The sequence below is a fragment of the Mesorhizobium sp. M0037 genome (assembly GCF_040323635.1).
Lineage (GTDB): Bacteria > Pseudomonadota > Alphaproteobacteria > Rhizobiales > Rhizobiaceae > Mesorhizobium.
On sequence record NZ_JAMYVB010000010.1, the window covers coordinates 1 to 111,197 of the forward strand.

118 protein-coding genes and 1 pseudogene (1 of these 119 running past the window's edge) are annotated in these 111,197 nt (G+C 62.3%); 97 read left to right on the top strand and 22 right to left on the bottom strand.

What is annotated here, in order from left to right:
* Window positions 1–249: 249 nt before the first annotated feature.
* The 10 genes from NKJ78_RS16310 to NKJ78_RS16355 all read left to right on the top strand — a co-directional run bounded on the left by NKJ78_RS16310 (window position 250) and on the right by NKJ78_RS16355 (window position 14,069).
* Window positions 250–717 (top strand): hypothetical protein, encoded by a 468-nt coding sequence (locus NKJ78_RS16310; RefSeq protein WP_156033763.1) that lies wholly within the window; start codon window positions 250–252, stop codon window positions 715–717.
* 490 nt (window positions 718–1,207) lie between these two features.
* A complete protein-coding gene (secE, locus tag NKJ78_RS16315; protein ID WP_023667439.1) occupies window positions 1,208–1,411 on the top strand; it encodes a preprotein translocase subunit SecE in 204 nt (67 codons plus the stop codon).
* Between the two features lie 27 nt (window positions 1,412–1,438).
* Window positions 1,439–1,966, top strand: coding sequence for a transcription termination/antitermination protein NusG (nusG, locus tag NKJ78_RS16320; RefSeq protein ID WP_006333333.1), 528 nt, complete (start codon window positions 1,439–1,441; stop codon window positions 1,964–1,966).
* 172 nt (window positions 1,967–2,138) lie between these two features.
* The gene (gene rplK, locus NKJ78_RS16325; RefSeq protein ID WP_006333334.1) at window positions 2,139–2,567 is read left to right on the top strand and encodes a 50S ribosomal protein L11; all 429 of its coding nucleotides are present in this window, start codon (window positions 2,139–2,141) and stop codon (window positions 2,565–2,567) included.
* Between the two features lie 4 nt (window positions 2,568–2,571).
* Window positions 2,572–3,270 carry a 50S ribosomal protein L1 gene (gene rplA / locus NKJ78_RS16330; protein WP_023667438.1) on the top strand — a complete coding sequence of 233 codons (699 nt, stop codon included), beginning with the start codon at window positions 2,572–2,574 and terminating at the stop codon, window positions 3,268–3,270.
* A gap of 374 nt (window positions 3,271–3,644) precedes the next feature.
* Window positions 3,645–4,163, top strand: a complete 519-nt coding sequence (gene rplJ, locus NKJ78_RS16335) for a 50S ribosomal protein L10 (RefSeq protein ID WP_023667437.1) — start codon at window positions 3,645–3,647, stop codon at window positions 4,161–4,163.
* A 54-nt stretch (window positions 4,164–4,217) separates the two neighbouring features.
* Window positions 4,218–4,595: a 50S ribosomal protein L7/L12 gene (gene rplL, locus NKJ78_RS16340; protein ID WP_023667436.1), complete on the top strand. Its 378-nt coding sequence runs from the start codon at window positions 4,218–4,220 to the stop codon at window positions 4,593–4,595.
* Window positions 4,596–4,843: 248 nt separating this feature from the next.
* Window positions 4,844–8,980, top strand: coding sequence for a DNA-directed RNA polymerase subunit beta (gene rpoB / locus NKJ78_RS16345; protein WP_023686024.1), 4,137 nt, complete (start codon window positions 4,844–4,846; stop codon window positions 8,978–8,980).
* Between the two features lie 147 nt (window positions 8,981–9,127).
* Complete coding sequence (gene rpoC, locus NKJ78_RS16350; RefSeq protein ID WP_023667434.1) at window positions 9,128–13,324, top strand: DNA-directed RNA polymerase subunit beta'; 4,197 nt, start codon at window positions 9,128–9,130, stop codon at window positions 13,322–13,324.
* A gap of 79 nt (window positions 13,325–13,403) precedes the next feature.
* Complete coding sequence (locus NKJ78_RS16355; protein WP_352459024.1) at window positions 13,404–14,069, top strand: O-methyltransferase; 666 nt, start codon at window positions 13,404–13,406, stop codon at window positions 14,067–14,069.
* Window positions 14,070–14,115: 46 nt separating this feature from the next.
* On the opposite strand, the gene NKJ78_RS16360 is transcribed toward NKJ78_RS16355, so the two are convergent.
* Together NKJ78_RS16360 and NKJ78_RS16365 are read right to left on the bottom strand one after the other, a co-directional pair.
* On the bottom strand, window positions 14,116–15,051 hold the full coding sequence (locus NKJ78_RS16360; RefSeq protein ID WP_352459023.1) for a Gfo/Idh/MocA family protein: 936 nt from the start codon (window positions 15,049–15,051) through the stop codon (window positions 14,116–14,118).
* Between the two features lie 106 nt (window positions 15,052–15,157).
* Window positions 15,158–15,439 (bottom strand): transcriptional regulator, encoded by a 282-nt coding sequence (locus tag NKJ78_RS16365; RefSeq protein ID WP_023713029.1) that lies wholly within the window; start codon window positions 15,437–15,439, stop codon window positions 15,158–15,160.
* Window positions 15,440–15,933: 494 nt separating this feature from the next.
* Here NKJ78_RS16365 and rpsL point away from each other — a divergent pair, with 494 nt between their 5' ends.
* From rpsL to NKJ78_RS16560, 39 genes are all read left to right on the top strand, one after another.
* A complete protein-coding gene (rpsL, locus tag NKJ78_RS16370) occupies window positions 15,934–16,305 on the top strand; it encodes a 30S ribosomal protein S12 (protein ID WP_006333356.1) in 372 nt (123 codons plus the stop codon).
* A 76-nt stretch (window positions 16,306–16,381) separates the two neighbouring features.
* Complete coding sequence (gene rpsG, locus NKJ78_RS16375) at window positions 16,382–16,852, top strand: 30S ribosomal protein S7 (protein WP_008875664.1); 471 nt, start codon at window positions 16,382–16,384, stop codon at window positions 16,850–16,852.
* A gap of 30 nt (window positions 16,853–16,882) precedes the next feature.
* Window positions 16,883–18,973, top strand: coding sequence for an elongation factor G (gene fusA / locus NKJ78_RS16380; RefSeq protein ID WP_023667430.1), 2,091 nt, complete (start codon window positions 16,883–16,885; stop codon window positions 18,971–18,973).
* 65 nt (window positions 18,974–19,038) lie between these two features.
* Window positions 19,039–20,214 (top strand): elongation factor Tu, encoded by a 1,176-nt coding sequence (gene tuf / locus NKJ78_RS16385; protein WP_023723394.1) that lies wholly within the window; start codon window positions 19,039–19,041, stop codon window positions 20,212–20,214.
* 69 nt (window positions 20,215–20,283) lie between these two features.
* Entirely contained in the window at window positions 20,284–20,592 is a 309-nt protein-coding gene (rpsJ, locus tag NKJ78_RS16390) for a 30S ribosomal protein S10 (protein ID WP_010909272.1), read from the top strand.
* Between the two features lie 61 nt (window positions 20,593–20,653).
* Entirely contained in the window at window positions 20,654–21,382 is a 729-nt protein-coding gene (gene rplC / locus NKJ78_RS16395; protein WP_352459022.1) for a 50S ribosomal protein L3, read from the top strand.
* On the top strand, window positions 21,382–22,002 hold the full coding sequence (gene rplD, locus NKJ78_RS16400; RefSeq protein ID WP_023672750.1) for a 50S ribosomal protein L4: 621 nt from the start codon (window positions 21,382–21,384) through the stop codon (window positions 22,000–22,002). The genes rplC and rplD overlap by 1 nt, the downstream gene beginning before the upstream one ends.
* Entirely contained in the window at window positions 21,999–22,292 is a 294-nt protein-coding gene (locus tag NKJ78_RS16405; RefSeq protein ID WP_023672751.1) for a 50S ribosomal protein L23, read from the top strand. Before rplD ends, NKJ78_RS16405 begins: the two co-directional genes overlap by 4 nt.
* Before the next feature lie 22 nt (window positions 22,293–22,314).
* Complete coding sequence (gene rplB, locus NKJ78_RS16410; protein ID WP_023706515.1) at window positions 22,315–23,148, top strand: 50S ribosomal protein L2; 834 nt, start codon at window positions 22,315–22,317, stop codon at window positions 23,146–23,148.
* 16 nt (window positions 23,149–23,164) lie between these two features.
* Window positions 23,165–23,443, top strand: coding sequence for a 30S ribosomal protein S19 (rpsS, locus tag NKJ78_RS16415; protein ID WP_006205463.1), 279 nt, complete (start codon window positions 23,165–23,167; stop codon window positions 23,441–23,443).
* A 2-nt stretch (window positions 23,444–23,445) separates the two neighbouring features.
* The gene (gene rplV / locus NKJ78_RS16420; RefSeq protein WP_006205462.1) at window positions 23,446–23,835 is read left to right on the top strand and encodes a 50S ribosomal protein L22; all 390 of its coding nucleotides are present in this window, start codon (window positions 23,446–23,448) and stop codon (window positions 23,833–23,835) included.
* On the top strand, window positions 23,835–24,560 hold the full coding sequence (gene rpsC / locus NKJ78_RS16425) for a 30S ribosomal protein S3 (RefSeq protein ID WP_023672753.1): 726 nt from the start codon (window positions 23,835–23,837) through the stop codon (window positions 24,558–24,560). The genes rplV and rpsC overlap by 1 nt, the downstream gene beginning before the upstream one ends.
* A 26-nt stretch (window positions 24,561–24,586) precedes the next feature.
* A complete protein-coding gene (gene rplP / locus NKJ78_RS16430) occupies window positions 24,587–25,000 on the top strand; it encodes a 50S ribosomal protein L16 (protein ID WP_006205460.1) in 414 nt (137 codons plus the stop codon).
* Between the two features lie 13 nt (window positions 25,001–25,013).
* Window positions 25,014–25,214, top strand: a complete 201-nt coding sequence (gene rpmC / locus NKJ78_RS16435; RefSeq protein WP_006205459.1) for a 50S ribosomal protein L29 — start codon at window positions 25,014–25,016, stop codon at window positions 25,212–25,214.
* Window positions 25,215–25,225: 11 nt separating this feature from the next.
* The gene (gene rpsQ / locus NKJ78_RS16440; RefSeq protein WP_010909280.1) at window positions 25,226–25,465 is read left to right on the top strand and encodes a 30S ribosomal protein S17; all 240 of its coding nucleotides are present in this window, start codon (window positions 25,226–25,228) and stop codon (window positions 25,463–25,465) included.
* A 72-nt stretch (window positions 25,466–25,537) separates the two neighbouring features.
* Entirely contained in the window at window positions 25,538–25,906 is a 369-nt protein-coding gene (rplN, locus tag NKJ78_RS16445; protein ID WP_006205457.1) for a 50S ribosomal protein L14, read from the top strand.
* A 12-nt stretch (window positions 25,907–25,918) separates the two neighbouring features.
* Window positions 25,919–26,233, top strand: a complete 315-nt coding sequence (gene rplX, locus NKJ78_RS16450) for a 50S ribosomal protein L24 (RefSeq protein ID WP_013531428.1) — start codon at window positions 25,919–25,921, stop codon at window positions 26,231–26,233.
* The gene (rplE, locus tag NKJ78_RS16455) at window positions 26,226–26,825 is read left to right on the top strand and encodes a 50S ribosomal protein L5 (RefSeq protein WP_023672755.1); all 600 of its coding nucleotides are present in this window, start codon (window positions 26,226–26,228) and stop codon (window positions 26,823–26,825) included. The genes rplX and rplE overlap by 8 nt, the downstream gene beginning before the upstream one ends.
* 27 nt (window positions 26,826–26,852) lie before the next feature.
* The gene (gene rpsN, locus NKJ78_RS16460; RefSeq protein ID WP_010909282.1) at window positions 26,853–27,158 is read left to right on the top strand and encodes a 30S ribosomal protein S14; all 306 of its coding nucleotides are present in this window, start codon (window positions 26,853–26,855) and stop codon (window positions 27,156–27,158) included.
* Window positions 27,159–27,170: 12 nt separating this feature from the next.
* Window positions 27,171–27,569, top strand: coding sequence for a 30S ribosomal protein S8 (gene rpsH, locus NKJ78_RS16465; RefSeq protein WP_006205453.1), 399 nt, complete (start codon window positions 27,171–27,173; stop codon window positions 27,567–27,569).
* A gap of 41 nt (window positions 27,570–27,610) precedes the next feature.
* A complete protein-coding gene (gene rplF, locus NKJ78_RS16470; RefSeq protein WP_023682603.1) occupies window positions 27,611–28,144 on the top strand; it encodes a 50S ribosomal protein L6 in 534 nt (177 codons plus the stop codon).
* Between the two features lie 140 nt (window positions 28,145–28,284).
* Window positions 28,285–28,644, top strand: a complete 360-nt coding sequence (gene rplR / locus NKJ78_RS16475) for a 50S ribosomal protein L18 (RefSeq protein ID WP_023682602.1) — start codon at window positions 28,285–28,287, stop codon at window positions 28,642–28,644.
* A 154-nt stretch (window positions 28,645–28,798) separates the two neighbouring features.
* Complete coding sequence (gene rpsE, locus NKJ78_RS16480; RefSeq protein WP_006333394.1) at window positions 28,799–29,362, top strand: 30S ribosomal protein S5; 564 nt, start codon at window positions 28,799–28,801, stop codon at window positions 29,360–29,362.
* 24 nt (window positions 29,363–29,386) lie between these two features.
* Entirely contained in the window at window positions 29,387–29,584 is a 198-nt protein-coding gene (gene rpmD / locus NKJ78_RS16485; protein ID WP_006205449.1) for a 50S ribosomal protein L30, read from the top strand.
* A gap of 22 nt (window positions 29,585–29,606) precedes the next feature.
* On the top strand, window positions 29,607–30,077 hold the full coding sequence (gene rplO, locus NKJ78_RS16490; protein WP_023672760.1) for a 50S ribosomal protein L15: 471 nt from the start codon (window positions 29,607–29,609) through the stop codon (window positions 30,075–30,077).
* Between the two features lie 257 nt (window positions 30,078–30,334).
* Window positions 30,335–31,675, top strand: a complete 1,341-nt coding sequence (gene secY, locus NKJ78_RS16495) for a preprotein translocase subunit SecY (protein ID WP_352459021.1) — start codon at window positions 30,335–30,337, stop codon at window positions 31,673–31,675.
* Entirely contained in the window at window positions 31,672–32,280 is a 609-nt protein-coding gene (locus tag NKJ78_RS16500) for an adenylate kinase (protein ID WP_023701778.1), read from the top strand. Before secY ends, NKJ78_RS16500 begins: the two co-directional genes overlap by 4 nt.
* Window positions 32,281–32,493: 213 nt before the next feature.
* Window positions 32,494–32,862, top strand: coding sequence for a 30S ribosomal protein S13 (gene rpsM, locus NKJ78_RS16505; protein WP_006205445.1), 369 nt, complete (start codon window positions 32,494–32,496; stop codon window positions 32,860–32,862).
* Window positions 32,863–32,989: 127 nt separating this feature from the next.
* Window positions 32,990–33,379 (top strand): 30S ribosomal protein S11, encoded by a 390-nt coding sequence (gene rpsK, locus NKJ78_RS16510; RefSeq protein ID WP_006205444.1) that lies wholly within the window; start codon window positions 32,990–32,992, stop codon window positions 33,377–33,379.
* Window positions 33,380–33,481: 102 nt separating this feature from the next.
* Window positions 33,482–34,492: a DNA-directed RNA polymerase subunit alpha gene (locus NKJ78_RS16515; RefSeq protein ID WP_023682599.1), complete on the top strand. Its 1,011-nt coding sequence runs from the start codon at window positions 33,482–33,484 to the stop codon at window positions 34,490–34,492.
* Window positions 34,493–34,593: 101 nt separating this feature from the next.
* Entirely contained in the window at window positions 34,594–35,025 is a 432-nt protein-coding gene (rplQ, locus tag NKJ78_RS16520; RefSeq protein ID WP_023691248.1) for a 50S ribosomal protein L17, read from the top strand.
* A gap of 197 nt (window positions 35,026–35,222) precedes the next feature.
* Window positions 35,223–36,716: a DegQ family serine endoprotease gene (locus NKJ78_RS16525; RefSeq protein WP_023734056.1), complete on the top strand. Its 1,494-nt coding sequence runs from the start codon at window positions 35,223–35,225 to the stop codon at window positions 36,714–36,716.
* 47 nt (window positions 36,717–36,763) lie between these two features.
* Complete coding sequence (locus tag NKJ78_RS16530; protein ID WP_023730668.1) at window positions 36,764–38,074, top strand: replication-associated recombination protein A; 1,311 nt, start codon at window positions 36,764–36,766, stop codon at window positions 38,072–38,074.
* A 183-nt stretch (window positions 38,075–38,257) separates the two neighbouring features.
* Entirely contained in the window at window positions 38,258–39,088 is an 831-nt protein-coding gene (locus tag NKJ78_RS16535; RefSeq protein WP_352459020.1) for an aspartyl/asparaginyl beta-hydroxylase domain-containing protein, read from the top strand.
* Window positions 39,089–39,112: 24 nt separating this feature from the next.
* On the top strand, window positions 39,113–39,487 hold the full coding sequence (crcB, locus tag NKJ78_RS16540) for a fluoride efflux transporter CrcB (protein ID WP_023682593.1): 375 nt from the start codon (window positions 39,113–39,115) through the stop codon (window positions 39,485–39,487).
* A gap of 132 nt (window positions 39,488–39,619) precedes the next feature.
* Window positions 39,620–40,600 carry an RluA family pseudouridine synthase gene (locus NKJ78_RS16545; RefSeq protein WP_023672769.1) on the top strand — a complete coding sequence of 327 codons (981 nt, stop codon included), beginning with the start codon at window positions 39,620–39,622 and terminating at the stop codon, window positions 40,598–40,600.
* A gap of 62 nt (window positions 40,601–40,662) precedes the next feature.
* Entirely contained in the window at window positions 40,663–41,520 is an 858-nt protein-coding gene (locus NKJ78_RS16550; protein ID WP_081726945.1) for a DMT family transporter, read from the top strand.
* An 11-nt stretch (window positions 41,521–41,531) separates the two neighbouring features.
* Entirely contained in the window at window positions 41,532–42,323 is a 792-nt protein-coding gene (locus tag NKJ78_RS16555; RefSeq protein ID WP_352459019.1) for an ATP12 family chaperone protein, read from the top strand.
* Window positions 42,324–42,501: 178 nt separating this feature from the next.
* Entirely contained in the window at window positions 42,502–44,388 is a 1,887-nt protein-coding gene (locus tag NKJ78_RS16560) for an MFS transporter (RefSeq protein ID WP_352459018.1), read from the top strand.
* Between the two features lie 94 nt (window positions 44,389–44,482).
* Here NKJ78_RS16560 and NKJ78_RS16565 read toward each other — a convergent pair whose 3' ends face one another.
* Complete coding sequence (locus NKJ78_RS16565; protein ID WP_352459017.1) at window positions 44,483–44,680, bottom strand: DUF2735 domain-containing protein; 198 nt, start codon at window positions 44,678–44,680, stop codon at window positions 44,483–44,485.
* A 316-nt stretch (window positions 44,681–44,996) separates the two neighbouring features.
* Here NKJ78_RS16565 and NKJ78_RS16570 point away from each other — a divergent pair, with 316 nt between their 5' ends.
* Window positions 44,997–46,037 (top strand): glutamine synthetase beta-grasp domain-containing protein, encoded by a 1,041-nt coding sequence (locus NKJ78_RS16570; protein WP_023672774.1) that lies wholly within the window; start codon window positions 44,997–44,999, stop codon window positions 46,035–46,037.
* A gap of 137 nt (window positions 46,038–46,174) precedes the next feature.
* Here the strand turns inward: NKJ78_RS16570 and glnA are convergent, their stop codons facing one another.
* Together glnA and NKJ78_RS16580 are read right to left on the bottom strand one after the other, a co-directional pair.
* Entirely contained in the window at window positions 46,175–47,584 is a 1,410-nt protein-coding gene (gene glnA, locus NKJ78_RS16575) for a type I glutamate--ammonia ligase (RefSeq protein ID WP_023672775.1), read from the bottom strand.
* A gap of 58 nt (window positions 47,585–47,642) precedes the next feature.
* Window positions 47,643–47,981 (bottom strand): P-II family nitrogen regulator, encoded by a 339-nt coding sequence (locus NKJ78_RS16580; protein ID WP_006205430.1) that lies wholly within the window; start codon window positions 47,979–47,981, stop codon window positions 47,643–47,645.
* A 384-nt stretch (window positions 47,982–48,365) separates the two neighbouring features.
* On the opposite strand from NKJ78_RS16580, the gene NKJ78_RS16585 reads away from it, so the two are divergent.
* Window positions 48,366–49,919: a bifunctional ADP-dependent NAD(P)H-hydrate dehydratase/NAD(P)H-hydrate epimerase gene (locus NKJ78_RS16585; protein ID WP_023743040.1), complete on the top strand. Its 1,554-nt coding sequence runs from the start codon at window positions 48,366–48,368 to the stop codon at window positions 49,917–49,919.
* A complete protein-coding gene (locus NKJ78_RS16590; protein WP_023714168.1) occupies window positions 49,916–51,916 on the top strand; it encodes a hypothetical protein in 2,001 nt (666 codons plus the stop codon). Before NKJ78_RS16585 ends, NKJ78_RS16590 begins: the two co-directional genes overlap by 4 nt.
* 25 nt (window positions 51,917–51,941) lie before the next feature.
* On the opposite strand, the gene NKJ78_RS16595 is transcribed toward NKJ78_RS16590, so the two are convergent.
* Both NKJ78_RS16595 and NKJ78_RS16600 read right to left on the bottom strand, forming a co-directional pair.
* Window positions 51,942–53,012, bottom strand: coding sequence for a M48 family metallopeptidase (locus tag NKJ78_RS16595; protein ID WP_023682586.1), 1,071 nt, complete (start codon window positions 53,010–53,012; stop codon window positions 51,942–51,944).
* Between the two features lie 6 nt (window positions 53,013–53,018).
* Window positions 53,019–54,551, bottom strand: a complete 1,533-nt coding sequence (locus NKJ78_RS16600) for an acyl-CoA carboxylase subunit beta (RefSeq protein WP_023682585.1) — start codon at window positions 54,549–54,551, stop codon at window positions 53,019–53,021.
* Between the two features lie 407 nt (window positions 54,552–54,958).
* Between NKJ78_RS16600 and NKJ78_RS16605 the strand changes: the two genes are divergently transcribed.
* Window positions 54,959–56,395, top strand: coding sequence for a DEAD/DEAH box helicase (locus NKJ78_RS16605; protein ID WP_023698795.1), 1,437 nt, complete (start codon window positions 54,959–54,961; stop codon window positions 56,393–56,395).
* Between the two features lie 93 nt (window positions 56,396–56,488).
* On the opposite strand, the gene NKJ78_RS16610 is transcribed toward NKJ78_RS16605, so the two are convergent.
* Complete coding sequence (locus tag NKJ78_RS16610; RefSeq protein WP_352459015.1) at window positions 56,489–57,469, bottom strand: alpha/beta hydrolase; 981 nt, start codon at window positions 57,467–57,469, stop codon at window positions 56,489–56,491.
* 70 nt (window positions 57,470–57,539) lie between these two features.
* A complete protein-coding gene (locus tag NKJ78_RS16615; protein ID WP_023805244.1) occupies window positions 57,540–58,361 on the bottom strand; it encodes an SDR family oxidoreductase in 822 nt (273 codons plus the stop codon).
* Window positions 58,362–58,575: 214 nt separating this feature from the next.
* Between NKJ78_RS16615 and NKJ78_RS16620 the strand changes: the two genes are divergently transcribed.
* From NKJ78_RS16620 to NKJ78_RS16645, 6 genes and pseudogenes are all read left to right on the top strand, one after another.
* Entirely contained in the window at window positions 58,576–59,610 is a 1,035-nt protein-coding gene (locus NKJ78_RS16620; RefSeq protein ID WP_023682581.1) for a cysteine synthase A, read from the top strand.
* A complete protein-coding gene (locus NKJ78_RS16625; RefSeq protein ID WP_352459014.1) occupies window positions 59,610–60,353 on the top strand; it encodes an alanyl-tRNA editing protein in 744 nt (247 codons plus the stop codon). Before NKJ78_RS16620 ends, NKJ78_RS16625 begins: the two co-directional genes overlap by 1 nt.
* A gap of 95 nt (window positions 60,354–60,448) precedes the next feature.
* On the top strand, window positions 60,449–61,300 hold the full coding sequence (gene sseA, locus NKJ78_RS16630) for a 3-mercaptopyruvate sulfurtransferase (RefSeq protein WP_023738890.1): 852 nt from the start codon (window positions 60,449–60,451) through the stop codon (window positions 61,298–61,300).
* 5 nt (window positions 61,301–61,305) lie between these two features.
* Complete coding sequence (locus NKJ78_RS16635; RefSeq protein WP_023738889.1) at window positions 61,306–61,869, top strand: GNAT family N-acetyltransferase; 564 nt, start codon at window positions 61,306–61,308, stop codon at window positions 61,867–61,869.
* Between the two features lie 19 nt (window positions 61,870–61,888).
* Window positions 61,889–61,993 (top strand): annotated as a pseudogene (locus NKJ78_RS16640) (OmpA family protein); the annotation flags it as partial.
* A 134-nt stretch (window positions 61,994–62,127) separates the two neighbouring features.
* Complete coding sequence (locus tag NKJ78_RS16645; RefSeq protein ID WP_023738888.1) at window positions 62,128–62,595, top strand: DUF1203 domain-containing protein; 468 nt, start codon at window positions 62,128–62,130, stop codon at window positions 62,593–62,595.
* Between the two features lie 385 nt (window positions 62,596–62,980).
* Here NKJ78_RS16645 and NKJ78_RS16650 read toward each other — a convergent pair whose 3' ends face one another.
* Both NKJ78_RS16650 and ald read right to left on the bottom strand, forming a co-directional pair.
* The gene (locus NKJ78_RS16650) at window positions 62,981–64,213 is read right to left on the bottom strand and encodes an outer membrane protein (protein ID WP_084014320.1); all 1,233 of its coding nucleotides are present in this window, start codon (window positions 64,211–64,213) and stop codon (window positions 62,981–62,983) included.
* Window positions 64,214–64,488: 275 nt separating this feature from the next.
* Entirely contained in the window at window positions 64,489–65,604 is a 1,116-nt protein-coding gene (ald, locus tag NKJ78_RS16655; protein ID WP_023738886.1) for an alanine dehydrogenase, read from the bottom strand.
* 155 nt (window positions 65,605–65,759) lie between these two features.
* Here ald and NKJ78_RS16660 point away from each other — a divergent pair, with 155 nt between their 5' ends.
* On the top strand, window positions 65,760–66,233 hold the full coding sequence (locus NKJ78_RS16660; protein ID WP_023668897.1) for an Lrp/AsnC family transcriptional regulator: 474 nt from the start codon (window positions 65,760–65,762) through the stop codon (window positions 66,231–66,233).
* Here the strand turns inward: NKJ78_RS16660 and NKJ78_RS16665 are convergent.
* Window positions 66,230–66,895 (bottom strand): 5-formyltetrahydrofolate cyclo-ligase, encoded by a 666-nt coding sequence (locus NKJ78_RS16665; RefSeq protein ID WP_023738885.1) that lies wholly within the window; start codon window positions 66,893–66,895, stop codon window positions 66,230–66,232. The genes NKJ78_RS16660 and NKJ78_RS16665 overlap by 4 nt on opposite strands.
* Window positions 66,896–67,076: 181 nt before the next feature.
* Here NKJ78_RS16665 and NKJ78_RS16670 point away from each other — a divergent pair, with 181 nt between their 5' ends.
* Together NKJ78_RS16670 and NKJ78_RS16675 are read left to right on the top strand one after the other, a co-directional pair.
* On the top strand, window positions 67,077–68,342 hold the full coding sequence (locus tag NKJ78_RS16670; protein ID WP_023696082.1) for an NAD(P)/FAD-dependent oxidoreductase: 1,266 nt from the start codon (window positions 67,077–67,079) through the stop codon (window positions 68,340–68,342).
* Window positions 68,343–68,483: 141 nt separating this feature from the next.
* The gene (locus NKJ78_RS16675; RefSeq protein WP_023738884.1) at window positions 68,484–70,463 is read left to right on the top strand and encodes a bifunctional 2',3'-cyclic-nucleotide 2'-phosphodiesterase/3'-nucleotidase; all 1,980 of its coding nucleotides are present in this window, start codon (window positions 68,484–68,486) and stop codon (window positions 70,461–70,463) included.
* A gap of 60 nt (window positions 70,464–70,523) precedes the next feature.
* Here NKJ78_RS16675 and NKJ78_RS16680 read toward each other — a convergent pair whose 3' ends face one another.
* A complete protein-coding gene (locus tag NKJ78_RS16680; protein ID WP_023696084.1) occupies window positions 70,524–71,774 on the bottom strand; it encodes an SAM-dependent methyltransferase in 1,251 nt (416 codons plus the stop codon).
* Between the two features lie 259 nt (window positions 71,775–72,033).
* Here NKJ78_RS16680 and NKJ78_RS16685 point away from each other — a divergent pair, with 259 nt between their 5' ends.
* The 6 genes from NKJ78_RS16685 (at window position 72,034) to NKJ78_RS16710 (ending at window position 75,126) form a co-directional block, all read left to right on the top strand.
* Window positions 72,034–72,168 carry a hypothetical protein gene (locus NKJ78_RS16685; RefSeq protein ID WP_023696085.1) on the top strand — a complete coding sequence of 45 codons (135 nt, stop codon included), beginning with the start codon at window positions 72,034–72,036 and terminating at the stop codon, window positions 72,166–72,168.
* 113 nt (window positions 72,169–72,281) lie between these two features.
* Complete coding sequence (locus NKJ78_RS16690) at window positions 72,282–72,572, top strand: Dabb family protein (protein ID WP_023696086.1); 291 nt, start codon at window positions 72,282–72,284, stop codon at window positions 72,570–72,572.
* A 55-nt stretch (window positions 72,573–72,627) separates the two neighbouring features.
* Window positions 72,628–73,500: a VOC family protein gene (locus tag NKJ78_RS16695; RefSeq protein ID WP_023738883.1), complete on the top strand. Its 873-nt coding sequence runs from the start codon at window positions 72,628–72,630 to the stop codon at window positions 73,498–73,500.
* Entirely contained in the window at window positions 73,497–74,375 is an 879-nt protein-coding gene (gene kdsA / locus NKJ78_RS16700; RefSeq protein ID WP_027050832.1) for a 3-deoxy-8-phosphooctulonate synthase, read from the top strand. Before NKJ78_RS16695 ends, kdsA begins: the two co-directional genes overlap by 4 nt.
* Before the next feature lie 97 nt (window positions 74,376–74,472).
* Complete coding sequence (locus tag NKJ78_RS16705; RefSeq protein WP_023668908.1) at window positions 74,473–74,676, top strand: dodecin family protein; 204 nt, start codon at window positions 74,473–74,475, stop codon at window positions 74,674–74,676.
* An 84-nt stretch (window positions 74,677–74,760) separates the two neighbouring features.
* Window positions 74,761–75,126, top strand: coding sequence for a PRC-barrel domain-containing protein (locus NKJ78_RS16710; protein ID WP_023668909.1), 366 nt, complete (start codon window positions 74,761–74,763; stop codon window positions 75,124–75,126).
* Between the two features lie 82 nt (window positions 75,127–75,208).
* On the opposite strand, the gene NKJ78_RS16715 is transcribed toward NKJ78_RS16710, so the two are convergent.
* Entirely contained in the window at window positions 75,209–75,331 is a 123-nt protein-coding gene (locus NKJ78_RS16715) for a hypothetical protein (protein WP_023668910.1), read from the bottom strand.
* A 109-nt stretch (window positions 75,332–75,440) separates the two neighbouring features.
* A complete protein-coding gene (locus NKJ78_RS16720; protein WP_352459013.1) occupies window positions 75,441–77,021 on the bottom strand; it encodes a glycoside hydrolase family 19 protein in 1,581 nt (526 codons plus the stop codon).
* A 103-nt stretch (window positions 77,022–77,124) separates the two neighbouring features.
* On the opposite strand from NKJ78_RS16720, the gene eno reads away from it, so the two are divergent.
* The 11 genes from eno to NKJ78_RS16775 all read left to right on the top strand — a co-directional run bounded on the left by eno (window position 77,125) and on the right by NKJ78_RS16775 (window position 87,526).
* Window positions 77,125–78,399, top strand: a complete 1,275-nt coding sequence (gene eno / locus NKJ78_RS16725) for a phosphopyruvate hydratase (RefSeq protein ID WP_023682561.1) — start codon at window positions 77,125–77,127, stop codon at window positions 78,397–78,399.
* A gap of 138 nt (window positions 78,400–78,537) precedes the next feature.
* A complete protein-coding gene (locus tag NKJ78_RS16730; RefSeq protein ID WP_023805233.1) occupies window positions 78,538–78,861 on the top strand; it encodes an FtsB family cell division protein in 324 nt (107 codons plus the stop codon).
* Between the two features lie 195 nt (window positions 78,862–79,056).
* Entirely contained in the window at window positions 79,057–80,103 is a 1,047-nt protein-coding gene (gene pdhA, locus NKJ78_RS16735; RefSeq protein ID WP_023682559.1) for a pyruvate dehydrogenase (acetyl-transferring) E1 component subunit alpha, read from the top strand.
* Between the two features lie 15 nt (window positions 80,104–80,118).
* Complete coding sequence (locus tag NKJ78_RS16740; protein ID WP_023696091.1) at window positions 80,119–81,540, top strand: pyruvate dehydrogenase complex E1 component subunit beta; 1,422 nt, start codon at window positions 80,119–80,121, stop codon at window positions 81,538–81,540.
* An 18-nt stretch (window positions 81,541–81,558) separates the two neighbouring features.
* On the top strand, window positions 81,559–82,977 hold the full coding sequence (locus NKJ78_RS16745) for a pyruvate dehydrogenase complex dihydrolipoamide acetyltransferase (RefSeq protein ID WP_023738881.1): 1,419 nt from the start codon (window positions 81,559–81,561) through the stop codon (window positions 82,975–82,977).
* A 14-nt stretch (window positions 82,978–82,991) separates the two neighbouring features.
* Window positions 82,992–83,411 carry a hypothetical protein gene (locus NKJ78_RS16750; RefSeq protein ID WP_023738880.1) on the top strand — a complete coding sequence of 140 codons (420 nt, stop codon included), beginning with the start codon at window positions 82,992–82,994 and terminating at the stop codon, window positions 83,409–83,411.
* Entirely contained in the window at window positions 83,408–84,049 is a 642-nt protein-coding gene (locus NKJ78_RS16755) for an SGNH/GDSL hydrolase family protein (protein ID WP_023738879.1), read from the top strand. Before NKJ78_RS16750 ends, NKJ78_RS16755 begins: the two co-directional genes overlap by 4 nt.
* Window positions 84,050–84,070: 21 nt before the next feature.
* Window positions 84,071–85,519 (top strand): dihydrolipoyl dehydrogenase, encoded by a 1,449-nt coding sequence (lpdA, locus tag NKJ78_RS16760; RefSeq protein WP_023696093.1) that lies wholly within the window; start codon window positions 84,071–84,073, stop codon window positions 85,517–85,519.
* 102 nt (window positions 85,520–85,621) lie between these two features.
* Complete coding sequence (locus tag NKJ78_RS16765; RefSeq protein ID WP_023668920.1) at window positions 85,622–85,879, top strand: GlsB/YeaQ/YmgE family stress response membrane protein; 258 nt, start codon at window positions 85,622–85,624, stop codon at window positions 85,877–85,879.
* 208 nt (window positions 85,880–86,087) lie between these two features.
* Window positions 86,088–87,053, top strand: a complete 966-nt coding sequence (lipA, locus tag NKJ78_RS16770; RefSeq protein WP_023668921.1) for a lipoyl synthase — start codon at window positions 86,088–86,090, stop codon at window positions 87,051–87,053.
* Window positions 87,054–87,064: 11 nt separating this feature from the next.
* Window positions 87,065–87,526, top strand: a complete 462-nt coding sequence (locus tag NKJ78_RS16775) for a type II toxin-antitoxin system RatA family toxin (protein WP_023688454.1) — start codon at window positions 87,065–87,067, stop codon at window positions 87,524–87,526.
* On the opposite strand, the gene NKJ78_RS16780 is transcribed toward NKJ78_RS16775, so the two are convergent.
* Window positions 87,502–88,011 carry a CinA family protein gene (locus NKJ78_RS16780; RefSeq protein ID WP_023738878.1) on the bottom strand — a complete coding sequence of 170 codons (510 nt, stop codon included), beginning with the start codon at window positions 88,009–88,011 and terminating at the stop codon, window positions 87,502–87,504. The genes NKJ78_RS16775 and NKJ78_RS16780 overlap by 25 nt on opposite strands.
* Entirely contained in the window at window positions 88,008–89,231 is a 1,224-nt protein-coding gene (locus NKJ78_RS16785) for a bifunctional 2-C-methyl-D-erythritol 4-phosphate cytidylyltransferase/2-C-methyl-D-erythritol 2,4-cyclodiphosphate synthase (RefSeq protein ID WP_023738877.1), read from the bottom strand. The genes NKJ78_RS16780 and NKJ78_RS16785 overlap by 4 nt, the downstream gene beginning before the upstream one ends.
* 139 nt (window positions 89,232–89,370) lie before the next feature.
* Here NKJ78_RS16785 and dusB point away from each other — a divergent pair, with 139 nt between their 5' ends.
* From dusB to hflX, 8 genes are all read left to right on the top strand, one after another.
* Complete coding sequence (gene dusB / locus NKJ78_RS16790; RefSeq protein ID WP_352459012.1) at window positions 89,371–90,393, top strand: tRNA dihydrouridine synthase DusB; 1,023 nt, start codon at window positions 89,371–89,373, stop codon at window positions 90,391–90,393.
* A complete protein-coding gene (locus tag NKJ78_RS16795; RefSeq protein WP_023706549.1) occupies window positions 90,390–91,535 on the top strand; it encodes a two-component system sensor histidine kinase NtrB in 1,146 nt (381 codons plus the stop codon). The genes dusB and NKJ78_RS16795 overlap by 4 nt, the downstream gene beginning before the upstream one ends.
* Window positions 91,532–92,989 (top strand): nitrogen regulation protein NR(I), encoded by a 1,458-nt coding sequence (gene ntrC / locus NKJ78_RS16800; protein WP_023710528.1) that lies wholly within the window; start codon window positions 91,532–91,534, stop codon window positions 92,987–92,989. Before NKJ78_RS16795 ends, ntrC begins: the two co-directional genes overlap by 4 nt.
* A gap of 144 nt (window positions 92,990–93,133) precedes the next feature.
* Window positions 93,134–95,422, top strand: coding sequence for a sensor histidine kinase NtrY-like (locus NKJ78_RS16805; protein WP_023738875.1), 2,289 nt, complete (start codon window positions 93,134–93,136; stop codon window positions 95,420–95,422).
* Complete coding sequence (gene ntrX, locus NKJ78_RS16810; RefSeq protein WP_023668929.1) at window positions 95,412–96,773, top strand: nitrogen assimilation response regulator NtrX; 1,362 nt, start codon at window positions 95,412–95,414, stop codon at window positions 96,771–96,773. Before NKJ78_RS16805 ends, ntrX begins: the two co-directional genes overlap by 11 nt.
* Before the next feature lie 102 nt (window positions 96,774–96,875).
* Window positions 96,876–97,736, top strand: coding sequence for a D-amino-acid transaminase (locus tag NKJ78_RS16815; RefSeq protein ID WP_352459011.1), 861 nt, complete (start codon window positions 96,876–96,878; stop codon window positions 97,734–97,736).
* Window positions 97,737–97,881: 145 nt separating this feature from the next.
* Window positions 97,882–98,127: an RNA chaperone Hfq gene (gene hfq, locus NKJ78_RS16820; RefSeq protein ID WP_006202172.1), complete on the top strand. Its 246-nt coding sequence runs from the start codon at window positions 97,882–97,884 to the stop codon at window positions 98,125–98,127.
* Window positions 98,128–99,519 (top strand): GTPase HflX, encoded by a 1,392-nt coding sequence (hflX, locus tag NKJ78_RS16825; protein ID WP_023738873.1) that lies wholly within the window; start codon window positions 98,128–98,130, stop codon window positions 99,517–99,519. It abuts the gene before it with no gap.
* A 6-nt stretch (window positions 99,520–99,525) separates the two neighbouring features.
* Here the strand turns inward: hflX and mazG are convergent, their stop codons facing one another.
* The 3 genes from mazG to NKJ78_RS16840 form a co-directional block, all read right to left on the bottom strand.
* Window positions 99,526–100,350: a nucleoside triphosphate pyrophosphohydrolase gene (gene mazG / locus NKJ78_RS16830; protein ID WP_023738872.1), complete on the bottom strand. Its 825-nt coding sequence runs from the start codon at window positions 100,348–100,350 to the stop codon at window positions 99,526–99,528.
* Window positions 100,351–100,426: 76 nt separating this feature from the next.
* The gene (locus tag NKJ78_RS16835; RefSeq protein ID WP_023691284.1) at window positions 100,427–101,611 is read right to left on the bottom strand and encodes an amino acid aminotransferase; all 1,185 of its coding nucleotides are present in this window, start codon (window positions 101,609–101,611) and stop codon (window positions 100,427–100,429) included.
* 129 nt (window positions 101,612–101,740) lie between these two features.
* The gene (locus NKJ78_RS16840; protein WP_023706554.1) at window positions 101,741–102,178 is read right to left on the bottom strand and encodes a DUF3592 domain-containing protein; all 438 of its coding nucleotides are present in this window, start codon (window positions 102,176–102,178) and stop codon (window positions 101,741–101,743) included.
* A gap of 175 nt (window positions 102,179–102,353) precedes the next feature.
* Between NKJ78_RS16840 and NKJ78_RS16845 the strand changes: the two genes are divergently transcribed.
* From NKJ78_RS16845 to NKJ78_RS16885, 9 genes are all read left to right on the top strand, one after another.
* Entirely contained in the window at window positions 102,354–102,887 is a 534-nt protein-coding gene (locus NKJ78_RS16845) for a sigma-70 family RNA polymerase sigma factor (RefSeq protein ID WP_023688465.1), read from the top strand.
* Window positions 102,884–103,660, top strand: a complete 777-nt coding sequence (locus tag NKJ78_RS16850; RefSeq protein WP_023710522.1) for an anti-sigma factor family protein — start codon at window positions 102,884–102,886, stop codon at window positions 103,658–103,660. The genes NKJ78_RS16845 and NKJ78_RS16850 overlap by 4 nt, the downstream gene beginning before the upstream one ends.
* A 38-nt stretch (window positions 103,661–103,698) precedes the next feature.
* Entirely contained in the window at window positions 103,699–104,415 is a 717-nt protein-coding gene (locus NKJ78_RS16855; RefSeq protein WP_023738871.1) for a Bax inhibitor-1/YccA family protein, read from the top strand.
* A gap of 175 nt (window positions 104,416–104,590) precedes the next feature.
* Entirely contained in the window at window positions 104,591–105,469 is an 879-nt protein-coding gene (locus NKJ78_RS16860) for an aldose 1-epimerase family protein (protein WP_023738870.1), read from the top strand.
* Window positions 105,470–105,492: 23 nt separating this feature from the next.
* Complete coding sequence (locus NKJ78_RS16865; protein ID WP_023710519.1) at window positions 105,493–106,269, top strand: pyrroline-5-carboxylate reductase; 777 nt, start codon at window positions 105,493–105,495, stop codon at window positions 106,267–106,269.
* Between the two features lie 107 nt (window positions 106,270–106,376).
* A complete protein-coding gene (locus NKJ78_RS16870) occupies window positions 106,377–107,153 on the top strand; it encodes a DUF8605 domain-containing protein (protein WP_031253419.1) in 777 nt (258 codons plus the stop codon).
* Window positions 107,154–107,205: 52 nt separating this feature from the next.
* The gene (locus NKJ78_RS16875) at window positions 107,206–108,114 is read left to right on the top strand and encodes an alpha/beta fold hydrolase (protein ID WP_352459153.1); all 909 of its coding nucleotides are present in this window, start codon (window positions 107,206–107,208) and stop codon (window positions 108,112–108,114) included.
* Between the two features lie 44 nt (window positions 108,115–108,158).
* A complete protein-coding gene (locus tag NKJ78_RS16880) occupies window positions 108,159–108,308 on the top strand; it encodes a hypothetical protein (RefSeq protein WP_023738866.1) in 150 nt (49 codons plus the stop codon).
* Window positions 108,305–108,634 carry a hypothetical protein gene (locus NKJ78_RS16885; protein WP_023696110.1) on the top strand — a complete coding sequence of 110 codons (330 nt, stop codon included), beginning with the start codon at window positions 108,305–108,307 and terminating at the stop codon, window positions 108,632–108,634. Before NKJ78_RS16880 ends, NKJ78_RS16885 begins: the two co-directional genes overlap by 4 nt.
* Window positions 108,635–108,709: 75 nt before the next feature.
* On the opposite strand, the gene NKJ78_RS16890 is transcribed toward NKJ78_RS16885, so the two are convergent.
* Window positions 108,710–109,291, bottom strand: coding sequence for a hypothetical protein (locus NKJ78_RS16890; protein WP_023738865.1), 582 nt, complete (start codon window positions 109,289–109,291; stop codon window positions 108,710–108,712).
* A gap of 333 nt (window positions 109,292–109,624) precedes the next feature.
* Between NKJ78_RS16890 and NKJ78_RS16895 the strand changes: the two genes are divergently transcribed.
* Window positions 109,625–110,350: a GNAT family N-acetyltransferase gene (locus NKJ78_RS16895; RefSeq protein ID WP_245260427.1), complete on the top strand. Its 726-nt coding sequence runs from the start codon at window positions 109,625–109,627 to the stop codon at window positions 110,348–110,350.
* A 55-nt stretch (window positions 110,351–110,405) separates the two neighbouring features.
* Here NKJ78_RS16895 and NKJ78_RS16900 read toward each other — a convergent pair whose 3' ends face one another.
* Window positions 110,406–111,197: the 3' portion of an MBL fold metallo-hydrolase gene (locus NKJ78_RS16900; protein ID WP_023738864.1), read on the bottom strand. 18 nt of this gene lie beyond the right edge of the window; 792 of the gene's 810 nt are visible here — the last part of the coding sequence; its start codon lies beyond the right edge, outside the window; it ends in the stop codon at window positions 110,406–110,408.

The following is a 111,197-nucleotide window of genomic DNA, read 5'->3' on the forward strand; positions in this document are numbered from 1 at the left end:
CCGACCACATGAAGATCAAGGCAGCCAAACTGGAGAATGGCCTCCTCTCGATCGACATCGTCCGTGAGATTCCCGAAGAGCTGAAGCCGCGCCGCATCAGCATCGGGGCCGGCGACGCCCAGGTGGGCGGCAAGCAGATCGCCCAGGATACGGAACGCACCCGCAAAGCGGCCTGATCGTATCGATTCAGTTATCCCTGCGGTCCGCCTCCCGGCTTCGGCCGGGAGGCCCAGATTGCGGAGAATGGAGATGGACAACTTCTACGAGACACCGACACTTTCTGCGGCACGCTCGGGCAAAATTGAAACTTCTTTGTGCCTGCTCGACAATCCAGACGACGTCATCAACCATCCACGCCTCAGCCGTGGAGAAAAGCGGGCACTGCTTTCCTCGTGGGCGTCCGATGCCTGCGCGGTGGAAAACCAGCCTGCCTTGCGCCGCCTGGACAACGGCACGGTAATCCCTGTCGACCAGATTCTGAGGGCGTTGAAGGCTCTCGATGAGAAACCCACGCTGGGGAAAGAGACTTCAGGCCGAGTGCTGCCTTGGCGACCCTCCTCGCGCCGCAGCGCTCTCAAGGCTTGGCGGCGTCGTGGCCGTTCTTTCGGCCCCGACGATGACGACGACCCGCCCCCGTGCCCGGCAGTGATCGCGCCGCGCCCACGCCCACCATGCGGAATCGGCGCAGTGGCCGGGGTCGAACTCGCCTGTGCCTGAACTAACCCTGGGTTGATCCAGCTGCCTCCGCATGGGCAGCTGGATTCCAATCTTGCGTGCGCTTCATTTGGTTTCCAAAACAGCAGGTCGCAGGTTCGTCCGCAACGCCATTTCCTCGAACTTGTAATCGCGTGCCTGATTTCCGGATCCACCTCCTGGAATTGGGGTCCGGCATTGAAAAAGGGCAGGTGGCTTGCCATATTGGGCGAACTGAGGCATAAGGCCTCGATAGCCGGGACGGGACGACTGGATGGTTCCGAGGCGGCGTTTGGTCATAAAGCGGACACTTGCCACTTGCGTGGATCAAGAATCGGTTTTATGTAGACACAACAGACACGCGACGCGTGGAGCTGGGAAGCCGGCTTTACGCGTCCGATTTGCATGGGCGAAATGGCGCTGATTCGGCGTCGACTTGAACCCAGGCGGCACGTCCCGGCCAGCGGGATCATCCAGGAGACCCGGCCAACGGGTCTTGAAGACAGAGCGGCATATGGCTTCGAAAACCACAAATCCTTTCGTCTTTCTCCAGCAGGTCCGCGCGGAAACTGCCAAGGTGACTTGGCCGTCGCGCCGGGAGACGATGATCTCGACGGTGATGGTGCTCGTATTCGCGGTCATCGCGATGATCTTTTTCTTCACCGCCGACGTGGCCATGGGCTACGCGATCGAGCGGTTACTGAGCCTCGGCCATTAAGTCCGGCGATTACGGAGAAGTCTTGAAATGACCGCGCGCTGGTACATCGTCCACGCCTATTCGAACTTCGAAAAGAAGGTCGCCGAGGACATTGAGAACAAGGCCAAGCAGAAGGGCCTGTCCGCCGATATCGAGCAGATCGTGGTGCCGACCGAGAAGGTCGTCGAAATCCGCCGCGGCCGCAAGGTCGATGCCGAGCGCAAGTTCTTTCCGGGCTATGTGCTGCTCAAGGCCAATCTGACCGATGCGGTGTTCTCGCTGGTCAAGAACACGCCGAAGGTCACCGGCTTCCTCGGTGACTCCAAGCCGGTGCCGATCACCGAAGCCGAGGCGCAGCGCATCCTGAACCAGGTTCAGGAAGGCGTCGAGCGGCCGAAGCCCTCGGTCACTTTCGAGATCGGCGAGGCGATCCGCGTTTCGGATGGTCCGTTCGCCTCGTTCAACGGTTTCGTCCAGGAAGTGGACGAGGAGCGGGCGCGGCTCAAGGTGGAAGTTTCGATCTTCGGGCGCGCCGTGCCGGTCGATCTGGAATTCGGACAGGTCGAAAAGGGCTGATCCGAAAACCCTGCGCCGGTTCGCCGGCAAGGGGAGGCGGCGCGGAAAGCGCGCGGCCATGAACGGGTGGGAGGCGAATGCGGCTTTAGCCGGCCGCGCGGACCGCACCACCAGACTGCAACCGCCGGTGTTCCCGATACTGGGGCCGGCATGAGATAAAGGCAGGAAAGAGATGGCTAAGAAAATTGCAGGCCAGCTCAAGCTCCAGGTCAAAGCGGGATCGGCTACGCCGTCTCCGCCGATCGGCCCGGCACTTGGTCAGCGCGGCATCAACATCATGGAATTCTGCAAGGCGTTCAACGCGCAGACCCAGGAAATGGAAAAGGGATCGCCGATCCCGGTCGTCATCACCTATTACCAGGACAAGTCCTTCACCTTCGTCATGAAGACGCCGCCGGTGAGCTACTTCCTGAAAAAGGCGGCGAACTTGACTTCGGGTTCGAAAGAGCCGGGCAAGATCAAGGCCGGCACGATCGGTCGCGACAAGGTGCGCGCCATCGCCGAACAGAAGATGAAGGATCTGAACGCAAACGACGTCGAGGCGGCCATGCGCATGGTCGAGGGCTCCGCCCGCTCGATGGGTCTGGAAGTGGTGGGCTGAGATCATGGCAAAGATTGCAAAGCGTGTATCGAAGTCCCGCGACGGCATCGACCCCAACAAGGCCTATGCCCTTGGTGAGGCGCTGAAGCTGCTCAAGGACCGTTCGACGGTGAAGTTCGACGAGACCATCGAAGTTGCGATGAACCTCGGCGTCGACCCGCGCCATGCCGACCAGATGGTCCGCGGCGTGGTCAACCTGCCGAACGGCACCGGCCGCTCTGTCCGCGTCGCCGTGTTCGCACGTGGCGGCAAGGCCGATGAGGCTCGCGCCGCCGGCGCCGACATCGTCGGTGCCGAGGATCTGGTCGACATCGTCCAGAAGGGCACGATCGACTTCGATCGCTGCATCGCCACGCCGGACATGATGCCGCTGGTCGGCCGTCTGGGCAAGGTGCTGGGCCCGCGCGGCATGATGCCGAACCCGAAGGTCGGCACCGTCACCACCGACGTCGCCGCCGCCGTCAAGGCATCGAAGGGCGGCGCTGTCGAGTTCCGCGTCGAGAAGGCCGGCATCGTTCATGCCGGCGTCGGCAAGGTCTCGTTCGACGTCAAGGCGCTGGAAGAAAACGTCCGCGCCTTCGCCGATGCCGTGACCAAGGCAAAGCCGGCTGGCGCCAAGGGCAACTACGTCAAGAAGGTGTCGGTCACCTCGACGATGGGCCCGGGCCTCAAGCTCGACGTCTCGACGCTCGCAGCGTCTTGATACGAACATCTGGATCGGCTGCCAAGGCGCTGATCCGCAAGTGAATTCCGGGCCTCCGACTTGTCGGCGGCCCGGTACCGGAAGTCGAGAGGCTTCCGGAAATCCTGTCCGAGATTGCAGGCGGCCCAGAAGCCTTAATTGAACTAGGCCTGCATGAGACGGGTGAAAACCGGACAACGGAGCGACAAGCTCCAATGAAAGGTTCGAACCGTGTTTGCCTTTTGTCTGCGCATCTCCGGCTTGCCGTCGATGTGGCGAAAGGGGGCAGGATCCTCGAGCGTCGTTCGGGAGATCTGTAATGGATGGCCCGGCCGGCAAAAAGGCAACCCGACGCCTGTCCCACTAGCGGGGCAGGGGTCAACTGGAGATAGGCAGTGGACAGAGCGGAAAAACGCGAACTCGTCACGGGCCTGAATGGTGCTTTTGCAGGCGCTGGTTCAGTCGTCGTGGCCCACTACGCCGGGATCACCGTCGCGCAAATGAACGACCTTCGGTCGAAAATGCGCGCTGCCGGTGGCACCGTCAAAGTCGCGAAGAACCGTCTCGCCAAAATCGCTCTTCAGGGCACGGACTCCGCATCGATCATCGACCTGTTCAAGGGACAGACGCTGATCGCTTATTCGGAGGATCCGATTGCGGCGCCGAAGGTCGCGTCCGATTTCGCCAAGGGAAATGACAAGTTGGTCATTCTCGGCGGCGCAATGGGCACCACCTCGCTCAACGCCGACGGTGTGAAGGCACTCGCCACACTTCCGTCGCTCGATGAGCTGCGCGCCAGGCTGGTTGGCATGATCGCCACGCCGGCAACCCGGATCGCCCAGATCGTCAATGCGCCAGCGGCTTCGGTCGCGCGCGTCATCGGCGCTTACGCCCGGAAGGACGAGGCGGCATGAGGCCGTTCCTCGCTATCACAAACACACGTTCGAACCTGATGAAGGAATACAACAATGGCTGATCTGGCAAAGATCGTAGACGACCTTTCGAAGCTGACCGTCCTCGAGGCGGCCGAGCTGTCGAAGCTTCTGGAAGAAAAGTGGGGCGTTTCGGCTGCTGCTCCGGTGGCGGTTGCCGCTGCCGGCGGCGCTGCCGCTGCTGCTGCTCCGGCTGAGGAAAAGACGGAATTCGACGTCGTCCTCACCGAGGCAGGCGCTCAGAAGATCAACGTCATCAAGGAAGTCCGCGCCATCACCGGCCTGGGCCTCAAGGAAGCCAAGGATCTGGTCGAAGCAGCTCCGAAGCCGGTCAAGGAAGCCGTTTCCAAGGCTGACGCTGAGAAGTTCAAGGCCCAGCTGGAAGCAGCCGGCGCCAAGGTCGACCTGAAGTAAGCGTAAAAGCGGCGGGCGGCCTCGCGCCGTCCGCCACTCCCTTCATCAGAGGGGAGGATGCGTAGCGCGAGATGTACGAGAACCTCTTTCCTGAGGGCCGAAACCGGCCTTCAGGAAACGGGTTTTCTCCCGTTTTCGCCGTCGCCGCCAGGCGGCGGGAAACAGATCAGGGGCCGCCGCCGAGGTGGCCGCGCATGCAAGGTGAGCCGCGGCGAGGCTCGCCCCGAGTTTATAGCTAAGGAGCGACGATGGCCCAGACCCAGACTTTCAATGGCCGCAGACGCGTACGCAAGTTCTTCGGAAAGATTCCGGAAGTTGCGGAGATGCCGAACCTGATCGAGGTTCAAAAAGCATCCTATGACCAGTTCCTGATGGTGGCGGAGCCCAAGGGTGGGCGTCCGGACGAGGGACTGCAGGCCGTTTTCAAGTCGGTTTTCCCGATCTCCGATTTCTCCGGCTCCTCGATGCTGGAGTTCGTGAAGTACGAGTTCGAAGGACCGAAATTCGACGTTGACGAATGCCGTCAGCGCGACCTGACCTATGCCGCGCCACTCAAGGTGACGCTGCGCCTCATCGTGTTCGATATCGACGAGGATACCGGCGCAAAGTCGATCAAGGACATCAAGGAGCAGGACGTCTATATGGGCGACATGCCGCTCATGACGCTCAACGGCACCTTCATCGTCAATGGGACGGAGCGCGTCATCGTCTCGCAGATGCACCGTTCGCCGGGCGTCTTCTTCGACCATGACAAGGGCAAGTCGCACTCCTCGGGCAAGCTTTTGTTTGCGGCGCGCGTCATTCCCTATCGCGGTTCGTGGCTCGACATCGAGTTCGATTCCAAGGACGTCGTGCACGCCCGCATCGACCGCCGCCGCAAGATTCCGGTGACGTCGCTCTTGATGGCGCTCGGCATGGACGGCGAAGAAATCCTGTCGACCTTCTACAACAAGATCACCTACAAGCGCGCCGGTGACCACTGGCGCATCCCGTTCAACGTCGAGCGTTTCCGCGGCCTGAAGGCCGTTGGCGACCTCGTCGATGCCGATACCGGCGAAGTTGTCGTCGAGGCCGGCAAGAAGATCACCGCCCGCCAGGCAAGAGCGCTTGGCGAAAAGGGTCTGAAGGCGATCAAGGCGACCGACGAGGATCTGCTCGGCAATTACCTGGCCGAGGACATCGTCAACTACGGCACCGGCGAGATTTTCCTCGAAGCCGGCGACGAGATCGACGAAAAGACGCTGAAGGTGCTGCTCGGCACGGGCGAAAGCGAGATCAAGGTTCTCGACATCGACCACGTCAATGTCGGCGCCTACATCCGCAATACGCTCAACGTCGACAAGAACGAGAGCCGCCAGGACGCACTGTTCGACATCTACCGTGTCATGCGCCCGGGCGAGCCGCCGACGCTTGAAACCGCCGAAGCCATGTTCAACTCGCTGTTCTTCGACTCGGAGCGCTACGACCTGTCGGCCGTCGGCCGCGTCAAGATGAACATGCGCCTCGAGCTCAAGGCTGAGGACACCGTGCGCGTGCTGCGCAAGGACGACATCCTGGCGGTGGTCAAGACGCTGGTCGAACTGCGCGACGGCAAGGGCGAGATCGACGACATCGACAATCTCGGCAACCGCCGCGTGCGTTCCGTCGGCGAGCTGATGGAGAACCAGTACCGCGTCGGCCTGCTGCGCATGGAGCGCGCGATCAAGGAACGTATGTCCTCGATCGAGATCGATACGGTGATGCCGCAGGACCTGATCAACGCCAAGCCGGCGGCTGCCGCCGTGCGCGAGTTCTTCGGTTCCTCGCAGCTGTCGCAGTTCATGGATCAGACCAACCCGCTGTCGGAGATCACCCACAAGCGCCGCCTGTCGGCACTTGGCCCGGGCGGTCTGACCCGCGAGCGCGCCGGCTTCGAAGTGCGCGACGTGCACCCGACGCATTACGGCCGCATCTGCCCGATCGAGACGCCGGAAGGCCCGAACATCGGTCTGATCAACTCGCTGGCGACCTTCGCGCGCGTCAACAAGTACGGCTTCATCGAAAGCCCGTACCGCAAGATCGTCAATGGCAAGCTGACCAATGAGGTCGTCTATCTCTCCGCTATGGAAGAGTCCAAGCACCACGTCGCGCAGGCCAATGCCGAGCTCGACAAGAATGGTGGTTTCGTCGACGAATTCGTCATTTGCCGCAGCGCCGGCGAAGTGATGATGGCGCCGCGCGAAAACGTCGATCTGATGGACGTGTCGCCCAAGCAGATGGTGTCCGTGGCCGCGGCGCTGATCCCGTTCCTCGAGAACGACGACGCCAACCGCGCGCTGATGGGCTCCAACATGCAGCGTCAGGCCGTGCCGCTGGTGCGCGCCGAAGCGCCGTTCGTCGGCACCGGCATGGAGCCGATCGTTGCCCGTGACTCGGGCGCCGCCATCGGCGCCCGCCGCGGCGGCATCGTCGACCAGGTGGACGCGACGCGTATCGTCATCCGCGCCACGGAAGATCTCGATCCCGGCAAGTCGGGCGTCGACATCTACCGGCTGATGAAGTTCCAGCGTTCGAACCAGAACACCTGCATCAACCAGCGTCCGCTGGTGCGCATGGGCGACCGCGTCAACAAGGGCGACATCATCGCCGACGGTCCGTCGACCGAGCTCGGCGATCTGGCGCTCGGCCGCAACGTGCTGGTCGCGTTCATGCCGTGGAACGGCTACAACTACGAGGACTCGATCCTGCTCTCCGAGCGCATCGTGGCCGACGACGTCTTCACCTCGATCCACATCGAGGAATTCGAGGTCATGGCCCGCGACACCAAGCTTGGACCGGAGGAAATCACGCGCGACATTCCGAACGTTTCGGAAGAAGCGCTGAAGAACCTCGACGAAGCCGGCATCGTCTATATCGGCGCGGAAGTGCAGCCGGGCGACATCCTGGTCGGCAAGATCACGCCGAAGGGCGAAAGCCCGATGACGCCGGAAGAAAAGCTCCTGCGCGCCATCTTCGGTGAAAAGGCGTCCGACGTTCGCGACACCTCGATGCGCATGCCTCCGGGCACCTTCGGCACAGTCGTCGAAGTGCGCGTCTTCAACCGCCACGGCGTCGAGAAGGACGAGCGCGCCATGGCGATCGAACGCGAGGAGATCGAACGCCTCGCCAAGGACCGCGACGACGAGCAGGCGATCCTCGACCGCAACGTCTATTCGCGCCTTTCCGACGTTCTCGTCGGCAAGGAAGCGATTGCCGGGCCGAAGGGCTTCAAGAAGGGCTCGAAGCTGTCGAAGGACACGCTTGACGAGTATCCACGTTCGCAGTGGTGGCAGTTTGCGGTGGAGAACGAAAAGCTCCAGAGCGAACTGGAAGCCCTGCGTGGCCAGTACGACGATTCCAAGAAGGCGCTCGAGCAGCGCTTCATGGACAAGGTCGAGAAGGTCCAGCGCGGCGACGAAATGCCTCCGGGCGTCATGAAGATGGTCAAGGTCTTCGTGGCCGTGAAGCGCAAGATGCAGCCGGGCGACAAGATGGCGGGACGTCACGGCAACAAGGGTGTCGTGTCGCGAATCGTTCCGGTCGAGGACATGCCTTTCCTCGAGGACGGCACGCATGCCGATATCGTGCTCAACCCGCTGGGTGTGCCGAGCCGCATGAATGTCGGCCAGATCCTGGAAACGCATCTGGGCTGGGCATGCGCGGGCATGGGCAAGAAGATCGGCGAGCTTATCGACGCCTACAAGACGGCTGGAGACATCAAGCCGTTGCGCAAGACGCTTGAGAGCTTCATCCCAGCCAACGACCGCAACGAGCCGGTCCGCGAATATGACGACGAGAGCATCGTTCGCCTCAGCGAGCAGATGCGCCGCGGCGTCTCCATCGCGACACCGGTGTTCGACGGCGCGCATGAAGTCGACATCAACATCATGCTGGAGCAGGCGGGCCTGCACACCAGCGGTCAGTCGCAGCTCTATGACGGACGCACCGGCGAGCCGTTCGATCGCAAGGTGACGATGGGGTATATCTATATGCTCAAGCTTCACCACCTGGTGGACGACAAGATCCACGCGCGTTCGATCGGTCCGTACTCGCTCGTTACCCAGCAGCCGCTGGGCGGCAAGGCGCAGTTCGGTGGCCAGCGCTTCGGCGAAATGGAGGTCTGGGCGCTGGAAGCCTATGGCGCCGCCTACACGCTGCAGGAAATGCTGACGGTGAAGTCGGACGATGTCGCCGGCCGCACCAAGGTCTACGAGGCGATCGTGCGCGGCGACGACACGTTCGAGGCCGGCATTCCCGAGAGCTTCAACGTGCTCGTCAAGGAAATGCGGTCTCTCGGCCTCAATGTCGAGCTGGAGAACACCAAGCTCGACGACAACCCTGTCCGGCTGCCAGATGCTGCCGAATAGGGGCGCGGCCGAGTAAGCAAGACATCCGGTCGCGGAACGCCGCGACCGGATGCAACAAATTCTACGGCCAGTGGGCCGACCACTCAGCGGGCATTTGGCCCGCGTTAGATGCAAGGGGTTTTCGAGGACCCCGAAAAGGAGAACGGCATGAACCAAGAGGTCATGAATCTCTTCAATCCGCAGGCGCCGGCGCAGGTGTTCGATTCCATCCGGATATCGCTCGCCAGCCCTGAGAAGATTCTGTCCTGGTCGTTCGGCGAGATCAAGAAGCCGGAGACCATCAACTACCGCACCTTCAAGCCGGAGCGTGACGGTCTGTTCTGCGCGCGCATTTTTGGCCCGATCAAGGACTATGAATGCCTGTGCGGCAAGTACAAGCGCATGAAGTACAAGGGCGTCATCTGCGAAAAGTGCGGCGTCGAAGTCACGCTGTCGCGCGTTCGCCGCGAGCGCATGGGCCACATCGAGCTGGCGGCACCTGTCGCTCACATCTGGTTCCTGAAGTCGCTGCCGTCGCGCATCGGCACGCTGCTCGACATGACCCTGAAGGACATCGAGCGCGTCCTCTACTTCGAGAACTACATCGTCACCGAGCCTGGCCTAACCGCGCTGAAGGAGCACCAGCTGCTCAGCGAGGAAGAGTACATGATCGCCGTCGACGAGTATGGCGAGGATTCGTTCACCGCCATGATCGGCGCCGAGGCCATTCATGACCTTCTGGCCGGCATGGACCTGGAGAAGATCGCCGGCGATCTGCGTTCGGAACTGGCTTCGACCACGTCCGAGCTGAAGCAGAAGAAGTATCTGAAGCGGCTCAAGGTCGTCGAGAACTTCATGGAGTCCGGCAACCGTCCGGAATGGATGATCATGAAGGTGGTTCCGGTGATCCCGCCGGACCTGCGCCCGCTGGTTCCTCTGGATGGTGGACGTTTCGCGACGTCCGACCTGAACGATCTCTATCGCCGCGTCATCAACCGCAACAACCGCCTGAAGCGGCTGATCGAGCTGCGCGCGCCCGGCATCATCGTGCGCAATGAAAAGCGCATGCTGCAGGAAGCCGTCGATGCGCTGTTCGACAACGGCCGTCGCGGCCGCGTCATCACCGGCGCCAACAAGCGTCCGCTGAAGTCGCTGTCCGACATGTTGAAGGGCAAGCAGGGCCGGTTCCGCCAGAACCTGCTCGGCAAGCGCGTCGACTATTCGGGCCGTTCGGTCATCGTCACCGGTCCGGAGCTCAAGCTGCACCAATGCGGCCTGCCGAAGAAGATGGCGCTCGAACTGTTCAAGCCGTTCATCTACGCCCGCCTCGACGCCAAGGGGTTCTCCTCGACCGTCAAGCAGGCCAAGAAGCTGGTCGAGAAGGAGCGTCCGGAAGTCTGGGATATCCTCGACGAGGTCATTCGCGAGCATCCGGTGCTGCTGAACCGTGCGCCGACGCTGCACCGCCTCGGCATCCAGGCGTTCGAGCCGATCCTGATCGAAGGCAAGGCGATCCAGCTGCATCCGTTGGTCTGCACGGCCTTCAACGCCGACTTCGACGGCGACCAGATGGCCGTTCACGTGCCGCTCTCGTTGGAAGCGCAGCTTGAAGCCCGCGTGCTGATGATGTCGACCAACAACATCCTGCACCCGGCTTCCGGCGCGCCGATCATCGTGCCGTCGCAGGACATGGTCCTGGGTCTCTACTATCTCTCGATCGTCAATCAGAACGAGCCGGGCGAAGGCATGGTGTTTGCCGACATGGGCGAACTCCAGCACGCGCTCGAGACCAAGGCGGTGACGCTGCACTCCAAGATCAAGGGTCGTTTCCGCACGGTCGACGCCGAAGGCAAGGTCGTGTCGAAAATCTACGACACCACGCCTGGCCGCATGATCATCGGCGAGCTGCTGCCGAAGAACGTCAATGTGCCTTACGAGACGGCCAACCAGGAGATGACCAAGAAGAACATCTCCAAGATGATCGACACCGTCTACCGCCACTGCGGTCAGAAGGAGACGGTCATTTTCTGCGACCGCATCATGGCCCTCGGCTTCAGCCACGCCTGCCGCGCCGGCATTTCGTTCGGCAAGGACGACATGCTGATCCCGGACGCCAAGATCAAGCTGGTTTCCGACACCGAGGCTTTGGCCAAGGAGTACGAACAGCAGTACAATGACGGCCTGATCACGCAGGGCGAGAAGTACAACAAGGTCGTCGACGCCTGGGCGAAGTGCTCGGAAAAGGTCGCCGACGAGATGATGGCCCGCATCAAGGCCGTCGAGTTCGAGGACAGTGGCCGTCAAAAGCCGATGAACTCGATCTACATGATGTCGCATTCGGGTGCGCGTGGTTCGCCCACCCAGATGCGTCAGCTCGCCGGCATGCGCGGCCTGATGGCAAAGCCCTCGGGTGAAATCATCGAGACGCCGATCATCTCGAACTTCAAGGAAGGCCTGACCGTGCTCGAGTACTTCAACTCGACCCACGGCGCCCGCAAGGGTCTGGCCGACACCGCCTTGAAGACGGCGAACTCGGGTTACCTCACCCGTCGTCTGGTCGACGTGGCGCAGGACTGCATCGTCAACTCCGTGGATTGCGGCACCGACAAGGGCCTCACCATGCAGCCGATCGTCGATGCCGGTCAGGTCGTCGCTTCGGTCGGTCAGCGCGTGCTGGGCCGCACCTCGCTCGACGACATCACGCATCCGGTTTCGGGCGAGGTTCTGGTCAAGGCCGGAACGCTGATGGACGAACGTGACGTGGAAAAGATCGAAAAGGCCGGCGTGCAGTCGGTCCGCATTCGCTCGGCACTGACCTGCGAGGTCAGGATCGGCGTCTGTGCGGTCTGCTACGGACGCGATCTTGCCCGCGGCACCCCGGTCAACCAGGGCGAAGCCGTCGGCGTTATCGCGGCGCAGTCGATCGGCGAGCCGGGGACCCAGCTCACCATGCGTACCTTCCACATGGGCGGTACGGCGCAGGTAGTGGACAGCTCGTTCCTTGAAGCCTCGTATGAGGGCAAGGTCGAGATCCGCAACCGCAACGTGGTGCGCAACTCGGACGGCCAGCAGATGGTCATGGGCCGCAACATGGCGGTGCTGATCCTCGACGAAGCCGGCAAGGAGCGTGCCTCGCATCGCCTTACCTATGGTTCGCGCATCTTCGTGGACGATGGCGACAAGGTGAAGCGCGGCCAGCGTATCGCCGAATGGGATCCCTATACCCGCCCCGTCCTCACCGAAATCGAGGGCAAGGTGTCGTACGAGGATCTGGTCGACGGCATTTCCGTTCAGGAAACGGCCGACGAATCGACCGGCATCACCAAGCGCGAGGTCATCGACTGGCGCTCGACGCCACGCGGCAACGACCTCAAGCCGGCGATCGCCATCCTTGACCCCAAGGGCAAGGTCGGCAAGCTGTCGAAGGGCGGCGACGCCCGCTTCCTGCTCTCGGTAGAGGCCATTCTTTCGGTCGAGCCGGGTTCGCAGGTTCGTCCCGGCGACGTTTTGGCGCGTATCCCGATGGAAAGCGCCAAGACCAAGGACATCACCGGCGGTCTGCCGCGTGTTGCCGAACTGTTCGAGGCACGTCGTCCGAAGGATCACGCCATCATCGCCGAGATCGATGGCACAATCCGCTTCGGCCGCGACTACAAGAACAAGCGCCGCATCATCATCGAGCCGCATGACTCGACGCTTGAGCCGGTCGAATACCTGATCCCGAAGGGCAAGCCGTTCCATCTCCAGGACGGCGACGTCATCGAGAAGGGCGACTACATCCTCGACGGCAATCCGGCGCCGCACGACATCCTGGCGATCAAGGGCGTGGAAGCACTTGCTTCCTACCTCGTGAACGAAATCCAGGAAGTCTACCGTCTGCAGGGCGTGTCGATCAACGACAAGCATATCGAGGTGATCGTTCGCCAGATGCTGCAGAAGGTCGAGATCACGGTGCAGGGCGACTCGACCTACATTCCGGGCGACCACGTCGACGTGATCGAACTGGAAGAGGTCAACGAGCGCCTGGTCGAGGACGGCAAGAAGCCGGCCGAAGGCCAGCCAGTGCTGCTGGGCATAACCAAGGCCTCGCTGCAGACGCCTTCCTTCATCTCGGCCGCCTCCTTCCAGGAGACGACCAGGGTGCTGACCGAAGCTGCGGTTGCCGGCAAGACCGACATGCTGCAGGGCCTGAAGGAAAACGTCATCGTCGGCCGGCTGATCCCGGCCGGTACCGGCGGCACGATGAGCCAGATCCGGCGCATCGCCACCTCGCGCGACGAACTGATCATCGACGAGCGCCGCAAGGCCTCCGGTGTCGAGGTCGCCGAGCCGATGCTGACCGACATGGTCAACGCCGCGCAGTAAGCGCGGCAGGACGAGAAGAAGGAAGGGGGCCCCAGTGGCCCCTTTTCGCGTTTTGACCCCCAATCGAATCGAGGAAAACATGAGCAAGAAGGTTTGGACTGACGTCGACGACTACATCGTTTCCTCTCTCTTCGAGGCAGATCCCATCCTCGAAGCGGTGCTTGCGGCCAACCGCGACCAGGGCCTGCCGGCCATCGACGTATCGCCGGCGCAGGGCAAGCTGCTGTCGCTGCTGGTCCGCATCAGCGGCGCCAGGAAGGTGCTGGAGATCGGCACGCTTGGCGGCTACTCGACCATCTGGATGGCAAGGGGATTGCCCGCCGGTGGCAAGATCGTGACGCTCGAACTCGAGCCGCATCATGCAAAAGTCGCGCACTCGAATCTCGAGCGGGCAGGGGTGTCGGACAAGGTCGAGCTCAGGATCGGCCCCGCGCTTCAGTCGCTTGAGACGCTGGCTGCCGAAAATGCCGGTCCGTTCGATCTGATCTTCATCGACGCGGACAAGCCGAACAACCCGAATTATCTGTCATGGGCCATGCGCCTGTCGCGGCCGGGGACGGTCATCATCTGCGATAACGTCATCCGCGACGGCACCGTGCTCAACGACGATGGCCGTGACGCGTATGTCGAAGGCGCACGCGGTGCGTTTTCCTTCATCGGCGGCGACAAGCGCCTGGACGGCACCGCCATCCAGACCGTCGGCGCCAAAGGCTATGACGGGTTTGCGATTGCGATCGTCGAGTAAGGCTGCATGGTGAGTGTCCGGACTGCGGTCCGGCAGAACTCATCGCTCAATCGAAGAACGCTTCCACCACATTGCGCTTGCCGAGCATGAAGGCGTCGGCCACGTGCTGCAGGGGTGCCAAATCGACATCGGAGACGCCGTCGCGTACGATTTCAGCGAAGTGCCGGTAAAGCTGGGGATATTCGGCCTCCGGCTCGTCGTGAACCACCTTGCCGTCGATGGCGAGCTTGGTGCCGCCGCCGGACAGCACCATCTTGCCCTTGTCGGTGTCGGCCAGGATGTCCCAGCTCTGTGGTCCCGTCTGCAGCCAGTCGAGCTCCATGGTCACCGGCAACCCATCCGAGGTGCGGAAGGTCACGTGGGCCGCCACAGGCGAGGCGCGGTTTTCCGGGAAGTCGAGGACGGCCGAGGTGATGAACATCGCCGGCAGGATGTGGGTTGCGATCGACAGTGCGTTTATGCCGGGATCGAAGACGCCGAAACCGCCCGGCGCCCAGATCCAATCCTGGTTCGGATGCCAGCGGCGGACATCTTCCTTCCAGACGATAGCAGCCGAGTTGACCTTGGCCGCCGCTAGGAAGGCGCGCGCGGCCTCCACTGCCGGCGCGTAGCGCGAATGCCAGCTGGCGAACAATGAAACGCCATTGGCTGCCGCCAGCTGCTTCAGGTCCTCGACCTCACTGACCGTGGCGCCCGGCGGCTTCTCCAGGAAAACATGCTTCTTCGCCATCAGCGCGGTGCGTGCCGCGTCGTAGCGGAACTGCGGCGGCATGCACAGCGACACGGCCTCGAGTTCCGGCACCGCGTCGAGCATCGCCTCGATGGTCGGAAAATTCGGGATGCCGTCCACCTTGCCGTGCCGGCTGGCGGCGGCGATGAGGCGGTAGTCCGCATCCTTGGCCACTGCCGGCAGATGCTGGTCGCGCACGATCTTGCCGACGCCGACGATGCCGAGCTTGATGGGACCATTGTTCGAGGGCATGGGAACTCCGCGGATTCGAATTTGGCTGGTTAAGTCGCCCGGTTCTTAGCAGAGAACCGGTGCCGGGCAAGCCGGCGCGGTGACAGGCGCAAGCAGCCGGCGACGCTCAGAGCGGAACCTCGAACGTAACGATCGACACTTCGCCTTCGAGCGCGCCCTGGAAGGCCGACAGATGCGGCTCCTCGTCGGGTACGCCCTCCATATCGCCGATCTGGTCGAGCTCAGCTTCGGCATAGCCTTCGGCGGCGAGCGATTCGAGCGCCCGGCGCACGGCCGAATCGTCGTCGGGCGCGACCAGCATCACATGCACGCCTTCCGGCTTGCCGCCCTTCTTTTTCCAGACGCGGCCGGTGATGATAGTCACCGGGCGCTCCTCATTGTCGTTCACGGGCTGATTCCTCTTGAGACTCGGGCGGGCGAGGGGTTTCGGGCTGTCCATGCCGCCTTTTGCCATGAAGCGCCGGTGCAGGACAGCCAAAAGCCGGTCACTTTCGTGCCTGACCGGTTACTTTCTTCCTTGCCATTGCAAAATGGCGAAAGAAAATTACATGCGGTTTTCGCATGGCTGCCACGCCCGGTTTGGCGCGCAATATTTGGCGTGCCGGGGTTGACGGTTCACGGTCTTGCGAGTAGAAGCCGCCCAGTCAGAACCGATGTGAGGCTCTCCCTTCCGAAGCGACACGCTTTGGAGTTTGCCTCAAACAGGGTTCGTTTTACGAGCGAAAAGACATTTCCGGCGCGCATGAAGCGGTTCCCGCTTCCTCTGCATTTTGTTCGGGCAGGACCGCGAGGCGCGGTTTATGGCCCGAATTTGCGTATGGAATTGGCGCTTTGAGCGGCCCTGACCGGGCGAGACACGGAATTGAGAGACAAGAGGGTTTAATGCCTACCGTCAACCAGCTGATCCGCAAGCCGCGCATTGCGCCGGTGAAGCGCAACAAGGTCCCGGCCATGCAGCAGAACCCGCAGAAGCGGGGCGTCTGCACGCGCGTCTATACAACGACGCCGAAGAAGCCGAACTCGGCACTGCGCAAGGTGGCCAAGATCCGCCTGACCAACGGCTTTGAAGTGATCGGCTACATCCCCGGCGAAGGCCACAACCTTCAGGAACACTCCGTGGTCATGATCCGCGGCGGCCGCGTCAAGGATCTTCCGGGCGTGCGCTACCACATCATCCGCGGCGTGCTCGACACGCAGGGCGTGAAGAACCGCAAGCAGCGCCGTTCGAAGTACGGCGCCAAGCGTCCGAAGTAAGGGGCGTCCGAAGTAAGATTTTCCGGCCCAGGCGCTGCTTGAATGCGTCGGGCTACGAGATTGAGAGACAAAAGCCATGTCGCGTCGTCACAGTGCAGAAAAGCGTGAGATCAATCCGGACCCGAAGTTCGGCGATCTGATCGTCACCAAGTTCATGAACGCCGTCATGTATGACGGCAAGAAGTCGGTTGCCGAGACCATCGTCTACGGTGCGCTCGACCAGGTTCAGTCGAAGACCAAGCAGGAGCCGGTCACCGTCTTCCATCAGGCGCTCGACAATGTCGCGCCGCATGTGGAAGTCCGGTCGCGCCGCGTCGGCGGCGCTACCTACCAGGTTCCGGTCGATGTGCGCCCCGAGCGCCGCCAGGCCCTGGCGATCCGCTGGCTGATTGCAGCTGCGCGCAACCGCAACGAGACCACCATGGTCGACCGCCTCTCCGGCGAGCTGATGGACGCGGCCAATAACCGCGGCACCGCCGTGAAGAAGCGTGAAGACACCCACAAGATGGCAGAAGCCAACCGCGCTTTCGCGCACTACCGCTGGTAAAGCGCGAACGAGACTGAGAAGGCATCCACGATGGCCCGCGAATACAAAATCGAAGACTACCGCAATTTCGGTATCATGGCGCATATTGACGCCGGCAAGACGACGACCACCGAGCGCGTCCTCTATTACACGGGCAAGTCGCACAAGATCGGCGAAGTCCACGACGGCGCTGCCACCATGGATTGGATGGAGCAGGAGCAGGAACGCGGCATCACCATCACGTCCGCCGCCACCACGACCTTCTGGAAGGGTCGCAGCGGCAAGATGTACCGCTTCAACATCATCGACACTCCCGGACACGTCGACTTCACCATCGAAGTCGAGCGTTCGCTGCGCGTGCTCGACGGCGCCATTGCGCTGCTCGATGCCAATGCCGGTGTTGAGCCGCAGACGGAAACCGTCTGGCGCCAGGCCGACAAGTACAAAGTTCCGCGCATGATCTTCTGCAACAAGATGGACAAGATCGGCGCCGACTTCTACCGCTCGGTCGAGATGATCGGCTCTCGTCTTGGTGCGCATGCCGTCGTCATGCAGCTGCCGATCGGCGCTGAGACCGAGTTCAAGGGTGTCGTCGATCTCGTCGAGATGAACGCGCTGGTCTGGCGCGACGAGACGCTGGGCGCTGCCTGGGACGTCGTCGAGATCCCGGCCGACCTGCAGGCTCGCGCCGAAGAATACCGCGAGAAGATGATCGAAGCCGCTGTCGAAATGGACGAGACGGCACTCGAGAATTACCTCGAAGGCAAGATGCCGTCGAATGACGAGATCCGCGCGCTGATCCGCAAGGGCACCATCGCCGTCAAGTTCTACCCGATGTTCTGTGGCTCGGCCTTCAAGAACAAGGGCGTGCAGCCGCTGCTCGACGCCGTCGTCGAATACCTGCCGTCGCCGGCCGATGTTCCCGCCATCAAGGGCGTCGACGCCAAGACCGACGCCGAGATCGAGCGTCATGCCGACGACAACGAGCCGCTGTCGATGCTGGCCTTCAAGATCATGAACGACCCGTTCGTCGGTTCGCTGACCTTTGCCCGCATCTATTCGGGCAAGCTGACCAAGGGCATCTCGGTCGATAACACCGTCAAGGGCAAGAAAGAGCGCATCGGCCGCATGCTGCAGATGCATGCGAATTCGCGCGCCGACGTCGAAGAAGCCTTTGCCGGCGACATCGTTGCTCTGGCCGGCCTCAAGGACACGACCACCGGCGATACGCTCAGCGATCCGCTGCACCCGGTCATCCTCGAGCGCATGGAATTCCCGGATCCGGTCATCCAGATCGCCATCGAGCCGAAGACCAAGAACGACCAGGAAAAGATGGGCCTCGCCCTTCACCGCCTGGCCGCCGAGGATCCGTCATTCCGCGTCAAGACCGACGAGGAAAGCGGCCAGACCATCATTTCGGGCATGGGCGAACTTCACCTCGACATCATCGTCGACCGCATGCGTCGCGAGTTCAAGGTCGAGGCCAATGTCGGCGCGCCGCAGGTGGCTTACCGCGAGACCATCACCCGCAGGCACGAGCAGGACTACACCCACAAGAAGCAGACCGGCGGTACCGGTCAGTTCGCTCGCGTCAAGATCGTGTTCGAACCGAACCCGGAAAGCTCGGAGTTCGAGTTCGAGACCAAGATCGTCGGCGGTGCGGTTCCCAAGGAATACATCCCGGGTGTCGAAAAGGGCATCAACAGCGTCATGTCGTCGGGTCCGTTCGCGGGCTTCCCGATGATCGGCGTCAAGGCGACGCTTATCGACGGCGCTTACCACGATGTGGACTCCAGCGTTCTGGCCTTCGAAATCGCCGGCCGCGCCTGCTTCCGTGAAGCCGCACCCAAGCTTGGCGTGCAGCTGCTCGAGCCGATCATGAAGGTCGAAGTCGTGACGCCGGAAGACTATGTCGGCAGCGTCATCGGCGACCTGAACGGCCGTCGCGGCCAGATCCAGGGCCAGGAAGCGCGTGGCGTGGCTGTCGTCATCAACGCGATGGTGCCGCTGGCCAACATGTTCAAGTACGTCGACAACCTGCGCTCGATGAGCCAGGGCCGCGCGGCCTACACGATGCAGTTCGATCACTATGAGCCTGTGCCGACCGCGGTCGCCCAGGAAGTCCAGAAGAAATACGCGTAACCCCAGCGGGTTGCATCGGTAACTTAATTCAAGGCCCGTACGGGCGAGCAGATTGGAGACATCACATGGCAAAAGGTAAATTCGAGCGTAACAAGCCTCATGTGAACATTGGCACGATTGGCCACGTCGATCATGGCAAGACGTCGCTGACGGCGGCGATCACGAAGTATTTTGGCGAGTACAAGCGCTACGACCAGATCGATGCGGCGCCCGAAGAGAAGGCCCGCGGCATCACGATTTCGACGGCGCACGTCGAATACGAGACGGCAGCGCGCCACTACGCCCACGTCGACTGCCCCGGCCACGCCGACTATGTGAAGAACATGATCACGGGCGCCGCGCAGATGGACGGCGCGATCCTGGTTGTGTCGGCCGCCGACGGCCCGATGCCGCAGACCCGCGAGCACATCCTGCTTGCCCGTCAGGTCGGCGTGCCGTCGATCGTGGTGTTCCTGAACAAGGTCGACCAAGTCGACGACGCCGAGCTGCTCGAACTGGTCGAGCTCGAGGTTCGCGAGCTTCTGTCGAAGAACGAGTTCCCCGGCGACGACATTCCGATCGTCAAGGGTTCGGCGCTGGCAGCACTCGAAGATTCCAACAAGACCATCGGCGAAGACGCGATCCGCGAGCTGATGGCTGCGGTCGATGCTTACATCCCGACGCCGGTTCGTCCGCTGGACAAGCCGTTCCTGATGCCGATCGAAGACGTGTTCTCGATCTCGGGCCGTGGCACGGTCGTGACCGGCCGCGTCGAGCGCGGCATCGTCAAGGTCGGCGAGGAACTGGAAATCATCGGCATCCGTCCGACGACCAAGACGACCTGCACGGGCGTCGAGATGTTCCGCAAGCTGCTCGATCAGGGCCAGGCCGGCGACAACATCGGCGCGCTGCTGCGCGGCGTTGATCGTGAAGGCGTCGAGCGCGGCCAGGTTCTGGCCAAGCCCGGTACGGTGAAGCCGCATAAGAAGTTCGTGGCCGAAGCCTACATCCTGACCAAGGACGAAGGTGGCCGTCACACGCCGTTCTTCACCAACTACCGTCCGCAGTTCTACTTCCGCACGACCGACGTGACCGGCATCGTGTCGCTGCCGGAAGGCACGGAAATGGTTATGCCCGGCGACAACATCACGGTCGATGTCGAGCTGATCGTGCCGATCGCCATGGAAGAGAAGCTGCGCTTCGCCATCCGTGAAGGCGGCCGCACCGTCGGTGCCGGCATCGTCGTCACCATCAAAGAGTAATTTGGACTTAAACCGATCTGTCGCGGGCGCAGGATTTGCCCGCGCCGCGCCAGAACAAGGAAGTGACGCATGAACGGACAGAATATCCGCATCCGCCTGAAGGCGTTTGATCACCGCGTGCTTGACGCCTCGACGAAAGAAATCGTGTCGACGGCCAAGCGCACCGGAGCAAACGTCCGCGGCCCCATTCCGCTGCCGACGCGGATCGAAAAGTTCACGGTCAACCGGTCGCCTCACGTCGACAAGAAGAGCCGCGAGCAGTTCGAGATGCGCACGCACAAGCGTCTGCTCGACATCGTCGATCCGACCCCGCAGACGGTCGATGCTTTGATGAAGCTCGATCTGGCCGCCGGTGTCGACGTCGAGATCAAGCTCTAAGGGAATGAGAGCGCGGTAAGGGGCGGTGCCCCTGGCCCGGAACTCTAAAGGAATTGAACCGATGCGTTCAGGTGTGATTGCAAAGAAGGTGGGAATGACCCGCATCTATAATGATGCCGGGGAACATGTTCCCGTCACCGTTCTCCAGATGGAGAACTGCCAGGTCGTGGCTCAGCGCACGCAGGAGAAGAACGGCTATACCGCCGTCCAGCTCGGCGTTGGCCTTGCCAAGGTGAAGAACACGTCGAAGGCGATGCGCGGCCATTTTGCGACCGCTTCCGTCGAGCCGAAGGCGAAGGTCGCCGAGTTTCGCGTCTCCGCCGACAACATGATCGATGTCGGCGCCGAGATCACCGTCGAGCACTTCGTCGCCGGCCAGAAGGTCGATGTGACGGGCACGACGATCGGCAAGGGTTTCCAGGGCGTCATCAAGCGCCACCACATGGGTGGTGGCCGCGCGACGCACGGTAACTCGGTTTCGCACCGTACGCACGGTTCGACCGGCCAGCGTCAGGATCCGGGCAAAGTGTTCAAGGGCAAGCATATGGCTGGCCACATGGGCGACACCCGCGTCACCACACAGAATGTCGAGATCGTTTCGACCGACGCCGATCGCGGCCTGATCCTGATCCGCGGTGCGGTTCCCGGATCGAAGGGCGCCTGGATCCTGGTCCGCGATGCGGCCAAGGTGGCACTGCCGGCCAATGCGCCGAAGCCTGCCGCGATCCGCGCCGTTGCCGCCGAGAGTGGCGCCACGAACGAGGCTCCGGCCGCAGAGGGAGCAGAATAATGGATCTCAAGATCACAACGCTTGGCGGCAAGGACGCCGGCAAGGTGAAACTCTCCGAGGAGATTTTCGGCCTTGATCCGCGCGAGGACATCCTGCAGCGCGTCGTGCGCTGGCAGCTGGCCAAGCGCCAGCAGGGCACGCACAAGGCCAAGGGCCGCGCCGAAATCGCGCGCACCGGCGCCAAGATGTACAAGCAGAAGGGTACGGGCCGCGCCCGTCACCATTCGGCACGCGCTCCGCAGTTCCGCGGCGGCGGCAAGGCCCACGGCCCGGTCGTTCGCAGCCACGAGCACGATCTGCCGAAGAAGGTGCGCGCTCTGGGCTTGCGGCATGCTCTCTCGGCCAAGGCCAAGAGTGCGTCGATCATCATCATCGACGAGCTGAAGCTGACCGAGGCCAAGACGAAGGCGCTGATCGCGAATTTCGCGACACTGGGCCTGACCAACGCCTTGGTGATTGGCGGTGCCGAGCTTGACCAGAACTTCAAGCTGGCGGCGACCAACATCCCGAACATCGACGTGCTGCCCATCCAGGGCATCAACGTCTACGACATTCTTCGCCGCGGCACGCTGGTCCTTTCGAAGGCCGCCGTCGAGGCTCTCGAGGAGCGCTTTAAATGACCGACCTCCGTCATTACGACGTGATCGTCTCGCCGGCGATCACCGAAAAGTCGACCATGGCTTCCGAGAACAACCAGGTTGTTTTCAACGTCGCCAAGAAAGCGTCGAAGCCGGAAATCAAGGCCGCTGTCGAAGCGCTGTTTGGCGTCAAGGTTACGGCCGTGAACACGCTTGTCCGCAAGGGCAAGATCAAGCGCTTCCGCGGCACGATCGGCCGCCAGAGCGACGTCAAGAAGGCGATCGTGACGCTGGCCGACGGCCAGTCGATCGACGTCGCGACGGGTCTCTGAGCTAGGCCGCGAGGACAGGACAATGGCACTTAAAAAATTCAACCCGGTAACGCCGAGCACCCGCCAGCTGGTCATCGTCGACCGCTCGGGCCTCTACAAGGGCAAGCCCGTCAAGGGCCTAACCGAAGGCCTGACCAAGTCGGGCGGCCGCAACAATCACGGCCGCATCACGGCCCGCTTCATCGGCGGCGGTCACAAGCGTTCGTACCGCATCATCGACTTCAAGCGCCGCAAGTTCGACGTCGTCGGCACGGTCGAGCGCATTGAATACGATCCGAACCGCACCGCCTTCATCGCGCTGATCAAGTATGACGATGGCGAGCTGTCCTACATCATCGCTCCGCAGCGCCTTGCCGCCGGCGACAAGATCGTGGCCGGTGAATCGGTCGACGTGAAGCCGGGCAATGCGATGCCGCTGGCCTCGATGCCGGTCGGCACGATCGTCCATAACATCGAGCTGAAGCCGGGCAAGGGCGCCCAGGTTGCCCGCTCGGCAGGTGGCTACGGACAGCTGGTCGGTCGCGACCAGGGCATGGCGATCCTGCGCCTCAACTCGGGCGAGCAGCGGGTCGTTCACGGCTCCTGCATGGCCACCGTCGGCGCCGTGTCGAACCCCGACCACGGCAACATCAACGACGGCAAGGCCGGCCGCACGGTCTGGCGCGGCAAGCGCCCGCACAATCGCGGCGTGACCATGAACCCGGTCGACCATCCGCATGGCGGTGGTGAAGGCCGCACCTCCGGTGGCCGTCATCCGGTCAGCCCGTGGGGAAAGCCGACCAAGGGCAAGAAGACGCGGTCCAACAAGGCGACCGACAAGTTCATCCTGCGCTCGCGCCATCAGCGCAAGAGCTAAGAAGAGGTAACGCCAAGTGACTCGTTCTATTTGGAAAGGCCCCTTCATCGACGGCTACCTTCTCAAGAAGGTGGACAAGGTTCGTGAAGGTGGTCGCAATGAGGTGATCAAGATGTGGAGCCGTCGCTCCACCATCCTGCCGCAGTTCGTCGGCTTCACCTTCGGTGTCTACAACGGCCAGAAGCATGTTCCCGTCTCGGTGAACGAGGACATGGTCGGTCACAAGTTCGGTGAATTCGCTCCGACCCGGACCTATTACGGTCACGGCGCGGATAAGAAGGCGAAGAGGAAATAATCATGGGCAAGGCCAAAGCTCCGCGCAGGCTTGCTGACAACGAAGCGCGCGCCGTTCTGCGCACGATCCGTATCAGCCCGCAGAAGCTGAACCTGGTTGCCGCGCTGATCCGCGGCAAGAAGGTCGCGACAGCGCTTTCCGATCTCGAATTCTCGGCCAAGCGGATTTCCGGCACGGTCAAGAAGACGCTGGAATCGGCGATCGCCAACGCGGAAAACAACCACGACCTCGACGTCGATGCACTGATCGTGGCGGAAGCCTATGTCGGCAAGTCGATCGTCATGAAGCGGTTCCATGCTCGTGGCCGCGGTCGCGCCAGCCGTATAGAAAAGCCGTTCTCGCACCTCACGATCGTCGTTCGTGAAGTCGAAGAAAAAGGGGAGGCCGCATAATGGGTCAGAAAGTCAATCCGATCGGTCTGCGCCTCGGCATCAACCGCACCTGGGATTCGCGCTGGTTCGCGAACACCGGCGAGTACGGCAAGCTGCTGCATGAGGACATCAAGATCCGCAAATATCTTGAAAAGGAACTCAAGCAGGCTGCGATTTCCAAGGTCGTGATCGAGCGCCCGCACAAGAAGTGCCGCGTCACCATCCATGCGGCGCGCCCGGGCCTGATCATCGGCAAGAAGGGCGCCGACATCGAAAAGCTTCGCAAGAAGCTGATGGAGATGACGAAGTCCGAGACGCACTTGAACATCGTTGAAGTGCGCAAGCCGGAAATCGACGCAACCCTGGTCGCCCAGTCGATCGCCCAGCAGCTCGAGCGTCGTATCGCGTTCCGCCGCGCCATGAAGCGCGCCGTTCAGTCGGCGATGCGCCTGGGCGCCGAAGGCATCCGCATCAACTGCGCCGGCCGTCTCGGCGGCGCAGAGATTGCACGCATGGAATGGTACCGCGAAGGCCGCGTGCCGCTGCATACGCTGCGCGCCGATGTCGACTATGGCACGGCCGAAGCGCATACGGCTTACGGCATCTGCGGCGTCAAGGTCTGGGTGTTCAAGGGCGAAATCCTCGAGCACGATCCGATGGCTTCGGAGCGTCGCGCGACCGAGGGTGATGCTGCGCATGGCGGTGGTGGTGATCGCGAACGCGGTCGTCGTCGCGAAAACGCCTGATTATTTAGGAATTTGGAGTTAGAACGATGCTGCAGCCAAAGCGCACAAAGTTCCGCAAGCAGTTCAAGGGCCGTATCCATGGTACCGCAAAGGGCGGCACCAACCTGGATTTCGGTGGTTTCGGGCTGAAGGCGCTTGAGCCGAACCGCGTCACCGCGCGTGAGATCGAGGCGGCCCGCCGCGCGATCACTCGTGAGATGAAGCGTGCCGGCCGCGTGTGGATCCGTATTTTCCCTGATGTGCCGGTGACGTCGAAGCCGACTGAAGTGCGCATGGGCAAGGGCAAGGGCGCTGTCGATTACTGGGCGGCGCGCGTAAAGCCGGGCCGCATCATGTTCGAGATCGACGGCGTCAACGAAGAAACCGCCCGTGAGGCGCTGCGTCTCGGCGCGGCCAAGCTCTCGGTCAGGACGCGCTTCGTACAGCGCATCGCAGAATAAGGACGGGCTGATCATGAAAGCCGAAGACATCCGGACCAAGACCCAGGACCAGCTGACCGACGATCTGGCCAGCCTGAAGAAGGAGCAGTTCAACCTGCGCTTCCAGAAGGCCACCGGCCAGCTCGAGAAGACCGCGCGCGTGCGGCAGGTTCGCAAGGACATTGCGCGTATCAAGACCATCGCTGCGGAAAAGTCCGCGGCCAAGAAGGCTTAAGGACGAAAATCATGCCAAAGCGCATTCTGCAGGGCACTGTCGTCAGCGACAAGAACGAGAAGACGGTAGTCGTCAAGGTCGAACGGCGCTTCACGCATCCCGTGATGAAGAAGACCGTGCGCATGACCAAGAAGTACAAGGCGCACGACGAGAACAACGCCCACAAGGTCGGCGATCAGGTGTTCATCCAGGAATCGAAGCCGATTTCCAAGGATAAGCGCTGGATCGTCGTGTCTTCGGACCAGGCGTAACAAACCGAATTTTGGACAGACCGGGGAGGGGCTTTGAGCCCGTCCCGTTAGAAGAGAAGAAGGCGGCCAGTCATGATTCAGATGCAAACAAACCTCGACGTCGCGGATAATTCAGGCGCCCGTCGTGTCATGTGCATCAAGGTGCTGGGCGGCTCGAAGCGGAAATACGCTTCCGTAGGCGACATCATCGTGGTGTCGATCAAGGAAGCCATTCCGCGCGGCCGCGTTAAGAAGGGCGATGTGATGAAGGCGGTCGTGGTTCGCACGGCCAAGGACATCCGCCGCCCGGACGGCAGCGTGATCCGTTTCGACAAGAACGCGGCCGTTCTCGTCGACAACAAGAAAGAGCCGATCGGCACGCGTATCTTCGGACCGGTTCCGCGCGAACTCCGCGCCAAGAACCACATGAAGATCATCTCGCTCGCGCCTGAAGTGCTGTAAGGAGCCGGACCAATGCAAAAGATTAGAAAAGGCGACAAGGTCGTCGTGCTGGCCGGCAAGGACAAGGGCCGTTCGGGCGAAGTCCTTTCGGTTCAGCCGAAGGAAGACACCGCGCTGGTGCGCGGCGTCAACATGATCCGTCGTCACCAGAAGCAGTCCCAGTCCCAAGAGGGCGGGATCATCACCAAGGAAGCGCCGATCCAGCTGTCGAACATCGCGCTGGCCGACCCCAAGGATGGCAAGCCGACCCGCGTCGGCTTCATCTTCCAGAAGGACGGCAAGAAGGTGCGCGTCGCCAAGCGCTCGGGAGAAGTCATCAATGGCTAAGGCTCAAACCACGAAGCCCAAGGCTGAAAGCAAACAGTCCAAGGCCCAGAACACGCCGCGCCTCAAGCAGGTCTACAACGAGACCATCCGCAAGGCGCTGCAGGAGCAGTTCGGCTACGAGAACGAGATGCAGGTTCCGCGCATCGACAAGATCGTGCTGAACATGGGCGTCGGCGAAGCGACCGCGGATTCGAAGAAGCCTTCGATCGCGGCCGAAGACCTGGCGATGATCGCCGGCCAGAAGGCCGTCGTCACCCGCGCCCGTAATTCGATCGCCGGCTTCAAGGTCCGCGAGAAGATGCCGATCGGCGCCAAGGTCACGCTGCGCAAGGAACGCATGTACGAGTTCCTCGACCGTCTCGTGAACATCGCACTGCCGCGCGTCCGCGACTTTCGCGGACTGAATCCGAAGAGCTTCGATGGCCGTGGCAACTACGCCATGGGCATCAAGGAACACATCGTGTTCCCGGAGATCAACTACGACAAGGTTGATCAGATCTGGGGCATGGACGTCATCGTTTGTACGACTGCGAAGACGGACGACGAAGCCAGGGCATTGCTCAAGGCCTTCAACTTCCCCTTCCGCCAGTAACGGCAGCGAGAAAAGGAAAAATCTGAAATGGCAAAGACCAGCTCAGTCGAGAAGAACAACAGGCGCCGCAAGCTTGCCGACCAGTACGGTCCCAAGCGCGCAGCGCTCAAGGCGATCATCATGGACCAGTCCAAGCCGATGGAAGAGCGTTTCCGCGCTCAGCTGAAGCTTGCTGCCCTGCCGCGCAACTCGGCCAAGATCCGCATCCGCAACCGCTGCGAAGTTACCGGCCGTCCGCGCGCCTATTATCGCAAGCTCAAAGTATCGCGCATCGCGCTTCGTGATCTCGGCAATAACGGCCAGATCCCGGGCCTGGTCAAGTCGAGCTGGTAAGGAGGACATAACATGTCATTGAGCGATCCTCTCGGCGATATGCTGACCCGCATCCGCAACGCGTATGGCCGTAAGAAGTCGAGCGTTTCGACGCCGGCCTCGCGCCTGCGTACCCGCGTCCTCGACGTGCTGAAGGCTGAAGGCTATATCCGCGACTACAGCCAGACCGACTTCGACAACGGCAAGTCCGAAATCGAAATCGAGCTGAAGTATTTCGACGGTGCTCCGGTCGTGCGCGAAATCGCCCGCGTCTCGAAGCCTGGCCGCCGCGTTTACGTCTCGGCCAAGTCGATCCCGCACGTCGCCAACGGCCTCGGCATCGCCATCCTTTCGACGCCGAAGGGCGTGATGGCCGATCACGAAGCACGCGAACAGAATGTCGGCGGCGAAATCCTCTGCCAGATTTTCTAATTCGGCAGACCTGAAACAAGAGAAGTGACGAGGACAACCAAATGTCTCGTATTGGAAAGAAACCCGTTTCGCTGCCGCAGGGCGTGACCGCGACCGTCAACGGCCAGACCGTGACGGCGAAGGGCCCCAAGGGCGAGCTGAAGTTCGTGGTGAACGACGAAGTGCTGGTCAAGATGGAAGGCAGCGAAATCGCTGTCCAGCCGCGCGACCAGACCAAGACCGCCCGCTCCAAGTGGGGCATGTCGCGCACGCAGATCGTCAACATCCTGCAGGGCGTCAAGGACGGTTTCGAGAAGAAGCTCGAGATCACCGGCGTCGGCTATCGCGCGGCACTCCAGGGCAAGAACCTGCAGCTGGCGCTTGGCTTCAGCCACGACGTCGTTTACGAGACGCCGGCCGGCATCACGATCACCGTGCCGAAGCCGACGGAAATCACCGTGACCGGCATCGACAAGCAGCAGGTCGGCCAGGTTGCAGCCGAGATCCGCGAGTATCGCGGTCCCGAGCCCTACAAGGGCAAGGGTGTCCGCTATGCCGGCGAGAAGATCGTCCGCAAGGAAGGCAAGAAGAAGTAGTAAGCCTGGCCCCGAAAAGTTGCAGACTTTTCGGAAAAGGCCAAGCCAAAGAAGTGCAACGCCGCGGGGAGCGGTCGCGGGAGGCGCTTTCGCCTACCGCACATGGCGGCCCCCGTTTTTTGAAGGCAAGGAAGACTATCATGGCTACCAAGGAATCCATCCAGCGCCGCGCGCAGCGCGTCCGCCGCCAGATCAAGAAGGTCGCGGGCGAACGTCCGCGTCTCTCGGTTCACCGCACGTCGAAGAACATCTACGTGCAGGTCATCGACGACGCCAAGGGCCATACCATCGCGGCTGCATCGACACTCGAGAAGGACCTCAAGGGTTCGCTCAAGACCGGCGCCGACACCGAGGCAGCAGCCGCTGTTGGCAAGCTGATCGCCGAGCGTGCTTCGAAGGCCGGCGTCAAGGAAGTCGTCTTCGACCGCGGCGCCTACATCTATCACGGCCGCGTCAAGGCGCTGGCCGAGGCTGCCCGTGAAGGCGGTCTGAGCTTCTAATTGCCTGTTCCCGAACCGAAGGTCAGCGCAGCAAAAAGTTGCAGACTTTTCGGACAAGATCATGCAAGGAAAAATAACTCGCCCCCGGTGACCCAAAGAGGCGCACCGGATTTTATCAGCAACCGTGCTTCCGGAAAAAAACAAGGAACAGGATATGGCACAGGAACGTAGGGATGGCGGCCGCGGCCGCGATCGTGAAGAACGCGATGACGGCATGGTGGACAAGCTCGTCCACATCAACCGTGTCGCCAAGGTCGTCAAGGGCGGCCGTCGCTTCGGTTTTGCAGCACTCGTCGTCGTCGGCGACCAGAAGGGCCGCGTCGGCTTCGGTCACGGCAAGGCGCGCGAAGTGCCGGAAGCGATCCGCAAGGCAACCGAGTCGGCCAAGCGCGACATGATTTTCGTGCCGCTGCGCTCGGGCCGCACGCTGCACCACGACGTCGAAGGACGCTGGGGCGCCGGACGCGTGCTGCTGCGCGCTGCCAAGCAGGGTACCGGCATCATCGCCGGCGGCCCGATGCGCGCTGTCTTCGAGACGCTTGGCATGCATGACGTGGTCGCCAAGTCGATGGGTTCGTCGAACCCCTACAACATGGTTCGCGCCACATTCGACGCGCTAAAGAGCCAGATGCATCCCAAGGATGTGGCTGCTGCGCGCGGCATCAAGTATTCGACCCTTCAGGCCCGCCGCGGCACCGCCGTTGCGGCTGAAGAATAGTCGATCTGACCAGGGATTTTGACCATGGCCAAGAAAGCAACCAAGACCATCACCGTTGAGCAGATCGGTTCGCCGATCCGCCGCCCGAAGGAACAGCGCGCAACGCTGGTCGGCCTCGGCCTCAACAAGATGCACAAGCAGCGCACGCTGGAGGACACTCCCTCGGTGCGCGGCATGATCGCTGCCGTCCAGCATCTCGTCCGCGTCGTGGACGAGGGCTGAGCAAAAGCGCAGGAGAACCCAGATGAAACTCAACGATCTGCGTGACAAGGACGGCGCGACGCACTCCAAGAAGCGTCTCGGCCGTGGCATCGGCTCCGGCTCCGGCAAGACCGGCGGTCGCGGCGTCAAGGGCCAGAAGGCGCGCTCCGGCGTTGCCATCAACGGCTTCGAGGGCGGCCAGATGCCGCTCTATCGGCGCCTGCCGAAGCGTGGCTTCAATAACATCTTCGCCAAGAGCTTTGTCGTCGTGTCGCTGGCTCGTATCCAGACGGCGCTCGATGCCAAGAAGCTCGACGCCAAGGCGACCGTGACGGCCGAGGCACTCGTTGCCGCCGGCGTCATCCGCCGCGTCAAGGACGGCGTGCGCATCCTCTCGGACGGCGAGCTCAAGGCAAAGCTTGCCTTCGACGTCGCCGGCGCCTCCAAGGCCGCGATCGAGAAGATCGAAAAGGCCGGCGGTTCGGTCAAGCTGCCGGAAGCGGCAGCGGAGTAACGGCAATTTGAAGCGCGGCCGGCAGGAACGGTATCCGTTTTTGTTCACGATTGCGCTTTGATCCGATCAATTAGGCGGCCGCGTCAACGCGGCCGCTTGCATGTTTAGAGCCCGGAGCTTATCTCGTGAGCTTCGGTGCCACGCGCCGCCTGAGCTGCGGGCATCGAGCGTGACATACAAATCAAAGAAGTAGCGCATGACGTTGTCCGAAAACCGCTTCACACTTTTCGGCATCATGCTCTAGCGGAGAATCAGGCATGGCTTCGGCTGCTGAACAACTAGCCTCGAATCTGAATTTTGCGGCTTTCGCCAAGGCGGAGGACCTGAAGAAGCGAATCTGGTTCACCGTCGGCGCGCTGCTCGTCTATCGCCTCGGCACCTATATCCCGCTGCCCGGCATCAATCCGGATGCATTCGCGCAGGCCTTCTCTTCGCAGGCCAAGGGCGTGCTCGGCATGTTCAACATGTTCGCCGGCGGCGCCGTGCAGCGCATGGCGATCTTCGCGCTCGGCATCATGCCTTACATCTCAGCCTCCATCATCATGCAGCTGATGACCTCGGTCATTCCGTCGCTGGAGGCGCTGAAAAAGGAAGGCGAGCAGGGCCGCAAGGTCATCAACCAGTACACGCGCTACGGCACGGTGCTCTTGGCGCTGGTGCAGGCCTACGGCATTTCAGTGGGCCTGGAAGGCGGCAACGGCATCGTCAACGATCCCGGCATGTTCTTCCGCATCTCGACCGTCGTCACGCTGGTTGGCGGCACCATGTTCCTGATGTGGCTGGGCGAGCAGATCACCGCCCGCGGCATCGGCAACGGCATTTCGCTGATCATCTTTTCCGGCATCGTCGCCGGCCTGCCGCGCGCCATCTCCGGCACGCTGGAGCTCGGCCGCACCGGCGCCCTATCGACCGGGCTGATACTCGCGATCATCGTGCTGGCCATCATCGTCATCGCGCTGATCGTGTTCTTCGAGCGCGCGCAGCGCCGCCTGCTGATCCAGTATCCGAAGCGCCAGGTCGGCAACCGCATGTTCCAGGGCGACACCTCGCATCTGCCGCTGAAGCTCAACACGTCGGGCGTCATTCCGCCGATCTTCGCGTCGTCGCTGCTTTTGCTGCCGGCAACGGTCGCCGGCTTCTCGCAGACGACAAACCTGCCGGCCTGGGCAAGCACCGTGCTCGCTTCGCTCGGCCACGGCCAGCCGCTCTACATGCTGTTCTATGCGGCAATGATCGTGTTCTTCGCCTTCTTCTACACGGCCATCGTGTTCAATCCGAAGGACACCGCCGACCAGCTCAAGAAGCATTCCGGCTTCATTCCGGGCTACCGTCCGGGTGAGCGCACTGCCGATTACATCGACTATGTCCTGACGCGCATCACCGTCGTCGGCGCCATCTATCTGGTGCTGGTGTGCATGCTGCCCGAGTTCCTGATTTCGGCAACTGGCGTACCATTCTACCTCGGTGGCACATCGCTTCTGATCGTGGTCAGTGTAACCCTCGATACGGTGGCGCAGATCCAGGGTCACCTGATCGCGCACCAGTATGAGGGCCTGATCAAGAAGTCGAAGCTGCGCGGGGGGAAGAAGGCCAGATGAGATTGATATTGCTTGGGCCGCCAGGAGCGGGCAAGGGGACGCAAGCACAAAGACTGGTAGAAAAATACGGCATACCGCAGCTGTCGACGGGCGACATGCTGCGGGCGGCCGTGCAGGCCGGCACCGAAGTCGGCAAGCGCGCCAAGGCGGTGATGGATGCCGGCGAGCTGGTTTCCGACGCAATCGTCAACGCCATCGTGGCCGAGCGCATCGATCAGCCCGATTGCACCAACGGTTTCATCCTCGACGGATATCCGCGCACGCTGGTGCAGGCTGATGCGGTTGAATCGATGCTCGCCGAGCGCGGCATTGGCCTCGATGCCGTGATCGAGTTCGTCGTCGACGACAAAGCGCTGGTCGGCCGCATCGTCAAGCGCGCCGACGACGCCAAGGCCGCCGGACAGCCGGTGCGCAAGGACGACAATCCGGTGGTGTTCGAAGAGCGCCTGCGGGAATATTACAAGAAGACCGCGCCTCTGATCGGCTATTATTATGCCAAACGCTCGCTTAGGAGTGTCGACGGCATGGCCCCTGTCGACACCGTGACGGCGGAGATTGAAGCGCTGCTCGCGGCGGTGACGCGGGAGACCGTTACGGTAAAGTAAAGATTGCGCTTGACTGGAACGGTTCGCTGGGTTATGGCGGCCCGTCTTCCTATCAGGCATGAGGCTTGCTTGTCCGCAAGGGCAAGGCAGCCGCATTGAAACTAGGGAACTCCCGCAAGGGCCGGCCTCCACCGGACGCGGGGTAATTTGAACAGCGCCGCGCATGCCCCTTTTTTTGAAGGCCGGCCGGTCCCACATGGAGAAGAGAAGAATATGGCTCGTATAGCCGGCGTCAACATTCCGACCAACAAGCGCGTCGTCATTGCGCTTCAGTACATTCACGGCATTGGCAAGAAGTTCGCCCAGGAGATCGTCGACAAGGTCGGCATCCCGGCCGAGCGCCGCGTCAACCAGCTGACCGACGCGGAAGTGCTGCAGATCCGCGAGACCATCGACCGCGACTACCAGGTCGAAGGCGACCTGCGCCGCGAAGTGTCGATGAACATCAAGCGTCTCATGGACCTCGGCTGCTACCGCGGTCTGCGTCACCGCCGTTCGCTGCCGGTTCGCGGCCAGCGCACGCACACCAATGCACGCACCCGCAAGGGCCCGGCCAAGTCGATTGCAGGCAAGAAGAAGTAAGTGAGCGAATAGCGAGTAGCCATTAGCGAGTAGGGGTTCCCTATTCGCTGGTCCCTGCTCACTACTCGCTTTCAAAGGTGGAGCCGCTGGCATTACGGCGGTGTAGAGATCAACTGAAAGGACTATCATGGCCAAGGAAGCCGCTCGTGTTCGCCGTCGCGAACGCAAGAACATCTCGTCGGGCGTTGCCCACGTCAATTCGACCTTCAACAACACGATGATCACCATCACCGACGCGCAGGGCAATTCCATTGCCTGGTCGTCGGCCGGTGCCCAGGGCTTCAAGGGTTCGCGCAAGTCGACCCCGTTCGCCGCCCAGATGGCTGCCGAAGACGTCGCCAAGAAGGCCCAGGAACACGGCATGCGCATGCTCGAAGTCGAGGTCTGCGGACCCGGCTCCGGTCGTGAATCGGCGCTTCGCGCCCTGCAGGCGGCCGGCTTCACCATCACCTCGATCCGTGATGTGACGCCGATCCCGCACAATGGCTGCCGCCCGCGCAAGAAGCGCCGCGTCTAAGACATTACCGAACGCCGCGTGAGCGCCTCAAGGCGCTCCTCCACGGCACTCCAGGTCGCCCGCCACGATTGGATGGTGGCGGGTCAACGGAAGGAAAGCATCATGATCCAGAAAAATTGGCAGGAACTGATCAAGCCGAACAAGATCGAGTTCTCGTCGAAGAAGAAGACGCTGACCACGCTGGTCGCCGAGCCGCTCGAGCGTGGCTTCGGCCTGACGCTCGGCAACGCGCTGCGCCGCGTGCTTTTGTCTTCGCTGCGCGGTGCGGCTGTCACCGCCGTGCAGATCGACGGCGTTCTGCATGAATTCTCGTCGATTGCCGGCGTGCGTGAGGACGTGACCGACATCGTCCTCAACATCAAGGAAATCGCCATCCGCATGGAAGGCGATGGTCCCAAGCGCATGGTCGTTCGCAAGCAGGGCCCGGGTGCGGTTCTGGCTGGCGACATCCAGACGGTTGGCGACGTCGAAATCCTCAACCCCGACCACGTCATCTGCACGCTGGACGAGGGCGCTGAAATCCGCATGGAATTCACCGTCGACACCGGCAAGGGTTACGTGCCGGCCGACCGCAACCGCGCCGAAGACGCGCCGATCGGCCTGATCCCGGTCGACAGCCTGTATTCGCCGGTCAAGAAGGTCTCCTACAAGGTCGAAAATACCCGCGAGGGCCAGGTTCTCGACTATGACAAGCTGACCATGACCATCGAGACCGACGGTTCGATCTCGGGCGAGGACGCGGTGGCATTCGCTGCCCGCATCCTGCAGGACCAGCTTGGCCTGTTCGTCAATTTCGACGAGCCGCAGAAGGAAGTCGCCACCGAGGCCGTCACCGAGCTTGCCTTCAACCCGGCGCTGCTCAAGAAGGTCGACGAACTCGAGCTTTCGGTGCGTTCGGCCAACTGCCTGAAGAACGACAACATCGTCTACATCGGCGATCTCATCCAGAAGACCGAAGCCGAGATGCTGCGCACCCCGAACTTCGGCCGCAAGTCGCTGAACGAGATCAAAGAAGTGCTCGCGGCGATGGGCCTGCACCTCGGCATGGAAGTGCCGGACTGGCCGCCGGAAAACATCGAAGACCTCGCCAAGCGTTACGAAGACCAATATTGAGCATGAAGTCCAAGGATCGGCGGCGTGGGCCGCTCGATCCGACGGTCATGCGGAAAACCATCAGAGGCCGTGGCCTCTTGAACAACTGAAGGAAAAGAGCCATGCGCCACGGTTTTAAAGGCCGCCGCTTCGCCCGAAGCATTAGCCATCGCAAGTCGATGTTCGCCAACCTCGCCGTGTCGCTGCTCGAACATGAGCAGATCGTCACCACCCTGCCGAAGGCGAAGGATTTGCGTCCAATCGTCGAGAAGCTGGTGACGCTCGGCAAGCGCGGCGACTTGCATGCGCGCCGCCAGGTCATTGCCCAGATCGGCAATGAAGGCGTCGTCAAGCGTTTGTTCGACACGATTGCGCCGCGCTACGCCGACCGCAACGGCGGCTATCTGCGCATCATGAAGGCGGGCTTCCGCCACGGCGACAATGCCGCCATGGCGGTCATCGAGTTCGTCGACCGCGACACCGACGCCAAGGGCGCCGGCGACCGCGCCCGCCTCGAAGCCGAAGGCGCCAACGAGGAAGCCACTGCCGCATAAGGCTCGGTTTTCGCAAATGACTTTCAAGGGGCCTTCGGGCCCCTTTTTGCATTGTCGCAAGGGCATGCTTCGCCGGGCTTTTTTTGCCTGCCGGCCAAGTGCTTTTGCACGACAATCGCCGCATTTCAGTGCATTAGCCTTTCATTCTGCACAATCGTCGGGACAATGCCCCCGAACTTGCCTTGGAGGATTCGCGAATGCGCGCCAACCGACTGTCTCTTGTTCTGCTCTTCGCCATGATGGCGTTCGCAGCCGCGCCGACAGTCAGGCAGGCGCTGGCCGAGGACGCCGCCAAGCCAGCCGATCCGGGGCTCTCCGATGTGCTGACCGACCTCCTGCATGGCGTCGAAGGCGAGAACGGCACCTCCGGTCCCGACAAGCGCGTGCCGTTCGGCCGCGAAGAGGTACAGCTGTCGTTTGCGCCCCTGGTCAAGCAGACGGCGCCGGCGGTGGTCAATGTCTATGCTTCGCAGACGGCCAAGGTCACGTCGCCCTTTGACGGCGATCCTTTCTTCGAGGAATTCTTCGGCCGCGCGCAGCCGCGCGCGCAATCCTCGCTCGGCTCGGGCGTGCTGGTCGACCCGAGCGGCGTGGTCGTCACCAATTTCCACGTGATCAAGGATGCTGACGAGGTCAAGGTGGCGACCGCGGACGGGCGCGAATTCACCTCGAAGGTCATGCTCAAGGACGAGACGCTCGACCTCGCCGTGCTCAAGATCACCTCCGACAAGCCGTTTCCGGTGATCGCCATCGGCGATTCCGACGCCCTCGAGGTCGGCGACCTGGTGCTGGCCATCGGCAATCCGTTCGGCGTCGGCCAGACCACCACCAGCGGCATCGTGTCGGCGCTTGCCCGCAGCCATATCGGCGTTTCGGATTCGGGCTATTTCATCCAGACCGACGCCGCCATCAATCCCGGCAATTCCGGCGGCGCGCTGATCAACATGGGCGGCCAGCTGGTCGGCATCAACACCGCCATCTACAGCCGCAGCGGCGGCTCGATCGGCATCGGTTTTGCCATCCCGGCCAACATGGTGCGCGCCTTCGCCGACGCGGCCAAGGCCGGGCTCGATTTCTTCGAGCGGCCTTATATAGGCGCCGAGTTCGAAGCGGTCACACCGCAGATCGCCGAATCGCTTGGCATGGATAAGCCGACCGGTGCGCTGGTGTCGTCGGTTGAGGAAGCCGGACCGGCGGCCAAGGCAGGGCTGAAGCCCGGCGATGTCGTGCTGCAGCTCAATGGCACGACGGTCGAAGGCATCGAGGCGCTGGATTACCGCATGGCGACCCTGTCGATCGGCACCAAGGCGACCTTCGCCATCCTGAGCAAGGGCCAGCAGGCGACGATGGAGATTGCACTGGAGCGCGCGCCGGAAGGCGCCAAGGCGTCGGAAGTGACCCTGCATGGCCGCAGCCCGTTCTCCGGCGCCAAGGTCGCGGAACTGTCGCCCAGGCTCGCCCAGCGGCTTGGCCTGCGCACCGACCTCAAGGGGGTCACCGTGGTCGACATCAACCGCGATTCGCCGGCCGCCGATTTCGGCTTCCAGCCGGGCGACATCGTGCGCGAGGTGAACGGCACGACGGTCGATACGGCGGCGACACTGGCGCAGCTTGCCCAGCAGGATACACGCTGGTGGCGCTTTACCGTCGAGCGCGGCGGGCAGATACTGCGCCAGGTGTTGCGTTACTGAGGCGATCTTCCCATTTCTGAGGATCGTGCTCCAACCAGAAGACCTAGATGGCCGATCTGTTCAGCGTCGATGAACCGGAAAGAGCGCCGCCCGGCCGGCCTTTGGCCGATCGGCTGCGCCCGAAAAACCTTGGCGAGGTCGTCGGCCAGGAGCATCTGACCGGCCCCGACGGCGCACTGACGCGGCTCATCAACTCCGGTTCGCTCGGCTCGATGATTTTCTGGGGGCCACCCGGCACCGGCAAGACCACCGTGGCGCGGCTGCTGGCCGGCGAGACCAGCCTTGCCTTCGAGCAGATCTCAGCGGTGTTTTCCGGCGTTGCCGATTTGAAGAAAGTGTTCGAGGCGGCAAAGCTGCGTCGCACCAATGGCCGCCAGACGCTGCTGTTCGTCGACGAGATCCATCGCTTCAACCGCGCCCAGCAGGATTCGTTTCTCCCGGTCATGGAGGACGGCACCGTCGTGCTGGTTGGCGCCACGACCGAAAATCCGTCCTTCGAGCTGAACGCCGCGCTTTTGTCGCGCGCGCGGGTACTGGTGTTTCACTCGCTGGGCGAGGAGAGCATCGCCAAGCTGATGACGCGCGCGGAGGAGACAGAGGGCAGGGCGCTGCCGCTCGACGAAGAGGCGCGGGCGATGCTCATCCGCATGAGCGATGGTGACGGCCGGGCCTCGCTGACGCTGGCCGAGGAAGTCTGGCGCGCCGCCAAACCCGGCGAGGTTTTTGATCCCGAAGGGTTGCAGCGCATCGTCCAGCGCCGCGCGCCGATTTACGACAAGGGCCAGGACGGCCACTACAATCTGATCTCGGCGCTGCACAAATCGGTGCGCGGGTCCGATCCCGACGCGGCGCTCTACTATCTCGCCCGCATGTTCGACGCCGGCGAGGATCCGCTCTATCTCGGCCGCCGGCTGGTGCGCATGGCGATGGAGGATATCGGGCTCGCCGACCCGCAGGCGCTGGTCGTGGCCAACGCCGCCAAGGACGCATACGACTATCTCGGCTCGCCCGAAGGCGAACTGGCCTTCGCCGAGGCCACCGTCTATCTCGCCACCGCGCCCAAATCCAACGCCGTCTATACCGCCTTCAAGGCAGCCACGCGGGCGGCGAAGGAGTTCGGTTCGCTGCTGCCGCCCAAGCACATCCTCAACGCGCCGACCAAGCTGATGAAAGAGGAGGATTACGGCGCCGGCTACCGCTACGATCACGACCAGCCCGATGCCTTTTCCGGCCAGGACTATTTCCCCGAAAAGATGGGCCGGCAGACCTTTTACGATCCGCCCGAACGCGGCTTCGAGCGCGATATCAAGAAACGGCTGGACTATTGGGCAAAGCTGCGCAGCGAGCGGGAAAAATAGGCGCGCGGGACAAACGGGACGAACTCGGCCTGCCCGCGATGAACTGAAATTCTGTCCCCGCCAGTCACAGCAGTGTGATTGTACCGCATGACAAAAAGCCCTATCACGTCGCATGACTCGGCCGGGAGGCTGCCAGGACGGGCGATAATTCGGAACGGGGACAGCGCGCCGCGCGAACAGAAAATGACAAAATCCCTTCGCAAAATGCTTCGCCAGGCTGTGATTGCTGTCCCGCTGCTCGCGCTCGGATTCTATTTCATTCCGATCCTGACCACGATCTGGATCGTCTGCGGCCTGATCGATGTGCTGCGCAACGCCAACAAGGATCTGTCGCTGTTGCGCGGCTATTTCCTCGGCAATGGCATCTTCACCTGGCTGCTGTCGCCCTTCAATCTGCTGGTGGACCTCGTTTGCTACAGGAACCCGGGCGTGTGGAAGCTGGAGCAGTTTCCCGCCGATTATCAGCGCGAGGTCAACGAGGTTCTTGACGTCTTCAAGGCGCGCAAGGACGAGATCATCGCCGATATCGACGCCAATTTCGGCACCGGTCGTCGCGGCATGTATGTCTATCAGTGGTACGGCAAGCACCGGATCGACAATGTCGCGGAATTCAACAAGGCTTTCAAATACATCAAGACCATTGCCGTGTCTGTCTTCAGAGGCAAGGAATCGACTTCCTGGCATTTCGGACCGCTTCGGCTCAGCCTGCGCATCCTCTACAATCTCTTGCCGGTGAAGGCAGAGGTTTTCGTCGAATGCAACGGCGCCAGGAATTACTGGCACGACAACCCGCTCTATATTTTCGACGACACGCTGCTGCACCGCTCGGTCAACGAGTATGACGGACGCCGCTACTGCGTGTTCATGGACATAATCCGCCCGTCGCCGTTCCCCGGCTTCATCGCCGGACTTCTCGCCATCGTTTCGGTCACCGTCGAGCGCATCAATTCCATGTTCTACAAGAACTGGAAGATGATCGGCTCGAGCAAGGCAAAGAAGGTCGAGACGACCTGAGGCGTTGGCCTGAAGGGATTGGGCATGTTCAATCTGCTTCTCGTTGTGGTCGGCGGCGGCATCGGCGCCGGCATCCGCCACCTGACCAACATCGGCGCCTTGCGCCTCGTCGGCCCCAACTACCCCTGGGGGACAATGGCGATCAACATCCTCGGCTCCTTTGTTATGGGGCTGTTCGTCGCCGCGCTGATGCGGCGCGGCGGTTCCAATGAGCTCCGGCTGTTCGTCGCCACGGGCATCCTTGGCGGCTTCACCACCTTCTCCGCCTTTTCGCTCGATTTCGCGACCCTGTGGGAGCGCGGAGCGACGCTGACGGCGTTGGGATATGCGCTTGCCAGTGTCGTTGGCGCCATTATCGCCCTGTTTCTGGGACTTTGGCTCGCAAGAACCGTTTCATAGTGTTATTGCCCGGCCTAGAGCACGGCGCATCCTCCTGGACGCGCTGCAGAAACTTTGATCTTGCGCATGATCCTTTCCGAAAGCCGGAGTAGATTTTCGGGGTCACGCGTTGAAACGGATAAAGCGAAAATCATGGCAGGCGTAGAACAGATCACGGTGGAGGCCGGCGAGGCGGGCATGCGGCTCGATCGCTGGTTCAAAACCCATTTCCCCGGCCTCGGCTTTGGCCATCTGCAGAAGTTGCTGCGCTCGGGCCAGATCCGCGTCGATGGCGGCCGGGTCAAGGCCGACAGCCGTGTCGAGCCCGGCCAGGTGGTGCGTGTGCCGCCGCTCGAGGTCGACAAGAAGGGCGAGAGTGCGCTTACGGGTTACTCGATCCGCAACCAGGGCGACGCCGATGTGCTGGCCAAGATGCTGATCCACGAAGATCCAAAAGTCTTCGTCTTCAACAAGCCGGCGGGCCTGGCGGTGCAAGGCGGCTCGGGCGTCACCCGCAATGTCGACGACATGCTGGAGGCCTGGCGCAGCCAGAAGGGCGAGAAGCCGCGCCTGGTGCACCGGCTCGACCGCGACACATCGGGCGTGCTGGTGGTTGCCCGCACCAGGCTTGCAGCGATGAAGCTTTCCGAGTCATTCAGGGCGCGTGAGACCAAGAAGACCTATTGGGCGCTGGTCAAAGGTGTCCCGCCCAAGCGCGAGGACAAGATCTCGACCTGGCTGATCAAGGAACCGACCGAGGACGGCGACCGCGTGCGCGTGGCAGCCCATGGCGAAAAGGGCGCCGACCACGCCGTGTCCTACTATCGCATCATCGAGCAGGCGGCTCAGACGATGACCTGGCTGGAAATGGAGCCGTACACTGGCCGCACCCACCAGCTGCGCGTTCATGCCGCCTATATCGGCTGCCCGATCCTCGGCGACCCCAAATATTTCGAGGCCGACACCAACTGGGACTTTCCGGGCGGCATTCAAAACCGCCTGCATCTGCATGCGCGCCGCATCGTCATTCCGCACCCGGACAAGGGCGTCATCGACGTCACCGCGCCGATGCCGCCGCATATGCGCCAGAGCTGGAACCTGATCGGCTTCGACGACGCCAGCGCGGAGGACTGACATTGGCCGTTGCCTCGGCATTGGATCGCCGCGATGCGGTCGATCTGGCGGCTGCTTCCATCATGGTCGGGCTGACCTTTTCCTGGGGGCTGAACTACGTCGCCGCCAAGATCTCCTATGCAGGCTTCGATCCGGTTTTCGTCTCGATCGCACGTTCGATCATTGGCGGGCTCTGTGTGCTCGGCTGGTGCTGGCTGCGCGGCATCAGGTTGTTTAAGGCCGACGGGTCGCTTGTCGCCGGCATCATTGTCGGCGTGCTGTTCGGCGTCGAGTTCCTGTGCCTCTATATCGGGCTGGAATACACGACCGTTGCTCGCAACACACTGCTGGTCAACACCATGCCGTTCTGGGTCCTGATCGGCGGCCATTTCCTGCTCGGTGAGCGTATCAACGCGCGCAAGCTTGGCGGGCTCGTTCTCGCCTTCTGCGGCCTGGTGGCGGTGTTTTCCGACGGGATTGCCGGCGGCACCGAGATGACCTTGATGGGCGATCTGCTCAGCCTCGGCTCCGGTATCCTGTGGGCGGCGACCAGCATCGTCATCAAGCGTTCGAAACTGGTCGAGACCAGTGCCGAGAAATTGCTGCTTTATCAGTTGGCCGGTGCGGCCATTGTCGGTGTCCTGGTGATGCCTTTCGCTGGCCCGCCGATCCGCGCGGTCAGTGCCTTGCCGGCATTGGCGCTGCTGTTCCAGTCGCTCTATATAGTTGCCTTCACCTATGTGCTGTGGTTCTGGCTGCTCAGGCGCTATCCGGCATCGGCCCTGTCGAGCTTCGCTTTCCTGTCGCCGGTGTTCGGCGTCCTCTGCGGCGCTATCATTCTGGGCGAGGCGCCGACGACCAGGATCTTTGTGGCGCTTGGGCTGATCGCTGTCGGCCTGATCATCGTCAACCGGCCGGCGCGCAAGCAGGTACCTGGATAGAAAGTTCGACCATGCGTGACATCCTCAACGACCTCGAAGCGGGAAAGCATCTGTCCGATCCGGATCCGGTCCGCCGCGCGCAGATCCAGATGAAGACGCACCTGCCGAAGCGCTTCTACAAGGACGTGTCGGTCGTAGCTGTGGAGGACGGTTTTGCCGTCCACCTCGATGGCAAGCCGGTGCGCACGCCGGGCAAGGCGCTGCTGGCGCTGCCGACCGAAAACGCCGCCGCCCTGGTCGCCAATGAGTTCGCTGCACAGGGCGAGACCATCGACCCGGTCACGATGCCGGTGCTGCGTCTGGTCAACACCGCCATCGACGGCGTCGCCAGCGACCCGCAGGCGGTGCTGGAGGACGTCTTGCGCTTCGCCTCGTCCGATCTGACCTGCTACCGCGCCGACGCGCCGCAGGGGCTGGTCGAGCGGCAGAACCAGCATTGGGATCCGGTGATCGACTGGGCGAGGGCGACATTAGGGGCTCGGTTCAACCTCGCCGAGGGCATCATCCATGTCGAGCAGCCGCGCGAAAGCCTCGCCGTCCTCGGCGCCCATCTTGCCCAGCGTGCCGAGCCGCTGCGGCTGGCTGCAATCCATGTCATGAGTTCGCTGACCGGGTCGGCGCTGCTGGCGCTGGCGGTCGATTACGGCGCGCTCGATGGCGACGCGGCTTGGGCCGCCGGCCATGTCGACGAGGACTGGCAAATCGAGCATTGGGGCCAGGATGCCGAGGCTGTGGCACGCCGCTCGGCCCGCAAGCGCGACATGATGGCGGCCATCGGCCTGCTCGATGCGCTGAAGACCTGATCCTCGGCCTTTTGCCGCACTGCACCTAATACCAAAGTCATAAATCCAAGGTCTGTCTGCCTCCGGCGGTCGCTTTCTGTCATTTTTTACGCCGATGTCGGGTTCGAGTCGCGTTCGGAGGGAACGCCGACGATGACGCCCAGCGTCGAAGGCAGACGATTCACGGGAGGACAGTTCAATGGCATTGGCATCGACCGCCGGCGGAAGCAGCCGCGGCATGACGCGGGAGGAGAAGAAAGTCATCTTCGCTTCCTCGCTCGGCACGGTTTTCGAATGGTATGATTTCTATCTCTACGGCGCATTGGCGGCCGCAATCGGCACCACATTCTTCGCCTCTTATCCGGAGGGGACGCGCAACATCTTCACGCTGCTGGTTTTCGCTGCCGGCTTCCTCGTGCGGCCGTTCGGCGCGCTGGTGTTCGGCCGTATCGGCGATCTCGTCGGCCGCAAATACACATTCCTCGTCACCATCACGATCATGGGCCTGTCGACCTTCCTGGTCGGCCTGCTTCCCGGTTCGGCGAGCTGGGGCATCGCGGCGCCCATCATCCTGGTTGGGCTGCGCATGCTGCAGGGCCTGGCGCTCGGCGGTGAGTATGGCGGTGCCGCGACCTATGTCGCCGAACATGCACCCGACGATCGCCGTGGCTTCTATACGTCGTGGATTCAGACGACAGCGACGCTTGGCCTGTTCCTGTCGCTGATCATCATCCTGGCCGTGCAGAATTCGTTGAGCAAGGAGGATTTCGCGGCCTGGGGCTGGCGCATTCCATTCCTACTCTCGGCCATCCTGCTCGCAATATCGGTCTGGATTCGCCTGACGCTTTCGGAATCGCCGGCCTTCGTCCGTATGAAGGAAGAGGGCAAGGGCTCCAAGGCGCCTTTGTCGGAAGCCTTCGGCCAATGGAAGAATGCAAAAATTGCGCTGCTGGCGCTTTTCGGCCTCACCGCCGGCCAGGCCGTGGTCTGGTACAACGGCCAGTTCTACGCACTGTTCTTCCTCACCAATGTGCTCAAGGTGGACGCGCAGTCGGTCAACATCATGGTCGCCATCGCACTGGCGGTAGGCGCGATCTTCTTCGTCGTGTTCGGTTGGCTTTCCGACAAGATCGGCCGCAAGCCGATTATCATGGCCGGTCTTGCGCTGGCGATCGTCACCACTTTCCCGTTGTTTAAGGCGCTGACCTGGGCGGCTAATCCAGCTCTGGCAACGGCACAACAGACAACGCGTGCGACTGTGACCGCCGCGCCTCGCGACTGCAAATTCCAGTTCAACCCCACGGGCACTTTCAAATACACGACGTCATGCGATATCGCGACCGCCTTTCTCAGCAAGAACTCGGTGCCTTATGACGTCGTGACGACGGCAGCGGCTGGAACGCCTGCTACAGTCAAGATCGGCAACGAGACAGCTGAATCCTATGACGCGGTTGCGGCTGGCGATCAATTGAAGGCCAAAGAGGCAGCCTTCGGCAAGGCAATCAATATTGCCTTGCAGGATGGTGGTTATCCGCTGAAGCGCGCTGCCGCCAAGGTTGCCGACCAGAAGCTCGACGCCTTTGTCGCGGCCAACCCCGAACTGAAGCTCGACGCGGCAGCCATCCGCGCAGGCGAAAAGACCGCAGTCCCGACCGAGCAGGCGATCAAGGACAAGGTGCTGACCAAGGATGAGGCAGCCGGCGCCACCGAGGTGACCGTCTACAGCATTCCGGCAGCGGGTGCGTTTGCGATGTTTGCCGACCCGGCACAGGTCAACTGGGCCAAGGTCATCGGCATCCTGTTCATCCTGGTCCTCTACGTGACCATGGTCTACGGGCCGATCGCGGCGATCCTGGTTGAGATGTTCCCGACCCGCATCCGCTACACCGGCATGTCGCTGCCCTACCACATCGGCAATGGCTGGTTCGGCGGCTTCCTCCCGGCGATCGTGTTCGCGCTCAGTGCCTACAAGGGCGATATCTACTACGGGCTCTGGTATCCGGTGGTGATCGCGGCAATGTCGCTGATCATCGGCATGATCTTCGTCAGGGATACGCTCGGCACCGACCTGCATACCAAGCAGTAGCCGACAGCTCTGCCTCATACAAAAAACCCGGCGCGAGCGATCGCGCCGGGTTTTTCATTTGTGGGCCTGTTCGATCTATCAGCGCGGAAGATGCCTAGCTCTTGCGAGGCTGTTCGGCGTCCGCAATGGCGGCCTCATGATACCAAGCCTCGCCATGGTCAAGCGGCTGATCGCGCAGCGAAGCAAGCTCTGCCGCAAACTTGGCCTTTACGCCTAAATTTGAGGCAGTTACACGCGATGCCGCCGGGAACATCAGGATTTTGGCCGACGGACGGGCTGAGGTGATTTCCATGGTCGGTCTCCTTTCTTCTGGAGAGGCTCTTCGATTCATCTTTCCATCAAGGTAAGTCCTGCAATCCATTTAGGCAAGATGCCTAAAGAAAGATCGGCATTTGCCTGTTATTTAAGCAAATTCTGCCTTTGATCGATCCGGGCGCATTGCTTAGGCGGCTTGCCTTCGTCACCGGCATGAAAGGGCATTTTTGCCGCACCCTGACCAACTGAAGTGGCACACGATTTGCATTTATTGGCTTGGCAGCTGGGCTGCTGGATGGCTCGGCGCGCCGGCGTCATCCAGGTTCGGTGATCAAGCAACGAGAGGCTCTAGAATGACGAAATACAAGCTCGAGTATATCTGGCTCGATGGTTACACGCCGGTCCCCAATCTTCGCGGCAAGACCCAGGTCAAGGAGTTCGCCGAGTTCCCGACGCTCGAGCAGCTGCCGCTGTGGGGCTTTGACGGTTCCTCGACGCAGCAGGCCGAAGGCCATAGCTCCGATTGCGTGCTGAAGCCGGTTGCCGTGTTCCCCGATCCGGCCCGCACCAATGGCGTGCTGGTGATGTGCGAAGTGATGATGCCAGATGGCGTGACGCCGCATGTGTCCAACAAGCGCGCCACCATCCTCGACGACGAGGGCGCCTGGTTCGGCTTCGAGCAGGAGTATTTCTTCTACAAGGACGGCCGTCCGCTCGGCTTCCCCGAGAGCGGCTATCCGGCGCCGCAGGGCCCGTACTACACCGGCGTCGGCTATTCGAATGTCGGCCCGATCGCGCGCCAGATCGTCGAGGAGCATCTCGACCTCTGCCTCGCAGCAGGCATCAACCATGAAGGCATCAACGCCGAAGTGGCCAAGGGCCAGTGGGAATTCCAGATTTTCGGCAAAGGCTCCAAGAAGGCCGCCGACCAGATGTGGATGGCCCGCTATCTCTTGCAGCGCCTGACCGAAAAATACGAGATCGACATCGAGTATCACTGCAAGCCGCTCGGCGACACCGACTGGAACGGCTCGGGCATGCACGCCAACTTCTCGACCGCCTATATGCGCGAAGTCGGCGGCAAGGCCTATTTCGAAGCGCTGATGGCTCAATTCGACAAGAACCTGATGGACCACATCGCCGTCTACGGCCCGGACAACGACAAGCGCCTGACAGGCAAGCATGAGACCGCTCCGTGGAACCGCTTCAGCTACGGCATCGCCGACCGCGGCGCTTCGATCCGCGTGCCGCATTCCTTCGTCAACAATGACTACAAGGGTTACCTGGAAGACCGCCGCCCGAACTCGCAGGGCGACCCCTACCAGATCGCTTCGCAGATCCTGAAGACCATCGCGGAGGTTTCGACCAGCGCCCAGGTTTCGGCGGCCGCCTAAGCATCTATAGCGGCGCAGGCTTCGTAAGCCTGCGCCGTAGCCTGCTGCTACCACGTCTACGGTCTGCTATTGGTCAAACAAAAACCCCGGCGTCTGAACTGACGCCGGGGTTTTTCCTTGTCGCTGAGGCTTATCGTTCAGACCGAATAGTACATGTCGTATTCGACCGGATGCGGGGTCATTTCGAAGCGCATCACTTCGGCCATCTTGAGCTCGATGTAAGAGTCGATCTGGTCGTCGTCGAAGACGCCGCCGGCCTTCAGGAAGCCGCGGTCCTTGTCCAAGCTTTGCAGCGCTTCGCGCAGCGAACCGCAGACGGTCGGAATCTTCTTCAGTTCCTTCGGCGGCAGATCGTAAAGATCCTTGTCCATCGGCTGTCCCGGGTGGATCTTGTTCTTGATGCCGTCGAGGCCGGCCATCAGCATGGCGGCGAAAGCGAGGTAGGGGTTCGCGCCTGGATCGGGGAAGCGGACCTCGACGCGCTTGGCTTTCGGCGACGAGCCGAACGGAATGCGGCAGGAGGCGGAACGGTTGCGCGCGGAGTAGGCGAGCAGCACCGGGGCTTCATAGCCAGGCACAAGGCGCTTGTAGGAGTTGGTCAGCGGGTTGGTGAAGGCGTTGATGGCCTTGGCGTGCTTGATAATGCCGCCGATGTAGAACAGGCACGACTCCGACAGGCCGGCATATTCATTGCCGGCGAAGGTCGGCTTGCCGTTCTTCCAGATCGACTGGTGGACGTGCATGCCCGAGCCGTTGTCGCCGAAAATCGGCTTCGGCATGAAGGTGGCCGTCTTGCCATAGGCGTTGGCGACCTGGTGCACGACATATTTGTAGATCAGCATCTTGTCGGCGTTGCGGACCAGCGTGTCGAACTTGATGCCGAGCTCGTGCTGGGCAGCGGCAACCTCGTGATGGTGTTTTTCGACGCGCACGCCCATTTCGGCGAGCACGGTCAGCATTTCGGAGCGCATGTCCTGCGCGCTGTCGATCGGCGGCACAGGGAAGTAGCCGCCCTTGACGCGCGGGCGGTGGCCGAGATTGCCGGTCTCGTAGTCGGTGTCGTCATTGGACGGAAGTTCGGTCGAGTCCAGCTTGAACCCGGTGTTGTAGGGATCGGCCTTGTACTTGACGTCGTCGAAGACGAAGAACTCGGCTTCGGGGCCGACATAGATGGTGTCGCCGATGCCTTCGGCCTTCATGTAGGCCTCGGCCTTCTTGGCAGTGCCGCGCGGATCGCGGTTGTAGGATTCGCCGGAGACCGGATCGAGAATGTCGCACAGGATGACCATGGTCGACTGGGCGAAGAACGGATCCATGTGGACGGTGTCCGCATCGGGCATCAGCACCATGTCGGACTCGTTGATCGCCTTCCAGCCGGCGATCGAGGAGCCGTCGAACATGACGCCGTCGGCGAACATGTCTTCCTCGACCTCGATGACATCCATCGTCACGTGCTGCAGCTTGCCCTTCGGATCGGTGAAGCGCAGGTCGACGAATTTCACGTCGTTGTCCTTGATCTGCTTCATGATGTCTTTGGCTGTCGTCATGTCGTTTCTTCCCTGTGTGATGACGTTTCGAGGAGACGTTAATCTGAAATCAGAAAGCTCAGACGGCGTCCATCCCCGTTTCGCCGGTGCGGATGCGAACGACCTCCTCGATGTTGGAGACGAAGATCTTGCCGTCGCCGATGCGGCCGGTCTGCGCCGCCTTGCGGATGGCTTCGATGGCGCCTTCGACGGCGTCGTCGCCCAGCACGACTTCGATCTTCACCTTGGGCAGGAAGTCGACGACATATTCGGCGCCGCGATAGAGTTCGGTATGGCCTTTCTGGCGGCCAAAGCCCTTGGCCTCGGTCACGGTAATGCCTTGCAGACCGGCCTCCTGAAGCGCTTCCTTCACTTCGTCTAGCTTGAACGGCTTGATGATCGCTTCGATCTTTTTCATGTAAAAAGTGGCCTCCACTGCCAAAAAAACGGGTTGTGCGCCCCGCTTGCGCCTCCATCAAGCACGAACTGTGCCAATTTCAGCCCACGCGAAGCGGTTTCGCGCAATTCCAATGCCGCGCCGCGCCGGGATGCACATTCGCGTCATCCTCTGCTTCGGCTGCGGCAAAGCTGCCCGAAGCCTACACATTGCCGCTTCGGGCGTCTGCACGATAATTAGGCAGATTGCGCATTTTGCAGGCCCGCGCGGATCCGTGGCACCAGTCTGCGAAAGGATTGGCCGCACGCCAACGCAGCACCTGGCCGTTTGCTTCGAATCCGAAACTGGACAATGCTCGATAGGGACAAAGGGTCGGCCTTGAACGAAATGCGGGATCGGCAATCCATGAGCAATGAAGTCCTGTCGCCGGCCGAGATGGGCGAGGTCGACCGGCTGGCGATCGCGGCCGGTCCGCTCGACGGCTATGGCCTGATGCAGCGCGCCGGCGAAGCGGTCGCTGCTGTGGTCCTGGCACGCTATCCCGCAGCAAGCCGCGTGCACGTGCTGTGCGGCCCCGGCAATAATGGTGGCGACGGCTATGTTGTAGCGCGGTTGCTGGCCGAGGCTGGTGTGAATGTGACGCTCTGGGCCGAAGGCAAGCAGAAGCCCGGGAGTGATGCGGCGCGAGCTTCCGAGGCCTGCAATCTGCCGGTCGAGCACATCGGACACTGCTACCCGGAACCGGGTGAAGTCGTCGTGGACGCGCTCTATGGTGCGGGATTGTCGAAGAAGATATCCCTGCATGCCTCTGCCGTCTCAGGATTGGCCGCGGCGGAGCGCGTGCCTGTGGTGTCAATCGATCTGCCTTCTGGTGTGTCGGGCGAGACCGGCTTGAGCAACGCTTATTTCAAGGCCGACGTGACGGTGACGTTCGTGCGGAAAAAGCCCGGCCATCTGCTGATGCCGGGGCGCAGCCTCTGCGGCGAGATCATCGTCGCCGATATCGGCATTCCGGATGCGATCGTCGATGAGTTCAAGATCAAGACGTTCGAGAACACGCCTGACTTCTGGCTATACTGTTTTCCGAAAACGGCGGTCGATACACATAAGTATAAGCGCGGCCACGTCAGCGTCTTTTCCGGCGGGCCGAGCGCGACAGGTGCGGCGCGGCTGTCGGCGATGGCTGCAGCCAGAGCCGGGGCAGGGGCGGTGACCGTGCTCTCGCCTGAAAATGCCATGCAGGTAAACGCCGCGCATCTGACATCGATCATGCTGCGCGAGGCCGGTTCGATGGAGGAAGTGCAGGAATTTTTGTCGGCGAGGCACCCCGAAGTACTTGTGTTCGGACCAGGGCTCGGGCCGAAACCCAAAGTGGGGGATTTCGCGTTGCAATTGATCGCGACGGTCGCTGACCTAAACCGCACGTCGACGAGTTCATTCGGAATTCAGCGCCCTGCCATTGTCTTGGATGCTGACGCCATCACGTCATTGGCGCATCAGCCTCAGGCCCTGTTCGACGCCGCGCTGCTCCCGTTGGCGCCGGTATTGGTGCTGACGCCGCATGAAGGCGAATTCGCCAGACTTTTTCCCGACATCGCGAAGGACAAGAAGCAGTCGAAACTCGCCAAGGCGCGCGCAGCCGCTGAACGAGCCAACGCCATCATGGTCTACAAGGGCGCCGACACCGTCATCGCGGCGCCGGACGGCCGCGCGGTGATCAACGCCAATGGTGCACCATGGCTCGCCACCGCCGGTTCCGGCGACGTGCTGGCGGGCATTGTCGCCGCGCTGCTGGCGCAGGGCATGCAGGCATTCGAGGCCGCCTGCGCAGCGGTCTGGATCCATGCCGAGGCCGGCAGCCGCTTCGGACCGGGTCTGATCGCCGAGGATCTGCCGCTGGCGCTGGTGCCGGTGCTGCGTGAACTTGTCGAGGCACGGCAGAAGGTGCCGATCGGATGAAGCGTTTCGCGCTCGCCATTGCAGCCATCATCGCGCTGTTCGCCTCGCATGGCGTGCGCGCTGAGCAGCCGGTGACCATCGTCGACGATCCGGCGGTGCTCGCCGCCCTCGATGCCAAGGGGTTTGGCTTCGCCGGCATTTTCGCCGTCGACGGCGCGGACGATCTGAAGACGCTCTACAGTGAGGTGCCGGCCTATCGTGCTGTTGTCGACATGGTGGCGACCGATATTGCCACGCTGCGGGCCGAGATAAAGGCCGGCGGGCGCACGCTCTACGAGGTGACCGACGGCAATGTCGGCCGCATCATGGATATGCGCTGGCTGAAGACCGAGGCCGCGCGCTTCCGCCTGGTCGGCGTCGTCAACCGGCTGGACCGGCGTGACTTCACCGCGCTGCAAGGTGACAAGAGCTGTGGCGAGGTGCGCTTTGTCTATCGCCTGGCCTACAGTTTCCGCAAGAACGGCAAGGTTCTGGCATCGCGGCTGCCATTCAATTTCAACGCCGTCTACAGCGTGGCGCCGGATGCCGATGGCGGCTGCGTCGGCGTTGCCGGGCGCTGGACACCGCAGATCGACGAAAACGTCGATGCCGGCTGGCTGGTCGGCGGGCCGCTGGCACCGGAGGAACTGACTTTCAAACAGCTCGAACTCAACGCGCAAGTGGTGCGCTTTCCCTCGGGCCAGGAGACCGAGTTCGGCGGGCAGGCGGCCTATCTGATGCGGATCTTCGGCATCGATGGCGCTGCCATCAGCGAGAAGCCGCTGGAGAATACGCCTGACGTTGCGCGGCTCTCGGACAATGCTGCACTCAAGAAAAGGCTCGCCGACTACGTCAGCGCCAATGTCGCGGCCGTCGATCTCGGCGTCTACGAAATCCCCGACGAATTCCTGGCGAAGAAAATCATCTCGTGGTCGACCTTCGGCAGCGCGAGACGGGCCAACCATCCGTTCACGCCGCTGTTCCAGCCAGCGGATTTCGCCGGCCTGGACTATGCGGCGCTGAAACTGGTGCGGACACCGGAGGCGCTGGTCGAGCGGCTGGACAATGGCGCCTGCCAGGGCTGCCACCAGGCAGGCTCGACGGCCGGCTTTCACTTCATCGGCCTCGACGACAAAACGACGTCGCCTCTCAACCGGATCGAGGTCGGCATCTCGCCGCATCTCCATGCCGAGATTCCGCGACGTGAGGCCTGGCTGCGCGCGACGGAAGAAGGCAAGGAGCCGAACCGCTACCGGCCGCTGTCCTTCGCGCCGCCGGCGACATGGACCGATGCCGGCGATGTCGGCTACGCCCCGGCCGAGATCGCGATGCCGTGCCTGATGCCGGATGATGCAAAACGCTTCGGCGCGACTTGGCAATGCGGTGGCGGCACCGTCTGCACGCCGCTGGCGACGGCCTCAGGCGTGCGCACCACGCTGGCGCAATGTCTGTTGCCCAAGGACAGTCCAAAGATGTTTTCGGGCCATCCCTGCCTGACCGGGTCGATCTCCAGCAACCCGTCTCAGCCGTTCAACGACCGCTACAAGATCACCGGCCAGTTCGCCGCTTTTGCGCCGACCCTTTCGCGGACCGCCTACACCTGCCGGCCACCGAAAATCGGCGTACCGGCAGGCATCGCTTATCGCGCCTGCGACGACAAGGACCGCAGCTTCGCCGCCTTCAAGACGGGCAAGCCGATGCCATCGGAAATTTGCGGCATGGTCGGCGGCAAGAAATTCGACACCTGCGTCGCCACCAACAATTTCGACCAGTGCCTCGGCGGCGCGGTCAACCGCGGCAACCGTCCCGCATGTTCGGCCGATCATTTCTGCCGCGAGGATTATATGTGCCAGTCGCTGCCGCCGGACACGCCGGGCGCCGACAAGGTAAAAGGCATCGGCTACTGCTCGCCGACCTATTTCATCTTCCAGATGCGCATCGACAACCACGCAACGCCTTGGGCGACCGCGACCAGCGCCCCCAGGGATGCGGGGTTCGGCGCGGCGGAAGAGGAGTGAGCCTGCGAGTTGGGCGACCACCAGTTCAGCGCTGGAGATAGTCTTCCATCCGCGCAGTCCATTTGGTGTCGAATTCCGCAATATGCCGCTGTGCTACGCTCGAGTTCAGCAGCGTCGAGAGCGCGGTCACGGCGATCGGGTCCAGGTCGGGCGGCTCCGTGTAGCCAAGCGCCGCCAGCCGTTGAGCCCATGATGGATGGGTAGACTTTGCGTCATCCGGGCTTGCCCACGCCTTGCGGGCGCAAACATTGAGGCAAATGGGTTCTCGCAGCTGGCCGGCAGCTTCCAGCACGCGCTCGAGCGGCGCTCGCGGCGGACGCAAAGCACCTCGCAATTCATGCTGCAAAGGGTCATAGACCGTCTCCGTGAAATGCACGTCTGCCGTGGCAAGAAGCAACAGCGCGCGTGCGGCGTGCTCGGCGTCGCCGGAGGATGCCGCGTGTCGATCTGCCTTGATCTCCGCTTCGCGCGAAAGCCGGATTTCTTCCCGCTCGAACGATTGCGCCAGCCAGCCGATAGCGGCGTGGAGCAGGCTGCCTGTGATCGTGGTTCCGGGCGGGGCATACTCGAAGACAAATCCGAAACCGTTTTCGAACTCAGCGAGATTGAGGCTGCCATTGGTATCCTTGTTGCGCACATGCGCGTCCTCATGGGCAAGGATCGCGGCAAGCGCTCTTTCATCGGTCACTGCGAGGAGAGGGATGCCAATGGTTAGAAACAGCCGATTGCCGAGAAGGCCGAGAAGCGTGCGCTCTTCGCGCACGCTGGCGTTCAGGTTGCCCTCTAGTATGACAACCGTGCGCGCAGCACGGCGCGGTCCGGCGACGCTCCGCCACAGCGCCCACAGGCCGGGCGCTTCTGCTTCACTGACGCCTTTGATCTTGCTGCGTCGGAAGCCCGCAAACAATGTGCCGAACAGAAATGCCAAGGCCGTGGTGGCGATCGGCATGACGACGAAGCCGCTGGCGATAAACCAGATTGGTTGGTTGTCGAGCAGGGACATCCAGACGCAGAAGACGATGAGAGCGGGAACAACGAAAAACAGGACCGTGAACCTGCCAAACCGCCGACCGGCGCTGATGATCAGTCGCGACATTGGATGTTACAACGGGATGTTGTCGTGCTTCTTCCAAGGGTTCTGCATGTCCTTGTTGCGCAGCATGCGCAGTGCCCGGGCAATGCGGCGGCGGGTCGAATGCGGCATGATCACCTCGTCGACATAGCCGCGTTCGGCGGCGACGAAGGGCGACAGGAAACGGTCCTCGTAAGCCTTTGTGTGAGCTGCGATCTTTTCGGCGTCGCCAATATCCTTGCGGTAGATGATCTCGACCGCGCCTCTCGCCCCCATCACCGCGATCTGCGCCGTCGGCCAGGCATAGTTCATATCGCCGCGCAGGTGCTTTGAGGCCATCACGTCATAGGCGCCGCCATAGGCTTTGCGGGTGATGACCGTGATTTTCGGCACGGTCGCCTCGGCGTAGGCAAACAGGAGTTTCGCGCCATGCTTGATCAGGCCGCCATATTCCTGCGCGGTGCCGGGCAGGAAGCCGGGGACGTCGACGAAGGTGACGATGGGAATGGAAAAACAGTCGCAGAAGCGCACGAAGCGCGCCGCCTTGCGGCTTGCGTCGGAATCGAGCACGCCGGCCAGCACCATCGGCTGGTTGGCGACGAAGCCGACGGTGCGGCCTTCGACGCGGCCGAAACCGGTGACGATGTTCTTGGCAAAGTTCTGCTGGATCTCGAAGAAATCGCCTTCATCGGCAACTTTGAGGATCAGCTCCTTGATGTCGTAAGGCTTGTTGGCGTTGTCTGGGATCAGCCGGTCGAGCGACAGATCATGGTCGGTGACCGACTGGTAGCACTCGATCTCAGGAAGCTCCGACGTATTTGACGCGGGCAAAAGGTCTACCAGCCGGCGCATCTGCAACAGCGCCTCGACGTCATTGTCGTAGGCGCCGTCGGCAATCGACGATTTGGTCGTGTGGACGGACGCGCCGCCAAGGCTCTCGGCCGTCACCGTCTCGTTGGTGACCGTTTTGACCACATCCGGCCCGGTGACGAACATGTAAGAGGTGTCGCGCACCATGAAGATGAAGTCGGTCATCGCAGGCGAATAGACGTCGCCGCCGGCGCACGGGCCCATGATCACGGAAATCTGAGGAATGACGCCGGATGCGAGCACGTTGCGCTGAAAGATCTCGGCATAGCCGCCTAGCGCCGCCACGCCTTCCTGGATGCGGGCGCCGCCGGCGTCGTAGATGCCGATGATCGGCGCGCGGTTGCGCAGCGCCATCTCCTGCACCTTGATGACCTTTTCGGCGTGAGCCTCCGACAGCGAGCCGCCGAAGACGGTAAAATCCTTGGCGAAGAGATAGACCGGACGGCCGTTGACGGTGCCCCAGCCGGTGACGACACCATCGCCGGCGATCTTGGTTTTCTCCATGCCGAAGTCGGTCGAGCGATGCTCGACATACATGTCGAACTCCTCGAACGAGCCTTCGTCGAGAAAGACATCGATGCGCTCGCGCGCCGTCAGCTTGCCCTTCTTGTGCTGGGCGTCGATGCGGGCCTGGCCGCCGCCCATGCGGGCGATCTCGCGGCGGCGCTCAAGTTCCTTCAGCACGTCCTTCATCGCTCGGTCCCCAGAAATGGCAGCTGCCTTTGTGGTAATGATGCCTGCAGGCGTGTGCAAGCGCCGCTTTCGGCCTCGATTATTGCGCTGCAACATGTGGCCCCTTGCATTCCGGAGCGAACTCAGCCATATGCAGCCCATAGGCGCTTGGGCCGGAGATTCCGGCCTTCTCGACAAATGAGACTGGTTGCGTCTGTTTTCCCTCTTTCCGGTATATCGGCCTCTCTTTCCGATACATCACGAAGTGGCGAAAGAGCCCCGTGGCATGACGCCTGCGGGCACGACAGCGCAGCCGAGTGGACGTTACCGTCCGCCCGCCTTGTCGTTTCATATCAAATTTTTCGACGGCAGGTTGCGCCCTGCCGCCATCGATGTTTGCGGCCAAGACCGCGTGAAAGAAGACTATTTTGACCAACGAAAACACCTCAGCCGGTAACGCAATCTCGGCCGGCAACACTACGGAACTCACCGGTTTCGCAGCTCTTGGAATTACCGGCGCGCTGCTCAAGGCGACGCATGGCGCCGGCTTCACCGAGCCGAAGCCGATCCAGACGCAGGCGATCCCGCCGCAGATGGAAGGCCGTGATATCTTCGGCATCGCCCAGACCGGCTCGGGCAAGACCGCTGCCTTCGCGCTGCCGATCCTGTCGAAGATCATCGCGCTCGGCACCAAGCGCCGAGCCAAGACCACTCGTGCGCTGATCCTGGCGCCGACGCGCGAACTCGCCGTCCAGATCGAGGACACCATCAAGATCCTCGCCAAGGGCGCGCATGTCTCGACCGCTCTCGTGCTTGGCGGCGTCTCGCGCTTCAGCCAGGTGAAGAAGGTTGCGCCCGGCGTCGACATCCTGATCGCCACGCCCGGCCGCCTGACCGACCTGGTGCGCGAGGGCGACCTCATTCTCTCCGACACCAAATGGCTGGTGCTGGACGAGGGTGACCGCATGCTCGACATGGGCTTCATCAACGACGTCAAGCGGATCGCCAAGGCGACCGCGCCCGACCGTCAGACGGTGCTGTTCTCGGCCACCATGCCCAACGAAATCGCCGAGCTGGCGAAGGGCCTGCTGAAGAACCCGATCCGCGTCGAAGTCGCGCCGCAGAGCACCGCGGCCGCCGAGATCGTGCAGGGCGTCGTCTTTGCCCGCACCAAGCAGAAGCGCCAGGTGCTGTCGACGATGCTCGCCGACGAGGCAATGAAGTCCGTCATCATCTTCTCGCGCACCAAGCATGGCGCCGACCGGGTGACCAAGGACCTCGAGCGCGACGGCTTCAAGGCCGCCGTCATCCACGGCAACAAGTCGCAGAACGCCCGCCAGAAGGCGCTCAACGATTTCCGCGAGGGTTCGGTGCGCATTCTCGTCGCGACCGACATCGCGGCGCGCGGCATCGACGTTCCCGGCATCAGCCATGTGGTGAATTTCGACCTGCCGGATGAGGCCGAAAGCTATGTCCACCGCATCGGACGTACCGGCCGTAACGGCATGGACGGCATCGCCATCACGCTTTGCGATCCTTCCGAAAACAGCAAGCTGCGTCAGGTCGAGCGCATCATCCGCAGCAAGCTGCCGATCGTTGCCGACCATCTCGGCAGCCCGGATCCGGTGCGCAATCCGGCCGAAAAGAACGAGCGCTTCGAGCCCGCCAATGATCGCAACGACCGCAATGGCCGTCGCGACGGCAGGCGGCCCGGTGGCCAGAACAACGGCTTCGCCAAGAAGCGTTTTGGTGACAAGCCGGCCTTTGCGGGTGCAAGCGAGCGCAAGCCGGAAGGCGCCAAGGCCTTCAAGGGCAACAACAAGCGCCGCTTCGGCGGCAAGCGGCCCGCTGCGCGGGCTGCCTGATCAGACGAACCGGTCAGGCTCGTCGAGCCTGGCTTGATTGCTGACGATTGAATATGAGGACGGCCGGGGCAATGCTTCGGCCGTCCTTTTCGTTTAGGGCTGCCCGGTAATTGCCTTCACCCACACGACGATCCGCTGCGCCAGGAAAGCCGTGGTCGAGGGCGACAGCGCGTCGCCGGCAATGACGTGGTCGTCGGGATCGCCATTGTCGTCGACGGGCACCAGTTCATGCGGTGCGCCCCAGCGGCCGGCGATTTCGCGGGTGCGATCCTGGCGCACCACCTTGTCGGAATCCGAGAAGATGAACAGCGCCGGTATGGTTGCCTTCTCCACAGGCGCTGCGTAGGCAAGGTTGGTCAGCGCCGCCATCGGTAGCACGGCCGCCATTGGATAGGTGTGCGTCCAGAGTTTCTCGTGCAGCGCGTTGCGGGTCGTAAAGCTGCGCTCTTTGCCGCCGACGAACTCGGCGATCTGCCTGCCCCAGGGCATGGTCAGCAGCTCGGCGCCTGAAGCCCTGATGCCGAAATTCGGCGAGATGAATGCGATTGCAGCGACGCCGTCCGATGCGCCAGGCTCAGTCGCCGCCCATGCCGCCAGCGATCCACCGGTCGAGGTGCCGATGACGATCACCTTGTCGCCGATGGCCCGGCCGATGGCGAGCGCCTCCTCGTAGTCGTTGATCCAGGCATTGACGCTGCATTGCGCCATCGAGGCGCCGTCCTGCCCATGACCGGTGAGGCGGGTGTAGAAAAGGTTGGCGTCGAGTTGGTCGGCGACCTCGTCGGCCAGCGGGCGAACCTCGCCCTTCGATGCCGAAAAGCCATGGATATAGACGATCGCCAATGGCGTCCTGGCGTGAACCATCGGATCGGCCCAGATGATTTCTTTCTCGAGCCCGTCGCGGACGTTGGGCACGGCAGCCTCTTCACGCGCGATATATGCTTGCGGATCGTCGCCGATCACCTTGGGGTCGAAGCTGATTGTTGTGTCGACGGGAACGCGCGGACCAAGCAGGAAGGCCAGGACAAGGATGATGACGACGCCCAGCACCGCAAGCACGATCCGCCGCCCCATCTCAGACTCCATGACAATTCTAAAGCTATGGCGGCCGGTGCAGTCAGGCAACAGCCGGGGCTGTGGACAGCTATTCGTTCGGCGGCTTGCGGTCGAAATTCAGCGGCCGCCCTGTCCAGCGGGTCGCCGTGCTGATGAACCACCGGCAGACTGGCCTTGGCAGCAGTGCCAGCAACTTCAGCCCCCAGCTCAGCCGGTGAGGGAAGGTAACCTCGAAGCCGCCATGCTCGATGCCGCGCAGCAGGCGGCGCGAGGCGCGGTTGACCGGCATCAGCCCCGGCATCGGCAGCATGTTCTTTTCCGTCAGCGGGGTGTCGATGAAGCCCGGATTCATCACCTGGATCCGGACATTCATCTTGTCGAAATCGTATTTCAGCGACTCGGCCAGGATGTTGATCGCCGCCTTCGAGCCGCCATAGGCCGCCGTGGTCGGCCAGCCGAAATAGGCGGTAACCGATCCGACAAGCACGATATGGCCGCGCGCACGGATGCGCATGCGCTCCATGAGCGGGACGAGGCCATTGATGATACCGAAATAGTTGACCTCGAAGGTCTGGCGAAAGTCGCGGACCCTGAGGTCTTCGCCGGGCGTGGCGATGTAGTTGCCGGCGTTGAAGACGGCGAGCACGATCGGCCCGAGCTCCTTTTCAATCGCCGCCACCGTGCTTGCCATGCGCGGCTCATCGGTGACGTCGCAAGGGTAGGCGACGACACGTCCCGGCATCTGCGCCGTCTCGACGATGAGCGCGTCGAGTGGGTCGCCGTCGAGTGCGGTGACCGCGACGACAAAGCCCTTTGCCGCGAGGTCCTTTGCCAGCGCACGGCCGATGCCGCTGCTGCCGCCGGTTATCCAGGCGACGCCGTGCTTCGGGTTGGCCCGGTAAAGTGTCATTCTGCGCCCTGCCGATCTGTCATTAGTGCTCTAGCGGTGAAAAAATCGAATGAAAAGAGCGCTTTTCCGTACTGGTTGAAATGATCGTCATCGCGCGATGTCCGGCCGCGGGAGATTGCAGTGCCCGAAATGCGACTGGACCAGGCGAATTCTTGCCTTGAAACGCACGCTTCGGGTTTCTAGGGTCTCGCCGCAGCTACATAAGGAATCCCGGATGCCCCGTTCTGTGATCGAAGCGATCGGCAACACGCCCCTGATCCGCCTCAACAAGGCCTCGGAGCAGACCGGCTGCGAGATCCTGGGCAAGGCCGAGTTCATGAACCCCGGCCAGTCGGTCAAGGATCGCGCCGGCCTGTTCATCATCCGCGACGCCGAACAGCGCGGGCTGTTGAAGCCGGGCGGCGTCATCGTCGAGGGCACGGCAGGCAATACCGGCATCGGCCTGACGCTGGTCGCCAAGGCGCTGGGCTATCGCACAGTGATCGTCATTCCCGACACCCAGAGCCAGGAAAAGAAGGACACGATCAAGCTGCTTGGCGCCGAGCTGATCGAAGTGCCGGCGGTGCCTTACAAGAACCCCAACAATTACGTGAAACTGTCGGGGCGGTTGGCCGAGCAGATGGCGAGGTCGGAGCCGAACGGCGCGATCTGGGCCAACCAGTTCGACAACGTTGCCAATCGCGACGGCCATATCCGCACCACGGCGGAAGAAATCTGGACGCAGACCGGCGGCAAGGTCGACGGTTTCGTCTCGGCGGTGGGTTCGGGCGGAACGCTGGCCGGCGTCGCCTTCGGGCTGAAGGCCAGGAGCAGCAACGTCAAGATCGCACTCGCCGATCCGCTGGGTGCGGCGCTCTATTCCTTCTACACCAGTGGCGAATTGAAGTCCGACGGCAGCTCGATCACCGAAGGGATAGGGCAGGGGCGCATCACGGCAAATCTCGATGGGTTCACGCCGGACTTCTCGTTCCAGGTGCCGGACGAGGAAGCGCTGCCGATCGTCTTCGACCTGATCCAGGAAGAAGGCCTGTGCGTCGGCGGTTCGACCGGCATCAACATTGCCGGCGCGATACGGCTGGCGCGCGAGCTTGGCCCCGGCCACACCATCGTGACCATCCTTGCCGACTATGGCACGCGCTACCAGTCGAAGCTGTTCAACCCGGAATTCCTGCGGGATAAGAACCTGCCGGTGCCGGGCTGGATGGATGAGCGCAGCACAATTTCGGTGCCGTATGAGAAGGTCGCCTGATGGCGCACAGAACAGAAGCGCTGTTTCGCGACGACGCCTATCTCAGAGCGGCTGACGCCACTGTTGTCGCCATCAACGAGCGCGGCGGCATCATTCTCGACCGGACCATCTTCTATGCCACATCGGGCGGCCAGCCTGGCGATACCGGAACATTAGAGCGCGCCGACGGCAGCCGCATCGCCATTGCCGCCACCATCACCGGCGAGACCAAGGACGAGATTATCCATGTGCCGGCGCCGGAGCAGCCGGCACCCGAGGTCGGCGAGCAGGTGAAACTCGCCATCGACTGGGAGCGGCGGCATCTCCTGATGCGCATGCACGCAGCTTGCCATTTGCTCACCGTAGTCTGTCCGTTTCCGATTACCGGTGCTGCGGTTTCCGAAGATGACAGCCGCGTCGACTTCGACGCTCCCGATGCCGGCTTCACCAGGGAAGACGTCACCGCCGGGCTGATGGAGCTGGTGCGAGCCGATCATCCGATCTTCGTCAGGCTGATCACCGACGAGGAACTGGCAGCCAATCCTGGCCTGGTGAAATCCAAGAATGTCCGGCCGCCCGCCGGCACCGGCAAGATCCGCCTGGTCTGCATCGGCGACAACGCTTCGATCGACAGCCAGCCCTGCGGCGGCACCCATGTCAAAAGCACCGGCGAAGTCGGTGAAATCCATATCGGCAAGATCGAGAAGAAGGGCCGCGAAAACCGGCGTTTTCGCATTCGCTTCGGACCGCTGCCGGTGGCTTGAACGAACCATGATCCCGAAAAGTGGAAGCCGGTTTTCGGGGAAGATCATGGTCAACAGGAAGCAATGCTTCGCCAAGGCGGAGCAGGAGAAGAACAATGGCCGATGACAGCCCTTTCACCGTCGATGCGGACTGGTTGCAGAGCCGTCTTGGCGAGCCCGGCCTGACGATCGTCGATGCATCCTGGTATCTGCCGGCGCAGAAGCGCGATGCGCGCGCCGAGTATGAGGCTGCGCATATTCCGGGCGCGCGATTCTTCGATCATGATGCGGCCTCCGATCCTGATGCCAAGCTGCCGCACACGCTGCCCTCGCCACAGCATTTCGCGCAATATGTAGGCGCCATGGGAATTTCGGCCGACGACACCATTGTCGTCTATGACGGTCCGGGTTTCTTCTCGGCGCCGCGCGCCTGGTGGATGTTCCGCGTCATGGGCGTGTTCCAGGTCTATGTGCTCGACGGCGGCTTCGACCGCTGGAAGGCGGCGGGCCGGCCGGTGACGGCGGAGCCGACCAAGATCGCGCCGAATGTGTTTCATGCCGATTTCGATGCCGCTCGCGTCGCCAGCCTTGCCGACATGCGCCGCATCGTCGAGACTGGCGAGAGCCAGATTGCGGACGCCCGAGGCGCGGGCCGCTTCACCGGCGCCGAGCCAGAGCCCCGCGCGGGTGTTCGCTCCGGCCACATGCCCGGCGCGCACAATTTGCCTTATTCGGCGCTGTCAGAGGATGGCGCGCTGTTGTCGAAGGACCAGTTGCGCAAGGCCGTTGAGGATGCCGGTATCGATCTGTCGAAACCGGTCGTCACCTCTTGCGGTTCCGGCATCACGGCGGCTGTCGTCACTCTGGCGCTGGAGACGCTCGGCCACACCGACAACCGGCTCTACGACGGCTCATGGACGGAATGGGGCGGGCTGGCAGACACGCCCGTGGTGACGGGCAAGGAATGATGGCGATGGAAAATGGCGCGCTGGACGACATCGAGGTTACGGTCACGTTTCTGGAAATGCATGTGCCGCCGGCCTATTCGCCGCCGTTGCCCTACAACAGGCAAATCGCGCTGCTCAGGACCAAGGACATTCCGCTGCATTTCTACCGCTATCTGATGGATCGGGTCGGACGCAAATGGCACTGGGTCAATGTGCTGAGGCTGGACGATGACGAGCTTGCCGCCGGCGTCCACCGCGAGGACCGCGACATCAGGGTGCTTTATCTCGACGGCGCGCCGGCCGGGTTCTTCGACCTCAAGCCGCATTTTCCAGAGGAAGTCGAACTCGCTTATTTCGGCATGATGGAACATGCGACCGGGCAAGGCATCGGCCGTTGGTTCCTCGGTGCGGCGATTGCCGCAGCATGGTCGTATGGGCCGAAACGGGTAACGGTGCAGACCTGCACGCTCGACCATCCGGCTGCCTTGCCGCTCTACCAGAAGCTCGGTTTTGCGCCGGTGGCGCAAAAGAAGGAGACCGTGCACCCGCTGTCGTTCGCCGAGCGCTCGGCCAGCGTCATGCGGCCGTGACTTTCTCCGACTGAAGGCCGAACCGACCGTTCATGGCGAGGAATTCCTGCTCGTGCGGACCCAGGACGAGAACTGGCGCAGGCGCCGGGTGACGCTGCGCCGCTTCGACGATTTCATCCGCTGAGCCGGCGCGGGACCTGCCCAATGCCGAAGCAGTCCGGCCTGAGACTGGCCGGGCTGCTGACAGTTGACAGGAATCGGGTGGGAAGTACCTCGGCGGGGGCATAATTTCCGGTCAACCACACCGGAGATTTAGCCATGACCGTCCAGTTCAAAGCCTTGCCGACAGAAGATGTGAGAGCGCTGCAGCGCGGCGGGCCGGACGCCTACGGGCAAACGCCGGAGCGGAAGGTTTCAGATGGCGACGGGGTGCCGTGCCGGCATTGCCTAAGAAACGTCGCCGAAGGCGATGGCTATCTGATCATGGCCTATCGGCCGTTTCCGGCGTTGCAGCCTTACGCCGAGACAGGACCGATCTTCCTGCATGCGCAGGAATGCGAACGCGCAGCCGAAACGGAAGCGCTTCCAGAGATGCTTGAGAGCAGCGACTATATCGTGCGTGGCTATGGTGCCGATGACCGTATCGTCTATGGCAGCGGCGGCGTCATCCCGACGGGCGCCATTGCGGCGCGGGCAGAGACGCTGTTTGAGCGCGATGACATCGCCTATGTCCACGTCCGCTCGGTGCGCAACAATTGTTATCAGTGCCGCATGGAGCGTGTCTGACAAAAAGATGCCCGCCGGTGGTCTGGCGGGCAGTTGGGAACCGTGTGACGGCACGAGCCGTCAAGTTGGCATCCCTGTCTGCGCATGTTTTTCGATTGCCTGATGTGAAGCACTTCACATAGCGTCCGCGATCGTCGCCGGCGTGGCGGCGCGCCGATTGCCGGTGCGCTGTCGCACTCCCTTCGCATTCGTCCGTTAAAGCATGAGTGTCGATGGATTTGCCGACCGCGGATGAACCGGCGGGGATCTCGACAACCGAGGAAGCGGGGCTTTGGCTCCGCTTTTTTGTTGTCCGTCAGCCTGTTCAATGCCGATGTTAAGATTTTGCGCAAAGAAAAAGCCCGCCGGAATTGACCGACGGGCTTTGACGTTGCCGGAGCGGCTTTTAGTTGAATTTATACTTCGCGCCAAGGCGAACGGTCTGGAAAGAAGGCTCGTCGGTGAGGAAGCCGCCCGAACCGAAATCCTCTTTCTCATACTGCGAATAGCGGTATTCGAGGCCCAGCGTCATGTTGCTGGAGACGGCCGTTTCCAGGCCGCCACCGATCGAGAAGCCGCTCGAACCCCAGTCGGTAATGTCGCCGCCAGGCGAAGCATGCAGGTCGAAATGCTGCCAGCTATAGCCGCCGATGACATAGGCCAGAGTCGACTCGTTGACCTTGGCGCCGATGCGGGCCAGGGCATCGAAGCCATAGTCGGCATCGCCCTTAATGGAGCCGCCGAAGAGATCCAGCTTCGAGCGAATGCCGGAATAGCGGGCATCAAGCAGCACGCCGGCGACCCATCCGCCGAAATCATGGTCGTAACCGATGCTCGCCTCGCCGAACACGCCTTCGCCACCGATGCCATCCAACTCGAGGGCACCGCCCAGCGTCAGGTCATGTACCACCGTGCCGGCGCCAAGCGCGCCGCCGACATAGAAGCCGGTCCAGTTGTAGGTCGGAGCAGCAAACGAGGCCCCGCCGCCATTCTGGGCGCCGAAGCGGTAGTTGGCCGCGATGTGGAAGGTGTGGCTGGATGGCTCGACATCCAGAGAGGTTCCCGGGCCGCCAATAATGCCGAGGTCAGCCACCGAGTCGTCGCCATAGTTGGCGTAGCGGTACTCGGTCTTAATCGTCCAGTTGCCGCGCAGCACGGTTTCCATGCCAACGCCGACGACATAGCCGCCACGGTTCTCCGTGAAATCGAGACCGTCGGCAAAGCCCGAACCCTCGAGCTTGAAATGGTTCCAGGTGTAGCCGCCGAGCACATAGCCGAGTGTATCGGGGTTCAAGAGATAGCCGGCGCGCAAGCCGACGTCGAAGCCATAAGCGTTCGTCAGGTCGATATCAGCGCCCGGAAGGCTGATCGACGGACCGATATTCCCGATGTTGGCGTCGATGAAGCCGCCAAGCAGGAAGCGCTCGGAGACCATATAGTCGTAGCCGGCGGTGATTTCGCCAAACACGCCGTTGCCGCCGATCCCGTTGAAGTCGATCACCGGGTCGACGCTGATGCGATGCACGGTGGCGCCGAAGCCGCCGCCGATGCCGACATAGGCGCCGCTCCAGTTGAAACCGGCAGGTTCTTCCACCGGCTGCACAACATCGGCGGCATGCGCTACCGATATCAAAGCCATTGCCGAAACGGCCCCGAGAAGAACGGATTTAGCAGAGATGAACATTTTAGCCCCTTAGCATAAGAACAAACCCGTCCGTGTTCTAACAGGACGCTCGCCAATATTGGAATGACAAAAATGCCACATCGGCAGGCAAAAGCACCGCCAAGCCGGGCCGTTTCGCCGTGATGTTGCCTTAGAGCCCGCAATTTGTGAGCACGCGGCCAATAAAAAACCCGCCGGCGCAACCGGCGGGTGAGGGAGGCAGAACTGCTTGAGTCGATTAAGGCGTCTGGTCAGGCAGCCAGAACCACTTTCGGTTCGACCAGCTCATAGCCGAGTGCTTCGGCGACGGCGCGATTGGTGATCTTGCCCCTGTGGACATTGAGGCCGTTGCGCAAATGGTGGTCGTCGACCAGTGCCTTCAGGCCCTTGTCGGCCAGCTGCAGGCCATAATGCAGCGTCGCGTTGTTGAGCGCGTGCGCCGAGGTCACCGGCACGGCGCCCGGCATGTTGGCGACGCAGTAATGGATCACGCCGTCGACCTCATAGGTCGGCTCGGCATGGGTGGTGGCGTGCGAAGTCTCGAAGCAGCCGCCCTGGTCGATAGCGACGTCGACCAGCACCGAGCCCTTCTTCATGCCCGACAGCATTTCGCGAGTGACCAGCTTGGGTGCAGCAGCACCCGGGATGAGCACGGCGCCGACGACGATGTCGGCCGAGAAGCATTCTTCCTCAAGCGCCTCGACTGTGGAGTAGCGGGTGTGGACGCGGCCGGTAAAGAGGTCGTCCAGCTGGCGCAGGCGCGGGATCGAGCGGTCGATGATGGTGACGTCGGCGCCGAGGCCGACCGCCATGCGGGCGGCATGCAGGCCGACGACGCCGCCGCCGAGCACCGTGACCTTGCCGGGCAGTACGCCGGGCACGCCGCCGAGCAGCACGCCGCGGCCACCATTGGCCTTCTGCAGCCCGGTCGCGCCGGCCTGGATCGACAGGCGGCCGGCAACTTCCGACATCGGCGCCAAGAGCGGCAGGCCGCCGCGGTCGTCGGTTACGGTCTCATAGGCGATTGCGGTGACGCCGGACGCGAGCAGGCCCCTGGTCTGCTCCGGATCCGGGGCCAGGTGCAGATAGGTGTAGAGGATCTGGCCCTCGCGCAGCTGCGCCCATTCGTTGGGCTGCGGCTCCTTGACCTTGACGATCATGTCGGACTTGGCGAACACGTCGGCGGCGGTCCTGGCGATGGTGGCGCCGGCGGCGCGGTAGGCATTGTCATCGGCGCCGATGCCGGCGCCGGCGCCGCTTTCGACCAGCACTTCATGGCCATGCGCGACATATTCGCGGACGGAGCCCGGCGTCAGGCCGACTCGGTATTCGTGGTTCTTGATTTCCTTGGGGCAGCCGACGCGCATAGTCTTCTCCTGATCCGGCCCTTCGGGCTCGTTCCCTGTATCAACCGAGTGAACCACGAATCGTTGCGCAGGTGTTTGCGAATGCGCTTGCGCGAGGTGACGTGTTTCGATAATCGTTGCGCGAAATTGCATAATTTTCGCAGGAATCACTCTAAATGCCGCTCGACAGGATCGATATCGCCATTCTCGAGGCACTGCAGAAGGATGGGCGCATACCCAATGCGGCGCTCGCTGAAAGGGTCGGCCTGTCGCAATCGGCCTGTTCGCGCCGGCTCGACAATCTGGAGAAATCCGGCACCATCCGCGGCTATCACGCCCGGCTTTCGAATGCAGCGCTCGGCCACCAGATGACGGCGATCGTGCACATATCGCTGTCGGGGCAGTTCGAAAAGACGCTGTCGGATTTCGAGGCGGCGATCAAGCGCTGCCCGAATGTGCTGTCGTGCCACCTGATGTCGGGCGAATACGACTATATCCTGCGCATCGCCGCCAAGGATCTGGTCGACTATGAGCGCATCCACAAGGAGTGGTTGTCGGCGATGCCGCACGTGACCAAGATCAATTCGTCGTTTGCCCTGCGCGAGATCGTCGATCGCACGGCGATGGGCATGAAGCCGGAACTGGCCTAGCCCTGAGCAGTCTCGGTCACCAGCCTATCCATTGGGATGTCGTGCGGCTGCGGGTAGATGGTGGCTATGCGCTGCAGTTCGTAGCCGACGCCGATGACCAATGGCTTGAACGGCATGGCAGCCAGCGTGCGGTCGAAGAAGCCACCGCCATAGCCCAGGCGGTAGTTTCGCGGGTCGATGCCGACGATCGGCGAGATGACGACGTCGGGCAGCACCGGGTCGCCTTCGGCGGGGATAGGGATGTTCCAGACGCCTTTTTCCAGCCGGTCGCCAGGCACATAAGCGCGGAAGATCAGCGGCTGGCCCTTCTCGATGACGACTGGCAGTGCCGTGCGGCCGCCGCGCTGGTTGATCGACGCCATCCACGACCGCAGGTCCGGCTCGCCGCGAAACGGCCAGTACAGGCTGACCATGCGGCCGGCAATGTCGCCGATTGCCGCGTCGAGGCCTTCGGTGATAGCCCGCGACATCGCCACCCGCGCATCGGCCGAAACCGCCAACCGTGCCGCGATCAGACGCTCGCGCTCGGCCTTGCGCCAACGGCGCACATCGGTCCAGTCGGTCAATGGCGCGCGAAATTCCGGATCGAGTTCGTGCATGAAGCAAGGCGGCGAAGAATATTGCGCCCGCCCTTTGCGATCTTTGTCATCGTCGTTGGCCATGCTTCACTCCCGTGGTTCCAGCCCCTGCAAGGCTATACCCGTCCAGGCTTGCCGACATAGGCATTCGCGACATCCGGCGACGAGTCCTGGGCAGCCTTACGCGCGGCAGTCTAGCGCGCCGCGACATTGTTGCGGTGCACAAAAATCACTAGATAAAGAGAGACAAACAGGGGTGAATGCGATGAGTGAAACCAGCCATCATGTCGTTGTCGTCGGCGCAGGGTTCGGCGGTCTCGAACTCACCCGGGCGCTGGCCGGCGCACCCGTGCGCATCACCATGGTCGACAAGCGCAACCATCACCTTTTCCAGCCGCTGCTTTACCAGGTGGCGACCACCTCGCTGGCGACCTCGGAAGTTGCCTGGCCGATCCGTCATCTGCTGCGCAAGCGCGAGGACGTGACGACCCTGCTCGGCAACGTCACCGGCGTCGACCGTCCAGGCAAACGCGTGCTGCTTGAGGACGGCAGTTCTGTTCCCTACGACACGCTGGTGCTCGCCACCGGCGCGCGTCATGCTTATTTCGGCCACGACGAATGGGAGCCTTTCGCGCCCGGGCTGAAGACGCTCGAAGACGCAACCACCATTCGGCGGCGCATCCTGCTCGCCTTCGAGCAGGCCGAGCGCGAGACCGATCCGGCCAAGCGCCAGGCACTGCTGACACTGGTCATCGTCGGCGGCGGCCCGACCGGCGTGGAGCTTGCCGGCACCATTGTCGAACTCGCGCATGAAACGCTGCGCGGCGAATTCCGCAACATCGACACGCGTGAGGCGCGTGTGGTGCTGGTCGAGGCCGGAGACAGGATCCTCGCCAATTTCGCGCCAAAGCTGTCCGACTATGCGCGCAAGGCGCTGGAGCGGCGGGGCGTCACGGTCGAGCTTGGCCGCGCCGTCACGCGCCTCGATGCCGAAGGCGTCGTCTTTGGCGATACGCATCTGCCGGCGCGAACCATCCTGTGGGCCGCCGGCGTGGCGGCTTCCCCCGCGGGAGAGTGGCTGGGCGCGCCGGTGGACCGGGCGGGCAGGGTAATGGTCGAGCCCGATCTGACCGTGCCGAACAGTCCTGAAATCTTCGTCATCGGCGACACCGCGCATGTCTTGCGGCCGGACGGCAAACCGGTGCCCGGCGTGGCGCCCTCGGCCAAGCAGGAGGGCAAGCATGTCGCCGCGACGATCAGGGCGCGGCTGGCCGGCGATGGCGCGCCGCGGCCTTTCCGCTACAAACATGCCGGCGACCTGGCGACGATCGGCAAGTGGGCAGCCGCGATCGATTTCGGCTCGATCAAGCTCACGGGATGGCTTGCCTGGTGGCTGTGGGGCGTGGCGCATATCTACTTCCTGATCGGTTTCCGCAACCGGCTCTCGGTGTCGCTTAGCTGGCTATGGATCTATTTCACCGGCCAGCGCAGCGCGCGGCTGATCACCCAGGGCGACGATGACAAGGGCTGAGGTTCTCAACCGCGGCCAAGGATATTCATCCAGCCGTCACCTTTTGCTGATCGACTGACTTCCCGATGGACATGGCCGGTTTTCGGCGCGAAGCTTCCGCCCGGGGCTGGGATCTTGTCACGTCGCTGGGAAGGAAAACCAATGCCGCATCTCAATTACCCCGTCTCCCGCCGTAGTTTTCTTGCCGGTACGGCCGCCAGCGGGGCGCTGATCATGCTCCATCCGTTTTCCGCCCGCGCGCAGGCCAATCAGGCGCATCTGAGGATTATGGAGACCACCGACATCCATGTGAATGTGCTGCCTTACGACTACTACGCAGACAAAGCCAACGACACGATGGGCCTGTCGCGGACGGCCTCACTGATCGCGGCGGTGCGCAAGGAAGCCACCAATGCGATGCTGATCGACAATGGCGATCTTTTGCAGGGCAATCCGATGGGCGATTACATCGCCTATGAGAAGGGCCTCAAGGAAGGCGATCTGCATCCGATCATGAAGGGCATGAACCTGCTGGGCTATGAATGCTCGACGCTCGGCAATCACGAGTTCAACTACGGCCTGTCGTTCCTCGACAAGGTGCTGGCCGGGGCCAATTTCCCGTTCGTCTGCGCCAATCTGATCCGCGGCACCGAGCTTGCCGCCAACCCGCGCGACGACAAGCTCTACCTCAAGCCCTATGTCATCCTCGACAAGAAGATCAAGGACGGGTCGGGCGCCGAGCAGCCGATCAAGATCGGCATCATCGGCTTCGTGCCGCCGCAGATCATGGTCTGGGACCTGAAGAACCTGGAAGGCAATGTCAGGACGCGCGATATCGTCGAGGCGGCCAGGGCCTGGGTTCCGCAGATCAAGGAGGAGGGCGCCGACATCGTCATCGCGCTCTCGCATTCCGGCATCGATATCAAGCAGGGCGACGGCATGGAGAACGCCTCCTTCTTCGTCGCCGGCGTCGAAGGCATCGATGCGGTGTTCACCGGCCATCAGCATTTGGTCTTCCCCGGCAAGAAGGATTTTCAGGCGCTCGAAGGCGTCGACACCGAGAAAGGCACGCTGCAGGGCAAGCCCGCCGTGATGGGCGGTTTCTGGGGCTCGCATATGGGACTGATCGATCTGCTTCTGGAACGGGACGGATCGAAATGGCGCGTAGCCTCGGCCACATCGGAGGCAAGGCCGATCTACCAGCGCGTCGACAAGGCAAACAAGCCGACGGTGGCGGACGACCAGCGCGTCGTCGATGCGCTGAAGGCGGACCATGAGGCGACACTTGCCTATGTCCGCCGACCGGTCGGCAAGACCTCGGCGCCGCTCTATTCCTATTTCGCGCTGGTCGCCGACGATCCGTCGGTGCAGATCGTCAACCAGGCGCAGAGCTGGTACCTCAAGGACATATTGAAGAGCACGCAGTGGAAGGATGTGCCGCTGCTGTCGGCGGCAGCACCCTTCAAGGCCGGCGGGCGCAACGGCGCCGACTACTATACCGACGTGCCGGTGGGCGACCTCGCCATCAAGAACGTCGCCGACCTCTATCTCTATCCGAACACGGTGCGCGCCGTCGAAATCACCGGCGCGCAAGTGAAGGAATGGCTGGAAATGTCGGCCGGCATTTTCAGGAAGATCGAGCCGGGCAAGGCCGACCAGGCGCTCATCGACACCGAATTCCCGTCCTACAATTTCGATGTGATCGATGGCGTCAGCTACGGAATAGACCTGTCGCAGCTGCCGAAATACGATGCCAAGGGTGGCGTCGCCAATGCCGGCTCGAACCGCATCGTCGGCCTCAGCTTCGACGGCAAGCCTATTGATCCGGCAGCGAAATTCGTCGTCGCCACCAACAATTACCGCGCCGGCGGTGGCGGCAATTTCCCCGACATCAATGCCTCGAAGATCATCTACGAGGCGCCGGACACCAACCGCGACGTGATCGTGCGCTACGTCGTCAGCGAAGGCACGATCAATCCCTCGGCCGACGACAATTGGTCGTTCACGCCGCTGCCCGGCACCAGCGTCGTGTTCGAGACCGGCCCCAAAGCGAAGGATTTTATATCGGGAGTGAAATCGCTCAAGATCGAGCCGGCCGGCGAGGGCGAATCCGGGTTTGCGAAGTATCGCATCCTGCTTTGAGGCAACGTGCAGCTAACAGGGAAAACGAGCGGGCATACGCCCGCTCAATCACGCTTCGGATCAGGCCTTGTAGACCACCTGGCGCACGTCGATGTAGCTGGCCCTGAAGCCGGCTTCGCAATAGTGGAGATAGAATTCCCAAAGCTTCTTGAAGCGGTCGTCGAAGCCGAGCGGGACGATCTTTTCCCACGACGCCCAGAAGCGGTTGCGCCATTCGGCAAGCGTGCGGGCATAGTCGTCCGGAAAGACGCGCTCGCGCAGATGGGCAAGGCCATGGTCGCTGCCCAGCGTCTTCAGGATCGACGGCGTCGGCAGCATGCCGCCTGGGAAGACATAGCGCTGGATGAAATCCGGCCGCGCCCGATAGGTGTCGTAAGCGGCCTCGTTGATGGTGATGATCTGCAGGCCGGCGGTGCCGCCGGGCCTCAGGCATGCCTTCATCTTGCCGAAAAATACCGGCCAATATTTTTCGCCGACCGCCTCGAACATCTCGATCGAGGCGATGCGGTCGTAAGTGCCCGTTTCGTCTCGGTAATCCTGCAGCTTGATGTCGACCTTGTCAGACAGTCCCGCCTTCTGGATGCGCGCCTTGGCGAAATCGTGCTGTTCGCGGCTGATGGTCAGGCCGGTGACGCGGCAGCCGATCTCGCGCGCGGCAAATTCGGCAAAACCACCCCAGCCGCAGCCGATCTCGAGCACATGGTCCTTCTTGCCGATACCCGTATCCTTGGCCAGCGCGCGGTATTTGGCGGCCTGAGCGCTTTCCAGGTCGTTGGCGCCGGTCGCATAGAGCGCCGACGAATAGGTCATGCTGGGATCGAGCCATTGCTTGTAGAAGGCGTTGCCGAGATCGTAATGCGCCGAGATGTTGCGCTTCGAGCCTGTGCGGGTGTTTTCGTTGAACCAGTGGCGGATGCGCTGGACCGTGTTGATGAGCCAGCTGGCGCCGCCGGCAATGCGTTCGCCAACGGCCGAGTTGACGACGAACAGTTCCAGGAAGCTGGTTACATCAGGGCTTTCCCAGTCGCCGTCCATGTAGGATTCGGCAACGCCGATGGTGCCGCCGGAAAAGGCACGGCCGGGCAGGCGCCAGTTCTTCAACACCAGCTCGGCATCCGGCCCGGGTCCGTTGCCGCCGACAAGCACCGCCCGGCCATCCGGCATCCTCACCTTCAGCGAACCGCGCGGCAATTTCATCGCCGCCGACAGCACCATGCGCGCCTTGGCCGGCAGGCCCTTGACGATCTCGGCGAAATTGAGTTCGTCCAGCCTGATGGCGTCGCCGATGCCTTTGTATTCCCTGACAGCCATCTCACACCCCCCTGGACTTCCGCGGGGGCGGCGCAAGATCTGCCGGCCTCCACATCCTCCACTTTCATTCGCCAGGCGCGAACGCCGTAGCCTGCTTAAATTTTCGCCACAATCTTCCATGGCATTGGCCGAAACTTCAAGAGGCAAGCTTCGTGCGGCGCTGGCCCAGCTTGCCGGCCTGAGGCCAGAATCCGCGGGAGAGCGCGGCCCTCGGCGAAATCGCTATGGTTACGAACAGCCACATACGTTAGTTTCAGCCATGCGTTATGTCATCGTCATCGTCGCCATCGCCTTTTTCCTGATCTGGGACGGCCTCTACAATCAGGGCCGCTATCTCGACACGACGGTCAGGGAGATGTCGCGCGTCGTGCGCTACGTCACCGGCGGGGCCTAGCTTTTGCGCCTCTGCAAAGTCGCCTGCCGGCGTTGCCGGGCGCGACATCGTGGCGGTTGACGCGACGGTCCCGCTCACACAAAACATGCCGCAAATCGAACGTGGAGGCAGGCGTGATCCGGCATATCGTTTTCTTCAGCGCGCGGCGCAAGGACGATGTCGAGGCCGTGCGTACGGGCTTGCTCACACTGGGCAAGATCCCGCATTCAAGCCTCTTCGAGGTGACGCTCAACACCAAGGTCGATCCGCTGTCGGATGCGATCGACGTGGTCGTCTATGCCGAGTTTGAGGATGATGCCGCGCTTGCCGCATACAAGGCGCACCCGCTCTATGCCGAGACGACCAGCCGGGTCAAACCCTTGCGCGAATTGCGCTATTCGGCCGATATCGTGGCGACGGCCTGATCGGGCCGGCAAGAGGCCTTGAACCAATTTCGGGAATGATGCACACCGCGCCGGCATGACCAGCACGACCCATCCGCTTGACCATCTGGTGCTGCCGACGGCGAGCCTCGCCGTGGCGTGGGCGCGGCTGACATCGCTTGGCTTCATCGTCGCGCCAACCGGCGTTCATCCCTTTGGCACCGAAAATTGCTGCGTCTTCCTTGCCGACGGCACCTATCTCGAACCGCTAGCGGTTGGGAATGAACAGGTGGCAGCGAGTGCGATCGCCGGCGGCAATGTCTTTGTCGCGCGCGACCGCCTCTATCGCGCCAGGCTGGGCGATGAGGGCTTTTCCGCCGTGGTGCTGGCCACCGATGATGCCGATGCGGATCATGCGCGCTATGTCTCGGTCGGTCTGTCGGCGGGGGACGTGCTGAGCTTTTCCCGCGCCTTCACCGACACGGCCGGAAAGAGCGACATGGCCTCGTTCAAACTGGCTTTCGCCGCCGGCGCCGAGACGACGGACGCCTTTCTGTTCGCTTGCGAGCGGATCAACGCCCCTCAAATCGACCGTACGGCACTGCAGGCCCATGCCAACGGCGTGACCGGCATTGCCGAAGTCGTTGCGGTCAGCGATGTGCCTTCCACACAGATCAGCCTGATCTCGACAGTGGTTGGCTCGGAGCAGCAGAGCAGCGCGGTCTTCGACCTGCCGAATGCGCGTCTGACCGTTCTGGATCCTGCGGCTTTCACCGCGCGCTTCGACATTCCGGCCGGTGCGCCGACAAGAGTTCGCTTCGCCGCGATTGTCTTTTCAGTCCGCAGTGTCGGCGCTGTCGCGAGGCTGCTTGCAGACAACGCCGTCGGGCACGATATAGCGGGCAACGAAATCGTCGTGCAGCCGGCATCCGGACAGGGCGCGGCTTTCATCTTCCGGGAGACCCCATGAGCAAGCCGCAAGGGCTCAATTCGCTGGCGCCGAATTCGTCGGTAACCGTCGGCAACGTCGTCTTCGACAACAGCGGGCCCTTGGCGTTGATCGCCGGCCCGTGCCAGTTCGAATCGCGCCAGCACGCTTTCGACATGGCCGGCGCGCTGAAGGAACTGACCGGCAAGCTCGGCATCGGCCTCGTCTACAAGACCAGCTACGACAAGGCCAACCGCACCTCGCTGTCGGCAACGCGCGGCGCCGGCATGGACGCGGCGCTTCCGGTGTTCGACGAGTTGCGCAAGGAATTTTCGGTTCCCATTCTGACCGATGTCCACACCGAGGAGCAGTGCGCGATCGTCGCACACCATGTCGATGTGCTGCAGATTCCGGCGTTCCTGTCGCGCCAGACCGACATGCTGGTCGCCGCCGCCAAGACCGGCAAGGTGATCAACGTCAAGAAGGGGCAGTTCCTGGCGCCCTGGGACATGAAGAACGTGGTGGCCAAGATCACCGGCTCCGGCAACCCCAATGTGCTGACCACCGAGCGCGGCGCTTCCTTCGGCTACAACACGCTGGTGTCGGACATGCGGGCTTTGCCCGTGATGGCCGAGATCGGCGCGCCGGTGATTTTCGACGCCACCCATTCGGTGCAGCAGCCGGGCGGGCAGGGCGGTTCCTCCGGTGGCGAGCGCCGCTTTGTCGAGACGCTGGCGCGGGCTGCCGTTGCCGTCGGCGTCGCCGGCGTGTTCATAGAGACCCACCAGGATCCCGACAATTCGACCTCCTCCGACGGGCCCAACATGCTGCCGCTGAAGGACATGCCGGCGCTGCTCGAAAGACTGATGGCATTCGACCGCATCGCCAAGAATGCTGCTGACCTGAACCGAGGCTGATGGTTTCGGCTATGGCGCGCGCGCTGCCCTGCTTGTGGAAGGCATAAGCCGGCTGTAGGCTCGCTGCTGCAAATGAGCGTCTTGGCAGGAGGAAGCCATGTCCGTCGCCCGCGTCACCGAAATCACGTCGTCGTCGAAAAAGAGCTTTCAGGACGCCATCGAGAAGGGGATTGAGCGCGCCTCAAAGACCCTGAAGAACGTCGAAGGCGCCTGGATCCAGGACCAGAAGATCGTCGTCGAGGACGGCAGGATCGCGGCCTATCGCGTCAACATGAAGGTGACGTTCATCCTCGCGGAGTAACCGCCCGCCGCTCGAAAGAACGGGAACTTTCGCCCGCGCCCCTCATTGTCAAAGTATCGATCAACGACATGAGGAGCAGCAGCCATGACCACCCAGACAGGCCACACCGAAGCCATCGCCGCTTCGCGCGTCATCGGCACGTCGGTCTACAACACCGAAGGCACGAGCATCGGCAGCATCGAGGACATCATGCTCGACAAGACGTCGAACGGCATCATGTTCGCGGTGATCGGGTTCGGTGGATTTCTCGGCATTGGCGAGAAGTATCACGCCATTCCGTGGGCGAGCCTCGACTATGACGAGGACAAGGGCGGCTATGTCGTGCCGTTCTCGAAGGAGCAGCTGAAGGCAGCACCCGCCTATTCGATCAATGAACTGGCCGGCGCCGATGGCGAGGCCGCGCGTGATGCTTCCTATGATTACTACAAGGTCACGCCGTATTGGCATTGATCAGCTGCGCTGACGCCTGACGTGAAAAGGCCCCCGAATTCCGAAACGGGGGCCTTTTCAGTGCAACCCGACAGTTTCTAAATTATTCTGCCGCATGAAACGTGGACAGCTGCGTCGCCGCCCTTGGCGGCTGCTGCGTATCGCAGGACGTCAGGAACGCCGCCGCGATCAGGAACAAACTCACGATACCGCTCAACTCGGACATGGCGAAACTCCTCCTGTTTCGCCCCGCGCATCACCATCCTAGTCGACACAGAGATTGTTATCTCTGAATTATGATGACGTGGTGTTGTCGAACGTGATCCGAGGCATGCTCAGCCGAGGAGTCCGGCATTCTTCACCGCCTTGAAAACCTTTTCGTGCCAGGCGATCCGATCCGCTTCGCCATTGGCCTGCGTGGTTGAATTGGCGTTGCCGACGTTGATCGCGCGCGAGATCTTTTTGATCAGGCCGGAATCAGCAAAGGCATTGCAGCCTGAGCCTTTCCATTCGGCGCAAGCTGCGAGCAGCGAAATCTGCGGATCCTCGATCAGTTCAGGATGATTGGCGAGGTCGACCTTGGCGAGCTTGCCCTTGGCCGTGTACGCGTCGCGTCCGGTGGTCTGGAACGTACCGCCGCCGCGGAAATTAAAGCCGTCCAACGTTCCTTTCACATTGCCCATGCGGTCGCCATAGGCCCAGTCGCCCAGGGCTTGCGGCTTGCGCAGCAGGTTGTCCTCGATCCACTGATCGGTCTTGCCCGCGGCTCGCGACCTCCATGCTTTCCGGATTGCCGCCACGGTCGTGTAGGACAGGGATTCGCGAATGAGGGTGAAGCCACCGGTTTCCATCGCCGCTTGAGCGAAGAAATGCATCAGCCGATCATAATTGTTGCACACGCCATGATCGCCAAGTGTCTTGAGGCCCTTGTCGGAGGTAAAGGCGCCGATGTAACCGTCATAGATTGTTCGCTTGGAACCGCTTGTCGGTCTCGGCGCGAATTTCTGGAAGACCGCTGCCGGCAAACCCTTGTTCGGATCGCCCGCAACCGCTTCGAGCACGCTCTCGACACTCTCGGTCGACAGCACCGGTTCGCCTTCGACGACCACCGAAGCATTGGGAATTCGCTTGCCGTTGCTTTTCGGGAAGCCACCGCCGGCAAAGGTTTTCAGATCGTCAATGAGGGCGATTACGCGTGTCCGGCTCTCCGTGAAATCCATGTCGGAAAGCGGACCACTCACCTTCTTCGTCGGGTTGATGCATCCGACGCTGGACAGGAAATTGACGCCCGGATGGATCAGGATTTCGGTGCGCTTGTTGGTCTTCAGCAGTTCGAGTCCAGGTTTGGGTGGCGTCTTGGCGCCAGTGTAGCCTATGGTCACATATTTGCCTCCGGCCTGTGTCGCCAGCGGATAGGTGCCGGGCTCGATGCGCCTGCCATTGTCTTCTTTGGAATTGTCGCCTGGGCCGCGAGATTCACACACGAACCCCGATAGACCCGTTACTGCCGTGCCGTTGTGGAAGACTTTATAGGTACCAACCGTCCTGCGTCTGGTGCCCCTCATATGCTCGACTTTGCGGCTAATAAGAAGTTCCCAGCCAGTGCCTGAAATCGCTGCCATTGCCGCCTCCCCAAAGAGTTCAAGTGTGTTGATTTCACTGTGGTCGCCAAATAGTTCGCGTTGTAGATGTGACGCTAACATCTTCGAATTCTCTGCATTGTGAAGTTTGTCACGTTGGCGGTAGCCTCTTTTGAAGCATCTGCTGGAGTTTGCGTGCCGCCTGGTATTTTGTGATAAGGGATTGCCGCGATCAAAGGGGAGGGGCACCCGCCCCATGCGGCGCCAGACATATGACGTCAGGGCGGGCTGTTTGCGTTCAGATGGCGTCGCCCATGCCCCACGGCCTGAGCGCATGGGGCGATCGTCACTATTATTTCATGCCATTCCTGATTGCCTTTTGCGGCACTTTGGCTAAGAGGGGCGCGACGCTTTCAATCGATCAATCGGGGACATCGCAATGACCGCCATCATCGACATTGTCGGGCGTGAAATCCTGGACAGCCGTGGAAATCCGACCGTCGAGGTCGACGTCGTTCTCGAAGACGGCTCGATGGGCCGCGCCGCGGTGCCGTCCGGCGCGTCGACCGGCGCGCATGAGGCCGTCGAACTGCGCGACGGTGGCGCCCGCTATCTCGGCAAGGGCGTGCTCAAGGCGGTCGAGGCCGTCAATGGCGAGCTGTTCGAGGCGATCGGCGGCATGGAAGCCGAGAACCAGATCCACATTGACCAGACCATGATCGAGCTCGACGGCACGCCCAACAAGAGCCGGCTCGGCGCCAACGCCATTCTCGGCGTTTCGCTGGCGGTCGCCAAGGCAGCAGCGGAAGCCGCCGGCCTGCCACTCTACCGCTATGTCGGCGGCACCAAGGCGCATTTGCTGCCGGTGCCCATGATGAACATCATCAACGGCGGCGCGCATGCCGACAATCCGATCGATTTCCAGGAATTCATGATCCTGCCGGTCGGCGCGCCGACGCTGCGCGAAGGCGTGCGCTGGGGCTCGGAAATCTTCCACACGCTGCGCAAGAAGCTCAAGGATGCCGGCCACAACACCAATGTCGGCGACGAAGGCGGCTTCGCGCCCAATCTGAAGAGTGCGCCGGTGGCGCTCGATTTCATCATGGAATCAATCGAGAAGGCCGGCTTCAAGCCGGGCGAAGAGATCGCGCTCGGTCTCGACTGTGCGGCGACCGAATTCTTCAAGGACGGCAATTACGTCTATGAGGGCGAGAAGAAGACCCGCGATCCCAAGGCGCAGGCCAAGTACCTGGCCAAGCTCGCCGCCGACTATCCGATCATCTCGATCGAGGACGGCCTGGCCGAGGACGACTGGGAGGGCTGGAAGTACCTGACCGATTTGATCGGCAACAAGACGCAGCTGGTTGGCGACGACCTCTTCGTCACCAACACGGCGCGGCTGCGCGACGGCATCCGCATGGGTGTCGCCAATTCGATCCTGGTCAAGGTCAACCAGATCGGCTCGCTTACCGAAACGCTCGACGCTGTCGAGACCGCGCATAAGGCAGGCTACACCGCAGTCATGTCGCACCGTTCGGGCGAAACCGAGGATTCGACCATCGCCGACCTCGCCGTCGCCACCAATTGCGGGCAGATCAAGACCGGTTCGCTGTCGCGCTCGGATCGCATGGCCAAGTACAACCAGCTGATCCGCATCGAGGAAGAGCTCGGCAAGCAGGCGCGCTACGCTGGCAAGTCGGTGGTCAAAGCCTAAATTCTGCCGAACTGGCGAAAACGATGGAAGGGCGGGATTTTCCCGCCCTTTTTCGTTGCGGCCGCTGGCTAATGCACCTGTCCGTAACCGTCCATTAAGCACAATCGAGCGACAAATGGCGGTCAAAGGATTGCGACCATGTGGACACGCCAGCACAAGCAGAGAAACACCGGCCGGCTGATCATCCCGTCGCTTTGCGTGGCGTTCCTGGCCTATTTCGGCTTCCATGCCTATCATGGCGAGTTCGGCATCAATTCCAAATATCAGCTCGAAGCGCAGACCATCGAATTGCAGGCCAAGTACGATGCCATCAAGGCGCGCCGGATCGATCTGGAGCGGCGCGTCCAGCTATTGCATGAGGGCACGCTCGAAAAGGATATGCTCGACGAGCAGGCACGCCGGGCGCTCAATCTGTCCCAGCCCGATGAAATCACCATCATGCTGCCGGCCAATTCGAAATAACCGAATTTCGGTTAATCGCTGTTATCTCTAATGATTCTGGGCGTTTAGGCGCATGCCAGCCATGCGTTTTTCTGCATGGCGAAACACGGTCTCGCATGTTAGCTTCCTTCCAATCGGTGGGGAGGAGCTGATCCTCCCCGGAGCAGACATGGTCTGCTTTAGTGTCCGCGAAGAGACGCCAACAGGGAGTGATGCATGGCCACCGCCGCCAAAAAAGCGCCTGCCAAATCCGTTAAATCGACATCCGCCAAATCAACGGGGCTTTCCGCCCCCAAGCCGGCCGACTTCACCAAGGACGAGGAGCTTGCCGCCTACCGGCACATGCTGCTTATCCGTCGCTTCGAGGAAAAGGCCGGCCAGCTCTACGGCATGGGCTTTATCGGCGGCTTCTGCCACCTCTATATCGGCCAGGAAGCGGTCGTCACCGGCATGAAGATGTCGCTGATCAACGGCGACCAGATGATCACCGCCTATCGCGACCATGGCCACATGCTGGCGATGGAACTGTCACCGCGGGGCGTCATGGCAGAGCTGACCGGACGCCGTGGTGGCCTGTCGAGGGGCAAGGGCGGCTCCATGCACATGTTCTCCAAGGAGAAGCATTTTTACGGCGGCCACGGCATTGTCGGCGCGCAGGTCTCGCTCGGCACCGGTCTCGCCTTCGCCAACCGCTACCGCGACAACAACAATGTGTCGCTGACCTATTTCGGCGATGGCGCTGCCAATCAGGGTCAGGTCTATGAAAGCTTCAACATGGCCTCGCTGTGGAAGCTGCCGGTGATCTACATCATCGAGAACAACCGCTACGCCATGGGCACTTCGGTGTCGCGCTCGTCGGCCGAAACCAATTTTTCGCATCGCGGCGCCTCGTTCAAGATTCCCGGCATTCAGGTCGACGGCATGGATGTGCGTGCGGTCAAATCCGCCGGCGATCAGGCGACCGAATGGTGCCGTGCCGGCAACGGTCCGATCATCCTCGAGATGCAGACCTATCGCTATCGCGGTCACTCGATGTCGGATCCCGCGAAATACCGCTCCAAGGAAGAAGTGCAGAAGATGCGCTCGGATCATGATCCGATCGAGCAGGTCAAGGCGCGGCTGACGGCCAAGAAGTGGGCGACCGAGGACGAGCTCAAGAACATCGACAAGGAAGTCCGCGACATCGTCGCCGACGCTGCCGAATTTGCCCAGCACGACGCAGAGCCGGATCCGTCCGAGCTCTGGACCGACATCGTATTGTAACGGGAGGGCAAGGACATGCCGATCGAAATTCTCATGCCCGCTCTCTCGCCGACCATGGAAGAGGGCAATCTTTCCAAGTGGTTGAAGAACGAGGGCGACAAGGTCGTCGCCGGTGATGTCATCGCCGAGATCGAAACCGACAAGGCGACGATGGAAGTCGAGGCCGTCGATGAAGGCACGATCGGCAAGATCGTGGTTCCCGCAGGCACCGAAGGCGTCAAGGTCAATGCGGTGATCGCCGTGTTGCTGCAGGACGGTGAAAGTGCAGGCGATGTCGAAAAGAGCGGCAAGCCTGCCTCCACCCAGGATGCCGTTTCCGCTGGCGGTCAGCGGACCGATGCAGCCGAGGAAGGTTCAAAAGCGGCTCCCCAGGATGCCGGCGAGGCTCCGAAGGCAGTTCCCGCCGCTCCGGCGGCCAAACCTGCGGCCGATCCCGATATTCCCGCCGGCACCGAGATGGTCTCGACCACGGTGCGCGAGGCCTTGCGCGATGCCATGGCCGAGGAAATGCGCCGCGACGGCGATGTCTTCGTCATGGGCGAGGAGGTCGCGGAATACCAGGGCGCCTACAAGATCACGCAAGGCCTGCTGCAGGAATTCGGGCCGCGCCGCGTGGTCGACACGCCGATCACCGAGCATGGCTTTGCCGGCGTCGGCGTGGGTGCGGCAATGGCCGGCCTGAAGCCGATCGTCGAATTCATGACCTTTAATTTCGCCATGCAAGCGATCGACCAGATCATCAACTCCGCCGCCAAGACGCTCTATATGTCGGGCGGCCAGATGGGCGCGCCGATCGTGTTCCGCGGCCCGAACGGGGCTGCCGCCCGCGTCGGCGCCCAGCATTCGCAGTGCTATGCCGCCTGGTACAGCCATATTCCCGGCCTGAAGGTGGTGATGCCGTACACGGCTGCCGACGCCAAGGGCCTGCTCAAGGCGGCGATCCGCGATCCGAACCCGGTCATCTTCCTTGAAAACGAAATCCTCTACGGCCAGTCCTTCGACGTGCCGAAGCTCGATGATTTCGTGCTGCCGATCGGCAAGGCGCGCATTCACAAGCAGGGCAAGGACGTCACCATCGTCTCGTTCGGCATCGGCATGACCTACGCCATCAAGGCGGAAGCCGAACTGCGCGGCATGGGCATCGATGCCGAGATCATCGATCTCCGGACCATCCGCCCGCTCGACCTCGACACCGTCATTGCCTCCGTAAAAAAGACCAACCGCCTGATCGTGGTGGAAGAAGGTTTCCCGCAAAGCTCGGTCGGCGACCACATCGCCAATCAGGTGTCGCAGCGCGCCTTCGATTTCCTCGACGCGCCGGTCATCACCATCGCCGGCAAGGACGTGCCGATGCCCTATGCGGCGAACCTCGAAAAGCTGGCCTTGCCCAATGTCGGCGAGGTCATCGAGGCGGTCAAAGCCGTCACGTATCGCTGAGCCGGTCGGGAGGACATCATGCCAATCAACATCACCATGCCGGCGCTGTCGCCCACGATGGAAGAGGGCAATCTTTCCAAGTGGTTGGTCAAGGAAGGCGACAAGGTTACGCCGGGCGACGTGATCGCCGAGATCGAGACCGACAAGGCGACGATGGAAGTCGAGGCCGTCGATGAGGGCACGGTCGCCAAGCTGGTCGTTCCGGCCGGCACCGAAGGCGTCAAGGTCAACGCGCTGATCGCCATTCTGGCCGGCGAAGGCGAGGATGCTGGTGCAGCGGCAAAGGGCGGCGGCGATGCCGCGCCCGCGAAAGCCGATGCCAAGCAGGATAAGGCGTCAATCTCCCCACCCGTGGGGGAGATGTCGACGAAGTCGACAGAGGGGGGCGCTGCCCCGCCGACCTCTCAGTCTGTCGCGCCCCCCTCTGGCCTGCCGGCCATCTCCCCCACAAAGGGGGAGATCAGCCAACCGTCAGGCGAGCGCACCTTTGCCTCGCCGCTGGCTCGTCGCATTGCCAAGGATGCTGGTGTGGACGTGTCCGCCGTGACCGGCACCGGTCCGCATGGCCGCGTCGTCAAGGCCGATGTCGAGGCGGCGATCGCCGGTGGCGGCGCCAAGGCCGCGCCCGCCGCGAAAGCAGCATCTGCCGGCGCTCCGGCGTCTGCGCCGGCTCCGGCACCCAAGGCGATGTCGGACGAACAGGTGCTGAAGCTGTTTGCCGAAGGGTCCTATGAGCTCGTCCCGCACGACAATATGCGCAAGACCATTGCGCGCCGGCTGGTCGAGGCCAAGACCACCATTCCGCATTTTTACCTGACACTCGACTGCGAGCTCGATGCGCTGCTGGCGCTGCGCACACAGATCAATGCGGCTGCTCCGACGAAGAAGACCGACAAGGGCGAGGCTCCCGTCTACAAACTCTCGGTCAACGACATGGTGATCAAGGCGATGGCGATGGCGCTGATGGCGGTGCCGGATGCCAATGCATCGTGGACCGAAAGCGCCATGGTCAAGCACAAGCACGCCGATGTCGGCGTTGCCGTGTCGATCCCCGGCGGCCTGATCACGCCGATCATCCGCCACGCCGACGAAAAGACGCTGTCCACCATCTCCAACGAGATGAAGGATCTGGCGAGCCGTGCCCGCAGCCGCAAGCTGAAGCCTGAGGAATATCAAGGCGGCACGACGGCGGTTTCCAATCTCGGCATGTTCGGCATCAAGGACTTTGCCGCCGTCATCAACCCGCCGCATGCGACGATCCTGGCGGTGGGTGCCGGCGAGCAGCGGCCGGTGGTCAAGAACGGCGAGATCAAAATCGCCAATATCATGTCGGTGACGCTGTCGACCGATCACCGCGCCGTCGACGGTGCGCTCGGCGCCGAACTTCTGGTCGCCTTCAAGCGCATGATCGAAAATCCGATGGGCATGCTGGTCTAGGAAGGAAAAAGGCTGTGCGGAAATTCGTCACCAGCCTTTTCGCCCTGATCCTTTCCGGCCTGGCCGGCGGGCTGGTGGCGCTGTGGCTGGCAATCGTCACCAATGCGAATTCCGAATACATCCTGGTCTTCATGGTTTCGGCGCTGGTCACCATCGTTGCGACGGTGGCGTTTTTCATCGCGCAGTTGGTGCCAAACCCGCAAAGGGCGATAAACCTGACGGGGCTTGTTGGGATTGCGTTGTTCGTGCTGGCCGGAATCGGCCTGATCGCCTGGACCTTCTCGCAGCCGCCGGGCAAGGCCCAGTGGTCGGGCGATCTTCATTTTGGCGCCGGCCTGGTGTTGCCGAGCATCGCCACGGTCATTGTGCAGTGGCTGTTCGTTGGATGGCGCGTGCGGCGCGGGCTTAGGGCGGAGGCGGGTGCGGGTGCATGAAGACGATCCTCTGCTACGGCGATTCCCTGACCTGGGGCTATGACGCGGCGAGCCTCGGGCGTCATGCGCTGGAAGATCGCTGGCCGAGCGCGCTCAAGGCGGCGTTGGGCGACGACGATATCGAAGTCATTGCCGAAGGTCTGAACGGCCGCACCACGGCTTTCGACGATCACCTGGCTGGTGCCGACCGCAATGGCGCCAAGGTGCTGCCGACGATCCTGACCAGCCATGCGCCGCTCGACCTGATCATCATCATGCTCGGCGCCAACGACATGAAGCCCTGGATCCACGGCAATCCGGTCGCGGCCAAGCAGGGCGTGCAGCGGCTGATCGACATCGTGCGCGGCCACGATTATCCGTTCGACTGGGCCGCGCCGCAAATCCTGATCGTCGCGCCACCAGCGGTCAGCCGCACCGACAATGCCGAATTCAAGGAAATGTTTGCCGGCGGCGACGAGGCCTCGAAGCGGCTGGCGCCGCAATATTCCGCGCTCGCCGACGAGGCTGGCTGCGGCTTTTTCGATGCCGGCACGGTGGCCGAGACCACACCGATCGACGGGGTCCATCTCGATGCCGAAAACACGCGCAATATAGGTGACGCATTGGCGCCATTGGTGCGTGTGATGCTGGAACTCTAGAGAAAATCAGGGAGAAACCCCGTGGCAGAATCCTACGACGTTATAATCATCGGCTCGGGCCCCGGCGGCTATGTCACGGCGGTGCGCTCCGCCCAGCTCGGCTTCAAGACTGCCATCGTCGAGCGCGAGCATCTCGGCGGCATCTGCCTCAACTGGGGCTGCATCCCGACCAAGGCGCTGCTGCGCTCGGCCGAGATCATGCACTATTCCGATCATCTGAAAGACTACGGCCTGAAGCTCGAAGGCGGCAAGGTCAGCGCCGACACCGCCGCTGTCGTCGACCGCTCGCGCAAAGTGTCGTTGAGGCTCAATGGCGGCGTCGCCTTCCTGATGAAGAAGAACAAGGTCGACGTTATCTGGGGCGAGGCCAAGCTCTCCAAGCCCGGTGAGATCGTCGTCTCCAAGACGGCGAAGAAGCCGATGGAGCCGCAGCCGCCGGTGCCGAAGGGCGTCAAGGGCGAGGGGACCTATACCGCCAAGCACATCATTCTCGCCACCGGCGCCCGGCCGCGCGCGCTGCCCGGCATCGAGCCGGACGGCAAACTGATCTGGACCTATTTCGAGGCGATGGTGCCGAAGGAGATGCCGAAATCGCTGCTGGTCATGGGTTCGGGCGCCATCGGCATCGAGTTCGCCTCCTTCTACCGCACCATGGGCGCCGAGGTGACGGTGGTCGAGCTTTTGCCGGCGGTGATGCCGGTCGAGGATGCCGAGGTCTCGAAATTCGCGCAGAAGCAGTTCGAGAAGCAGGGCATGAAAATCATCCTCGAGGCCAAGGTGACCAAGGTCGAGAAGGGCACCAACTCGGTTACCGCACATGTCGAGATGAAGGACGGCAAGGTCGAGAAGATCACCGCCGACCGCATGATCTCGGCCGTCGGCGTGCAGGGCAACATCGAGAATCTCGGCCTCGAGACGCTCGGCGTGAAGACCGATCGCGGCTGTGTCGTCATTGACGGTTACGGCAAGACCAATGTGCCCGGCATCTACGCCATCGGCGATGTCGCCGGGCCGCCTATGCTGGCTCACAAGGCTGAGCATGAGGGCGTGGTCTGCATCGAAAAGATCGCCAATTTCCCGGGCGTGCATGCGACAGACAAGCTGAAGATCCCGGGCTGCACCTATTGCAACCCCCAGGTCGCATCGGTTGGGCTCACCGAAGCCAAGGCCAAGGCCGAAGGCAAGGACATTCGTGTCGGCCGCTTCCAGTTCGGCGCCAACGGCAAGGCGATCGCGCTTGGCGAGGACCAGGGCTTCATCAAGACCATCTTCGAAAAGAAGACCGGCCAGCTGCTCGGCGCGCATATGGTCGGCGCCGAGGTGACGGAGCTGATCCAGGGCTTTGTCGTGGCGATGAACCTGGAGACCACCGAGGAAGAACTGATGCACACCATCTTCCCGCATCCGACGCTGTCGGAGATGATGAAGGAAAGCGTGCTTGATGCCTATGGCCGTGCGCTCAACGCGTGATAAATTGGTGCTGCGAGACTCAGACGCATGCGCCGGAGGAACCTTACGGCAAGACAGTTCGTTTCCGGATGCATTTTCACCTGACACTGGAGGAGTTGGCATATGGACGTGAATGGCGTGGGCTGGATTGCGGCCATCATCATCGGCGGTTTGGCCGGGTGGCTGGCCGAGATGGTCATGAAGAGCAATACCGGCGTCTTGATGAACATCATTATGGGCATTGTCGGCGCGGTGGTGCTGAACGCAATTCTCAGGGCGCTCAACATCGAACCCTTCGGTGTCGGCTGGCTCGCCTACCTGATCACCGGCTTCATCGGCGCCTGCCTGCTGATCTTTGCCGGGCGGCTGATACGCCGCTAAAACGGCTCGCCGTTTTATCTCGTTCTTCTGACGCAATTCCGGACGGAAAACCGTGTCACATTTTTCCTGGAATTGCTCTGGATCCCCGCTATGCGAAAAAGGCTGTGGCGGCATGCGCCACCGCAGCCTTTTTCTTTGCTCCGAAAAGTCTTAAGTGACGTTCTGAAGGCTGACGCCGACGGGCGGACGCCAACAAGTCAGGTTTGAGATGGTCACCGTCCTCGACACGATCGCCAACGCGCCGCGCCTGCGGCACCCCGAGAAGGCACACAAGCCTGATCAGGACGTGCTGCGCAAACCCGACTGGATCCGCGTCAAGGCGCCGATGTCGAAGGGCTATGCCGAAACCCGCGAGATCGTGAAGTCGCACAAGCTGGTCACGGTGTGCGAAGAGGCCGGCTGCCCCAATATCGGCGAGTGCTGGGAAAAGAAGCACGCCACCTTCATGATCATGGGCGAGATCTGCACGCGCGCTTGTGCCTTCTGCAATGTCGCCACCGGCATTCCCACCGCGCTCGATGCCGATGAGCCGGCGCGTGTCGCGCATGCCGTCAAGCAGATGGGGCTGACCCATGTCGTCATCACCTCGGTCGACCGCGATGATCTCGCCGATGGCGGCGCGCAGCATTTCGCCGAGGTTATCCGGGCGATCCGAGCAGCGACGCCCTTGACCACGATCGAAATCCTGACGCCCGATTTCCTGCGCAAGGAGGGCGCGCTGGAGATCGTCGTGGCGGCCAAGCCCGATGTCTTCAACCACAATCTCGAAACCGTGCCGTCGAACTACCTGACGGTGCGGCCGGGTGCCCGCTATTTCCACTCGATCCGGCTGTTGCAGCGGGTCAAGGAGCTCGATCCGTCGATCTTCACCAAGTCCGGCATCATGGTCGGCCTCGGCGAAGAGCGCAACGAGATCCTGCAGCTGATGGATGACCTGCGCTCGGCCAATGTCGACTTCATGACCATTGGCCAGTATCTGCAGCCGTCGAAGAAGCACCACCCGGTGATCCGCTTCGTCACGCCGGAGGAATTCAGCTCCTTCGCGACGATCGGCAAGACCAAGGGTTTCCTGCTGGTGGCGTCGAGCCCGCTGACGCGCTCCTCGCATCATGCCGGTGACGATTTCGCCAGGCTGCGGGCGGCGCGTGAGGCGCAGCTCAAAAAAGCCAGTTAAATCCTGCTTCAATGCCGAAATTCGAAGCCACACGCCGCGTTGCCCACACGCCGGAGCAGATGTTTGCGCTGGTCGCCGATATCGAGACCTATCCTGAATTTCTGCCGCTGTGCGAGGCGCTGACGGTGCGCTCTCGCAAGGAGCGTGATGGCCGCACCATTCTCGTTGCCGATATGAGCATCGGCTACAAGGCGATCCGCGAGACCTTTACGACGCAAGTGCTGCTGAAGCCGGACGAAAACACAATCGATGTCAAATACATCGATGGACCGTTCAAATATCTCAGCAATATCTGGCGCTTCGAGCCGGCCGACGGCGGCGGCTGCAACGTCCGCTTCTTCATCGACTACGAGTTCAAGAGCCGCATCCTCGGCGTGGTGATGGGCACCATGTTCGATCGTGCCTTCCGCATGTTTTCCGAAGCCTTCGAAAAACGTGCGGACGTCATCTACGGAACGACGCCCATCTCATGAGTGTCGCCGAGCGCGCGCAGCCCGATCTCCAGCGCATGCTTGACCGTCTCGCGGCGGATGAAGTCGCGGCCATTGTCGGCAAACATATTGAGCTCGGCAGCCACCGGCCCAGCTCTTAGGGCAACTCCGAACCAGACGAGGCCGACCGGTTTTTCCGGCGAACCGCCGCCTGGGCCGGCAATGCCGGTGACGGCAAGCGCAAGCCCGGCGCGCGAGCGCGCCAGAGCGCCCGCCGCCATCTCCAGAACCGTTTCGCGCGAGACGGCGCCATGCGCCTCGAGTGTGGCGGGCGAGACGCCGAGCATCTCCATCTTTGCTTCATCAGAATAGGTGATGAGGCCGCGATCGACGACAGCGGACGAGCCGGCAATGTCGGTCAGTGCCGAGATGATCATGCCGCCGGTGCAGCTCTCGGCCGTCGCCAACATGATGCCGCGCTGCTGGCAGACCTGGAGCAGGGCGTTGGCAAGATCGCTGTTGTTCATGCGGGAACCTCCCCGGGGAAGACGACACTGGCGGTGGCGATGGCGGCGATGCCTTCCTCGCGGCCGACAAAGCCGAGTTTTTCGTTGGTCGTCGCCTTGATGGAGATGCGATCGCTGGAAATGCCCAGCATCGCCGACAGCGCGTTGGTCATGGCCTCGCGATGCGGGCCGACGCGCGGCGCCTCGCAGATCAGCGTGATGTCGGCATTGGCGATGCGGCCGCCGCGTTCGCGCACCAACCTGGCCGCATGCTCGACGAAGATCTTTGACGCCGCGCCCTTCCATTGCGGATCGGAAGGCGGGAAATGCGTGCCGATGTCGCCGGCGCCGCAAGTGGCGAGCAGCGCATCGGTCAGCGCGTGCAGGCCGACATCGGCATCCGAATGGCCGGAAAGCTTCTTGCCGTGCGGAATGGCAACGCCGCACAAAGTGACATGGTCGCCGGCCTCGAAGGCGTGCACGTCATAGCCATTGCCGGTGCGAATGTCTGGAAAACGCTCGCCAGTAAGCCGCTGATCCGCCATCGCAATATCCCTTGCCCAGGTCAGTTTGACATTGTCCGGCGACCCCTGAATGATTTTCACCGGAATATGCGCCCATTCGGCGATCGCGGCATCGTCGGTGAAATCCGCCTTGCCGAGATGATGGGCCTTTTCATGCGCGGCGAGCAACGGCCAGAACGGAAAGCCTTGCGGCGTCTGGGCGGCATGAAGGCCGGCCCTTGGCACCGTCTCTTCGATCATGCCGGTCGTCGACTCGCGCTTTAGCGTATCGGCGACGGGCAAAGCGGGCAGCGCGCCCTGCCGCTCGCCAATGGCGGCGATGGTACGGTCGATCAGGGCCGCGTCGACAAAGGGCCGCACCGCGTCATGGACAAGGACACGGCCGGGCGTACGGTCCCTCAGCGCCAGCAGGCCGAGCCGGACCGAGGCCTGGCGTGACTCGCCACCGACCACGGCGGTAACCCGCTCGGCATACACGCCGGCTGCCTTGTCGAAAAGCGCGCGGTCATCGGCATGGATGGCGACGACGACGGGGCCAATTTCGGGATGCCCCAGGAAAGTCTCCAGCGTGCGCGCGATGACGGCACGGCCACCGATGCGTTGATATTGCTTCGGCCCGTCGGCCTTTCCGGCACGCGCGCCGCGACCGGCGGCAACGATGACCAAGCCGACCTTGTCGGTCGTCGCCTCGGCCGGTTTTTCGCTTGCGTCTGTCATGCCGAGAGGCTTAGTCGCGGCTTATGGCGAAGGCCAGCATTTTCCCAAATGCGCCGCAATGTGACGTCATTGCGCGTTGCACAATGCCTTTCTTATGGCTAGAGAATGTGCAGCAATCCGATATGCTTGGTTTTTGTGCATGCCTGAAGTGACAAAATTGGCTTCGCCGCTCGACGTCGGCGGCGTGACGATCCGCAACCGCGTCTTCCTCGCGCCCATGTCGGGAATAACGGACGAGCCGTTCCGGCAGCGCGCCTACGCGCATGGCGCGGGCCTGGTCGTGTCGGAAATGGTGGCGAGCGGCGAGCTTGCCAAGGGCAGGGCCGGCTGCGACCTGCGCATCCGTCATTCCGGGCTGCCCGTCCATATGGTCCAGCTTGCCGGCCGCGAGGCCGAGCACATGGCCGAGGGCGCGCGCATCGCTGCCGGCGAGGGCGCCGACATCATCGACATCAATATGGGCTGCCCGGCCAAGAGGGTGACCGGCGGCTATGCCGGCTCGGCGCTGATGCGCGATCTCGACCACGCGCTGTCGCTGATCGAAGCGGTGATCGGCGCGGTCCAGGTGCCGGTCACGGTCAAGATGCGGCTCGGCTGGGACGACAATGCGCTCAATGCACCCGTCTTGGCGCGCCGCGCCGAAGAGGCCGGTGTTAAAATGGTGACCGTGCATGGGCGCACGCGCTGCCAGTTTTATCAAGGCAAGGCCGATTGGGGCGCCATCGCCCGCATCAAGGACGCCGTCTCGATCCCGGTGGTCGCCAACGGCGATGTGGGCTCGCCCGCGGAGGCCGCCGAAATCCTTGAACAGTCGGGCGCCGACGCGGTGATGATCGGTCGTGCCCATTATGGCGCGCCATGGACGGCGGGCCGCATTGCGGCGACGGCTGCGGGCGACGCGCTCTCCGGCGTGCCGGAAAGCCCGCAAGCCATGGCCGACTACATCGATTCCCACTACGAGGACATGCTGACGCTTTACGGCGTCGAAAGCGGCTTGCGCCAGGCGCGCAAGCATCTCGGCTGGTATCTCGACCGCCACGCTGCTGGCGTTTCCGATGGGCGGCGGAAAGCCATCCTCACCTCTTTCGAACCCGCCCGCGTCATTGCCTTGCTGCATGAGGTGTTTTCCGGCGAAGCCACGCCCTTGCGGAGCGCCGCATGAACGCCACGGTCACACCGAGCTCCGACATGGCGGATGCCGCCAGTATCGTGCTGAACACCATCCGCCGTCCGGTCATCATGGTCGATCCGGACGGGTTCATCACCTACGCCAATGCCGATGCGGAAGACTTCTTCCGCTCAAGTGCCAACATGCTTGCCCGCAACACACTGTCCAAGCTGATCCCGTTCGGCAGCCCGTTGCTGCAGCTGGTCGACCAGGTGCGCGAGCGCCGTGCGCCGGTCAACGAATACCGTGTCGACGTGTCGTCGCCGCGTCTCGGAATCGAGAAGGTCGTCGATCTTTATGTCGCGCCGGTGCCGGAATTCCCAGGCTCAATCGTGGTGATGTTCCAGGAACGCTCGATGGCCGACAAGATCGACCGGCAGATGACACACAGGGGTGCCGCGCGTTCGGTCACCGGCCTTGCCGCCATGCTGGCGCATGAGATCAAGAACCCGCTGTCCGGCATACGCGGCGCCGCACAGCTGCTCGAACTCTCGGCGTCGGACGAGGATCGCGCGCTGACCCGCCTCATCACTGACGAGACTGATCGCATAGTCTCCCTCGTCGACCGCATGGAAGTGTTTTCCGACGAGCGGCCGATTGACCGCTATCCTGTCAACATCCATGTCGTGCTGGATCATGTGAAGGCAATCGCCAAGAACGGTTTTGCCAAGAGAATCAGGATATTGGAGGACTATGATCCATCATTGCCTCCGGTTTTCGCCAACCGCGACCAACTGATCCAGGTGTTTCTCAACCTGGTCAAGAACGCCGCCGAGGCGATCGGCGGCGACCCGCAGGGCGAGATCGTGCTGTCGACCGCGTTCAGGCCGGGCATCCGCGTTTCCGTTCCCGGAACCCAGGACCGCGTGTCGCTACCGCTTGAATTCTGCGTGCGCGACAATGGGTCCGGCGTTTCGGAAGACATTCTGCCGATCCTGTTCGATCCGTTCATCACCACCAAGCCGAACGGCTCGGGGCTCGGCCTGGCGCTGGTGGCGAAAATCGTCGGCGAGCATGGCGGCATCATCGAATGCGATTCGACGCCGCGCGGCACCACCTTCCGAATCCTGATGCCGGCCTGGAAAGAAACACCCATCGACACTGCCGATGATGAAGGCGAAGGAGACCGCAAATGACGGTTCGCGGCAATATTCTCGTCGCCGACGACGATGCGGCCATCCGCACCGTGCTCAATCAGGCGCTGTCGCGCGTCGGCCATGAGGTGCGCGTGACCTCCAACGCCTCGACGCTGTGGCGCTGGGTGGCGGCGGGCGAGGGCGATCTGGTGATCACCGACGTTGTCATGCCGGACGAGAACGCCTTCGACATGCTGCCCCGCATCAAGAAGGCCCGGCCGGAGCTGCCGGTCATCGTGATGAGCGCGCAAAACACTTTCATGACGGCTATTCGTGCTTCCGAAACAGGTGCTTACGAGTATCTGCCGAAGCCGTTCGACCTGACCGAGCTGCTCAACATCGTCAATCGTGCGCTGTCAGAGCCGCGCCGACCGAAGATCGATACGCGACCGGAAGAACAGCCTGACGCCATGCCGCTGGTCGGCCGCTCGGCCGCCATGCAGGACATCTACCGCATGCTGGCGCGCATGATGCAGACCGATCTGACGGTGATGATCTCGGGCGAGTCCGGCACCGGCAAGGAATTGGTGGCGCGCGCGCTGCACGAATATGGCCGCCGCCGCGGCGGTCCGTTCGTCGCCATCAACATGGCGGCGATCCCGCGCGACCTTATCGAATCGGAACTGTTCGGCCATGAGAAGGGCGCCTTCACCGGCGCACAGAACCGCTCGACCGGCCGCTTCGAGCAGGCCGAGGGCGGCACGCTGTTCCTCGACGAGATCGGCGACATGCCGATGGAGGCGCAGACGCGGCTGCTGCGCGTGCTGCAGCAGGGCGAATACACCACTGTCGGCGGGCGCACGCCGATCAAGACCGATGTGCGCATCGTCGCCGCCACCAACAAGGATCTGCGCACGCTGATCAACCAGGGGCTTTTCCGCGAAGATCTGTTCTATCGCCTGAACGTCGTGCCGCTTCGGCTGCCGGGTTTGCGTGAGAGGTCGGAAGACATTCCCGATCTGGTGCGGCATTTCTTCAAGATCGGCGCCAGCGAAGGCTTGCAGACCAAGCGCATTTCGACCGGCGGCATCGAATTGATGAAGCGCTATCCGTGGCCGGGAAACGTGCGCGAGTTGGAAAACCTGGTGCGCCGGCTTGCGGCGCTCTATTCGCAGGACGAAATATCAGCCGAGATCATTGAAGCCGAGCTGAAGACAGGCGAAAGACCGGTCGTTCCCGGCGGCGGCAATTTGATCCCGGACGATCTATCCATCGGCCAGGCGGTGGAGCACTTCCTGCAGCGCTATTTTGCCTCTTTCGCCGGTGAGTTGCCGCCGGCAGGTCTCTATCAGCGCATCTTGTCCGAGGTCGAATATCCGCTGGTGCTCGCTTCCATGACGGCAACGCGCGGCAACCAGATCAAGGCGGCCGAATTGCTCGGCTTGAATCGCAACACGCTGCGCAAGAAGATTCGCGAGCTGGGCGTCAACGTCTATAAATCGTCGAGATCATGAGCGCCTGGCGCCCGAAGTGACGCGAGGTCGTCCCCTTTTCAGGGGATCGGCGGCCGAAAGATTTCCGTCACGGCCACACTTGTTGCATAATCGCCACAATGCGTTGCATACATCCGACGCAATCACTGGCTCTTAGACGGCGACATGGCTTCGCAAGCTCTGACATCAAACGAACCGCTTTTCAGCAGACCCGGCCAGAGGGATGGACGGCGGCTGCTTGCGTTGCCCGGCGTTGTGGCAATTGCCGGCGCGCTGGTTACGGCGGCAATCTCGTTTGCGATTCTTGTCGGCGCCACGCCGATCACGCCAGACGCAAACACAACGCTGACGCTGATTGCGGCCAATGCCTTATTTGTGCTGGCGCTGATTGCCCTCGTCGGCCGCGAGGTGCATCGCATCACCATGGCGCGCCGGCACGGCAAGGCGGCGTCGCGGCTGCATGTGCGCATCGTGACGATGTTTGCGCTGGTCGCGGCCATCCCCGCCATCATGGTGGCCATCATCGCCTCGATCACGCTCGATATCGGCCTCGACCGCTGGTTCGAGATCCGCACCAAGGCGATCGTCAACTCGTCGCTGTCGATCGCCGACGCCTATGTGCAGGAAAACGCTCGCAATCTTCAGGGCACGACGCTGTCGATGGCCTACGATCTCGATGCGTCGCGCACGCTTTACGGCCTCGATCGAACCGGCTTTCTCGACCTGATGAACAAGGAAGCCGTCGGCAGAAGCCTGGTGCATGCGGCGCTGGTCAGGGAAGACGGCTCCTTTGTCGTGAGTGCCCAGACCGATGCGGACTTCGCCATGCCAGCACCGCCTGAGGGCGCGGTGGCAAGTGCGGCCGACGGCAAGCCGGTGCTAATCGAGCCGAAGACGCGCAACATCATGGGCGCCATCATCAAGCTGCGGGAGATCGAAGGACTCTACCTCTACACCAATCGCCTGGTCGACCCCGAAGTGATCAAGGCGAGGGCGATCGTCCAGTCCAACACCGCCGAATATCGCGGCCTGGAAGACAACAGGCGGACGTCGCAGGTGGCGTTCGCGCTGCCCTATCTGTCACTGACGCTGATCATCATCCTGTCGGCCATCTGGACCGGCATAGCGGTGGCCGACCGTCTGGTGCGGCCCATCCGTCAGCTCATCGGCGCGGCTGACGAGGTTGCGACCGGCAATCTCGATGTCGCCGTGCCGGTACGGCCTTCCGACGGCGATGTCGCCTCGCTTGGCGATACGTTCAACAAGATGCTGCTGGAGCTTAAATCGCAGCGCAACGAGATCCTGTCGGCCAAGGATTTGATCGACGAACGGCGTCGTTTCTCGGAAGCGGTGCTGGCCGGCGTCACCGCCGGCGTCATCGGCGTCGATCCCTACGGCATCGTCTCCATCGTCAACAAATCGGCCGAAACGATGCTGGCCATATCGGCCACGGCGGCGCTGGGGCAGAACCTGTCCGCCGTGCTGCCGCATGTCGGCCGTGTCTTCGAGATCGGCCGCAAATCCGGCAAGCCGGTCTATCGCGAGCAGGTCACCTTCTATCGCACCGGCGCCGAGCGTACCTTCAACGTGCAGATCACCATCGAGGCCGGCGACGACGGCGAGGAGGAGAAATCCTACGTCGTGACGGTCGACGACATCACCGATCTGGTCCAGGCGCAGCGCTCGTCGGCGTGGGCGGATGTGGCGCGGCGCATCGCACATGAGATCAAGAACCCGCTGACGCCGATCCAGCTCTCGGCCGAGCGCATCAAGCGCCGCTTTGGCAAGGTCATCACCGAGGACCGCGAGATTTTCGACCAGTGCACCGACACGATCATCCGGCAGGTCGAGGATATCGGCCGCATGGTCGACGAGTTCTCGGCTTTCGCCCGCATGCCCAAGCCCGAGATGAAAGCCATCGATCTGCGTGAATCGCTGCGCGAGGCGTCGTTCCTGGTCGAAGTCAGCCGCGCCGACATTGCTTTCGAACGCGTGTTCGGCAACGAACCGCTCAAGGGCACGTTCGATAGCCGATTGATGGCGCAGGCTTTCGGCAACGTCATCAAGAACGCGGCCGAGGCGATTGACGGGCTGGAACAAAAGGACGGTTCGCACGGCATAATCCGGATTCAAGCTGCCCGGCAGAATGGCGCGATCAGAATCGACGTCATCGACAATGGCAAAGGCTTGCCACGCGAGAACCGCCAAAGGCTGCTCGAGCCCTACATGACGACGCGCGAGAAGGGCACCGGGCTCGGTCTCGCCATCGTCAAGAAGATCGTGGAGGACCATGGCGGGCGGCTCGAATTGCACGATGCGCCTGCGGATTTCCACGGTGGACGCGGCGCGATGATCTCGATCATCCTGCCGCCAGCTGCCGCAACCGCGCCGCCACGCGATCAAGGCGAAACGGAACACGAACGAGAAACTGAAAAGGTCGGTAATGGCGTCTGATATTCTCATCGTCGATGACGAGGAAGACATCCGTGAACTCGTCGCGGGCATATTGAGCGACGAAGGGCATGAAACCCGCACGGCATTCGATGCCGACAGCGCGCTCGCGGCAATCGCCGACCGGGCGCCGCGGCTGATTTTCCTCGACATCTGGTTGCAGGGCTCGCGCCTCGACGGGCTGGCGCTGCTCGACGAGATCAAGACGATGCATCCGAGCCTGCCGGTGGTGATGATCTCCGGCCACGGCAATATCGAGACAGCGGTGTCGGCCATCCGCCGCGGCGCCTATGATTTCATCGAGAAGCCGTTCAAGGCCGACAGGCTGATCCTGATCGCCGAGCGGGCGCTCGAAACCTCGAAATTGCGGCGCGAGGTGTCCGACCTCAAGCAGCGCAGCGGCGAAACCTTCGACCTGATCGGCATGTCGTCGGCGATGAGCCAGCTGCGCCAGACCATCGAGCGCGTGGCGCCGACCAACAGCCGCGTCATGATCATCGGTCCGTCCGGCTCGGGCAAGGAGCTCGCCGCGCGCGCCATCCACACGCTGTCGACGCGCAAGGGCGCGCCGTTCGTGACGCTGAGCGCGGCCAACATCACGCCCGAGCGCATGGAGATCGAGCTGTTTGGCACCGAATCGAACGGCACCGAGCGCAAGGTCGGCGCGCTTGAAGAGGCGCACCGCGGCATTCTCTACATCGACGAAGTGGCCGACATGCCGCGCGAGACGCAGAACAAGATTTTGCGCGTGCTGGTCGAACAGCAGTTCGAGCGGGTCGGCGGCACCAAGCGGGTCAAGGTCGACGTCCGCATCATCTCCTCGACCTCGCAGAACCTGGAGGCGATGATCGCCGACGGCCGTTTTCGCGAAGACCTCTATCACCGCCTGGCGGTGGTTCCGGTCATGGTGCCGGGCCTGGCCGAGCGGCGAGAGGACATTCCCTATCTCGTCGACAATTTCATGAAGCAGATCGCTCGCCAGGCCGGCATCAAGCCGCGCCGCATCGGCGACGATGCGCTTGCCGTGCTGCAGGCGCACAACTGGCCGGGCAATGTCCGCCAGCTGCGCAACAATGTCGAACGGCTGATGATCCTGGCGCGTGGCGACGATATCGATGCGCCGATCACCGCCGACCTGTTGCCGTCGGAGATCGGCGATGTCATGCCGCGCACGCCGAACCAGTCCGACCAGCACATCATGGCGCTGCCGCTGCGCGAGGCGCGCGAACAGTTCGAGAAGGACTATCTGATCGCCCAGATCAACCGTTTCGGCGGCAACATCTCGAAGACGGCGGAATTCATTGGCATGGAGCGCTCGGCGCTGCACCGGAAACTGAAGTCGCTGGGGGTCTGATCCCCATTGTTGTTGGTCCAGCGGGCCGTGGCCCGTGCAATTGCCGGTTACGGCAGCGGCGGAATCGCCTAGAAATAGCGAGACTGTTCTGAGGGATAACCCATGCCGCGCACTGCCTATGTGAACGGGCGCTATGTCGCCCATGCCGACGCTGCCGTGCATATCGAGGATCGCGGCTATCAGTTCGCCGACGGCGTCTACGAGGTCTGCGAGGTGGCGCAGGGCTTTATCGTCGACATGCCGCGCCATCTTGCCCGGCTGAACCGCTCGCTTAGCGAATTGTCGATCGACTGGCCGGTCACCAAGGGCGTGCTGCCGCTTCTTCTGCGCGAGATCGTGCGGCGCAACCACGTCGTCAACGGCCTGGTTTATGTCCAGGTTACGCGCGGTGTTGCCAGCCGCGACTTCGTTTTCCCGGCCGATACACCGTCATCGCTGGTGATTACGGCCAGAAAGGCCGACCCGGCGGCGGCCGCCAAGCGAGCCGAGGCGGGCATCAAGGTCATCACCGTGCCGGAAAACCGTTGGGACCGGGTCGACATCAAGAGCACCGGCCTGCTGCCCAACGTGCTGGCCAAGCAGAAAGCCAAGGAGGCCGGCGCCCAGGAAGCCTGGTTCGTCGACACCGATGGCAACGTCAAGGAGGGCGGCTCGTCCAACGCCTGGATCGTTACAAGGGACGGCGTTCTGGTTACCCGGCCGGCGGAGCATGGCATCCTGCGCGGCATCACCCGCACGACCATGTTCGAAGTGGCGGCAAATCTCGGGTTGACGATCGAGGAGCGCGGTTTTTCAGTCACTGAAGCCAAGGCTGCGCGAGAAGCTTTCATCAGTTCGGCAACGACAATCGCCATGCCGGTCGTGGCAATCGACGGTGCCGCGGTCGCCAATGGGCACCCCGGTTCGATAACACTTTCATTGCGGCAAGCCTTTTTTGACGTTGCGGAAAAAAGTCCAGCCTGATAACCGCACAGACGGACTGCACATCAATATATCTCGTTCTGCTTGTCGTTACTGACGGCAAGGGGGTGTTTGCAAGCTTGACATGTGCCCGCTAATTTGGCGCATTGGCCTGCAAACCGAAGGGGATCGGCGAAAGACAAGAACAATGGCGGAACGATCGCAAAACCTTCAGGACCTGTTCCTGAATTCTGTTCGCAAGAGCAAAAATCCACTCACCATCTTTCTCATCAACGGCGTCAAGCTGACCGGCGTGGTCACTTCCTTCGACAATTTTTGTGTTCTGCTGCGCCGTGACGGCCACTCCCAGCTCGTCTACAAGCATGCCATTTCCACGATCATGCCGAGCCAGCCGGTTCAGATGTTCGATGGCGAGGAAAGCCAGGGCGCCTGATTGGCACGTGAAAAAGACGCGGACCGCGGCGTCCGCGGGAAACCAGCACATAATTCCGGGACGGAAGCCACAGGTCCGACCCGGGCGGTTGTCATTGTGCCGGTGCTTACCCGGCATCAGCGCAACGATGACGAAACGAACCGTCCACGGCTGACGCGTTCGGCGGATGCGCGCCACGACGAAGCGGTCGGCCTTGCCCGCGCCATCAACCTGGATCTGATCCACACGGCGGTGGTCACCGTCAACGATCCACGCCCGGCAACCTTGCTCGGCAGCGGCAAGGTCGCGGAATTCGCCGAGATCGTCAAAGAGGGTCACGCGGAGGTGGTCATCGTCGACCATCCGCTGACGCCGGTGCAGCAGCGCAATCTCGAAAAAGAAATGAATGCCAAGGTGCTCGACCGCACCGGACTGATCCTGGAGATTTTTGGCGAGCGCGCGCGGACCAAGGAGGGCACGCTGCAGGTCGAACTTGCCCATCTCAACTACCAGAAGGGCCGCCTGGTGCGGAGCTGGACCCACCTTGAACGCCAGCGCGGCGGAGCCGGCTTCCTCGGCGGCCCCGGCGAAACCCAGATCGAATCGGACCGGCGGCAGCTGCAGGAAAAAATCATCAAGCTCAAGCATGAGCTGGAAACGGTGCGCCGCACCCGCGACCTGCACCGGGCCAAGCGCAAGAAGGTGCCGTTCCCGGTGGTGGCGATCGTCGGCTACACCAATGCCGGCAAGTCGACGCTGTTCAACCGGCTGACCGGGGCCGACGTGCTGGCCGAAGACATGCTGTTTGCCACGCTCGACCCGACGCTGCGCCGCGTGCGCCTGCCGCACGGCACGCCGATCATCCTGTCGGACACAGTCGGCTTCATTTCGGACCTGCCGACGCATCTGGTCGCCGCCTTCCGCGCCACGCTGGAAGAGGTCGTCGAGGCCGATCTGGTCATCCACCTGCGCGATATTTCGGATCCGGATACCGCAGCGCAAGCCGAGGACGTCGAGCGCATTCTCGCCGATCTCGGCGTCGATGCCGGCGATGCCAAGCGCGTCGTCGAAGTGTGGAACAAGGTCGACCTGCTCGACGACGGCAACCGCGAGCGTCTGCTTGCCGACGGCACTGACGCCAACAAGGCGCCGCCGATCGCCATCTCGGCCGTCACCGGCGAAGGCATCGATGCGCTGAAGGCGCTGATCGAGACCAGGATGTCGGGCGAACTCGAGGAATTGACGGTGACGATCGAACCGGCGCAGTTCGGCCTTGTCGACTGGCTCTACCGCAATGGCGACGTCGTTTCGCGGGTAGACAATGAGGATGGCAGCGCAACCATTGCACTCAAGGCTACGCACAGCGCGCGGCATGAGATCGAAAGCCGATTGCACCGCAAAAACAGGCAGTAAGCCTGATTATTTCGCGCTCTTGGCCTGCTGCCAGAGCGCTTCCATCTCGTCCAGCGTGGCTTTTTCGAGCGTGCTTCCCGATGCATCGATCGCGCGCTCGACATAGTGGAAGCGCGAGCGGAACTTTTCGTTGGTGCCGCTGAGCGCCGCTTCCGAATCGAGGTTGAGGTGACGGCCCAGGTTGACGACGGCAAACAGCATGTCGCCGAATTCGTCCTTGATCTCAGCCGTTTCGCCCTTGGCCAGCGCCTCGCGCAATTCGCCGATCTCTTCCTCGATCTTGTCGAGGATGGGTGCTGCCTCGCTCCAGTCGAAACCGACACGGGCAGCCTTTTCCTGCAGCTTTAGCGCCCGCGTCAAAGCGGGCAGGGCGACGGGCACGCTGTCCAGGAACCCCTTGCCATTGTCTTCGGGGTCGAGGCCGCGGGCGAGGCGGGCGCTTCGCTTTTCGGCTTTTTCCTCAGCCTTGATCTTTTCCCACATGCCCTTTGCCATGCCGGCGCTGCGCGCCTTCTCGTCGCCGAAGACATGCGGATGGCGGCGGATCATCTTGGTGGTGATGGCCTCGACCACATCACCGAAGGCAAAATCGCCGGCTTCCTCAGCCATCTGCGCGTGGTAGACGACCTGCAGCAGGAGATCGCCGAGTTCGTCGCGCAGATCGTCGAGATCGCCGCGCGCAATGGCGTCGGCCACCTCATAGGCTTCCTCGATCGTATAGGGCGCGATGGTCGAGAAATCCTGCTCGATGTCCCAGGGACAACCGGTCTTCGGCGCCCTGAGCGCCGCCATGATCTCGATCAGCCGGGAAATGTCGCGCGAAGGTTTCATGCGGCGAATGCTATCCCGCTGCCTGTCGTGCGGCCAACGGCGTCAGCCGGAGAGGGGAGATTGTCCACAGCGAGCTTCAGCCGAGTACCGACACAACCGCCTTGGCGAGGTCATCCATGCCGTCCTCGGGCAGGCCGGCGACGTTGATGCGGCTGTCGCCGACCATGTAGACGCCATACTCCGCACGCAGCCGCTCGACTTGCGCCTCGGTCAGGCCAAGCCTGGAAAACATGCCGCGATGGCTGGCGATGAAGTCGAAGCGGTCGGAGTTGGACTGCCGGCGCAGCGCGTCGGCGAACTGGACGCGCAGCCTCAGCATGCGCAGCCGCATCTCCTCCAGCTCCGCCTCCCAGTCGGCGCGAAGGCCATCATCTTCCAGCACCATGCGCACGGCGGCGGCGCCATGGTCCGGCGGCATCGAATACATGGCGCGCGCCGCCGCCAGCATCTGGCTCATCGCCACATCGGCTTGCGCACCATCCTTCGCCAGGATCATCGCCGCGCCGACGCGGTCGCGGTAGACGGCAAAGTTCTTCGAGCAGCTCGAGGCAACGACCATTTCAGGCACCTTGCCCGCGAGAAGGCGCAAGCCGGCCGCATCGGCGTCCAGGCCTTCGCCAAAGCCCTGATAGGCAATGTCGACAAAGGGCAACAGCCCGCGCTCGACGACAAGATCGGTGACGCTGGCCCATTGCGCGATATCGAGATTGGCGCCGGTCGGGTTATGGCAGCAGCCATGCAGCAGCACGATATCGCCGGGCTCGGCTGCGCCAAGCGTTGCCAGCATCTCGTCGAAGCGCACCGCGCCGGAAACGGCATCGAAATAGGGATAATCGCGCACCTTGAGGCCGGCCCCGCGCATCACCGGCGGGTGGTTCGGCCATGTCGGGTCCGACAGCCAGACGGTTGCGTCGGGGCGGGTCCGCTTCAACAGCTCCGCCACCAGCCGCAGCGCGCCGGAACCGCCAGGCGCTTGCGCGGCGCGGATGCGCGTCATGTCGGCAGCGGGGCCGAAGGCCAGCTTGACCATCGCCGTGTTGAAGCCGGTGTCGCCGGCAAGGCCGAGATAGGTCTTGGTGTCCTGGTCCTGCAGCAACCGCTTCTCGGCCTCGCGCAGGGCGCGCATGACCGGCGTCCTGCCGTCGCGGTCCTTGTAGACGCCGACGCCGAGATCGATCTTGCCGGGGCGCGGATCGGCGCGATAGAGGCCGATCAAGGCGATGATCTTGTCAGCCGGGGCAGGTTGCAGGGTCTCGAACATCAATACGGCTCCAATGGCGGCGGAGTAATACGCAAAGCGGCCGCGTTTCGCCAGTGCTTCCATCTGCGCCAGTCCGCTAGCGTACTGGACCGTTACGCCAAGCTTTGTCTGTACGGCAGGGGTCGGCGGCTATGGCGACGGGTTCATTCCAATCCGCCGGATAAGCACCCGTCCAATCACGGCGAGACCGATGCCGGTCAGCAGGGAGAAACCGCCGAGCATGCCGGCCAGCCCGGCAAGGAACCAGCGTCCGGCGAAGCTGTCGACGGAGGCATTTTGCGGATTGGTTGGGTCGTAAGCGACAGGGACGCTGTCGCCATCACCCCAGAACGAGCTGTGGACGGCATTGTTGAAGCGGATGACGGTGCCGTCGGCGGTCGAGAACTCGATGCGGGGATTGTATTCGGCGGCGACAATCCTGCCTGTCGCCGAAGCGGTACGAGGGCCGTACATCTCGACGATGGCCAGCACGCCGGAAGCGATCAGTCCGACAATGCCAAAGATGATGAACACCCTGCCGACGATCGGCAACGCTGCAAAACCCGTTACACGACTACCATTGGCCATCTTTTGCTCCTGGGACAGACGGATAAGGCTAGACTTCATCCATAAAGCAAACATCTGCCGCACGGGAGATGGGTAAGTGCGCAGCGGACTTCTGATTGCATGATGCCTATTGTGGCGACGCAAAAAAGTTTTGGTGGCGATGGATTAAGATCCCCGCCTGTTTCGTAAACGGGGCATGAAACGGTCGATGCCACGCTTCGATATTGTCGGACAGCTGGGTTCGCTCAGGCGCTACGCACGCTCGCTGACGCGCGACGGCACTGACGCCGAGGATCTGGTGCACGATGCGCTGGTGCGCGCCTACGAGCGGCGCGACACATTCCGCTCGGGCGGCAATCTGCGGGCATGGTTGCTGTCGATCGTCCACAACGCTTTCATCGACAAGATGCGCTCGCGCCGGTCGGAAGCAGCGCGTGTCGAGCAGGCCGGCTATCTCACCGATGCCAGCACCCCGGCGCCTCAGGAACATTCCGTGCGACTGGCGCAGGTGCGCGAGGCCTTTTTCAGTCTGCCGGAGGAGCAGCGTTCGGCGCTGCATCTGGTCGCCATCGAGGGCCTTTCCTACCAGCAGGCCGCCGACGCCAGCGGGGTGCCGCTGGGCACGCTGATGTCGCGCATCGGCAGGGCGCGCGCAGCACTGCGCGAGATGGAAAACGCTGCACCTTCGCCGGCCAAAAGCCATCTGAGGATCGTGGGAGACCCGTCATGACCGACCTGTTGCGGGACCCGGTGACCGATACCGATCTCGATTCTTATGTCGACGACCAGCTGGATGTCGCGCGCCGCATCGAGGTCGAGGCGTTCCTCTCAGTTCGTCCGGAGGCTGCGGCGCGGGTGATGTCCGACTTGAGGACGCGCGACGAACTGCGCCTGGCGCTGGCTGCTTCCACAGGCATGGCGCGGCCGGCGACGACTGAAGTCGCGCGCCGGCTGGGCAGGGGACTGGCCAGTCGCCGCGTCTTCGCCGTGCTGCAGCGGGTGGCCGCGGTCGCCGTCTTTGTCGCTGCCGGCTGGCTGGCGAACGGCCTCTTCGGGCCGCTGCTGGTGACCAAGGTCGTGGCTTCGCCGCCGCCGCCCGCCTATGTCGAAGAAGCGATCCGGGCGCACAAGACGACGCTCATGCGCGAGGCGATGCCCTCGCAGCTGGAGGCGCCCAACTACAATGGCGACGAAATCCGCGCCGCCACCGCAATCGTCATGCCATCGCTGCCCAAGGACTGGAAGGTCCGCGACGTGCAGATCTATCCGTCGCGCTTCGGGCCGAGCGTCGAAGTGGCGCTGGAGACGAAGGATATGGGGCTGGTCTCGCTGTTTGCGATCCGGCCCGGAACCTTCGACGTGGTCAAGCCTGCCATCGCGCCCTCCGGCGACATCTCCTCTGCCTATTTCCAGATCGGCGAGGTCGCGTACGCGGTCGTCGCGCGCAGCGATGTCCACGACCTCGACCGCGCCGCCGAGACGCTTGCCAAGACACTTTACTGATCAGGACACTTTACTGAGACCACATAAGGAGAACCCGCATGAATACCCCTGACCTCGGATACCGCATGGGCACTGGCGCGCGCGCCGGCGCCGTCTATGACGAGGGCCTGCGCAGCCACATGCTGCGTGTCTATAACTATATGGGCATCGGCCTCGTCGTCACCGGCATCGTCGCCATGGTGGTCGCTTCGACGCCGGCCCTCTACGTGCCGATCTTTTCCAGCCCGCTGAAATGGGTGGTGATGCTGGCGCCGCTCGCCTTCGTGCTGCTGTTCTCGTTCAAGATGCAGACGATGTCGGCGGCGAGCGCCCAGTTGATGTTCTGGGCCTTCTGCGCGGTGATGGGCCTGTCGCTGGCTTCGGTGTTCCTGGTCTTCACCGGCACCAGCATCGCGCGCACCTTCTTCATCACCGCCACGATGTTCGGCGCCACCAGCCTCTACGGCTACACGACCAAGCGCGACCTGACCCAGTTCTCGTCCTTCCTGATCATGGGCCTGATCGGTGTGGTGATCGCCAGCGTCGTCAACATCTTCCTTGGCTCGACCGCGCTGCAGTTCTCCATTTCGGTGATCGGCATCGCGGTGTTCGTTGGCCTGACCGCCTGGGACACGCAGACGATCAAGGAACAGTATGCGGAGAATTTCGACGCGGAATCGCAGCAGAAGCTCGCCGTCTTCGGCGCGCTGTCGCTCTACCTGAACTTCGTCAACATCTTCCAGCTGCTGCTGAACTTCACCGGCGAACGCGAATAGTCGAACCGTAGCAGGGCAACAATCTCGATCTCGCAGTGGCCGGAGGAGAATCTCCGGCCACTGTCGTTTTTGCCGTCGAGACATCGCTCCTCTATCAGCGCGATGTCGCTGCGCCCTTGAGTCCATGGGGGCTTTTGCTAACCTGCCGCTCGCACGCAGCTTTCCGCGAGAACGCATGGAACAAGTGACGCTTCACGGCGACGGCATCTCGGCAACCATTGTCGGGCAGGGGGCCGAGCTCGTCTCCTTGCGCAATGCCGAGGGTCTGGAGTTTTTGTGGCAGGCCGGGCCGGAATGGCGGCGGCATTCGCCGGTGCTGTTTCCGATCGTCGGCCGGCTGAAGGGGGACCAGCTTCGCCATCGGGGCCGGGTCTATCCCCTGACGCAGCACGGATTTGCCCGCGACAAGCCATTTGTGTGGGCTGACGCGAGCCCCCGATCCTGCGCGCTGGTGTTGACCGACGATGCCGATACACGCACGCGCTATCCGTTCGCCTTTCGCCTTGCCATCACCTACACGCTCGAGCGTCGCGAACTTGGTGTGAGCTTCGAGATTGCCAACACCGGCGACGAGACGCTGCCAGCCTCCATCGGTGCACATCCGGCTTTCAATTGGCCATTGCAGCCGGGGCTCGCCAAGACAGACTACCACCTGACCTTTGCCCAGAACGAGCCGGCGCCGATCCGCCGGCTGAAGGATGGCCTGGTGGTGGCTGCACCACAGCCGACGCCCATCGAAGGCAAAACGCTGGCGCTTTCCGAACAGCTGTTCGAGGCAGACGCCGTGATCCTCGACCGGCCGGCCAGCACCAGCGTGCGCTATGCCGCCCGTAACGGTGCGGCGATCGAGATGTCGTGGCAGGGTTTTAGGGAATTGGGCATCTGGTCGAAGCCGGGCGGCGCTCCGTTCCTGTGCATCGAACCCTGGCATGGCCTCGCCAGCCCCGTCGATTTCGATGGTGAGTTCGCGGACAAGCCGGGCGTGATGCTGATCGCGCCCGGTGAAAAGCGCGTGCTGAGCTATCAGGTACGGCTCGAGCATGCGCCGCTGTGACCGATGAACCAGAGACAGGCGCGATGAAACTTGGCTTCATCGGCACGGGTGCCCTTACAGCGGCCATTGTCAGCGGGCTCAAATCCGTCGCGGATAACTCCGTCTCCGTGCTGCTGTCGCCGCGCAATGAAGAGATCGCCGCAGAGCTGGCAGCCCGTTATCCGGATGTGCGTATCGCTGATGACAATCAGGCGGTTCTCGATCAATGCGACCTGGTCATGCTGGCTGTCCGGCCGCAAATTGCGCATGACGTCCTGCCGGGTTTGCGGTTTCGGCGCGAGCATCACCTCATCAGCTTGATCGCCACGCTGCCGCGCGAGGAGATTGCCCGCTTGACCGCACCCGCGCACCAGGTGACGAAAGCGCTGCCCATGCCGATGATCGCCCACCGGCTGGGGGCAACGATCATCTGCCCGCCGGATGCCACTGTCGCTGCCTTGTTCGGCAATCTGGGGAAAGTGATCGAGGTCGAGAACTCAGCCGAATTCAACGCGTTGAGCGTGGCCACCGCAACCTATGCCAGCTACTTCAGATATCTCGATACGATCAACAGCTGGCTCAAGAGGAATGGCGTGGAGGAAGGGAAGGGGCGCGATTACATCGCCTCGCTTTTCAAAGCCTTGGGAAGCGCTCCTGATATGTCGCCGGATGCCGACTTCATGCATCTGGCGCAGGACTATGCGACGCGCGGCGGCATCAACGAACAGGTTCTTCGCGAACTCACGGCGCGAAACGTGTTCGAGGCGCTCACCGAGAGCCTGGACGGCGTACACCGGCGCATCGTCGGCGATACGCCTTGATGGGCGGCACCTTGAAGTTCCCTGATGATCAGGAGTATGGCTCCAACGGATGTTCCGGACCGTTTCGGGAGGGTCGGCGGGTGCCTGGATGCTTGAAATTGGGCTTTGTGGCAGCGGCGCTGGCTGTGCTGATTGTCTTTCCGGTCGCTGCCGCCGACATCGACCGCGCCAGCATCTACCGCGCGCAGTCGGTGACCAGCGGCACTGGCGAGGAGAACCGGGCGTGGGGCCTGGCGCCGTGCCTTGAAGAGGTGCTGGTCAAGGTTTCCGGCGACCCGCGGCTGATCGGCGACCCGCGTGTTGCGGACATGAGCCGGCACGCGGCCGACTATGTCACTGGTGTCGGCTACCGCGACCTGCTCAACAACCGCCCGCCGCATGACGAGCAGGGCACCCACGACCGGCCGCATTACATCACCGCCGATTTCGACCCGGACGAGATCGATGCCTTGCTGGCGTCGCTCGGGCGCAAACCGTGGGCGGTGCCGCGGCCAAAAATCGTCGCACTGCTGGATGTAAGGCCGATGAAAGGCGACGGCTTCACGCTGGTGCGCGATGGCGGCGGCGAGCTTGCGGCGGATATGCGCGTTGCGCTGGCGGACGCGGCGCACCGGACCGGTTTGCCGCTGGAGTTGCCTCGGCCGTCCGACGTCGCGCTCGCCGACGTGGCCAACACGCTGGATGGGGACGCCCTGCTTGCCGGCACTTTGGTATGGCGCCAGGAAGCGCTGGGCTGGGTCGGCGACTGGCGGCTCAGCTTCAAGGATAAGGACTATCGCTGGCAGGTACGTGGCGTCAGTTTCGACGATGCGTTCCGCAACGCCACGCGCGGAACGCTGCAGATCCTGTCGGGGAATGGACAGCCGGAAGCCGTCACGCCCTGACTTCAAGGGAACCTTCTTGCCGGAGCACCGTAAACAAAGTGGCGGGCAAGCTTTGAGCAAGGAGGTAGAATTGCAACATCGCCGGATCGACATTGACGGAAACAGCATCTTCTATCGCGAAGACGGCCCGCCTGATGCTCCCGTCCTTCTCCTGCCGCACGGCTATCCGTGCTCGTCCTATCAATTCCGACGGTTGATGCCGGCACTTGCCGATCGCTGGCATACATTCGCGCCGGACTTTCCCGGCTTTGGCTATAGCGCCACGCCCGAAATGTTGGTTTTTGGCTATGATTTCGATGCCTATGCCGAGTTTCTGACAGCTTTCGCCGATGCGCTCGGCATGTCGCGCTATGCTCTCTGGCTGCACGATTATGGCTCGCAGATCGGACTGCGCCACGCCATCGCACATCCCGAGCGCATAGCGGCACTCATCATCCAGAACGGCGATATATACCAGGATGTTCTCGGGCCGAAATACGCTGGGATAAAAGCCTATTGGAAGGAAAAGACGCCCGAAAAGCACCGGCCGTTGGAAGAGGCGGTGAGCGAGGAGGGGTTCCGGCACGAGTTTGTCGGAGAGGTGGATTACGCTGTAGCCGAGCGCGTGCCTCCCGATCTTTGGAAACTCCACTGGCCTTTGATGGACACGCCGATCCGCCGGCGGCTCGCGGTCGGCCTGATGGAGAAGCTGGAGGCGAACCTCGGCTGGTTCCCGCGCTATCAGAGCTATCTGCGCGAGCACCAACCGCAGACGCTCATTGTCTGGGGCCCCGAGGATGGTTACATGCCGGCACAATCGGCGCATGCCTACCACCGCGATTTGCCGGAAGCAGAACTTCATCTCATCGGCGGCGCCGGCCACTGGCTGCTCGAAACCCATTTCGATGAGGCGCTTCCCCTGGTGCGCGATTTTCTGGCGCGCGTCCACAGTCAGGAAGCGAAAGGGACGGGCCGGGCGTAGACCCCTCCGTTGCGGCCATCGGATCGATCTGCAACCATGGCGCCATGATGGAAAAGTCTGCCGCGCCCTGGCCACTGCTGCAAATCGCGATCGAGCCGAAGTCGCGGGCCGATCAGGAGAAGCTGCTTGTCACTTCGTCCAAGCTCGCGCCTGACGACCGCGACCCGTCCGCTGCCGTGGCCATGGCCAGATGACGTCGCCAAAATTCTCCTCGCGGGCAGGGTTCCTTGTCGGCCTCGGCATCACGCCCGTCGCCTTTTTCCTGGCGCTCTATTCGGCCGGAGCCGGGCATGGCGACTATGGGCTGGCGCGACTTCTCTATCCGGTCCCCATGCTGGCAACGCTGTTGACCAACACTACGATCACCGGCCTTTCGATCGGATTGGCTGCGCTGCAGTTTCCCGCCTATGGGGCATTTGTTGCGGGCGCCGGCGGCTCCAGATGGCTGGCCCTTGGCGTCTTCCATCTTGTTGCAATCGCAGCAGCCTTCAGCGGCCTCCTGGAAAGCTTCTCGGGATGACGCTCCTGTTCGTTATCCTGGTGCCAGCCCGTCGAGCAGGAAGTCGAGGCCTTTGCGAAGGCGCCATCCCAATCGCTAAGGGGAGAGGGGGGAACCGACCTGAAGCAGCCGCTCGTTAATGAGGCGATCATCCCATACCTGCACCTCGATGAACTTGTCGTACTTCATCGTTGGATCGGTCTTCCAGCGCTCACCGGGCATCCCAAATTCGGCCACGACGGCTTCGATCTCACCAAGAGTAAACACTTGCCCGTGGTATCGCTTTCGTTGGGGGCGAAGATCGTCACGCGTCGCGATCGGGAGACTTGCCATGCTGTCCGGATAGGTGAAAGTGAGCGTCTCCGGTGGGAACTCTCGCAGTCGCATAACGAGTCGGCTTGGCCGTGACGGGTCTTTGCCGTCGGCAAAGTCGCCAAGAAAGAAATAGACCGGACGCTCTAGCTTCGTGGGCCCAAGCAGTCGGCGCCGTTCTCGAATGAGCCATTCCTCCGTTAATCGTCGCCTCTCCAAGTAGTTTGGTTTGATAGCGCGCAGCCCAGACGCTCTGATCTCGTCAAGAACCCGTTCTGCCTGCTCTTCGGAAAGCTCGCAAACATTTCTGCACGGTCCTCGACGGGGATCGTAGTTGTGAGTGATGACCTCGGGGAACGATTCCATTCGGGGAAGCTATACGAACCGCGCGTCAGCAGGCCACATCGCTGCCAGATGGATGCCCTTGAGGGTACCCGTTGGGACGTTGTCGGCAAATCATGCGTTGTATCGCAGCCATGGGATGGTGACCGCCCAGTGAGCCGCCGGCCTGCATCTCAGTCAGCAGGGCGTATATTGGCACGCCGCTAATGGAAGCAGCAGCCACATATGAAAGTCGCATAAGATAGATTATGGAACTTATTACATGAGGCTGCAGCTGGGAAATGACGCGGACTTTCATAGGCTTGGCATGATCGACGCGTGTTGCCTTGAGCCGATGGCCAACGCTACGCTGTGTCGATGACGACAGGAAAGCGTGACATCGAAGCGGCGATCGAAGTGTTCGTGCACGGCTTCAGTACCGATAAGAGCCGTTCCTTTCCCTACGAGGCCAGCCGCGTCGGACCCTTGTGGCTGATGCGCGATGCCGAGCGCAAGAATGCACGCGATTACCGTGACGAAGAATGGATCGTCCATGACGTCGCCGCCGAGGAAGCCGATGCCATCGTGCGGCAGCATGCGCGGCCGAGCTTTGCCGTTTCGGTCGTGATCGCGAATGATGGCCCGGACGAACCAACGCGAACGGCCTACAAGGCGCTCGGCTACCGGCTGCTGCGGACGGAAGGCTTTTTCGTCCAGTCGCTGCGCCAAATTCCAGACCCGCCAGCAATCGTCTCTATCGAACGCGTGAGGACGGCTGAACGCGCTGCACAACTGGGAAAGGTCATACGCAGGCGGACACTTCCAGACGATCAACTCGGCGACGATGCGCCGTTTCGCCAGTATGTGGCGCTCGATGGCGACGCCATCGTCGGGCGTGTGCGCAGCATAGACGCCGTCGGCGCCACATGGTGCTCGGCAATGTTTGTCGAGCCTTCGCACCGGCGTCGAGGCATCGGCCAGGCGCTGATGGCCAAAATGCTGCATGACGACAAAGCGCATGGGTCGCGGTGCTCGATGCTGTTGGCGACGCCGGAGCGCTGCTTTATCCCCGCATGGGCTATGAGCGGATTGGAACGCTGCTGATCTTCGCACTGAAGAACCGAACGTCCTTATAAAGATCTGCTCGTATCATGCTGTCTCATAAAGGAATTTCGATCACCATGCCGTCATAGGCCGGAGTGACGTTGGCCGGCACCTCGGCCTTCACCGTGGCATAGTCGAGCGGCACATGCATATGCGTCAGCACGGCCTGTTTCGACGCCAGTTTTTCAATCCAGCCAAGCGCCTGACCGAGCGACAGATGACTGGGATGGGTATGGTACTGCAAGGCATCGATGACCAGCATGTCCAGGCCGCGCAGCCGCTCGGCGGTGGTATCCGGGAAGTCGCTTATATCGGGGCAGTAGGCCAGCCCGCCGATGCGGAAGCCGAGCGAAATGATGTCGCCATGGATCTGCGGCAGCGGCTCGAGGGTGAGGGCACCGCCCTCGCCTTCGATCGTCACCGCCCTTGCGTGATCGATGATGTGCGGCCTGACGATCGGCGGATAGGAGCTGCCAAGCGGCGTCTCGAAGCAATAGCCGAACGCTTCGCGCAGCCTGAGCATGGTCGGCTGGTCGGCATGGACATCGATCAAATGGCGCTGCTCCAGCACGTAGCCGCGCAGATCGTCGATGCCGTGGATGTGGTCGGCGTGCGGATGCGTATAGACGACGGCGTCGATGCGCCGGACCGCCGCCATCAGCATCTGCTCACGGAAATCAGGCCCGGTGTCGATGACGACCGTGGTTCTGGCGCCGTTGGCTGCTATCCGCTCGACGAGCGCGGCTGAGCGTGTACGCCGGTTTTTCGGATTGGCCGGGTCGCAATTGCCCCAATCGCCGGTGATGCGCGGCGTGCCAGGTGACGAGCCGCAGCCGAGGATGGTGAG

Coding starts and splice junctions, on each gene's coding strand:
- NKJ78_RS16695 (WP_023738883.1), top strand. CDS start 72,628: ATGACCAGCACGACCCATCCGCTTGACCATCTGGTGCTGCCGACGGCG.
- NKJ78_RS16880 (WP_023738866.1), top strand. CDS start 108,159: ATGATGGAAAAGTCTGCCGCGCCCTGGCCACTGCTGCAAATCGCGATC.
- rplA (WP_023667438.1), top strand. CDS start 2,572: ATGGCAAAGATTGCAAAGCGTGTATCGAAGTCCCGCGACGGCATCGAC.
- eno (WP_023682561.1), top strand. CDS start 77,125: ATGACCGCCATCATCGACATTGTCGGGCGTGAAATCCTGGACAGCCGT.
- NKJ78_RS16570 (WP_023672774.1), top strand. CDS start 44,997: ATGACGAAATACAAGCTCGAGTATATCTGGCTCGATGGTTACACGCCG.
- NKJ78_RS16860 (WP_023738870.1), top strand. CDS start 104,591: ATGGAACAAGTGACGCTTCACGGCGACGGCATCTCGGCAACCATTGTC.
- NKJ78_RS16805 (WP_023738875.1), top strand. CDS start 93,134: ATGGCTTCGCAAGCTCTGACATCAAACGAACCGCTTTTCAGCAGACCC.
- rplF (WP_023682603.1), top strand. CDS start 27,611: ATGTCTCGTATTGGAAAGAAACCCGTTTCGCTGCCGCAGGGCGTGACC.
- pdhA (WP_023682559.1), top strand. CDS start 79,057: ATGGCCACCGCCGCCAAAAAAGCGCCTGCCAAATCCGTTAAATCGACA.
- rpsN (WP_010909282.1), top strand. CDS start 26,853: ATGGCAAAGACCAGCTCAGTCGAGAAGAACAACAGGCGCCGCAAGCTT.
- rplO (WP_023672760.1), top strand. CDS start 29,607: ATGAAACTCAACGATCTGCGTGACAAGGACGGCGCGACGCACTCCAAG.
- NKJ78_RS16355 (WP_352459024.1), top strand. CDS start 13,404: ATGAGCAAGAAGGTTTGGACTGACGTCGACGACTACATCGTTTCCTCT.
- NKJ78_RS16705 (WP_023668908.1), top strand. CDS start 74,473: ATGTCCGTCGCCCGCGTCACCGAAATCACGTCGTCGTCGAAAAAGAGC.
- rplK (WP_006333334.1), top strand. CDS start 2,139: ATGGCTAAGAAAATTGCAGGCCAGCTCAAGCTCCAGGTCAAAGCGGGA.
- rplV (WP_006205462.1), top strand. CDS start 23,446: ATGGGCAAGGCCAAAGCTCCGCGCAGGCTTGCTGACAACGAAGCGCGC.
- rplR (WP_023682602.1), top strand. CDS start 28,285: ATGGCTACCAAGGAATCCATCCAGCGCCGCGCGCAGCGCGTCCGCCGC.
- NKJ78_RS16765 (WP_023668920.1), top strand. CDS start 85,622: ATGGACGTGAATGGCGTGGGCTGGATTGCGGCCATCATCATCGGCGGT.
- nusG (WP_006333333.1), top strand. CDS start 1,439: ATGACCGCGCGCTGGTACATCGTCCACGCCTATTCGAACTTCGAAAAG.
- rplE (WP_023672755.1), top strand. CDS start 26,226: ATGGCTAAGGCTCAAACCACGAAGCCCAAGGCTGAAAGCAAACAGTCC.
- NKJ78_RS16650 (WP_084014320.1), bottom strand. CDS start 64,213: ATGGCTTTGATATCGGTAGCGCATGCCGCCGATGTTGTGCAGCCGGTG.
- NKJ78_RS16585 (WP_023743040.1), top strand. CDS start 48,366: ATGAGCAATGAAGTCCTGTCGCCGGCCGAGATGGGCGAGGTCGACCGG.
- NKJ78_RS16660 (WP_023668897.1), top strand. CDS start 65,760: ATGCCGCTCGACAGGATCGATATCGCCATTCTCGAGGCACTGCAGAAG.
- rpsE (WP_006333394.1), top strand. CDS start 28,799: ATGGCACAGGAACGTAGGGATGGCGGCCGCGGCCGCGATCGTGAAGAA.
- tuf (WP_023723394.1), top strand. CDS start 19,039: ATGGCAAAAGGTAAATTCGAGCGTAACAAGCCTCATGTGAACATTGGC.
- secE (WP_023667439.1), top strand. CDS start 1,208: ATGGCTTCGAAAACCACAAATCCTTTCGTCTTTCTCCAGCAGGTCCGC.
- ald (WP_023738886.1), bottom strand. CDS start 65,604: ATGCGCGTCGGCTGCCCCAAGGAAATCAAGAACCACGAATACCGAGTC.
- NKJ78_RS16895 (WP_245260427.1), top strand. CDS start 109,625: ATGACGACAGGAAAGCGTGACATCGAAGCGGCGATCGAAGTGTTCGTG.
- NKJ78_RS16565 (WP_352459017.1), bottom strand. CDS start 44,680: ATGGAAATCACCTCAGCCCGTCCGTCGGCCAAAATCCTGATGTTCCCG.
- NKJ78_RS16530 (WP_023730668.1), top strand. CDS start 36,764: ATGGCCGATCTGTTCAGCGTCGATGAACCGGAAAGAGCGCCGCCCGGC.
- NKJ78_RS16885 (WP_023696110.1), top strand. CDS start 108,305: ATGACGTCGCCAAAATTCTCCTCGCGGGCAGGGTTCCTTGTCGGCCTC.
- rpoB (WP_023686024.1), top strand. CDS start 4,844: ATGGCCCAGACCCAGACTTTCAATGGCCGCAGACGCGTACGCAAGTTC.
- mazG (WP_023738872.1), bottom strand. CDS start 100,350: ATGAAACCTTCGCGCGACATTTCCCGGCTGATCGAGATCATGGCGGCG.
- NKJ78_RS16535 (WP_352459020.1), top strand. CDS start 38,258: ATGACAAAATCCCTTCGCAAAATGCTTCGCCAGGCTGTGATTGCTGTC.
- NKJ78_RS16525 (WP_023734056.1), top strand. CDS start 35,223: ATGCGCGCCAACCGACTGTCTCTTGTTCTGCTCTTCGCCATGATGGCG.
- rpmD (WP_006205449.1), top strand. CDS start 29,387: ATGGCCAAGAAAGCAACCAAGACCATCACCGTTGAGCAGATCGGTTCG.
- NKJ78_RS16670 (WP_023696082.1), top strand. CDS start 67,077: ATGAGTGAAACCAGCCATCATGTCGTTGTCGTCGGCGCAGGGTTCGGC.
- NKJ78_RS16610 (WP_352459015.1), bottom strand. CDS start 57,469: ATGGGGCGGCGGATCGTGCTTGCGGTGCTGGGCGTCGTCATCATCCTT.
- lipA (WP_023668921.1), top strand. CDS start 86,088: ATGGTCACCGTCCTCGACACGATCGCCAACGCGCCGCGCCTGCGGCAC.
- NKJ78_RS16560 (WP_352459018.1), top strand. CDS start 42,502: ATGGCATTGGCATCGACCGCCGGCGGAAGCAGCCGCGGCATGACGCGG.
- NKJ78_RS16845 (WP_023688465.1), top strand. CDS start 102,354: ATGAAACGGTCGATGCCACGCTTCGATATTGTCGGACAGCTGGGTTCG.
- NKJ78_RS16775 (WP_023688454.1), top strand. CDS start 87,065: ATGCCGAAATTCGAAGCCACACGCCGCGTTGCCCACACGCCGGAGCAG.
- fusA (WP_023667430.1), top strand. CDS start 16,883: ATGGCCCGCGAATACAAAATCGAAGACTACCGCAATTTCGGTATCATG.
- rplQ (WP_023691248.1), top strand. CDS start 34,594: ATGCGCCACGGTTTTAAAGGCCGCCGCTTCGCCCGAAGCATTAGCCAT.
- NKJ78_RS16755 (WP_023738879.1), top strand. CDS start 83,408: ATGAAGACGATCCTCTGCTACGGCGATTCCCTGACCTGGGGCTATGAC.
- NKJ78_RS16665 (WP_023738885.1), bottom strand. CDS start 66,895: ATGGCCAACGACGATGACAAAGATCGCAAAGGGCGGGCGCAATATTCT.
- NKJ78_RS16600 (WP_023682585.1), bottom strand. CDS start 54,551: ATGAAGGACGTGCTGAAGGAACTTGAGCGCCGCCGCGAGATCGCCCGC.
- NKJ78_RS16635 (WP_023738889.1), top strand. CDS start 61,306: ATGGAAAATGGCGCGCTGGACGACATCGAGGTTACGGTCACGTTTCTG.
- NKJ78_RS16405 (WP_023672751.1), top strand. CDS start 21,999: ATGACCGACCTCCGTCATTACGACGTGATCGTCTCGCCGGCGATCACC.
- NKJ78_RS16855 (WP_023738871.1), top strand. CDS start 103,699: ATGAATACCCCTGACCTCGGATACCGCATGGGCACTGGCGCGCGCGCC.
- glnA (WP_023672775.1), bottom strand. CDS start 47,584: ATGACGACAGCCAAAGACATCATGAAGCAGATCAAGGACAACGACGTG.
- NKJ78_RS16740 (WP_023696091.1), top strand. CDS start 80,119: ATGCCGATCGAAATTCTCATGCCCGCTCTCTCGCCGACCATGGAAGAG.
- rpsH (WP_006205453.1), top strand. CDS start 27,171: ATGTCATTGAGCGATCCTCTCGGCGATATGCTGACCCGCATCCGCAAC.
- rplB (WP_023706515.1), top strand. CDS start 22,315: ATGGCACTTAAAAAATTCAACCCGGTAACGCCGAGCACCCGCCAGCTG.
- rpsJ (WP_010909272.1), top strand. CDS start 20,284: ATGAACGGACAGAATATCCGCATCCGCCTGAAGGCGTTTGATCACCGC.
- rpsC (WP_023672753.1), top strand. CDS start 23,835: ATGGGTCAGAAAGTCAATCCGATCGGTCTGCGCCTCGGCATCAACCGC.
- rplC (WP_352459022.1), top strand. CDS start 20,654: ATGCGTTCAGGTGTGATTGCAAAGAAGGTGGGAATGACCCGCATCTAT.
- NKJ78_RS16710 (WP_023668909.1), top strand. CDS start 74,761: ATGACCACCCAGACAGGCCACACCGAAGCCATCGCCGCTTCGCGCGTC.
- ntrC (WP_023710528.1), top strand. CDS start 91,532: ATGACGGTTCGCGGCAATATTCTCGTCGCCGACGACGATGCGGCCATC.
- NKJ78_RS16360 (WP_352459023.1), bottom strand. CDS start 15,051: ATGCCCTCGAACAATGGTCCCATCAAGCTCGGCATCGTCGGCGTCGGC.
- NKJ78_RS16720 (WP_352459013.1), bottom strand. CDS start 77,021: ATGCGCTCAGGCCGTGGGGCATGGGCGACGCCATCTGAACGCAAACAG.
- NKJ78_RS16500 (WP_023701778.1), top strand. CDS start 31,672: ATGAGATTGATATTGCTTGGGCCGCCAGGAGCGGGCAAGGGGACGCAA.
- hfq (WP_006202172.1), top strand. CDS start 97,882: ATGGCGGAACGATCGCAAAACCTTCAGGACCTGTTCCTGAATTCTGTT.
- rpsK (WP_006205444.1), top strand. CDS start 32,990: ATGGCCAAGGAAGCCGCTCGTGTTCGCCGTCGCGAACGCAAGAACATC.
- rpsQ (WP_010909280.1), top strand. CDS start 25,226: ATGCCAAAGCGCATTCTGCAGGGCACTGTCGTCAGCGACAAGAACGAG.
- NKJ78_RS16715 (WP_023668910.1), bottom strand. CDS start 75,331: ATGTCCGAGTTGAGCGGTATCGTGAGTTTGTTCCTGATCGCGGCGGCG.
- NKJ78_RS16730 (WP_023805233.1), top strand. CDS start 78,538: ATGTGGACACGCCAGCACAAGCAGAGAAACACCGGCCGGCTGATCATC.
- rpsG (WP_008875664.1), top strand. CDS start 16,382: ATGTCGCGTCGTCACAGTGCAGAAAAGCGTGAGATCAATCCGGACCCG.
- NKJ78_RS16785 (WP_023738877.1), bottom strand. CDS start 89,231: ATGACAGACGCAAGCGAAAAACCGGCCGAGGCGACGACCGACAAGGTC.
- NKJ78_RS16835 (WP_023691284.1), bottom strand. CDS start 101,611: ATGTTCGAGACCCTGCAACCTGCCCCGGCTGACAAGATCATCGCCTTG.
- NKJ78_RS16795 (WP_023706549.1), top strand. CDS start 90,390: ATGAACGCCACGGTCACACCGAGCTCCGACATGGCGGATGCCGCCAGT.
- crcB (WP_023682593.1), top strand. CDS start 39,113: ATGTTCAATCTGCTTCTCGTTGTGGTCGGCGGCGGCATCGGCGCCGGC.
- NKJ78_RS16680 (WP_023696084.1), bottom strand. CDS start 71,774: ATGGCTGTCAGGGAATACAAAGGCATCGGCGACGCCATCAGGCTGGAC.
- ntrX (WP_023668929.1), top strand. CDS start 95,412: ATGGCGTCTGATATTCTCATCGTCGATGACGAGGAAGACATCCGTGAA.
- secY (WP_352459021.1), top strand. CDS start 30,335: ATGGCTTCGGCTGCTGAACAACTAGCCTCGAATCTGAATTTTGCGGCT.
- NKJ78_RS16310 (WP_156033763.1), top strand. CDS start 250: ATGGACAACTTCTACGAGACACCGACACTTTCTGCGGCACGCTCGGGC.
- NKJ78_RS16865 (WP_023710519.1), top strand. CDS start 105,493: ATGAAACTTGGCTTCATCGGCACGGGTGCCCTTACAGCGGCCATTGTC.
- NKJ78_RS16625 (WP_352459014.1), top strand. CDS start 59,610: ATGGCGCACAGAACAGAAGCGCTGTTTCGCGACGACGCCTATCTCAGA.
- rplN (WP_006205457.1), top strand. CDS start 25,538: ATGATTCAGATGCAAACAAACCTCGACGTCGCGGATAATTCAGGCGCC.
- rpsL (WP_006333356.1), top strand. CDS start 15,934: ATGCCTACCGTCAACCAGCTGATCCGCAAGCCGCGCATTGCGCCGGTG.
- NKJ78_RS16815 (WP_352459011.1), top strand. CDS start 96,876: ATGCCGCGCACTGCCTATGTGAACGGGCGCTATGTCGCCCATGCCGAC.
- sseA (WP_023738890.1), top strand. CDS start 60,449: ATGGCCGATGACAGCCCTTTCACCGTCGATGCGGACTGGTTGCAGAGC.
- NKJ78_RS16550 (WP_081726945.1), top strand. CDS start 40,663: ATGGTCGGGCTGACCTTTTCCTGGGGGCTGAACTACGTCGCCGCCAAG.
- NKJ78_RS16580 (WP_006205430.1), bottom strand. CDS start 47,981: ATGAAAAAGATCGAAGCGATCATCAAGCCGTTCAAGCTAGACGAAGTG.
- NKJ78_RS16645 (WP_023738888.1), top strand. CDS start 62,128: ATGACCGTCCAGTTCAAAGCCTTGCCGACAGAAGATGTGAGAGCGCTG.
- NKJ78_RS16515 (WP_023682599.1), top strand. CDS start 33,482: ATGATCCAGAAAAATTGGCAGGAACTGATCAAGCCGAACAAGATCGAG.
- NKJ78_RS16890 (WP_023738865.1), bottom strand. CDS start 109,291: ATGGAATCGTTCCCCGAGGTCATCACTCACAACTACGATCCCCGTCGA.
- NKJ78_RS16590 (WP_023714168.1), top strand. CDS start 49,916: ATGAAGCGTTTCGCGCTCGCCATTGCAGCCATCATCGCGCTGTTCGCC.
- NKJ78_RS16595 (WP_023682586.1), bottom strand. CDS start 53,012: ATGTCGCGACTGATCATCAGCGCCGGTCGGCGGTTTGGCAGGTTCACG.
- NKJ78_RS16780 (WP_023738878.1), bottom strand. CDS start 88,011: ATGAACAACAGCGATCTTGCCAACGCCCTGCTCCAGGTCTGCCAGCAG.
- NKJ78_RS16555 (WP_352459019.1), top strand. CDS start 41,532: ATGCGTGACATCCTCAACGACCTCGAAGCGGGAAAGCATCTGTCCGAT.
- NKJ78_RS16545 (WP_023672769.1), top strand. CDS start 39,620: ATGGCAGGCGTAGAACAGATCACGGTGGAGGCCGGCGAGGCGGGCATG.
- rpsM (WP_006205445.1), top strand. CDS start 32,494: ATGGCTCGTATAGCCGGCGTCAACATTCCGACCAACAAGCGCGTCGTC.
- NKJ78_RS16850 (WP_023710522.1), top strand. CDS start 102,884: ATGACCGACCTGTTGCGGGACCCGGTGACCGATACCGATCTCGATTCT.
- rpoC (WP_023667434.1), top strand. CDS start 9,128: ATGAACCAAGAGGTCATGAATCTCTTCAATCCGCAGGCGCCGGCGCAG.
- NKJ78_RS16675 (WP_023738884.1), top strand. CDS start 68,484: ATGCCGCATCTCAATTACCCCGTCTCCCGCCGTAGTTTTCTTGCCGGT.
- NKJ78_RS16620 (WP_023682581.1), top strand. CDS start 58,576: ATGCCCCGTTCTGTGATCGAAGCGATCGGCAACACGCCCCTGATCCGC.
- rplP (WP_006205460.1), top strand. CDS start 24,587: ATGCTGCAGCCAAAGCGCACAAAGTTCCGCAAGCAGTTCAAGGGCCGT.
- rplL (WP_023667436.1), top strand. CDS start 4,218: ATGGCTGATCTGGCAAAGATCGTAGACGACCTTTCGAAGCTGACCGTC.
- NKJ78_RS16745 (WP_023738881.1), top strand. CDS start 81,559: ATGCCAATCAACATCACCATGCCGGCGCTGTCGCCCACGATGGAAGAG.
- rplX (WP_013531428.1), top strand. CDS start 25,919: ATGCAAAAGATTAGAAAAGGCGACAAGGTCGTCGTGCTGGCCGGCAAG.
- rpmC (WP_006205459.1), top strand. CDS start 25,014: ATGAAAGCCGAAGACATCCGGACCAAGACCCAGGACCAGCTGACCGAC.
- kdsA (WP_027050832.1), top strand. CDS start 73,497: ATGAGCAAGCCGCAAGGGCTCAATTCGCTGGCGCCGAATTCGTCGGTA.
- NKJ78_RS16615 (WP_023805244.1), bottom strand. CDS start 58,361: ATGACACTTTACCGGGCCAACCCGAAGCACGGCGTCGCCTGGATAACC.
- rplD (WP_023672750.1), top strand. CDS start 21,382: ATGGATCTCAAGATCACAACGCTTGGCGGCAAGGACGCCGGCAAGGTG.
- NKJ78_RS16840 (WP_023706554.1), bottom strand. CDS start 102,178: ATGGCCAATGGTAGTCGTGTAACGGGTTTTGCAGCGTTGCCGATCGTC.
- NKJ78_RS16685 (WP_023696085.1), top strand. CDS start 72,034: ATGCGTTATGTCATCGTCATCGTCGCCATCGCCTTTTTCCTGATCTGG.
- dusB (WP_352459012.1), top strand. CDS start 89,371: ATGCCTGAAGTGACAAAATTGGCTTCGCCGCTCGACGTCGGCGGCGTG.